Source organism: [Flexibacter] sp. ATCC 35103 (assembly GCF_001975985.1).
Lineage (GTDB): Bacteria > Bacteroidota > Bacteroidia > Flavobacteriales > Flavobacteriaceae > Flavobacterium.
The window spans coordinates 1-115,343 of record NZ_MTQF01000007.1 but is presented as its reverse complement, the minus strand read 5'-3'; the positions used below and the strand labels follow the sequence as shown (position 1 = coordinate 115,343).

Annotated in this window: 121 protein-coding genes, 1 tRNA gene and 1 rRNA gene (1 of these 123 running past the window's edge); 39 read left to right on the top strand and 84 right to left on the bottom strand. The window is 33.4% G+C overall.

All coding sequences use genetic code 11. From position 1 onward, the window contains the following. The 5 genes from BXU01_RS15700 to BXU01_RS15680 form a co-directional block, all read right to left on the bottom strand. On the bottom strand, nt 1-7 hold the 5' end (the start) of the coding sequence (locus BXU01_RS15700) for an SDR family oxidoreductase (RefSeq protein ID WP_083694065.1). It extends 977 nt beyond the left edge of the window; 7 of the gene's 984 nt are visible here — the first part of the coding sequence; its start codon is at nt 5-7; its stop codon lies beyond the left edge, outside the window. Between the two features lie 9 nt (nt 8-16). After that, nucleotides 17-2,467 (bottom strand): exopolysaccharide transport family protein, encoded by a 2,451-nt coding sequence (locus BXU01_RS15695; RefSeq protein WP_083694064.1) that lies wholly within the window; start codon nt 2,465-2,467, stop codon nt 17-19. Nucleotides 2,468-2,482: 15 nt separating this feature from the next. Then, a complete protein-coding gene (locus BXU01_RS15690) occupies nt 2,483-3,271 on the bottom strand; it encodes a polysaccharide biosynthesis/export family protein (protein WP_083694063.1) in 789 nt (262 codons plus the stop codon). Nucleotides 3,272-3,342: 71 nt separating this feature from the next. Continuing rightward, nucleotides 3,343-3,963 carry a recombination mediator RecR gene (gene recR / locus BXU01_RS15685; RefSeq protein WP_083694062.1) on the bottom strand — a complete coding sequence of 207 codons (621 nt, stop codon included), beginning with the start codon at nt 3,961-3,963 and terminating at the stop codon, nt 3,343-3,345. A 182-nt stretch (nt 3,964-4,145) separates the two neighbouring features. Next, complete coding sequence (locus BXU01_RS15680) at nt 4,146-4,511, bottom strand: CoA-binding protein (RefSeq protein WP_083694061.1); 366 nt, start codon at nt 4,509-4,511, stop codon at nt 4,146-4,148. A gap of 142 nt (nt 4,512-4,653) precedes the next feature. On the opposite strand from BXU01_RS15680, the gene BXU01_RS15675 reads away from it, so the two are divergent. Further along, a complete protein-coding gene (locus BXU01_RS15675) occupies nt 4,654-5,283 on the top strand; it encodes a MarC family NAAT transporter (RefSeq protein ID WP_083694060.1) in 630 nt (209 codons plus the stop codon). A 74-nt stretch (nt 5,284-5,357) separates the two neighbouring features. Beyond that, entirely contained in the window at nt 5,358-5,768 is a 411-nt protein-coding gene (locus BXU01_RS15670) for a helix-turn-helix transcriptional regulator (RefSeq protein ID WP_083694059.1), read from the top strand. Between the two features lie 82 nt (nt 5,769-5,850). On the opposite strand, the gene ctlX is transcribed toward BXU01_RS15670, so the two are convergent. The 37 genes from ctlX to rpsL all read right to left on the bottom strand — a co-directional run bounded on the left by ctlX (nt 5,851) and on the right by rpsL (nt 29,574). Next, a complete protein-coding gene (ctlX, locus tag BXU01_RS15665; RefSeq protein ID WP_083694327.1) occupies nt 5,851-6,786 on the bottom strand; it encodes a citrulline utilization hydrolase CtlX in 936 nt (311 codons plus the stop codon). A 109-nt stretch (nt 6,787-6,895) separates the two neighbouring features. Next, nucleotides 6,896-7,810 carry a dimethylarginine dimethylaminohydrolase family protein gene (locus BXU01_RS15660; RefSeq protein WP_083694058.1) on the bottom strand — a complete coding sequence of 305 codons (915 nt, stop codon included), beginning with the start codon at nt 7,808-7,810 and terminating at the stop codon, nt 6,896-6,898. A 65-nt stretch (nt 7,811-7,875) separates the two neighbouring features. Beyond that, nucleotides 7,876-9,153 (bottom strand): citrate synthase, encoded by a 1,278-nt coding sequence (locus tag BXU01_RS15655; protein WP_083694057.1) that lies wholly within the window; start codon nt 9,151-9,153, stop codon nt 7,876-7,878. A gap of 155 nt (nt 9,154-9,308) precedes the next feature. Continuing rightward, entirely contained in the window at nt 9,309-10,601 is a 1,293-nt protein-coding gene (gene eno, locus BXU01_RS15650; protein WP_083694056.1) for a phosphopyruvate hydratase, read from the bottom strand. 101 nt (nt 10,602-10,702) lie between these two features. Further along, nucleotides 10,703-11,821 carry a glutamine-hydrolyzing carbamoyl-phosphate synthase small subunit gene (carA, locus tag BXU01_RS15645; RefSeq protein WP_083694055.1) on the bottom strand — a complete coding sequence of 373 codons (1,119 nt, stop codon included), beginning with the start codon at nt 11,819-11,821 and terminating at the stop codon, nt 10,703-10,705. Nucleotides 11,822-12,075: 254 nt separating this feature from the next. Next, the gene (rplQ, locus tag BXU01_RS15640; RefSeq protein ID WP_029272056.1) at nt 12,076-12,567 is read right to left on the bottom strand and encodes a 50S ribosomal protein L17; all 492 of its coding nucleotides are present in this window, start codon (nt 12,565-12,567) and stop codon (nt 12,076-12,078) included. 36 nt (nt 12,568-12,603) lie between these two features. Beyond that, the gene (locus tag BXU01_RS15635; RefSeq protein WP_026109818.1) at nt 12,604-13,596 is read right to left on the bottom strand and encodes a DNA-directed RNA polymerase subunit alpha; all 993 of its coding nucleotides are present in this window, start codon (nt 13,594-13,596) and stop codon (nt 12,604-12,606) included. Between the two features lie 21 nt (nt 13,597-13,617). Next, a complete protein-coding gene (gene rpsD / locus BXU01_RS15630; protein WP_026982953.1) occupies nt 13,618-14,223 on the bottom strand; it encodes a 30S ribosomal protein S4 in 606 nt (201 codons plus the stop codon). A 95-nt stretch (nt 14,224-14,318) separates the two neighbouring features. Beyond that, nucleotides 14,319-14,702: a 30S ribosomal protein S11 gene (rpsK, locus tag BXU01_RS15625; RefSeq protein ID WP_007803677.1), complete on the bottom strand. Its 384-nt coding sequence runs from the start codon at nt 14,700-14,702 to the stop codon at nt 14,319-14,321. Nucleotides 14,703-14,710: 8 nt separating this feature from the next. Then, entirely contained in the window at nt 14,711-15,085 is a 375-nt protein-coding gene (gene rpsM, locus BXU01_RS15620) for a 30S ribosomal protein S13 (protein ID WP_007803675.1), read from the bottom strand. A 2-nt stretch (nt 15,086-15,087) separates the two neighbouring features. After that, nucleotides 15,088-15,204: a type B 50S ribosomal protein L36 gene (gene ykgO / locus BXU01_RS15615; RefSeq protein ID WP_072945378.1), complete on the bottom strand. Its 117-nt coding sequence runs from the start codon at nt 15,202-15,204 to the stop codon at nt 15,088-15,090. A gap of 12 nt (nt 15,205-15,216) precedes the next feature. Beyond that, a complete protein-coding gene (gene infA / locus BXU01_RS15610; protein WP_007136545.1) occupies nt 15,217-15,432 on the bottom strand; it encodes a translation initiation factor IF-1 in 216 nt (71 codons plus the stop codon). A 7-nt stretch (nt 15,433-15,439) separates the two neighbouring features. Beyond that, the gene (gene secY, locus BXU01_RS15605) at nt 15,440-16,786 is read right to left on the bottom strand and encodes a preprotein translocase subunit SecY (protein ID WP_083694054.1); all 1,347 of its coding nucleotides are present in this window, start codon (nt 16,784-16,786) and stop codon (nt 15,440-15,442) included. 13 nt (nt 16,787-16,799) lie between these two features. Next, nucleotides 16,800-17,252, bottom strand: coding sequence for a 50S ribosomal protein L15 (gene rplO / locus BXU01_RS15600; protein ID WP_017495009.1), 453 nt, complete (start codon nt 17,250-17,252; stop codon nt 16,800-16,802). Nucleotides 17,253-17,263: 11 nt separating this feature from the next. Beyond that, on the bottom strand, nt 17,264-17,446 hold the full coding sequence (gene rpmD / locus BXU01_RS15595) for a 50S ribosomal protein L30 (protein ID WP_017495010.1): 183 nt from the start codon (nt 17,444-17,446) through the stop codon (nt 17,264-17,266). 12 nt (nt 17,447-17,458) lie between these two features. Continuing rightward, entirely contained in the window at nt 17,459-17,983 is a 525-nt protein-coding gene (gene rpsE, locus BXU01_RS15590) for a 30S ribosomal protein S5 (RefSeq protein WP_085950926.1), read from the bottom strand. A 3-nt stretch (nt 17,984-17,986) separates the two neighbouring features. After that, nucleotides 17,987-18,337 carry a 50S ribosomal protein L18 gene (gene rplR / locus BXU01_RS15585; RefSeq protein WP_017495012.1) on the bottom strand — a complete coding sequence of 117 codons (351 nt, stop codon included), beginning with the start codon at nt 18,335-18,337 and terminating at the stop codon, nt 17,987-17,989. An 11-nt stretch (nt 18,338-18,348) separates the two neighbouring features. After that, a complete protein-coding gene (gene rplF, locus BXU01_RS15580; protein ID WP_083694053.1) occupies nt 18,349-18,891 on the bottom strand; it encodes a 50S ribosomal protein L6 in 543 nt (180 codons plus the stop codon). Nucleotides 18,892-18,909: 18 nt separating this feature from the next. Then, the gene (rpsH, locus tag BXU01_RS15575) at nt 18,910-19,308 is read right to left on the bottom strand and encodes a 30S ribosomal protein S8 (protein WP_017495014.1); all 399 of its coding nucleotides are present in this window, start codon (nt 19,306-19,308) and stop codon (nt 18,910-18,912) included. Nucleotides 19,309-19,412: 104 nt separating this feature from the next. After that, entirely contained in the window at nt 19,413-19,682 is a 270-nt protein-coding gene (gene rpsN / locus BXU01_RS15570; protein WP_007803655.1) for a 30S ribosomal protein S14, read from the bottom strand. A 3-nt stretch (nt 19,683-19,685) separates the two neighbouring features. Beyond that, nucleotides 19,686-20,237: a 50S ribosomal protein L5 gene (rplE, locus tag BXU01_RS15565; protein ID WP_083694052.1), complete on the bottom strand. Its 552-nt coding sequence runs from the start codon at nt 20,235-20,237 to the stop codon at nt 19,686-19,688. Between the two features lie 2 nt (nt 20,238-20,239). Further along, on the bottom strand, nt 20,240-20,554 hold the full coding sequence (rplX, locus tag BXU01_RS15560; RefSeq protein WP_007803650.1) for a 50S ribosomal protein L24: 315 nt from the start codon (nt 20,552-20,554) through the stop codon (nt 20,240-20,242). Nucleotides 20,555-20,565: 11 nt separating this feature from the next. Then, the gene (rplN, locus tag BXU01_RS15555) at nt 20,566-20,934 is read right to left on the bottom strand and encodes a 50S ribosomal protein L14 (protein ID WP_007803649.1); all 369 of its coding nucleotides are present in this window, start codon (nt 20,932-20,934) and stop codon (nt 20,566-20,568) included. 2 nt (nt 20,935-20,936) lie between these two features. After that, nucleotides 20,937-21,197: a 30S ribosomal protein S17 gene (gene rpsQ, locus BXU01_RS15550; protein ID WP_007803646.1), complete on the bottom strand. Its 261-nt coding sequence runs from the start codon at nt 21,195-21,197 to the stop codon at nt 20,937-20,939. 17 nt (nt 21,198-21,214) lie between these two features. Continuing rightward, entirely contained in the window at nt 21,215-21,406 is a 192-nt protein-coding gene (gene rpmC, locus BXU01_RS15545; RefSeq protein ID WP_007803639.1) for a 50S ribosomal protein L29, read from the bottom strand. Between the two features lie 13 nt (nt 21,407-21,419). Next, nucleotides 21,420-21,845: a 50S ribosomal protein L16 gene (rplP, locus tag BXU01_RS15540; protein WP_007803637.1), complete on the bottom strand. Its 426-nt coding sequence runs from the start codon at nt 21,843-21,845 to the stop codon at nt 21,420-21,422. 19 nt (nt 21,846-21,864) lie between these two features. Continuing rightward, nucleotides 21,865-22,623 (bottom strand): 30S ribosomal protein S3, encoded by a 759-nt coding sequence (gene rpsC / locus BXU01_RS15535; protein WP_012022487.1) that lies wholly within the window; start codon nt 22,621-22,623, stop codon nt 21,865-21,867. A gap of 5 nt (nt 22,624-22,628) precedes the next feature. Beyond that, entirely contained in the window at nt 22,629-23,042 is a 414-nt protein-coding gene (rplV, locus tag BXU01_RS15530; RefSeq protein ID WP_007803631.1) for a 50S ribosomal protein L22, read from the bottom strand. A gap of 6 nt (nt 23,043-23,048) precedes the next feature. Beyond that, nucleotides 23,049-23,327 carry a 30S ribosomal protein S19 gene (rpsS, locus tag BXU01_RS15525; RefSeq protein ID WP_012022488.1) on the bottom strand — a complete coding sequence of 93 codons (279 nt, stop codon included), beginning with the start codon at nt 23,325-23,327 and terminating at the stop codon, nt 23,049-23,051. A gap of 6 nt (nt 23,328-23,333) precedes the next feature. Continuing rightward, complete coding sequence (rplB, locus tag BXU01_RS15520) at nt 23,334-24,158, bottom strand: 50S ribosomal protein L2 (RefSeq protein ID WP_007803623.1); 825 nt, start codon at nt 24,156-24,158, stop codon at nt 23,334-23,336. Between the two features lie 9 nt (nt 24,159-24,167). Beyond that, complete coding sequence (rplW, locus tag BXU01_RS15515) at nt 24,168-24,458, bottom strand: 50S ribosomal protein L23 (RefSeq protein WP_017495018.1); 291 nt, start codon at nt 24,456-24,458, stop codon at nt 24,168-24,170. A 7-nt stretch (nt 24,459-24,465) separates the two neighbouring features. Next, nucleotides 24,466-25,095, bottom strand: coding sequence for a 50S ribosomal protein L4 (rplD, locus tag BXU01_RS15510; protein ID WP_083694051.1), 630 nt, complete (start codon nt 25,093-25,095; stop codon nt 24,466-24,468). Then, nucleotides 25,095-25,712: a 50S ribosomal protein L3 gene (gene rplC / locus BXU01_RS15505; RefSeq protein ID WP_007803612.1), complete on the bottom strand. Its 618-nt coding sequence runs from the start codon at nt 25,710-25,712 to the stop codon at nt 25,095-25,097. Before rplC ends, rplD begins: the two co-directional genes overlap by 1 nt. A gap of 402 nt (nt 25,713-26,114) precedes the next feature. Then, complete coding sequence (gene rpsJ, locus BXU01_RS15500) at nt 26,115-26,420, bottom strand: 30S ribosomal protein S10 (protein ID WP_007803605.1); 306 nt, start codon at nt 26,418-26,420, stop codon at nt 26,115-26,117. An 11-nt stretch (nt 26,421-26,431) separates the two neighbouring features. Then, on the bottom strand, nt 26,432-28,588 hold the full coding sequence (fusA, locus tag BXU01_RS15495; protein ID WP_055093057.1) for an elongation factor G: 2,157 nt from the start codon (nt 28,586-28,588) through the stop codon (nt 26,432-26,434). A gap of 10 nt (nt 28,589-28,598) precedes the next feature. Continuing rightward, nucleotides 28,599-29,075 (bottom strand): 30S ribosomal protein S7, encoded by a 477-nt coding sequence (gene rpsG, locus BXU01_RS15490; protein ID WP_007803600.1) that lies wholly within the window; start codon nt 29,073-29,075, stop codon nt 28,599-28,601. A gap of 115 nt (nt 29,076-29,190) precedes the next feature. Continuing rightward, on the bottom strand, nt 29,191-29,574 hold the full coding sequence (rpsL, locus tag BXU01_RS15485; RefSeq protein ID WP_007136570.1) for a 30S ribosomal protein S12: 384 nt from the start codon (nt 29,572-29,574) through the stop codon (nt 29,191-29,193). A 168-nt stretch (nt 29,575-29,742) separates the two neighbouring features. On the opposite strand from rpsL, the gene BXU01_RS15480 reads away from it, so the two are divergent. The 8 genes from BXU01_RS15480 to BXU01_RS15445 all read left to right on the top strand — a co-directional run bounded on the left by BXU01_RS15480 (nt 29,743) and on the right by BXU01_RS15445 (nt 42,746). Next, complete coding sequence (locus tag BXU01_RS15480) at nt 29,743-31,458, top strand: hypothetical protein (protein ID WP_083694050.1); 1,716 nt, start codon at nt 29,743-29,745, stop codon at nt 31,456-31,458. Between the two features lie 87 nt (nt 31,459-31,545). After that, the gene (locus tag BXU01_RS15475) at nt 31,546-34,824 is read left to right on the top strand and encodes a SusC/RagA family TonB-linked outer membrane protein (RefSeq protein ID WP_083694049.1); all 3,279 of its coding nucleotides are present in this window, start codon (nt 31,546-31,548) and stop codon (nt 34,822-34,824) included. 11 nt (nt 34,825-34,835) lie between these two features. Further along, entirely contained in the window at nt 34,836-36,296 is a 1,461-nt protein-coding gene (locus BXU01_RS15470) for a SusD/RagB family nutrient-binding outer membrane lipoprotein (protein WP_083694048.1), read from the top strand. A 302-nt stretch (nt 36,297-36,598) separates the two neighbouring features. Further along, entirely contained in the window at nt 36,599-39,709 is a 3,111-nt protein-coding gene (locus BXU01_RS15465; protein WP_083694047.1) for a SusC/RagA family TonB-linked outer membrane protein, read from the top strand. A 4-nt stretch (nt 39,710-39,713) separates the two neighbouring features. Continuing rightward, nucleotides 39,714-39,959, top strand: a complete 246-nt coding sequence (locus BXU01_RS15460) for a hypothetical protein (RefSeq protein ID WP_083694046.1) — start codon at nt 39,714-39,716, stop codon at nt 39,957-39,959. Further along, nucleotides 39,956-41,086, top strand: a complete 1,131-nt coding sequence (locus BXU01_RS15455; protein ID WP_083694045.1) for a SusD/RagB family nutrient-binding outer membrane lipoprotein — start codon at nt 39,956-39,958, stop codon at nt 41,084-41,086. Before BXU01_RS15460 ends, BXU01_RS15455 begins: the two co-directional genes overlap by 4 nt. Nucleotides 41,087-41,170: 84 nt before the next feature. Continuing rightward, nucleotides 41,171-41,905 carry a 23S rRNA (guanosine(2251)-2'-O)-methyltransferase RlmB gene (gene rlmB, locus BXU01_RS15450; RefSeq protein WP_055093044.1) on the top strand — a complete coding sequence of 245 codons (735 nt, stop codon included), beginning with the start codon at nt 41,171-41,173 and terminating at the stop codon, nt 41,903-41,905. Nucleotides 41,906-41,945: 40 nt separating this feature from the next. Continuing rightward, on the top strand, nt 41,946-42,746 hold the full coding sequence (locus BXU01_RS15445) for a DUF2490 domain-containing protein (protein ID WP_083694044.1): 801 nt from the start codon (nt 41,946-41,948) through the stop codon (nt 42,744-42,746). A gap of 6 nt (nt 42,747-42,752) precedes the next feature. Here the strand turns inward: BXU01_RS15445 and BXU01_RS15440 are convergent, their stop codons facing one another. Both BXU01_RS15440 and BXU01_RS15435 read right to left on the bottom strand, forming a co-directional pair. Further along, complete coding sequence (locus BXU01_RS15440) at nt 42,753-43,256, bottom strand: hypothetical protein (RefSeq protein ID WP_083694043.1); 504 nt, start codon at nt 43,254-43,256, stop codon at nt 42,753-42,755. Between the two features lie 67 nt (nt 43,257-43,323). After that, nucleotides 43,324-44,088, bottom strand: a complete 765-nt coding sequence (locus BXU01_RS15435; protein ID WP_083694042.1) for a rhomboid family intramembrane serine protease — start codon at nt 44,086-44,088, stop codon at nt 43,324-43,326. Between the two features lie 149 nt (nt 44,089-44,237). On the opposite strand from BXU01_RS15435, the gene BXU01_RS15430 reads away from it, so the two are divergent. Then, nucleotides 44,238-45,515, top strand: coding sequence for a replication-associated recombination protein A (locus BXU01_RS15430; RefSeq protein WP_083694041.1), 1,278 nt, complete (start codon nt 44,238-44,240; stop codon nt 45,513-45,515). A gap of 16 nt (nt 45,516-45,531) precedes the next feature. On the opposite strand, the gene BXU01_RS15425 is transcribed toward BXU01_RS15430, so the two are convergent. The 11 genes from BXU01_RS15425 to hpt form a co-directional block, all read right to left on the bottom strand. Further along, nucleotides 45,532-46,284 carry a hypothetical protein gene (locus BXU01_RS15425; RefSeq protein WP_083694040.1) on the bottom strand — a complete coding sequence of 251 codons (753 nt, stop codon included), beginning with the start codon at nt 46,282-46,284 and terminating at the stop codon, nt 45,532-45,534. Nucleotides 46,285-46,286: 2 nt separating this feature from the next. After that, on the bottom strand, nt 46,287-46,973 hold the full coding sequence (locus BXU01_RS15420; protein WP_083694039.1) for a YjjG family noncanonical pyrimidine nucleotidase: 687 nt from the start codon (nt 46,971-46,973) through the stop codon (nt 46,287-46,289). Between the two features lie 3 nt (nt 46,974-46,976). Continuing rightward, entirely contained in the window at nt 46,977-47,669 is a 693-nt protein-coding gene (gene radC / locus BXU01_RS15415; RefSeq protein ID WP_083694038.1) for a DNA repair protein RadC, read from the bottom strand. Between the two features lie 14 nt (nt 47,670-47,683). Next, entirely contained in the window at nt 47,684-48,145 is a 462-nt protein-coding gene (locus BXU01_RS15410) for a GNAT family N-acetyltransferase (RefSeq protein ID WP_083694037.1), read from the bottom strand. Nucleotides 48,146-48,279: 134 nt separating this feature from the next. Further along, nucleotides 48,280-49,635 carry a UDP-N-acetylmuramate--L-alanine ligase gene (gene murC, locus BXU01_RS15405; protein WP_083694036.1) on the bottom strand — a complete coding sequence of 452 codons (1,356 nt, stop codon included), beginning with the start codon at nt 49,633-49,635 and terminating at the stop codon, nt 48,280-48,282. 75 nt (nt 49,636-49,710) lie between these two features. Next, entirely contained in the window at nt 49,711-50,397 is a 687-nt protein-coding gene (locus BXU01_RS15400) for a lipopolysaccharide assembly protein LapB (protein WP_083694035.1), read from the bottom strand. A gap of 108 nt (nt 50,398-50,505) precedes the next feature. Continuing rightward, nucleotides 50,506-52,650: a S46 family peptidase gene (locus BXU01_RS15395; protein WP_083694034.1), complete on the bottom strand. Its 2,145-nt coding sequence runs from the start codon at nt 52,648-52,650 to the stop codon at nt 50,506-50,508. 171 nt (nt 52,651-52,821) lie between these two features. Next, nucleotides 52,822-53,823 carry a GTPase ObgE gene (gene obgE, locus BXU01_RS15390; protein ID WP_065450834.1) on the bottom strand — a complete coding sequence of 334 codons (1,002 nt, stop codon included), beginning with the start codon at nt 53,821-53,823 and terminating at the stop codon, nt 52,822-52,824. A gap of 80 nt (nt 53,824-53,903) precedes the next feature. Then, nucleotides 53,904-55,178, bottom strand: coding sequence for a hemolysin family protein (locus tag BXU01_RS15385; protein WP_083694033.1), 1,275 nt, complete (start codon nt 55,176-55,178; stop codon nt 53,904-53,906). Between the two features lie 199 nt (nt 55,179-55,377). Continuing rightward, nucleotides 55,378-55,950: an adenylate kinase gene (locus BXU01_RS15380; protein WP_055093019.1), complete on the bottom strand. Its 573-nt coding sequence runs from the start codon at nt 55,948-55,950 to the stop codon at nt 55,378-55,380. 72 nt (nt 55,951-56,022) lie between these two features. Next, complete coding sequence (gene hpt / locus BXU01_RS15375) at nt 56,023-56,553, bottom strand: hypoxanthine phosphoribosyltransferase (RefSeq protein WP_056246025.1); 531 nt, start codon at nt 56,551-56,553, stop codon at nt 56,023-56,025. A 184-nt stretch (nt 56,554-56,737) separates the two neighbouring features. Between hpt and BXU01_RS15370 the strand changes: the two genes are divergently transcribed. From BXU01_RS15370 to BXU01_RS15360, 3 genes are all read left to right on the top strand, one after another. Next, nucleotides 56,738-58,012: a sorbosone dehydrogenase family protein gene (locus BXU01_RS15370; RefSeq protein WP_083694032.1), complete on the top strand. Its 1,275-nt coding sequence runs from the start codon at nt 56,738-56,740 to the stop codon at nt 58,010-58,012. Between the two features lie 212 nt (nt 58,013-58,224). After that, nucleotides 58,225-60,321: a TonB-dependent receptor gene (locus tag BXU01_RS15365; RefSeq protein WP_083694326.1), complete on the top strand. Its 2,097-nt coding sequence runs from the start codon at nt 58,225-58,227 to the stop codon at nt 60,319-60,321. Between the two features lie 21 nt (nt 60,322-60,342). Then, nucleotides 60,343-60,894: a hypothetical protein gene (locus tag BXU01_RS15360; RefSeq protein ID WP_083694031.1), complete on the top strand. Its 552-nt coding sequence runs from the start codon at nt 60,343-60,345 to the stop codon at nt 60,892-60,894. Nucleotides 60,895-61,027: 133 nt separating this feature from the next. On the opposite strand, the gene BXU01_RS15355 is transcribed toward BXU01_RS15360, so the two are convergent. From BXU01_RS15355 to BXU01_RS15340, 4 genes are all read right to left on the bottom strand, one after another. Continuing rightward, on the bottom strand, nt 61,028-61,915 hold the full coding sequence (locus BXU01_RS15355) for a type IX secretion system membrane protein PorP/SprF (protein ID WP_083694030.1): 888 nt from the start codon (nt 61,913-61,915) through the stop codon (nt 61,028-61,030). A gap of 24 nt (nt 61,916-61,939) precedes the next feature. Next, entirely contained in the window at nt 61,940-65,746 is a 3,807-nt protein-coding gene (locus BXU01_RS15350) for an HYR domain-containing protein (RefSeq protein WP_083694029.1), read from the bottom strand. Between the two features lie 263 nt (nt 65,747-66,009). Continuing rightward, complete coding sequence (locus BXU01_RS15345) at nt 66,010-67,071, bottom strand: AraC family transcriptional regulator (protein ID WP_083694028.1); 1,062 nt, start codon at nt 67,069-67,071, stop codon at nt 66,010-66,012. 17 nt (nt 67,072-67,088) lie between these two features. Then, nucleotides 67,089-68,147: an AraC family transcriptional regulator gene (locus BXU01_RS15340; protein WP_083694027.1), complete on the bottom strand. Its 1,059-nt coding sequence runs from the start codon at nt 68,145-68,147 to the stop codon at nt 67,089-67,091. A 212-nt stretch (nt 68,148-68,359) separates the two neighbouring features. Here BXU01_RS15340 and BXU01_RS15335 point away from each other — a divergent pair, with 212 nt between their 5' ends. After that, nucleotides 68,360-69,514, top strand: coding sequence for a 5-(carboxyamino)imidazole ribonucleotide synthase (locus BXU01_RS15335; protein WP_083694026.1), 1,155 nt, complete (start codon nt 68,360-68,362; stop codon nt 69,512-69,514). A gap of 75 nt (nt 69,515-69,589) precedes the next feature. Beyond that, nucleotides 69,590-70,072, top strand: coding sequence for a 5-(carboxyamino)imidazole ribonucleotide mutase (gene purE / locus BXU01_RS15330; RefSeq protein ID WP_083694025.1), 483 nt, complete (start codon nt 69,590-69,592; stop codon nt 70,070-70,072). A gap of 77 nt (nt 70,073-70,149) precedes the next feature. Here purE and BXU01_RS15325 read toward each other — a convergent pair whose 3' ends face one another. Further along, a complete protein-coding gene (locus BXU01_RS15325) occupies nt 70,150-70,818 on the bottom strand; it encodes a hypothetical protein (protein ID WP_083694024.1) in 669 nt (222 codons plus the stop codon). A 222-nt stretch (nt 70,819-71,040) separates the two neighbouring features. On the opposite strand from BXU01_RS15325, the gene BXU01_RS15320 reads away from it, so the two are divergent. The 4 genes from BXU01_RS15320 (at nt 71,041) to BXU01_RS15310 (ending at nt 74,510) form a co-directional block, all read left to right on the top strand. Continuing rightward, on the top strand, nt 71,041-73,068 hold the full coding sequence (locus BXU01_RS15320) for a M3 family metallopeptidase (RefSeq protein ID WP_083694023.1): 2,028 nt from the start codon (nt 71,041-71,043) through the stop codon (nt 73,066-73,068). 32 nt (nt 73,069-73,100) lie between these two features. Next, nucleotides 73,101-73,688 (top strand): zeta toxin family protein, encoded by a 588-nt coding sequence (locus BXU01_RS15315; RefSeq protein WP_083694022.1) that lies wholly within the window; start codon nt 73,101-73,103, stop codon nt 73,686-73,688. After that, entirely contained in the window at nt 73,675-73,836 is a 162-nt protein-coding gene (locus tag BXU01_RS23680; RefSeq protein WP_165689799.1) for a hypothetical protein, read from the top strand. The genes BXU01_RS15315 and BXU01_RS23680 overlap by 14 nt, the downstream gene beginning before the upstream one ends. A 125-nt stretch (nt 73,837-73,961) precedes the next feature. Further along, nucleotides 73,962-74,510, top strand: coding sequence for a vancomycin high temperature exclusion protein (locus BXU01_RS15310; RefSeq protein ID WP_255373780.1), 549 nt, complete (start codon nt 73,962-73,964; stop codon nt 74,508-74,510). A 182-nt stretch (nt 74,511-74,692) separates the two neighbouring features. Here the strand turns inward: BXU01_RS15310 and BXU01_RS15305 are convergent, their stop codons facing one another. From BXU01_RS15305 to BXU01_RS15280, 6 genes are all read right to left on the bottom strand, one after another. After that, a complete protein-coding gene (locus BXU01_RS15305) occupies nt 74,693-75,955 on the bottom strand; it encodes a sodium:proton antiporter (protein ID WP_083694020.1) in 1,263 nt (420 codons plus the stop codon). A 178-nt stretch (nt 75,956-76,133) separates the two neighbouring features. Then, complete coding sequence (locus tag BXU01_RS15300; protein ID WP_123774073.1) at nt 76,134-76,883, bottom strand: hypothetical protein; 750 nt, start codon at nt 76,881-76,883, stop codon at nt 76,134-76,136. Between the two features lie 107 nt (nt 76,884-76,990). Beyond that, nucleotides 76,991-77,701 (bottom strand): hypothetical protein, encoded by a 711-nt coding sequence (locus tag BXU01_RS15295; RefSeq protein WP_083694018.1) that lies wholly within the window; start codon nt 77,699-77,701, stop codon nt 76,991-76,993. An 87-nt stretch (nt 77,702-77,788) separates the two neighbouring features. Continuing rightward, a complete protein-coding gene (locus BXU01_RS15290; protein ID WP_083694017.1) occupies nt 77,789-79,261 on the bottom strand; it encodes a hypothetical protein in 1,473 nt (490 codons plus the stop codon). Nucleotides 79,262-79,406: 145 nt separating this feature from the next. Continuing rightward, nucleotides 79,407-79,820 carry a DUF1842 domain-containing protein gene (locus BXU01_RS15285; RefSeq protein ID WP_083694016.1) on the bottom strand — a complete coding sequence of 138 codons (414 nt, stop codon included), beginning with the start codon at nt 79,818-79,820 and terminating at the stop codon, nt 79,407-79,409. A gap of 121 nt (nt 79,821-79,941) precedes the next feature. Then, entirely contained in the window at nt 79,942-81,714 is a 1,773-nt protein-coding gene (locus tag BXU01_RS15280; protein WP_083694015.1) for a hypothetical protein, read from the bottom strand. Nucleotides 81,715-82,061: 347 nt separating this feature from the next. On the opposite strand from BXU01_RS15280, the gene BXU01_RS15275 reads away from it, so the two are divergent. The 6 genes from BXU01_RS15275 to BXU01_RS15250 all read left to right on the top strand — a co-directional run bounded on the left by BXU01_RS15275 (nt 82,062) and on the right by BXU01_RS15250 (nt 87,098). After that, entirely contained in the window at nt 82,062-82,565 is a 504-nt protein-coding gene (locus BXU01_RS15275; protein ID WP_083694014.1) for a GbsR/MarR family transcriptional regulator, read from the top strand. 73 nt (nt 82,566-82,638) lie between these two features. After that, nucleotides 82,639-83,715, top strand: a complete 1,077-nt coding sequence (locus BXU01_RS15270) for a YqjF family protein (protein WP_369819557.1) — start codon at nt 82,639-82,641, stop codon at nt 83,713-83,715. Between the two features lie 22 nt (nt 83,716-83,737). After that, complete coding sequence (locus BXU01_RS15265; RefSeq protein ID WP_083694013.1) at nt 83,738-84,562, top strand: hypothetical protein; 825 nt, start codon at nt 83,738-83,740, stop codon at nt 84,560-84,562. Nucleotides 84,563-84,662: 100 nt separating this feature from the next. After that, a complete protein-coding gene (locus BXU01_RS15260) occupies nt 84,663-85,571 on the top strand; it encodes a TIGR01777 family oxidoreductase (protein ID WP_083694012.1) in 909 nt (302 codons plus the stop codon). Nucleotides 85,572-86,185: 614 nt separating this feature from the next. Continuing rightward, nucleotides 86,186-86,641: an SRPBCC family protein gene (locus tag BXU01_RS15255; RefSeq protein ID WP_083694011.1), complete on the top strand. Its 456-nt coding sequence runs from the start codon at nt 86,186-86,188 to the stop codon at nt 86,639-86,641. 58 nt (nt 86,642-86,699) lie between these two features. Then, the gene (locus BXU01_RS15250) at nt 86,700-87,098 is read left to right on the top strand and encodes a DUF1090 family protein (protein ID WP_083694010.1); all 399 of its coding nucleotides are present in this window, start codon (nt 86,700-86,702) and stop codon (nt 87,096-87,098) included. 328 nt (nt 87,099-87,426) lie between these two features. Here BXU01_RS15250 and BXU01_RS15245 read toward each other — a convergent pair whose 3' ends face one another. Both BXU01_RS15245 and BXU01_RS15240 read right to left on the bottom strand, forming a co-directional pair. Beyond that, on the bottom strand, nt 87,427-87,729 hold the full coding sequence (locus tag BXU01_RS15245; RefSeq protein ID WP_123774072.1) for a hypothetical protein: 303 nt from the start codon (nt 87,727-87,729) through the stop codon (nt 87,427-87,429). Nucleotides 87,730-87,850: 121 nt separating this feature from the next. Beyond that, nucleotides 87,851-88,657 (bottom strand): hypothetical protein, encoded by an 807-nt coding sequence (locus BXU01_RS15240; protein ID WP_083694008.1) that lies wholly within the window; start codon nt 88,655-88,657, stop codon nt 87,851-87,853. 221 nt (nt 88,658-88,878) lie between these two features. Here BXU01_RS15240 and gcvP point away from each other — a divergent pair, with 221 nt between their 5' ends. The 6 genes from gcvP to BXU01_RS15210 all read left to right on the top strand — a co-directional run bounded on the left by gcvP (nt 88,879) and on the right by BXU01_RS15210 (nt 96,244). Further along, complete coding sequence (gene gcvP, locus BXU01_RS15235; RefSeq protein WP_083694007.1) at nt 88,879-91,728, top strand: aminomethyl-transferring glycine dehydrogenase; 2,850 nt, start codon at nt 88,879-88,881, stop codon at nt 91,726-91,728. Nucleotides 91,729-92,028: 300 nt separating this feature from the next. Beyond that, on the top strand, nt 92,029-93,087 hold the full coding sequence (locus tag BXU01_RS15230; RefSeq protein WP_083694006.1) for a 3-oxoacyl-ACP synthase III family protein: 1,059 nt from the start codon (nt 92,029-92,031) through the stop codon (nt 93,085-93,087). A gap of 170 nt (nt 93,088-93,257) precedes the next feature. After that, nucleotides 93,258-93,785 (top strand): methyltransferase, encoded by a 528-nt coding sequence (locus BXU01_RS15225; protein ID WP_083694005.1) that lies wholly within the window; start codon nt 93,258-93,260, stop codon nt 93,783-93,785. Between the two features lie 24 nt (nt 93,786-93,809). Beyond that, nucleotides 93,810-94,658: a glycosyltransferase family 2 protein gene (locus BXU01_RS15220; RefSeq protein ID WP_083694004.1), complete on the top strand. Its 849-nt coding sequence runs from the start codon at nt 93,810-93,812 to the stop codon at nt 94,656-94,658. A 78-nt stretch (nt 94,659-94,736) separates the two neighbouring features. Then, on the top strand, nt 94,737-95,483 hold the full coding sequence (locus BXU01_RS15215; RefSeq protein ID WP_055091648.1) for an ABC transporter permease: 747 nt from the start codon (nt 94,737-94,739) through the stop codon (nt 95,481-95,483). Beyond that, entirely contained in the window at nt 95,483-96,244 is a 762-nt protein-coding gene (locus tag BXU01_RS15210) for an ABC transporter ATP-binding protein (protein ID WP_056246106.1), read from the top strand. The genes BXU01_RS15215 and BXU01_RS15210 overlap by 1 nt, the downstream gene beginning before the upstream one ends. Before the next feature lie 87 nt (nt 96,245-96,331). On the opposite strand, the gene BXU01_RS15205 is transcribed toward BXU01_RS15210, so the two are convergent. The 4 genes from BXU01_RS15205 to BXU01_RS15190 all read right to left on the bottom strand — a co-directional run bounded on the left by BXU01_RS15205 (nt 96,332) and on the right by BXU01_RS15190 (nt 100,008). Beyond that, nucleotides 96,332-96,934, bottom strand: coding sequence for a SprT-like domain-containing protein (locus BXU01_RS15205; RefSeq protein WP_083694003.1), 603 nt, complete (start codon nt 96,932-96,934; stop codon nt 96,332-96,334). 97 nt (nt 96,935-97,031) lie between these two features. Next, a complete protein-coding gene (locus BXU01_RS15200) occupies nt 97,032-97,709 on the bottom strand; it encodes an SDR family oxidoreductase (RefSeq protein ID WP_083694002.1) in 678 nt (225 codons plus the stop codon). Between the two features lie 35 nt (nt 97,710-97,744). After that, nucleotides 97,745-98,722 (bottom strand): M28 family peptidase, encoded by a 978-nt coding sequence (locus tag BXU01_RS15195; RefSeq protein WP_083694001.1) that lies wholly within the window; start codon nt 98,720-98,722, stop codon nt 97,745-97,747. 143 nt (nt 98,723-98,865) lie between these two features. Next, on the bottom strand, nt 98,866-100,008 hold the full coding sequence (locus BXU01_RS15190; protein ID WP_055091661.1) for an acyl-CoA dehydrogenase: 1,143 nt from the start codon (nt 100,006-100,008) through the stop codon (nt 98,866-98,868). Nucleotides 100,009-100,492: 484 nt separating this feature from the next. Between BXU01_RS15190 and BXU01_RS15185 the strand changes: the two genes are divergently transcribed. The 3 genes from BXU01_RS15185 to BXU01_RS15175 all read left to right on the top strand — a co-directional run bounded on the left by BXU01_RS15185 (nt 100,493) and on the right by BXU01_RS15175 (nt 103,643). After that, nucleotides 100,493-101,068: a chalcone isomerase family protein gene (locus BXU01_RS15185; protein ID WP_083694000.1), complete on the top strand. Its 576-nt coding sequence runs from the start codon at nt 100,493-100,495 to the stop codon at nt 101,066-101,068. A gap of 142 nt (nt 101,069-101,210) precedes the next feature. Further along, nucleotides 101,211-102,437 carry a Glu/Leu/Phe/Val dehydrogenase dimerization domain-containing protein gene (locus BXU01_RS15180; RefSeq protein ID WP_055091664.1) on the top strand — a complete coding sequence of 409 codons (1,227 nt, stop codon included), beginning with the start codon at nt 101,211-101,213 and terminating at the stop codon, nt 102,435-102,437. 303 nt (nt 102,438-102,740) lie between these two features. Beyond that, nucleotides 102,741-103,643, top strand: coding sequence for an energy transducer TonB (locus tag BXU01_RS15175; RefSeq protein ID WP_083693999.1), 903 nt, complete (start codon nt 102,741-102,743; stop codon nt 103,641-103,643). Nucleotides 103,644-104,107: 464 nt separating this feature from the next. Here the strand turns inward: BXU01_RS15175 and BXU01_RS15170 are convergent, their stop codons facing one another. Next, complete coding sequence (locus BXU01_RS15170) at nt 104,108-104,503, bottom strand: biopolymer transporter ExbD (RefSeq protein WP_026983008.1); 396 nt, start codon at nt 104,501-104,503, stop codon at nt 104,108-104,110. Nucleotides 104,504-104,506: 3 nt separating this feature from the next. Continuing rightward, a complete protein-coding gene (locus BXU01_RS15165) occupies nt 104,507-105,202 on the bottom strand; it encodes a MotA/TolQ/ExbB proton channel family protein (protein ID WP_055091669.1) in 696 nt (231 codons plus the stop codon). 130 nt (nt 105,203-105,332) lie between these two features. On the opposite strand from BXU01_RS15165, the gene BXU01_RS15160 reads away from it, so the two are divergent. Continuing rightward, nucleotides 105,333-106,559, top strand: coding sequence for a folylpolyglutamate synthase/dihydrofolate synthase family protein (locus BXU01_RS15160; RefSeq protein ID WP_083693998.1), 1,227 nt, complete (start codon nt 105,333-105,335; stop codon nt 106,557-106,559). Nucleotides 106,560-106,737: 178 nt separating this feature from the next. Continuing rightward, nucleotides 106,738-106,815 (top strand) — tRNA-Val (locus BXU01_RS15155). Between the two features lie 172 nt (nt 106,816-106,987). Here BXU01_RS15155 and BXU01_RS15150 read toward each other — a convergent pair. Continuing rightward, nucleotides 106,988-107,929: a GyrI-like domain-containing protein gene (locus BXU01_RS15150; protein ID WP_083693997.1), complete on the bottom strand. Its 942-nt coding sequence runs from the start codon at nt 107,927-107,929 to the stop codon at nt 106,988-106,990. A 185-nt stretch (nt 107,930-108,114) separates the two neighbouring features. On the opposite strand from BXU01_RS15150, the gene BXU01_RS15145 reads away from it, so the two are divergent. Then, nucleotides 108,115-108,528, top strand: coding sequence for a helix-turn-helix domain-containing protein (locus BXU01_RS15145; RefSeq protein WP_083693996.1), 414 nt, complete (start codon nt 108,115-108,117; stop codon nt 108,526-108,528). A gap of 85 nt (nt 108,529-108,613) precedes the next feature. On the opposite strand, the gene BXU01_RS15140 is transcribed toward BXU01_RS15145, so the two are convergent. Together BXU01_RS15140 and BXU01_RS15135 are read right to left on the bottom strand one after the other, a co-directional pair. Continuing rightward, nucleotides 108,614-109,351: an SDR family oxidoreductase gene (locus BXU01_RS15140; protein WP_083693995.1), complete on the bottom strand. Its 738-nt coding sequence runs from the start codon at nt 109,349-109,351 to the stop codon at nt 108,614-108,616. A 78-nt stretch (nt 109,352-109,429) separates the two neighbouring features. Then, nucleotides 109,430-109,999 carry a Crp/Fnr family transcriptional regulator gene (locus tag BXU01_RS15135; protein ID WP_083693994.1) on the bottom strand — a complete coding sequence of 190 codons (570 nt, stop codon included), beginning with the start codon at nt 109,997-109,999 and terminating at the stop codon, nt 109,430-109,432. A 129-nt stretch (nt 110,000-110,128) separates the two neighbouring features. Between BXU01_RS15135 and BXU01_RS15130 the strand changes: the two genes are divergently transcribed. Next, on the top strand, nt 110,129-110,527 hold the full coding sequence (locus BXU01_RS15130; protein ID WP_083693993.1) for a glyoxalase/bleomycin resistance/extradiol dioxygenase family protein: 399 nt from the start codon (nt 110,129-110,131) through the stop codon (nt 110,525-110,527). 149 nt (nt 110,528-110,676) lie between these two features. On the opposite strand, the gene BXU01_RS15125 is transcribed toward BXU01_RS15130, so the two are convergent. The 7 genes from BXU01_RS15125 to rrf form a co-directional block, all read right to left on the bottom strand. Then, nucleotides 110,677-110,994 carry a 30S ribosomal protein S15 gene (locus BXU01_RS15125; RefSeq protein WP_083693992.1) on the bottom strand — a complete coding sequence of 106 codons (318 nt, stop codon included), beginning with the start codon at nt 110,992-110,994 and terminating at the stop codon, nt 110,677-110,679. Nucleotides 110,995-110,996: 2 nt separating this feature from the next. Further along, nucleotides 110,997-111,911: an AraC family transcriptional regulator gene (locus BXU01_RS15120; RefSeq protein WP_083693991.1), complete on the bottom strand. Its 915-nt coding sequence runs from the start codon at nt 111,909-111,911 to the stop codon at nt 110,997-110,999. Nucleotides 111,912-111,955: 44 nt separating this feature from the next. Then, on the bottom strand, nt 111,956-112,261 hold the full coding sequence (locus BXU01_RS15115) for a hypothetical protein (protein ID WP_083693990.1): 306 nt from the start codon (nt 112,259-112,261) through the stop codon (nt 111,956-111,958). A 13-nt stretch (nt 112,262-112,274) separates the two neighbouring features. Beyond that, on the bottom strand, nt 112,275-113,081 hold the full coding sequence (locus BXU01_RS15110) for an SDR family oxidoreductase (protein WP_083693989.1): 807 nt from the start codon (nt 113,079-113,081) through the stop codon (nt 112,275-112,277). Between the two features lie 120 nt (nt 113,082-113,201). Then, on the bottom strand, nt 113,202-113,972 hold the full coding sequence (lpxA, locus tag BXU01_RS15105; RefSeq protein WP_083693988.1) for an acyl-ACP--UDP-N-acetylglucosamine O-acyltransferase: 771 nt from the start codon (nt 113,970-113,972) through the stop codon (nt 113,202-113,204). 66 nt (nt 113,973-114,038) lie between these two features. Next, a complete protein-coding gene (locus BXU01_RS15100; protein WP_083693987.1) occupies nt 114,039-114,602 on the bottom strand; it encodes a Crp/Fnr family transcriptional regulator in 564 nt (187 codons plus the stop codon). Between the two features lie 574 nt (nt 114,603-115,176). Next, a 5S ribosomal RNA gene (rrf, locus tag BXU01_RS15095) occupies nt 115,177-115,286 on the bottom strand. Nucleotides 115,287-115,343 lie beyond the last annotated feature (57 nt).

Below are 115,343 nucleotides of genomic sequence, written 5' to 3'. Positions count from 1 at the left end.
TTTCCATTACGTCAGATTATTTTTTCTTGAATTTATTCAAAATTGATTTCCATAAGCCAGGCTTATCTTCTTCTTCATAATATCCGTTTGAATAAGCTCCATAACCGTAACCATATCCATAAGTTGCACCATATTTTGCTTTATTTTCATAACCATTCAAAACAATACTTGCATTTGTAAGCTCTCCACGTTTTATTCTGGTATTCAACAAAGTTATCATATCTTTCTTTGTATAATTTTGTCTTACGATATAAAGAGTAACATCAGCATACTGCGCTAATTCTAGTGCATCTGATACTAATCCAACCGGAGGTGTATCAAGAATAATGTAGTCGTATTTTTGTTTTAATTCAAAAATTAATTCCTTCATCACATCACTTAAAATTAACTCAGAAGGATTTGGAGGTATGGGACCAGATAATATAACGTCAAGATTTGGGATTTTTGTTGAGTTCGTAATTTCATCTAAACTGTTTTGTTTAATTAAGTAATTAACAACTCCAATTTGATTTTTTAAATTAAACTCGTCTCCCAACCTTGGTTTTCTTAAATCCAAGCCTACAATTACAGTTTTCTTTTCGCTCAAAGCAAAAACCGTAGCGATATTTATAGAACAAAATGTTTTTCCCTCGCCACCTATAGAAGAAGTAATCATTAAGGTCTTAGGCCCATTTACCTGCTGTTTTTTATATAAAAATTGCAATGAGGATCGAATTGTTCTAAATGCTTCCGAAAGTGCTGATTTTGGCTTATCAAACACAGCTAAATTAAGAGAATTTTTATTGACCCCAATTAATCCAATTAAAGGAATTTGAGTTAATTTACTAATATCTTCAGTATTTTGAATTGAATCATTAATAAATAGAAGACCAAAAATCATTAACAAAGGCACTAATATCCCTATAAATAAAGCCAGGATATAATTTACAGAAGTTTTGGGACCTAACAATCCTCCTCCGATATCTTTTGCAGAATCAATAAAATGAATATCTGATAAATTAGAAGCTTTCACAATTTCTGCTTCATTTCTTTTTTTGAGAAATTCAGTATAAATATTATCACTTAAGTCATACTTTCTCTGAATTTTCAATAATTCTTGTTGTTCTTCAGGAAGTCTTTTAACGGTACTTTCAGCTTGACCTATTTTAGCGTTTACAATCGACAAGTCATACATTAATGATGATTTTGCTGATGCAATATTTTCCAGCAAAACACTTTTTACAGCCTGCATTTGATTGTCAAAATCTTTAAAAATCTTATCACTTTTTACTGCATAAGCCATTTCTGATCTTTGAGTAGAAAGAGAAATAAGTTTTGACACATTAACCACAACATTTGGATCTTCAATTCCGGCAACTGATGGCGCTGGCAATCGTGAATAATCAACACTATTATTTAAATATGACTTTAAAGAATTGTAATAAGCAATTTTTCTTGTTACTTCATCTTTCTGAACATCAAAGTCCATTATCTTATCAGAGAATTTAGCTCCTCCTCCTTCAATCTCATAAATATTTTTATCTTTTCTAAAAGATTTCAGCTCGCTGCCAGTTTCTTTCAATTGTGACTCCATAGCAACAAGAGTACTGTCAATAAACCTGATGGTATTGGTGGCAAATTGATTTTTTCCGTCAAGTTGAATTTTTATCAGCATTTTTACTGTAGAGTTCAAATAATCTACCATTCTGGCTTTATTTGTCCCTTGCATTCCTAACGTTAGTATTGAGCCGCCTTTATCATCAGAACCTACAGTTATACCTCTATATCCCGAAACTGTCCCATCAAAATCATTAAATTTTACAAAATATTCATTCCCGATATATAAACCCGGATTATCATTTATTTGTAATTTCCAATTAAGAAACGGCAATGAAACTTGCTCTCCAACTTTATATTTCTTCACAAAAAGCTCTGTGGGCTGAACTGCGGTATTGCTATATGAATTATTAGAATATGTAATTAAGGAAACAGAATTGCTTTCGAAAGGAATTCTAATTTGATATTCGTTTTCACTTACAAATTTAATTCCAATTAGCTTATTTGCAAGCTGACCTTTTGACTTATCAATATTTACATAAAAAGGAACAGCACCATAAGCATCAATTAAATTGTATTTACCTTGTATTAAATAGTCAATATAAAATTGCAATTTACTTACAACTAATTCATTATGGGATCGAGATTGTAATATTGTAGAAATACCATTTACCTGATCTGAGATTCCTCCCCAATTAAAAACTAAACTTGTATTTGATGTAAAAAAAGGATTACTTTCTTCCTTAATAGAAATCAACGTTTGCATTCCATAAATTTTTTCTTTACGGATATTAATCTGGTAAGCAATTGTAAATGCAATTATCAAACTGGCTAAAAACCATTTCCAATAACTTAAAACCTTCATTAAGAAACCTTTAAAGTCAAAATTTGAATGATTCTCAAAAATGGAAAAATCTTTTATATCTAACATTTTTTGAATTTAGTTTTAGTTTTTAAGCAATAAAAAAACCGTAGTAGCCAATGATAAAAGAGTAACTATTGTACCAATAGATTCTATACCGGTTTTCCCTGTTCCCCAAGTTTTTTGTTTAAGTGGTTTTACATAAACATAATCATTAGGTTGTAAAGAATAATAAGGAGATTTCATCACATTAATATCAGTAAGATCCAGATCATTCATTTGCACACCTGTTGGCGTTTGACGAATTATAGTTACTGATTTTCTATCTCCTGTAATTGATATATCTCCAGCATTAGCAATGGCTTCCATTATATTTACGTGTTCTTGAAACAGTATTTTAGTACCTGTACTTCCTACTTCACCGTTTATCGTATATTTAAAACCTGCCAATTTTACAGTGACAAAAATATTAGCCTCACTTTTAAAATATTCTGCAAGTAATTTTTTTTCAATTATAAGTCTAACTTCTTCAATAGTATATCCTATAACATTTATCTCACCTAAAATAGGCATTCTAATATTTCCGTGATCGTCAACTGTAAAACCGTTAAAATACAAACCCGACTCAGATTTGTTTCCTCCGGCACTTTCTGTTGTATTAAAAATAGACACTAATTTAGGATCAATTGCCTTTATATCGACACTCAAAACATCACTAACTTGTAATCTGTAAGGTTTTGATTCAACAGCAGAAACTGTACTTTTTTCTCCTGCAGTATTTTTATCCTGTAAATACACAAGATCTTTTACAGGAATACAAGATGTAAATAATACACTAATTAATAGCAATATATAAAAACAGTTTTTTGTCATTATTGAAATTTTATCGCAAATATAGCTTTTCCTTTAATCTTCAGAAAATCTAAGTTTTATTTGGGTCTTATTTAATTGTTTTTGAAAGTTTTTTCGAACGGAACTCGATGTAAAATACTTCTTCCGAGTGTAATTTCGTCTGCATATTCTAATTCATCACCAACAGATATACCTCTGGCGATTGTAGAAATAACAATATCTGATTCGGCTATTTGCTTATAAATGTAAAAATTCGTTGTATCACCTTCCATTGTTGAACTAAGCGCAAAAATAATCTCTATAACTATTCCGGAATTTACTTTTTGAACTAAACTTGAAATATTTAACTGACTTGGGCCAACACCTTCTATTGGAGAAATTTTCCCTCCTAAAACATGGTAAATCCCTTTATATTGTCCTGTATTTTCAATAGCCATTACATCGCGAATATCTTCGACAACACATATAGTTTGATGATTTCTGGTTGAGTTTGCACAAATTTCGCAAATTTTTGTATCTGAAATATTATGGCAACTTTCGCAAAACTTAATATCTTCTCGCATCTTCAACAATGCCTGAGATAAAAATCCTGTTTGTTCTTTAGGTTGTTTCAATAAATGCAAAACCAGCCGCAATGCCGTACGTTTTCCAATTCCTGGCAATTGCGACATTTCGTTGACTGCTTTTTCTATTAGTTTTGATGAAAATTCCATGACGACAAAAGTAATATTTTTAATGGTTTAGTAGACTTGGGGACAACTAAATTCAGTATTAATATCGAATGCTGATTATAACTATAAAAATTCTTTTGAGCCAGATAGAAACGACATTCTTTTTCTGGCTTCTTTAGCCAGAAAAAGATATAGTGAATAGCTGGAAAAAGCTCCTAAAAAATTTAATATTGATTAGTTGCCAATAAAACCAAAGTACAAGCAACTTCCGCCTTAATATTATTCAATTCTAACAATTGATATAATTCAGGATTTTCTGTGCCTGGATTAAAAACTACTCTTTTTGGCTGAGCCTCTATTATATAATTATAATAATCACGCTGACGTGATGGATTCAAATATAAAGTTACTGTATCTATATTTTTAACCGGAATCGCTTTAGTATAAATTTTCACACCTGAAACTTCACCTGTATTTTGACCAATTGCCAAGACTGTATGCCCTTTATCAACTAGCATATTTATGGCTTTAAAAGCGTAACGATCTGGTTTTGTGGTAGCACCCAGAACTAAAGTTTTTTTATTTTTCATCATTTTTAAATATGTTACAAAAGTAATCAAAAAGAACGAGGTTAGTTTAAGTTATTGTTTTAGAAATAAAAACAATATCCTAACAAGAATTTGCTTTCAGGTATCAAAAAATAACTATTTTTACCTTACTAACCAAAACAGCATGGATTTATTCATTTATTTATTTGCCGCTCTTTTCTCTGTCCTGAATCCAATTGGGACAGTTCCAATTTTCGTTGGACTTACTCAACATGATTCTCAGGAGGAGCGTTCAAGAATTTCACTCTGGACTGCCATAAACGTATTTATCATTTTAATAGTTTCTTTTTTTATCGGCCAATATGTTCTAAGTTTTTTTGGAATTAGCATTGATGCCTTAAGAATTGCAGGCGGAATTGTAATTGTAAATTCTGGATTCTCATTGTTATCCGGAAAAATAAATAAAAAACGAGGAATCAACAAAAAGGTCGAGACCGATGCGCAACAACGTAATGATATTGCGTTAACTCCATTAGCAATACCAATGTTAGCCGGCCCGGGATCAATTTCTTTACTTATTGCATTTTATCAGGAACATCACGGAATGGAAGAAATTATCATTTCGTCTTTGGCTATTTTAGCAATTGCTGTCGCAATTTTTGCAATTTTAAAAAGTGCACATTATTTAGCCAGAATATTAGGAGCTTCAGGAATTGTGGCTATTTCGAGAATTGTTGGTTTTATAGTAATTTCTATCGGTATTCAATATATCGTAAGTTCGATTATTAATATAGTTAAAGGAAATTTGATGTAGTTTTTATCTTTGAAACTCATAATTTTTAACTCAAATGGCGTTATCTTTGATCTTTTAGAAAATTTACATTCATTATGGAACAGAAAATACATCAGGGAAGAAACGTAAAACGTTTCAGAGAAATGCTTGGCATCAAACAGGAAGCATTAGCTTTTGATCTGGGAAATGACTGGAATCAAAAGAAAATTTCTATGCTGGAGCAAAAAGATGTAATTGAAGAGGATATACTTAATCAAATCTCAGATGCATTAAAAATTCCTGTCGAAGCTTTTCAGAATTTTGATGAAGAGCAAGCAGTTAATATTATTTCAAATACTTTTAATATTGAAAAAGAGGCTTATATAGGAAATTCTAAGCCTGTATTCAATATCAATCCATTCGACGAATTAAAAAAACTTCATGATGAAAAAATTGCTTTATACGAGCGTATGTTGAAAGAAAAAGATGAAATGATGACAAGACTTGAAAAATTAATCAATAAATAATTATTAGAAATTCTCATTTATATAAAAAATGCTCAACAAATAGTTGAGCATTTTTTATTATATCAAATTCTAAGAACGAACCTTAATTTCTTGGCAAAAAAACTTCTGCCATCATACATCTGGCGCTTCCGCCACCACAAGCTTCAATTGTATCTAAACTTGAGCTTAGGATTTCAGCATGGTTTTCTAATTGAGCGATTTGTTTTGGAGTTAAACTCTGGTGTGCTGATGCACTCATGACGATATATTTTTTATCGTTTGTTCCTCTAACTTCTAACATATTACCTGCAAAATTATTTACCTGAGCCTCTGTAATCAGAATAACTTCTTTTTTATCGGCTTTTAGGTTTTCAAGAACCATTTTGCGTTCTTTTTTATCATCAATGCAATCTGCACATATCACCGCAAAAGTCTCTCCCAAACACATCATAACATTGGTATGATAGATTAGCTTACGTTCTCCGTCAACCGTTTGAAAAGCTTCAAAAATAACCGGAGCATAATCAAAGTCTTCACAAAATTCGATAAATAATTCCTCATCAGCACGAGGAGATAATGCGCAATACGCTTTTGAATTAGCACGATCTAAAAGCAAGCTTCCGGTTCCTTCAAGAAAAAAACCATCTTCTTCTGCCGATGTGTAATCCATTATATTATTAATCACAAAACCTTTATCTTCAAGAGTGTCTAAAATATCTTCGCGACGTTCCTGACGACGATTCTCAGCAAACATAGGATAAAGTGCTACATCTCCGTTTTCATGGAAGGAAACCCAGTTGTTTGGAAAAATACTATCCGGCGTATCTGTTTCTAATGTATCATCTATAACCGTAACATCAACTCCAACTGCTCTCAACTTTTCTACAAAAACATCAAATTCTTGTTGTGCTTTTGCATTTACAGTACTTGGTAAAAGTCCGTCTAATACTTTTTGGTAATAATTATTTACGGCAGTTTGCTCATTCATTCTAAAAGCAACTGGCCGAATCATTACTATTGCATTTGTCGTTTGTTTCATCTTTTTTAGTTTTTCACCATATAAGTTATATAAGTTCATTTAAAATCAAGCATCTTAACAGCAAAACTTATATTTTCTTATTTAACTTATATGGTTTAATATATTTTTTTTAATCCCTAATTAATGGTAAAGTTGAACATCTCAATAAGCCTTCCTGTTTTGCAATTTCGGCATAAGGAATTTCTTCAACAATAAAACCGTTTGAACGTAGCCAGTTATTTAATCTGGTAAAGTTTTTTTCTGAAACCACTATATTATCGTCAATAGAAAACACATTAGAAAACATGTTATACATTTCGTTTCTTTCGATATGAAATAAGTTTTCTCTCCCAAAAAGATTAACTAAATACATATAATCAGCTTCTTCACGAAAACCTCTTTTATAAATAATTCCTTTATCTTTTCCAACAGGCTGAAAACAACAGTCAAGATGCAAAGCATTATCACGGGCTTCGATTTTAGATTTAACCAAATCGAATTCTTTTACAATTTTATTTGGAAATAATTCTTTGATAAAATTAACACCCTCCATATTAGTTCGAGCAGTAATATAATCTTTATAGTCACTTCCTTTATAAGTTCCAATAAAAATATGATCATTCCAAAGCATAACGTCACCGCCTTCGATATGAACTTCCTCTGGCGGACGAACTACTTTAAGAGGATCCATTTGATCGATTATATATTGAATTGCATCTAACTCACGCTCTCTGTCAGGAAGAATGTTTGATTTTACAAATGTATCATCTATAACAAAACCAATATCTCTCGCAAATATCTGATTGTAATTCTCTATCATTTCAGGACGATAAACCTTTACATCATATTTTTGAAAAACAGCATTAAAAGCATCCATTTCAGCAACCATATCTTTTTCTAATGGATAAGTTCCTGCTTTAATATGTTCCAATGATTTAGGATCATAAGCTTCCTCTAAAGATGGAGTCGGCCCATTATGAACAGCTGAACCTAAGACTACAGACCGTAGTCTAGACGTTTCGTTCTTTATATTTAATTGCAACATAACTTTATTATATTTTGGCCAAAGATAAAAAAAGCTTCACAGTTAAGTGAAGCTTTAAAATATTTTTATTTGTTCGACTTAAAGTCTCTCAGCGGATGTCCAGTGTAAATTTGTCTTGGTCTTCCAATTGGTTCTTTATTTTCACGCATTTCTTTCCATTGCGCGATCCAGCCTGGTAATCTTCCAATAGCAAACATTACTGTAAACATATCTGTTGGGATACCTAAAGCTCTATATATAATTCCGGAGTAGAAATCTACGTTTGGATATAAGTTTCTTGATTTGAAATATTCATCTTCTAAAGCAGCAGATTCTAATTTCTTAGCAATTTCTAAAATTGGATCATCAACACCTAAAGTTTCCAACACTTCTTTAGCTGCTTTTTTGATTATTTTTGCTCTTGGATCAAAGTTTTTATAAACCCTGTGACCAAATCCCATTAAACGGAATGGATCATTTTTATCTTTAGCTTTTGCTAAAAATTTATCAGTATCACCACCATCTTTATTGATTTCTTCTAACATCTCAAGTACTGCTTGATTTGCACCTCCATGAAGTGGTCCCCAAAGAGCAGAAACTCCTGCAGAAATAGAAGCAAATAAACCTGCATGAGACGATCCTACCATTCTTACTGTTGATGTAGAACAGTTTTGTTCATGATCTGCGTGAAGAATAAATAATTTATCCAAAGCATCCACAACAACTGGATTTGCTGAATAAGGTCCTGTAGGCAATTTAAACATTAACTGCATAAAATTATCTACATAACCTGTTGTATTATCGTAGTAATTCAAAGGATAACCCATAGATTTTCTATAGGTCCAGGTAGCAATTACAAGAAATTTACCCATTGTTTTACAAATGGCCTCGTACATTTCTTTTTCATTTTCTACATTTACTGCTTTAGGATTAAATGCTGTTAAAGCACTAGTTAAAGCAGATAAAACACCCATTGGATGAGCTGTTTTTGGAAAACCATCAATGATATTTTTCATCTCTTCGTTTACCAAAGTATGTTTTTTAATACCATTTTCAAATTGCTCTAATTCTTTAGCTGTTGGCAATTCACCAAAAATCAAAAGATAAGATACTTCTAAGAAACTAGCCTTTTCAGCTAAATCTTCGATTGAATATCCTCTATAACGCAAAATTCCTAATTCTCCGTCCAAGAATGTGATCTCACTTTTACAAGATCCAGAATTCTTATATCCCGGGTCAATTGTAATAATACCAGTTAAATCACGTAATTTGTTAATATCGATAGCTGATTCATTTTCGCTTCCCGTGATTACCGGAAGCTCAATTTTTTGACCATCTACTTCTAATGTAGCTATTTTTGACATAATATATCGGAAATAAATCTTTAAAATAATAATTTATCAAATCTAAGGAATTTAAGACTAATTAAAAAAAGAATCCTGCTATGAATTTGTTAAAACTCCAAAAAAAAACCATTCGCAAAAACGAATGGTTTAATTTTAAGATATAACTCTTACAATTATTTAATCTTGAAAGCGTTTAATCCCGGGAAATAAGCATTACTTCCAAGCTCTTCTTCGATTCTTAATAATTGATTGTATTTTGCCATACGATCAGAACGAGAAGCAGAACCTGTCTTAATTTGACCACAGTTTAAAGCTACTGCTAAATCAGCAATTGTATTATCTTCAGTTTCTCCTGAACGGTGAGACATTACAGAAGTATAACCAGCATTTTTAGCCATATTTACAGCGGCAATAGTTTCTGTTAAAGTACCAATTTGGTTCACTTTTACTAAAATTGAATTTGCAATTCCTTTCTCAATACCAGTAGACAAACGCTCAACATTAGTTACGAATAAATCATCACCAACTAATTGCACTTTATCTCCAATTTTATCAGTCAAGTATTTCCACCCATCCCAGTCATCTTCGTACATACCGTCTTCAATAGAAATAATTGGATATTTAGCCGCAAGTTCAGCTAAATAATCAGCTTGCTCTTCAGAAGTTCTGATTTTTCCAGTTTCTCCTTCAAATTTAGTATAATCGTATTTACCGTTTACATAAAATTCAGAAGCAGCACAGTCAAGAGCAATTACAATTTCGTCACCAAAAGTGTATCCTGCTTTTTCAACAGCTAATTTAATAGTATCTAAAGCATCTTCAGTACCACCAGCTAAGTTTGGAGCAAAACCACCCTCGTCACCAACAGCAGTACTTAAACCTCTGTCATGTAATACTTTTTTCAAACTGTGAAAAATTTCAGTTCCCATTTGCATAGCATGTGAAAATGACGTCGCTTTTACAGGGAAAATCATAAACTCTTGAAATGCGATAGGAGCATCAGAGTGAGAACCTCCATTGATGATATTCATCATTGGCACAGGTAAAGTATTAGCAGAAACACCACCAACATATCTGTATAAAGGCAACCCAAGTTCGTTAGCAGCAGCTTTTGCAGCAGCCAAAGAAACTCCTAAAATAGCATTAGCACCTAATTTAGATTTGTTTGGAGTTCCGTCTAAATCAATCATTAACTGATCAATTGTGTTTTGTTCGAAAACAGAAGTACCAACTAACTCTTCAGCAATAACAGTATTTACATTGTTCACTGCATTTAAAACTCCTTTTCCTAAGAATGCTTTTCCTCCATCACGTAATTCAACAGCTTCATGTTCTCCAGTTGAAGCTCCAGACGGAACAGCAGCTCTTCCTAAAACTCCATTTTCAGTAATTACATCAACTTCAATCGTTGGATTACCTCTAGAATCAAAAATTTGTCTTGCGTGAACTTTTATTATAATACTCATTATTTTTGTTTTTTATTAATAAATTATAAATATTTTTCGAAATTATAAAAATATTTAATATTAAATACCACATTTAACAATTAAATACCTTTATTTATTAACTACATCGTTTTAGCAGTAGCCTCTTTTATATTCTGAATAAACTGATCGAATAAATAAGATGAATCATGTGGTCCGGGACTAGCTTCAGGGTGATATTGCACAGAAAAACAATTTTTATTTTTCATACGCATACCCGCAACAGTTTCATCATTTAAATGCAGATGTGTAATCTCTAAATCCGGATGATTATCCAACGCTTCTTTATTTACAGCAAAACCATGATTTTGAGAAGTAATCTCACCTTTTCCTGTAATAAGGTTTTTCACCGGATGATTTATACCCCTGTGACCATTAAACATTTTATAGGTCTGAACGCCATTTGCTAAAGCAATTACTTGGTGCCCTAAACAAATTCCGAATAAAGGATTATCATTAGCTAAAATTTCTTTTGCCACTTCAATTGCTCCAAAAAGCGGATCCGGATCTCCAGGACCATTTGACAAAAAGTAACCATCTGGATTAAACTCTGCCAAATCTTTATAAGTTGAATTATAAGGGAAAACTTTAATATAACAATCTCTCTTTGCAAGGTTTCTTAAGATATTCTTTTTGATACCAAGATCTAAAGCAGAAATTTTATAAGTCGCATTTTCATCTCCAAAAAAATAAGGCTCAGTAGTTGAAACTTTTGACGCCAACTCTAAACCTTCCATGTTTGGCACATTAGCCAATTCTTTTTTCAAATCTTCAATCGAAGTACCATCAGTACAAATAACAGCATTCATCGCACCATTATCGCGAATATAGCTTACTAGCGCTCTGGTATCAACATCAGAAATACAGATTAGATTTTGTTTAATAAAATAATCCTCTAAACTTCCTGAAGAATCTTCTCTCGAATAATTAAAACTAAAGTTTTTACAAACTAATCCTGAAATTTTGATGCTATCTGATTCTATTTCTAAATCGTTAACACCATAATTTCCAATATGAGGATTAGTAGCTACCATAATTTGACCAAAATAAGAAGGATCTGTAAAAATCTCCTGATAACCGGTCATTCCAGTATTAAAACAAACTTCACCAAAAGTTTTACCGCTGATTCCGATAGATTTTCCGTGAAAAATAGTTCCATCACTTAGTAATAAAATGGCGCTTTGTCGTGTAGTGTATTTCATTATTTAATTTGTATTGTTTCTTTTTTAATTGTTTCATGAAACCTGCATTGCGGATTTCATTTGTAATTAGATATTTTGCAAATTTACTTCTTTAAAAGAGTGCTTCCAAGATTTTTTAAAAATTTCATTCATAAAATTAAAACCTAAGTTTTAAAATAAGTTACATTTTAAACTATTTTAAAAAAATCCAAAAAAAAAAGGATAAACTAAAAATTAGCTTATCCTTGATTTCTATAGAATCATTACTTTCATAATTATTCAGAAGCTTCAGTAGTCGATTCTGATTCAGCAGCTGGAGCTTCAGGAGTAGTCTCCTCAGCTTTTTTTGCTTTACCACCACGACGGCTTTTAGCTTTTTTAACTTCTTTTTTACCACCATTGTAAAGTTCATTGAAATCTACAAGTTCGATCATTGCCATATCAGCATTATCTCCCAAACGATTTCCAACTTTAATGATACGAGTGTATCCACCTGGACGGTCTCCAACTTTAGCAGCTACGTCTCTGAATAAATCAGTTACCGCATATTTGCTACGTAAGTAAGCAAAAACAATACGACGGTTGTGAGTCGTATCTTCTTTTGATTTTGTGATTAAAGGCTCAACGAATTGTTTAAGCGCTTTAGCTTTAGCAACAGTAGTATTAATACGTTTGTGCTCAATAAGAGAACAAGCCATATTAGCTAGCATAGCTTTTCTATGTCCAGTCTGTCTGCTTAAGTGATTGAATTTTTTTCCGTGTCTCATTGCTATTTTAAATTTAATCCCGCAAGCGGGATTGAATTATTCTTTATCTAATTTGTATTTAGCTAAGTCCATTCCGAAAGTTAAATTCTTAACAGCTACAAGTTCATCTAGCTCAGTTAAAGATTTTTTACCAAAATTACGGAATTTCATTAGGTCATTTTTATTGAACGATACTAAATCACCAAGTGTATCAACTTCAGCCGCTTTCAAGCAATTTAATGCTCTCACAGATAAATCCATATCAACAAGCTTAGTTTTAAGCAATTGTCTCATATGCAATGACTCTTCATCATACGATTCTGTTTGTGCAATTTCGTCAGCCTCGAGTGTAATTCTTTCGTCAGAAAATAACATGAAGTGGTGAATTAAAACTTTAGCAGCTTCAGTAAGAGCATCTTTTGGATTAATAGATCCATCAGTTTTGATTTCAAAAACTAATTTTTCGTAATCTGTTTTTTGCTCAACACGGAAGTTTTCAATTGCGTATTTTACATTTTTTACCGGAGTAAAAATAGAGTCTGTAAAAATAGTACCAATTGCAGCGTTCTGTTTTTTGTTCTCCTCAGCAGGAACATATCCTCTACCTTTTTCGATTGTTAAATCGAAGTTCAATTTGATTTTAGAATCTAAATTACAGATAACAAGGTCTGGGTTCAGAACTTGAAAACCTGAAATAAATTTTTGAAAATCACCTGCTGTTAGTTGATCTTTACCAGAAACAGAAATTGTAACTGCTTCATTATCGATATCTTCAATTTGACGTTTAAAACGTACTTGTTTTAGATTAAGAATAATTTCGGTAACATCTTCAACAACACCTGAAATAGTAGAAAACTCATGATCTACACCTTCGATACGAACAGATGTAATTGCATAACCTTCTAATGCTGAAAGCAAAACTCTTCTAAGTGCATTACCAACTGTCAATCCATAACCAGGTTCTAAAGGTCTAAATTCGAATTTACCTTCAAAATCGGTTGAATCGATCATGATAACTTTATCGGGCTTTTGAAAATTAAATATTGCCATAAATTTCGACTAAGTCAATTATTATTTGTTGTACAACTCTACGATTAATTGTTCTTTAATGTTTTCTGGAATTTGAAGTCTTGCAGGTACAGAAACGAAAGTTCCTTCTTTAAGATCATTGTTCCAAGTAATCCATTCATAAACATGACTTGAATTTGATAAAGAACGTTCGATAGCTTCTAAAGATTTAGATTTTTCACGAACTGCAACTTTATCACCAGGCTTAAGGTGGTAAGAAGCGATATTTACAACTTCACCATTTACAGTAACGTGTCTGTGAGAAACTAATTGTCTAGCACCTCTTCTAGAAGGAGCGATACCCATTCTAAAAACAACGTTATCTAATCTTGCTTCACATAATTGTAAAAGAACTTCACCAGTAACACCTTTAGTAGCTGATGCTTTTTTGAATAAATTTCTGAATTGTTTTTCTAAAATTCCGTAAGAATATTTAGCTTTTTGCTTTTCCATTAACTGAACAGCGTACTCAGATTTTTTTCCTCTTTTTTTAGCCATCCCGTGTTGTCCAGGTGGGTAATTTCTTTTTTCGAAAGATTTATCATCTCCGAAGATTGCTTCGCCAAATTTACGAGCAATTCTAGTTTTTGGACCAGTATATCTTGCCATTTCTAAAAAATTAAATTTAAGGTAGAGATTATGAATTCAGGTCAAATCCTTCGATAATCTATATTCTACCTTGTTTATACTATAAATAAATAAAATTAAACTCTACGTCTTTTTGGAGGACGACATCCGTTGTGAGGCATTGGAGTAACATCGATAATCTCTGTAACTTCAATTCCACCGTTATGAATAGAACGGATAGCAGACTCACGTCCGTTTCCTGGTCCTTTTACATAAACTTTCACTTTTTTAAGTCCAGCCTCAAGAGCTACTTTACTACAATCTTCTGCTGCCATTTGGGCTGCATATGGAGTATTCTTTTTAGAACCTCTGAAACCCATTTTACCAGCTGAAGACCAAGAAATAACTTCACCTTTTTTGTTTGTCAAAGAAATGATGATGTTATTGAAGGTAGCAGAAATATGAGCTTCTCCCGTTGATTCAACGATAACTTTACGTTTTTTTGCAGTTGCTTTAGCCATATTACTTATTATTTAGTTGCTTTTTTCTTGTTAGCAACAGTTTTTCTTTTACCTTTTCTTGTTCTAGAGTTGTTTTTAGTTCTTTGTCCTCTTAAAGGAAGACCAGATCTATGACGAATACCTCTGTAACAACCAATATCCATCAAACGTTTGATGTTTAAAGAAACTTCAGAACGTAATTCTCCTTCAATTTTGTAAAATGAAACAGCATCACGAATCGCTCCGATCTCATCATCATTCCAATCTTGAACTTTTTTGTCTTGGCTAACTTGAGCTTTTTCTAAAATCTCAATAGCTCTACTTCTTCCTAATCCAAAGATATAGGTAAGTGCTATAACACCTCTTTTATTTTTTGGGATATCTACCCCTGCTATTCTTGCCATAATTATCCTTGTCTTTGTTTAAATCTAGGATTCTTTTTGTTTATTACGTACAATCTCCCTTTTCTACGCACAATGATGCACTCGGGACTTCTCTTTTTTACTGATGCTCTAACTTTCATAGTGAATATCCTTTAATATCGATAAGTAATTCTTGCTTTTGACAAATCATAAGGACTCATTTCTAGTTTCACTTTATCACCAGGTAATAACTTGATGTAATGCATACGCATTTTACCAGAAATATGAGCAATTACGATATGTCCATTTTCTAACTCTACACGGAACATCGCATTTGACAATGCTTCGATGATTGATCCGTCTTGTTCTATTGCTGATTGTTTTGCCATATAAAAATTAAGCTACTGCTTTTCTATTTTTACCAGTCTTCATTAAACCATCATAATGTTTGTTTAACAAGTATGAATTGATTTGTTGAATAGTATCTATTGCAACTCCAACCATAATTATTAATGAGGTACCTCCAAAAAACATTGCCCAAGATTGTTGTACATCCATAATACTTACAACAATAGCTGGGAACACAGCAATCAAAGCAAGGAATAAAGATCCTGGGAAAGTTATTAAAGACATCACTTTATCAAGGAAGTCTGAAGTTTCAGCCCCTGGACGAACGCCAGGAATAAAACCACCACTTCTTTTTAAATCATCGGCCATCTTGTTAGTAGGCACAGTGATCGCAGTATAAAAGAATGTAAATACAACAATTAAAGTTGCAAAAACAAAATTATACCAAAAACCAAAGATATTACTAAATGCACCAACAATAGATTGTGATGTGTCTGATTTAGACAATCCAGCTACAGCTGCAGGTATAAACATAATTGCCTGAGCAAAGATGATAGGCATAACCCCAGAAGCGTTAAGCTTTAGAGGAATCCACTGTCTATTACCACCTGCCAAATCTTGTTCATAATCCCCACTTGTTGTACGACGAGCGTACTGAACAGGAATTCTACGTACTGCCATTGTAAGCAATACACAAGAAATGATCACTAATAACCAAACAATAATTTCAATAACTAACAACATTGGACCACCATTGTTATTGGTAACTCTGGTTGTAAACTCTTGGATAAAAGCTTGCGGTAAACGCGCCAAAATACCAACCATAATCAATAATGAAATTCCATTTCCAATACCTTTATCTGTAATTTTTTCTCCAAGCCACATAGCAAAAATAGTACCAGTAACTAAGATAATAACAGAAGAGAACAAAAATTCAGGTGAATTAAAGCCTAGTAAGAATGCACTTCCAGGTAACGTTCTGTATAAATTATAGATATAAGTTGGACCTTGAACCAGTGTAATAGCTATAGTCAACCAACGAGTGATTTGATTAATCTTTTTTCTACCACTCTCCCCATCGTTTTGAAGTTTTTGCAAATAAGGAATAGCAATTCCCATTAACTGAACAACAATAGATGCAGAAATATAAGGCATAATTCCCAAAGCAAAAACTGAAGCTTTAGAGAAAGCACCTCCTGTAAACATGTCTAGGATAGATCCTAAACCATTTTTAGTTTGTCCCGCTAAACCTGTTAACTGAGTTGCGTCAATTCCAGGCAGCGTTACATGTGCACCAAAACGATATACTAAAAGCAATCCTAATGTAATTAAGATTCTATTTTTCAGTTCTTCGATTTTCCAAACATTACTTATTGATTCAATAAATTTCTTCATCTTAATAGATAAGTTATATAGTTACAGCTTCTCCTCCAGCAGCTTCAATAGCAGCTTTTGCAGTAGCAGTAAATTTGTGGGCAGTTACTTTTAATTTTGCTTTCAATTCTCCTCTACCTAAAATCTTAACGATTTCATTTTTGGTAGCCAGACGATTTGCTACGAAATCTGTCATTGAAACAGAATCAGTAATCACACCATTGTCTACTAATAATTGAAGCGTATCTAAATTAACACCTTCGTATTCTTTACGATTGATGTTTGTGAAACCAAACTTAGGCACACGTCTTTGAAGTGGCATTTGCCCTCCCTCAAAACCAATCTTTTTAGAATAACCAGAACGAGATTTTGCTCCTTTGTGACCTCTTGCAGAAGTACCACCTTTTCCTGAACCTTCTCCTCTACCTAATCTTTTATTTTGATTGTGCGTTGACCCTTCAGCTGGTTGTAAGTTACTTAAATTCATAACAGTATTTGTTATTTAGCTTCTTCGACAGAAACTAAGTGTTTAACTTTGTTTATCATCCCAAGGATAGCAGGATTTGAATCATGCTCTACAACTTGTCCCATTTTACGTAGACCTAAAGCTTCCAAACCTCTTTTTTGAGAAAGAGGACAGTTGATTTTGCTTCTTACTTGTTTTACTAATAATTTAGCCATAATTTCCTTGAATTAACCTTTAAAAACTTTTTCTAAAGAAACACCTCTTTGTTTTGCAACAGTATGAGCGCTTCTCATTTGTAATAAAGCATCAAAAGTTGCTTTCACTACGTTATGAGGATTTGATGATCCTTGAGATTTAGATAATACATCGTGAATACCTACTGATTCCAGAACTGAACGAACAGCTCCACCAGCAATAACTCCTGTACCATGAGAAGCAGGAATTAAGAATACACGTGCACCACCAAATTTACCTTTTTGTTCGTGAGGAACAGATTGTCCGTTCAAAGGAATTTTTACTAAATTTTTCTTAGCATCTTCTACTGCTTTCGCAATTGCTTCAGAAACGTCTTTAGATTTACCTAATCCATGACCAACTACTCCGTTTTCATCACCTACAACTACAATAGCAGAAAAACCGAAAGCTCTACCACCTTTTGTAACTTTAGTAACACGATTAACACTTACCAGACGATCTTTAAGTTCAAGACCACTTGGTTTTACCAATTCTACATTTTTGTATTTAGACATAATATATTAGAATTTAAGTCCAGCCGCTCTTGCGCCTTCTGCTAATGATTTAATACGACCGTGATACAAATATCCACCTCTATCAAAAGTGATGGTATCAATCCCAGCTTTTAACGCTTTCTCTGCAACTAATTTTCCAACAGCAGCAGCGACTTCAACGTTAGTACCTTTTCCTATTTCTTTTTCTCTTGAAGATGCAGCCAACAAAGTAACTCCATTTACGTCATCAATAAGTTGAGCATAAATTTCTTTGTTACTTCTAAATACAGATAGTCTTGGGTTAGCAGCAGTACCACTAATCGATTTTCTAATTCTGAATCTAATTCTCTGTCTTCTATCAGATTTTGTTAATGACATAATCTTATTTTTTAAGCTGATTTACCTGCTTTTCTTCTTAATACTTCACCCACAAATTTAACACCTTTTCCTTTGTATGGCTCAGGCTTACGGAATCCTCTGATTTTCGCAGCAACCTGTCCTAAAAGTTGTTTGTCAAATGATGTTAATTTTACGATAGGGTTTTTACCTTTTTCAGATATTGTTTCTAAAGCTACTTCTGGAGCAATTTCTAAAACAATATTGTGAGAATATCCAAGAGCTAAATCTAATTTTTGACCTTGGTTTGAAGCTCTATAACCAACTCCAACTAATTCAAGTTCTTTTGTAAAACCTTCAGATACACCAACAATCATGTTATTGATTAATGATCTGTATAATCCGTGTTTTGCTCTTTGGTCTTTATGATCAGACGATCTTTCTAATAAAACTTGATCGCCTTCAACTTTTACAGTAATGTCCGAAAACTCCTGAGTTAGTTGACCTTTTTTTCCTTTTACCGTAACGATACCGTCTTTAACTTCTACAGTTACTCCAGCAGCGATTACAATTGGGCTTTTACCTATTCTTGACATCTTATTTAGTCTTTAAAATTAGTATACGTAACAAATTACTTCACCACCTACATTTAATTGTTTCGCTTGTTTTCCAGTCATAAGACCTTTTGAAGTTGAAACAATTGCAATTCCTAATCCGTTAAGGATTCTTGGTAATTTGGCAGCACCTGCGTATTTACGTAAACCAGGTTTACTAATTCTTTGGATATCTTTAATTACTGGCTCTTTAGTATCTTTATCGTACTTTAAAGCAATTTTGATTGAACCCTGAACAGAGTTGTCCTCAAATTTGTAACTCAAGATATAACCTTGATCAAATAAGATCTTAGTTATTTCTTTTTTTAGATTAGAAGCTGGAATTTCAACAACTTTGTGGTTTGCAGCCACAGCGTTACGAACTCTAGTCAAATAATCTGCAATAGGATCTGTATACATATGTATTTGATTGCGATTACGGTTTTCGGGAGGCACTCGCCTCCCGAACCTTTAATCAATTAAAATTATTTTTTGGTTTGCAAAAGTAATAACTTTTTGCGAGATTACCAAGATGCCTTTTTAACTCCAGGAATTAACCCATTATTAGCCATCTCACGGAAAGTTACACGTGAAATACCAAATTGACGGATATAACCTCTTGGTCTACCTGTTAATTTACAACGATTGTGTAAACGAACTGGTGAAGCATTTTTAGGTAATTTTTGTAAACCTTCGAAATCTCCAGCCTCTTTCAAAGCTTTTCTTTTCTCAGCGTACTTAGCTACCGTTTTCTCTCTTTTCACCTCACGGGCTTTCATTGATTCTTTAGCCATGTCTTAATTCTTTTTAAAAGGTAATCCTAATTCAGTCAATAACGACTTTGCTTCCTTATCTGTTTGAGCAGTAGTAACAAATGTAATATCCATTCCTGAAATTTTGTTTACTTTGTCAATATCAATTTCAGGGAAAATGATTTGCTCTAAAACTCCAAGATTGTAATTACCTCTTCCGTCAAAACCAGTAGCTTTGATACCACTAAAATCTCTAACGCGCGGTAAAGCAGAAGTAATAAGTCTATCTAAAAACTCATACATTCTTTCACCACGTAAAGTAACTTTTGCTCCAATAGGCATCCCTTTTCTCAATTTGAATGACGCAACGTCTTTCTTTGAAATTGTAGATACTGCTTTTTGTCCAGTGATCTTTGTTAACTCATCAACTGCATAGTCAATAAGTTTTTTATCAGATACAGCTGCACCAACTCCACGGCTCAAAACGATTTTTTCAAGTTTTGGAACTTGCATTACGTTTGTATATCCGAATTCCTCTTTAAGAGCAGAGATTACTCTACTCTTATATTCTTCTTTTAGTCTAGGTGTATATGCCATTACTATAGTACTTGATTAGATTTTTTTGAAAATCTTACTTTCTTATCTCCTTCTACTCTAATACCAACTCTAGTTGTCTCCTTAGTTTTAGGATCAATTAGTGAAATGTTAGATATTTGTATAGAAGCTTCTTTCTTAACGATACCACCTTGAGGGTTTTTAGCACTTGGTTTTGTATGTTTCGAAACCATGTTTACACCTTCAACTATCGCTTTATTTTTCTCACGGTAAACACGTAAAACTTTACCTTCAGCACCTTTATGGTCTCCAGCAATAACTCTTACGATATCTCCTGATTTTATTTTTAGCTTTATCATCTTAAAACGAATTAAAGCACTTCTGGTGCTAATGATACAATTTTCATGAATTGTTTTTCACGAAGTTCTCTTGCTACCGGACCAAAAACACGAGTTCCTCTCATTTCCCCTGCAGCGTTCAAAAGAACACATGCATTATCATCGAAACGGATATAAGAACCATCAGCTCTTCTCACTTCTTTTTTGGTACGTACAACAACTGCAGTTGAAACAGCTCCTTTTTTAACGTTACCGTTAGGAGTTGCATCTTTAATAGATACTACAATCTTGTCACCAACAGAGGCATACCTTCTTTTGGTACCTCCTAAAACACGGATAGTTAAAACTTCTTTTGCTCCCGTGTTATCTGCTACTTTTAGTCTTGATTCCTGTTGTACCATAATTATTTAGCTCTTTCTAAGATTTCAACTAATCTCCAACATTTTGTTTTACTTAAAGGACGCGTTTCGCTAATTCTTACAGTATCTCCAATGTTACAGTCGTTTGTTTCGTCGTGTGCAACGTATTTCTTTGTTTTCAACACGAACTTACCGTATAATGGGTGTTTTACTTTTCTTACTTCAGCAATAACAATAGATTTATCCATTTTATTTGAAGTAACAACACCTATTCTTTCTTTTCTTAAATTTCTTTTTTCTTCCATCTTTCAGCAGAATACAATTATTGTAACTCTCTTTTAGTTAGCTCTGTAGCCAATCTTGCAACTGTTCTTCTTACACTTCTAATTTGAAGTGGATTCTCAATTGGAGAAATAGCGTGGGCCATTTTTAGGTCAGCATATATCTTCTTAGTTTGACTAAGTTTTTCTTGCAACTCCGCTGCAGAAAGATCTTTTATTTCTGATTGTTTCATAATATAAATTTAATTATGCTTCGAAATCTCTAGCAACGACGAATTTAGTTTTTACTGGAAGCTTTTGAGCTGCAAGACGTAATGCCTCTTTTGCAACTGATAAAGGAACTCCTCCAACTTCAAACATAATTCTTCCGGGTTTAACAACGGCAGCCCAATATTCAACGGCACCTTTACCTTTACCCATACGTACCTCAAGAGGCTTCTTAGTAATTGGTTTGTCTGGAAATATTTTGATCCATAATTGTCCTTCTCTCTTCATGAAACGAGTTGCAGCAATACGCGCAGCTTCGATTTGACGAGAAGTTAAGAACATTCCATCTTCATGTACAGATTTAATACCAAACATTCCATTAGAAAGTTCATGCCCTCTTTGAGAGTTACCTTTCATTTTACCCTTTTGTACCTTACGGTATTTTGTTCTTTTAGGCTGTAACATTTTTCTTTAGTTTAAAAATTTACTTTCTTTTACGAGCGTCTGGTTTTCCACCTTTATTAAAGTTAGATTTACCTCTAGGGGCATCTCCACCTTTACCACCACCAGTTCCAGATTGTTTTTTATCCATTCCTGCAAGCGGAGAAAGATCTCTCTTTCCATAAACTTCACCTTTCATGATCCATACTTTGATACCCATTCTACCATAAGTAGTGTGAGCTTCAGCCAAAGCATAATCAATGTCAGCTCTGAAAGTTGATAGAGGAATTCTACCTTCTTTGAAACCTTCTGAACGCGCCATCTCAGCACCATTCAAACGACCAGAAATCAAAACTTTGATACCTTCAGCGTTCATACGCATAGAAGCAGCAATAGCCATTTTGATTGCACGTCTGTAAGAAATACGGCTTTCGATTTGACGAGCGATGCTTGTCGCCACAAGATAAGCATCTAATTCAGGTCTTTTGATTTCAAAGATGTTGATTTGAACCTCTTTGTCAGTAACTTTCTTAAGTTCTTCTTTCAACTTGTCTACCTCTTGTCCACCTTTTCCGATAATGATACCAGGTCTAGCAGTAGTGATAGTAACGGTTACAAGCTTCAAAGTTCTCTCAATGATTACTTTAGATACACTAGCTTTTGATAAACGAGCGTGGATATACTTTCTGATTTTGTGATCTTCGGCAAGTTTATCACCGTAATCATTTCCACCATACCAGTTTGAGTCCCACCCTCTGATGATACCAAGTCTATTTCCAATTGGATTTGTCTTTTGTCCCATGCTGCTTAAGAATTGCTTTGTGTGTTATTGATAGCTCCAAGCACGATTGTTACGTGGTTAGAACGTTTTCTTATTCTGTGTGCACGACCTTGTGGAGCTGGACGAAGTCTTTTTAACATCATTCCACCATCTACTCTGATCTCTTTAACAAATAATCCAGCTTCTTCTAAATTACCTTCACTATTTTTTTGCTCCCAGTTGTTGATTGCAGATAATAATAGTTTCTCTAATTTTCTTGAAGCCTCTTTAGAACTAAATCTTAAGATGTTAAGTGCTCTTTCTACCTTCTGACCTCTTACCAAGTCCGCTACTAAGCGCATTTTTCTAGGTGAAGTAGGGCAGTTATTCAATTTTGCGAAAGCAATAGACTTATTAGCCTCTTTTCTCGCATCTGCTGTTTCTCTTTTACGAACTCCCATTGCTTCTTATTTTTTACCTTTATTTTTTGCTCCAGCATGACCTCTAAAAGATCTAGTTGGTGAAAATTCTCCTAATTTGTGACCTACCATGTTTTCTGTTACGTAAACTGGTACAAATTGACGACCGTTATGAACTGCGATAGTTTGCCCAACGAAATCTGGAGTAATCATAGAAGCTCTAGACCAAGTCTTTACTACACTATTTTTACCACTTTCTACGTTTTCCTGAACTTTCTTGTCTAACTTATAATGAACGAAAGGTCCTTTTTTTAATGAACGTGCCATATCTTATTATTTCTTTCTACGTTCTACGATATACTTGTTACTCGGGTTTTTCTTAGAACGAGTTCTATAACCTTTTGCTGGTATTCCATTTCTTGAACGTGGATGTCCACCAGAAGAACGTCCTTCTCCACCACCCATTGGGTGATCAACAGGGTTCATTGCAACAGGTCTTGTTCTAGGTCTTCTTCCTAACCATCTTGTTCTACCAGCTTTTCCTGATACAACTAATTGGTGGTCTGAATTAGAAACAGCTCCAATTGTAGCCGAACAAGTTAACAAGATCAATCTTGTTTCACCAGATGGCATTTTAATTGTAGCATATTTTCCATCTCTTGCCATTAATTGAGCAAATGTACCAGCTGAACGAGCAATTACTGCTCCTTGACCTGGACGTAACTCAATACAAGAGATTACAGTTCCTAAAGGAATTCTGCTTAAAGGCAATGTATTACCAATTTCAGGTTGAGATTCTGGACCAGAAACTAATTTCTGACCAACTTTCAATCCGTTTTGAGCAATTACATAAGTTTTCTCTCCATCAGCATAAGCTAACAAAGCGATAAATGCAGTACGATTTGGATCATATTCAATTGATTTCACAGTAGCCGGAATTCCGTCTTTAGTTCTTTTGAAATCAATGATACGATATCTCTGCTTGTGACCACCACCCGTATAACGCATGGTCATCTTTCCTTGACTATTTCTACCTCCAGAGTTTTTTATCGGCGCTATCAAAGAGCGTTCCGGCTTATCAGTTGTAATGGCGTCATAACCATTCACAACTCTAAATCGCTGACCTGGGGTAATAGGTTTTAATTTTCTTACTGACATTTTTCTATCTTAGATATTGTTGTAAAAATCAATTGTTTCTCCTTCTTGTACTTGAACAATCGCTTTCTTAATTGCATTTGTCTTTCCACTGATCAAACCACTTTTAGTGTATTTTGTAGTTCTATCCGGTCTTACGTTCATCGTGTTAACTGAAACGATAGTTACTCCATAAGCAGCTTCAACAGCTTTCTTAATTTGAACTTTGTTTGCTTTTTTGTCAACAACGAATCCGAAGCGGTTTAAAACTTCACTTTCTTTGGTTACTTTTTCTGTTACTATAGGTCTAATTATGATACTCATATTCCTATTATTTGCTTAAATTTTCTTCAATTAACTCCAAAGAACCTTCTAAAAGCACTAAATTATTAGTGTTTAAAATAGCGTAAGTGCTTAATTCTGAGCTAGTTACGACATTAGAAGTCTTTAAATTGCGTGACGACAAATATACATTTTTATTTGACTCTCCCAACACAAATAGAGATTTTTTATTATCTAACCCTAAAGCTTTCAAAACGTTAATGAAATTTTTAGTGTTTGGAGTTTCAAAATTAAAGTCCTCAAGAACGATAATATTTGACTCTTTTGCTTTGATTGAGAAAGCTGATTTTCTCGCCAATCTTTTCAAGCTTTTATTCAATTTAAATGAATAACTTCTTGGTCTTGGTCCAAAAATTGTTCCACCACCTTTAAACAATGGATTTTTGATACTTCCCGCACGAGCAGTACCTGTTCCTTTTTGTTTTTTAATCTTACGCGTACTTCCTGTCACTTCAGCTCTTTCTTTAGCTTTGTGAGTCCCTTGTCTTTGATTAGCAAGATATTGCTTAACATCAAGGTATACAGCGTGATTGTTTGGCTCAATTGCGAATACTGAATCAGAAAGTTGAACTTTTCTTCCAGTATCTTTTCCGTTGAAATCTAATACTTTTACTTCCATTACTTCTGAATGATTACATAAGAGTTTTTATGTCCAGGAACACATCCTTTAATAACAAGTAGGTTCTTTTCAGCAACTACTTTTAAAACTCTAAGGTTTTGAACTTTTACATTGTCTCCTCCCATTCTTCCAGCCATACGCATTCCTTTGAATACTCTAGACGGATAAGAAGAAGCTCCTACAGAACCTGGCGCTCTTAAACGGTTGTGTTGACCGTGAGTTGCTTGTCCAACACCACCAAATCCGTGACGTTTAACAACCCCTTGAAAACCTTTACCTTTAGATACACCTTGTACATCTACAAATTCTCCTTCAGCAAAAATAGAAACATCAATAAGATCCCCTAATTTTTGTTCAGTTGCAAAATCTTGAAATTCAACGACTTTTTTCTTAGCAACAGTTCCAGCTTTTTTAAAGTGACCTAAAGCCGCTTTAGTGGAATGTTTCTCGTTTTTGTCATCGAAACCAAGTTGCAACGCTTCGTACCCGTCAACACCTTTGGTTCTGACTTGGGTAACAACACACGGCCCAGCTTCGATTACTGTACAAGGAATGTTTTTCCCATTTTCGTCGAAAATACTAGTCATGCCGATTTTTTTACCAATTAACCCAGACATAAATATTAATTATTAATTACTAAAATTCCCTTCAATTTGAAAATAACAGAAATTTCCAAACAGGGAGTGCAAAAGTAGATATTAAAATTGAATATACCAAACAGTTACAAAAATTAAATCGCTCATTATCAAAATCCCAGCTCAAAAGAAACCACCTCGACCTCTTTTATATTTCGATAAAAATAATTAAAATCAAAATTAATTACAGATTAGTACTACAGAAAAATTCCGTTAATAAAAACCAAAATCATTGGCACACAGCTCTAAATAAGGCTTTTCCAATAAACCAACATTAAATTATTGTTTTCATTTAATTAAAAAAAACTAAACACAGCAAAAATTAAAGCAACAAAAAAAGCGAAACATTTCTGTCTCGCTTTTTTTTATAAAAATATAATAAAATTATACTTTGATCTCTACTTCAACCCCACTTGGTAATTCAAGCTTCATTAAAGCATCAATAGTTTTAGATGAAGATGAATAAATATCAATCAATCTCTTGTATGACATCACTTCAAATTGCTCTCTCGCTTTTTTGTTAACGTGCGGAGAACGTAATACAGTGAAAAGTTTTTTGTGAGTTGGTAACGGAATTGGACCTGTTACAACTGCTCCAGTAGTTTTTACTGTTTTTACAATCTTTTCAGCAGACTTGTCTACCAACATGTGATCGTAAGATTTTAGTTTTATTCTGATTTTTTGACTCATTTTCTTAAGAATTAAGCGTTACCTTTTGCTTTTTTAATTACAGCTTCTGAAATATTAGAAGGTGTTTCTGCATAGTGAGAAAACTCCATTGTTGAAGTTGCTCTACCAGAAGATAATGTTCTTAATGTTGTTACATATCCAAACATCTCTGATAAAGGCACATCAGCTTTAATAGTTTTAGCACCGTTTCTGTCACCCATGTCATTAACCTGACCTCTACGACGGTTGATATCACCTACGATATCTCCCATGTTTTCTTCAGGAGTAATAACTTCCATTTTCATGATTGGCTCAAGAATAATTGCTCCAGCAGCTTTTGCTACTTCTCTATAACCCATTCTTGCAGCTAATTCAAAAGAAAGAGCATCAGAATCGACAGGGTGGAAAGATCCGTCTGTCAAAGTTACTTTCAAACTATCCACTTGATAACCAGCCAAAGGACCAGTTTTCATAGCTTCACGGAAACCTTTTTCTACAGATGGAATATATTCCTTAGGAACGTTACCACCTTTTACTGCATTAATAAACTGTAATCCTACAGGTACTTTACCATCAACTTCGTCAGCTGGCTCAAGTGTAAATACGATATCACCGAATTTACCACGACCTCCTGATTGTTTCTTGTAAGTCTCTCTGTGTGTAGCAGTTCTTGTAAACGCTTCTTTATATTCAACTTGAGGCTCACCTTGGTTCACTTCAACTTTAAATTCACGTTTCATACGATCTACCAAGATATCTAAGTGAAGCTCACCCATACCTGAGATAATAGTTTGCCCTGAAGCCTCATCTGTTCTAACAGTAAATGTTGGATCTTCTTCAGCTAATTTAGCCAAAGCCATACCCATTTTATCAACGTCAGCTTTAGTTTTAGGCTCAATTGCAATACCAATTACCGGTGCAGGGAATTTCATAGACTCAAGAATGATTGGGTGTTTTTCATCACACAATGTATCCCCAGTTTTAATATCCTTAAATCCAACAGCAGCTCCAATATCTCCAGCCTCAATAAATTCGATTGGATTTTGTTTGTTAGCGTGCATTTGGTAGATACGAGAAATTCTTTCTTTATTTCCCGAACGTGTGTTCAAAACGTAAGAACCAGCATCTAAACGACCAGAGTAAGCACGGAAGAAAGCTAAACGACCTACGAATGGGTCAGTAGCAATTTTAAATGCTAAAGCAGCGAACGGCTCTTTTACGTCTGGCTTACGTAAGATTTTAGTTTGATCTTCTTCTAATAATTCAGCATCATCAGGGTGAATTCCTTCGATACCTTCCTTATCCATTGGAGAAGGCAAATATTTACAAACTGCATCTAACATGAATTGAACTCCTTTGTTCTTGAAAGAAGAACCAGCGATCATCGGGATGATAGCCATATCCATAGTAGCAGCTCTTAAAGCGTTGTTGATTTCTTCCTCTGTAATAGAGCTTTCATCTTCCATGAATTTCTCTAAAAGATTTTCATCGTAATCAGCAACTGCTTCAATAAGAATAGATCTGTACTCTTTAACCTCTGCAACCATATCAGCAGGAATTTCAACAATATCAAAAGTCGCCCCTTGAGTTGCATCATGCCAAATAATAGCTTGGTTTTTTACTAAATCTACAACACCTTTGAAATCATTTTCTTCACCGATTGGCAAAGTGATCGCAACAGCATTTGATTTCAACATATCACGAACTTGTTGACAAACTGCCAAAAAGTTAGATCCTTGACGGTCCATTTTATTTACGAATCCCATACGAGGAACTCTATATTGATCAGCAAGTCTCCAGTTAGTTTCCGATTGAGGCTCAACACCATCAACAGCACTAAACAAGAAAACTAAACCATCAAGTACACGTAAAGAACGGTTTACCTCTACAGTAAAGTCAACGTGTCCAGGAGTATCAATAATATTAAAGTGGTATGGCAAAGACTCAGGCAAAAGCTTACCTTGCTCAGTAGGAAAATTCCACTCACAAGTTGTTGCAGCTGAAGTAATTGTAATACCTCTTTCTTGCTCTTGAGCCATCCAGTCCATTGTTGCAGCACCATCGTGTACTTCACCAATTTTGTGTGACTTTCCAGTATAAAAAAGGATACGCTCAGTTGTTGTTGTTTTACCAGCATCAATGTGAGCAGCAATTCCGATATTTCTTGTATATTTTAAATCTCTAGCCATTTCTTACGAATTAAAATCTAAAGTGAGAGAAAGCTTTGTTAGCCTCTGCCATCTTGTGAGTATCCATTCTTTTCTTAACCGCAGCACCTTCTTCTTTAGCAGCAGCTAAACATTCTGACGCTAAACGTTGTGCCATAGATTTTTCATTTCTTCTTCTAGAATAAAGTATTAACCACTTCATTGCCATAGAAATTTTTCTGTCTGGTCTAATTTGCATTGGAATTTGAAATGTAGCTCCACCAACTCTACGGCTACGTACTTCTACGTGAGGCATAACGTTTGTTAAAGCATCTTTCCAAATTTCTAATGAAGATTTTTCTGAATCTTGCTTTTTAGACTCAATGATGTCAATTGCATCATAAAATACTTTGAAAGCTGTAGATTTCTTACCGTCCCACATTAAGTTGTTCACAAAACGTGTTACCAGTTGGTCGTTAAACCTTGGATCTGGTAAAAGTGGTCTTTTCTTTGCCGCTCTTTTTCTCATGTCTTTTTTTTAATAAAAAGTTATAGGTCATCCGTTAAATGTTATGTGTCATCCACTTTAGCTTACGCCAAATTTCAAACCCTTAACTCCTAACCTCCAACTTTAACGTTTTAAATTACTTTTTTGCTTCTTTTGGGCGTTTAGCACCGTACTTAGATCTTCTTTGCGTTCTTCCTGCAACTCCTGACGTGTCAAGCGCTCCACGAACGATATGATATCTAACACCTGGTAAATCTTTTACCCTTCCACCTCGCACTAATACTATCGAGTGCTCTTGTAGATTGTGTCCTTCTCCAGGGATGTAAGCATTCACTTCATTACCATTTGTCAAACGTACACGCGCAACTTTACGCATTGCAGAGTTTGGTTTTTTTGGTGTAGTAGTGTAAACACGCGTACAAACCCCTCTTCTTTGAGGACAAGAATCTAAAGCAACCGATTTACTCTTCTTAGTGATCTGAGTTCTTCCTGTTCTTACTAATTGTTGAATTGTTGGCATAATTAATACTAAAAATTTATTATGTATATTAAATTCCCGCTTTTTACGGGGTTGCAAATGTATAAAATATTTTTCACTATACAAACGTTAATTCATTAATTTTCAATAACATTATTTAAGCTTATGTTTTTACAAACAAACAATTGATATTTGCAATACTTTTAATAAATGAAACAATTGCTTTTGAAACACTTATTACATATATTCTTTTTTCTCTTCAGCTTTTCATCTTATAGCCAAAACTTTTATTTAAAAATAACTGGCTCTAACAAAACTGAAAGCAGGATAATCGATTCATTAAACTATTCAACTAAACACAATAATATAAAATCATTGAATGAGGAGGTAAAAAACACATCTCAAAAATTAACTTCTATTGGATTTTTAGACAATAAAATACAAGAAACAAAACTTGTAAATGACAGCACCTACACAGCAATAATAGAGTTAAAAAAGCCGATCAAAGAGATACATATATATATAGGTACAAATAATATTTTTTCGAACCCAACAGAAACAAAAAAGGATACCATAATTGTACCATATAATCAACTTGAAAACTTTTTAAATCAAAAGATACTTGATGCAGAAACAAAGGGTTTTGCATTAAGCAAAATAAAACTTGACAATATCATAAGAAAGAATTTAATAATTTATGGAGCCTTAAATTTTAAATCCGAAAAAAAACGCAGTGTTAATTCAATTATTATCATTCAAACAAATCCTCAAGAAAAAAATTATTTCCCAAAAGGTCATTTAAAACAACTGAATAAAAAATACCTTAATAAAACTTTTAATCAGGAGATTGTAAAAGAATTACACGATGACATAAATAGCTTTGAATTTATTACTCAAACTAAATATCCACAAATATTATTTACCAGCGACTCTACTAAAATATACACCTATATTGAAAAAAGAAAAGCAAATACATTTGATGGCTATATCGGATTTTCAAATGATGACAACAAAAAAACTACACTTAACGGATATTTAGATATCACTTTATTAAACACACTTCATGCGGGTGAACAATTTTCACTTTATTGGAAAAGTGATGGAAATCAACAAAAAACATTTAACACAAAAATAGAAATCCCCTATATATTCAACTCTTCGCTGGGGTTAAAAGCGCAACTTAACATATTTAAGCAAGACAGTACATTTCAAAATACAAAGACAGCAATTGATTTAGGATATTATTTAAATTACAATTCAAAAATATATTTAGGCTATCAATCAACAGAATCAAGTGACATTCAGAATACAAACAATTCAAGCATTAGTGATTTTAAGAACTCTTACATCACTTCTACATTTGACCACAAACGACTTGACTACACAAGCATTTTTTTTACAAAAAAAACATATTTAAGCCTTATAGCCGGATATGGAAAAAGAAACACAAACAATAATCCCGACACCGTAAATTCAAGCCCACAATTTTACATAAACGCCAACTTCGCAAATAACTTTGAGTTAAACAAAAGGAATTATATCAATATCAATTTACAAAGCTTTTACCTTAAAAGCAACAACTACATTACAAACGAATTATTTAGATTTGGCGGCATTAATTCCATAAGAGGTTTTTTAGAGAATAGCCTACAAGCCAATTTTACATCTATGCTTCTCACAGAATACAGATATATCGTTTCAAAAAACTTATACATAAATTCGATTATAGATTATGCAATTTACCAAGATTTAACAAGTAGCCAAAATCCAGATAAAATACATAATTTAACAGGAATTGGAATAGGAACAACCATACAAACCACAAGTGGTCTGCTTAGAATTAATCTCACCAATGGAGGGACAAGACTTCAGGAAATTCAGTTATTTAACACTATCGTTAACATATGTTATAATGTTAAATTTTAATATATATTAAAAATTCGTTAACATAACATTAGGATTATTAACTAATTATTGTGAATATTGTATTACTAATTCAAAATAATTGAGAAAATGAAACCAAAGTTCAATGGATTTTTAGTGCTATTATTAGTACTAATCGCGCAGTTAACCTTTGCGCAGGAAAGAGCTGTTTCGGGTACAGTTACCGATGATGCAGGAATGCCTTTACCAGGCGTTAGTGTATTAGTTAAGGGAACAAAAACCGGAACACAAACCGATTTTGACGGAAAATATTCCATCAAAGCAACACCAAGTCAAGTTTTAATATTTAGTTACATTGGAATGAAATCGCAAGAAGTCACAGCGAGCTCATCACAAGTAAATACTAAACTATCTGGAGACGCCCAACAACTTGAGGGGGTTGTTGTTACTGCTTTAGGATTATCAAGAGAGAAAAAATCTCTTGGTTACGCAACACAAGAAGTAAAAGGCGAAAGTTTAGCAGCAGTAAAAAGCGACAACTTTGTAAATGCTATTTCCGGTAAAGTTTCGGGTGTACAAGTAAAAAGAACAACTAACTTTGGAGGTTCTACAAACATCGTAATTAGAGGAAACTCATCTTTAACTGGAAACAATCAGGCTTTATTTGTTATCGATGGAGTTCCCGTAAGCAACAACAATTCTAATTCAAGAGATCAAGAACAATCTGGTGCAGGTTACGATTATGGTAGCGCTGCATCTGACATCAACCCAGAAGATATTGAATCTATAAACGTACTTAAAGGATCAGCCGCAAGTGCACTATACGGATCAAGAGCTGCTAATGGAGTCGTAGTAATTACAACAAAAAAGGGAAACAAAAAAGCAAAAGGATATTCCGTAACAGTTAACTCTGGTGTAACCGTTGGATCAGTTGACAAAAGTACTTTTGTTAAATATCAAAAACAATACGGTGCCGGATATGGACCTTATTATGGACCAGATGAAGACTCCTATTTAGACCATATTGATATTGATGGTGACGGAATTTTAGATAATGTAACCCCATTGACAGAAGACGCTTCTTATGGACAAGCATTCAATCCTAACTTATTAGTTTACCAATGGGATGCCTTTTATCCAGAATCACCGAATTACATGAAAGCAACTCCATGGGTAAATGCAAAAAATGGCCCAATAACATTTTTTCAAAAACCAGTAGCTGTTACTAACTCTATCTCTATAGACAAAGGATTGGAAAATGGATATTTAAGATTAGGCTTTAATAATCTTGATCAAACAGGTCTTTTACCTAACAGTACATTAAAGAGAAATACTTTTACGTTAAATGCATCAACCCTAATAAACGACAGACTAACTGTGGCAGGTTACGGTAACTTTACAAAAACAAGTACGGTTGGTAGAAATAGTACCGGATATAACGATAACATTGCTGGTAATTTTAGACAATGGTGGCAAACCAATGTTGACTTAAAAAGTTTAAAACAAGCATATGAGTTAACCGGAAGAAACATATCCTGGAACCCAAATTCATATACAAATTCTACTCCAATTTTCTGGGACAACCCATATTTCCAACGTTATGAAAATTATGAATCAGATAGTAGAAACAGATTTATTGGAAATGCATCATTGAACTATAAAATCACAAGTTGGCTAGATGCATTTGGTAGAGTAGCCGTTGATACGTATGACGAATTACAAGAAGAGAGAAGAGCAATTGGAAGTGTACCTGCAAACTTTGGTATTGGAACCGGAGGTGGCGATGGGAGCGAGGACAGAAATCCAGCATCATCTGGATATTCCAGAAAAAACATAGGCTTCAGTGAGTTCAACTATGATTTCATGCTAAACTACAATACTAACATTACACAAAAATTAAACCTTAAAGGTGTTGTCGGTGTTAACATTCGAAGAAGTTATTACACTTCTATTTTTGCAGCAACAAATGGAGGACTTGCAATTCCAAAATTATATTCACTACAAAATACAGTAAGCCCATTATTAGCCCCTATTGAAAGAGATGAAGCCATAGGTGTTGATGGGGTTTACGGAAGTGCATCTTTTGGCTATGATGATTATTTATTTCTTGAAGGAACAATAAGAAGAGACCACTCTTCCACTCTACCTGAAGCAAATAGTTCTTACTACTATCCTTCGGTATCATCGAGTTTTGTGTTTTCAAAATTTGTAGATGCTGATTGGTTGTCTTTTGGAAAAATAAGATTAAACTACGCTGAAGTTGGTAATAGTCCAGGATTTGACAGAATCTTAGACACCTATGCAGTGAACACCGCATTCGGAGCTTCTTCTGCATCAGTTAAAGACACAAAAAACAATCCTAATCTAAAACCCGAACGTACTAAAAGTTACGAAGCCGGTTTAGAGCTTTCGTTTTTCAAAAAGAGATTAGGACTTGATTTTTCGTATTACAAATCAAATTCAATTGATCAGATTATCCCATTAAGATTAACTTCTTCAACTGGTTATTTATATGAATTAATTAACGCCGGAGAAATAGAAAATAAAGGTATTGAGGTTTCTTTGAATGGTACTCCAGTAAAAACAGAAAATTTTTCTTGGGACATTAACCTAAACTTTGCCAGAAACAGAAACAAAGTATTAAATTTATTAGACGGAATTGACAATTTACAACTTGGAACTATGCAAGGTGGTGTAACAATCAATGCAGCAGTTGGACAACCTTATGGTGTAATTTACGGTACGCAATACACTTATTTAAACGGACAAAGAGTTGTAGATCCTGCTAATGGACAATACATAAAAACTTCAACTTCTGACAATCCTATTGGAAATTCAAATCCAGATTACACCGCTGGTTTAAACAATAGATTTAGCTACAAAAACTTCTCCTTCGAATTTTTAATTGACATGCAAAAAGGAGGACAAATATTCTCACTTGATCGCTATTATGGTTTAGCAACAGGTCTGTATGACGACACTGCTTTTACTAATGAACTTGGAAATCCAGTAAGAAATCCTTTAACTTCAGGATCTGACAGTGGTGGTTTTATCAATCCAGGAGTAAATCCTAATGGAGCCGTAAATACAACTAGAATTGAAGCTAGTCGTTTTGGAGCACAAGGGTACAGAAGAGGATTACCAGATGAAGCATTTGTATACGATGCAAGTTATATTAAATTAAGACAAACATCAATTTCATATTCTTTATCAGAAAAAGTATTAAAAAATACTTTCATAAACGGAATGACTTTTAGTATTGTTGGAACTAACCTTTGGATTATACATAAAAATTTACCAGATGCAGATCCGGAATCAGGCTTAGGAGCAGGTAATCTACAAGGTTATTCAACAGGATCTTTGCCATCAACAAGAGATGTTAGCTTCAACGTTAAAATCCAATTTTAAATCAAGAAATCATGAAAAAAATATTTTTAATTCTACTCACTGCGGCAACCTTTGCGTCTTGCTCCGATGATTTAGAAAACTTAAACGTAAACGTTAAGGATCCATCAAACGTACCAGGAGAAGCTTTATTTACCAGCGCTCAAAAAAAGTTAGTAGATCAAATGATGAGTACGAATGTTAATGACAATGTCATCAGATTACTAAACCAATACTGGACAGAAACTGTTTATACAGACGAAAGCAATTACGACTTAGTAACCAGAACCATTCCTGAGCAGCACTGGCAATATTTGTACAAAGATGTATTGAAAGATTTAGATCAGAGTGCAACAAATATCACTGCAACACCTGTTGGTTTAACAGAGAATCCGCTGGACAAACAAAACAAACTTGCAATTATTGAAGTCTTAAATGTTTACACCTATGCTATTTTAGTAGAGACATTTGGAAATGTTCCATATTCACAAGCATTGAATTTAAATTATAAAACACCTAAATATGATGATGGCCTTACAATTTACAAAGATCTTATTGCCAGACTAAATAAAGCAATCATAAATCTTAATACAGGTGGCAAGAGTTTTGGTGACAATGACAGAATTTATAGTGGCGATGTAACAAAGTGGATTAAATTTGCAAACACTTTAAAATTAAGATTAGGAATTACAATTTCAGATATTCCTACAGAAGCTGCTTTAGCCCAAGCTACAGTTTCAAGCGCCGCCCCATTAGTATTCACTTCTAATCTTGACAATGCTGATTTAAAGTACTTGACAGCAACGCCAAATACAAACCCACTATACGTAGATCTAGTAGCAAGTGGTCGTTCCGACTTTGTTCCTACCAGTACGATAATAGACAGGATGAACACACTAAATGATCCAAGACGCTCGAAATACTTCGACAGCAATATGGATGACCCAACAACTCCTCAAATTGAATATGTAGGTGGTGAAAATGGAGCGAGTAATTCATTTGCAAATAAAACACACATAACACCAACAATTCAAGCACCAGATTTTCCCGGAACAATTTTGGATTATGCCGGAGCTCAGTTTTTATTAGCAGAAGCAGCTGAAAGATCCTTATACGGAACCCCAGCAAATGCCGAAGCTCATTATAATGCTGCAATTACAGCATCTATATTAGATTGGGGAGGAACTACCGCAGAAGCAACAACATATCTTGCCAATCCTGCTGTAGCATATACAACTGCTGCAGGAACCTGGAAACAAAAAATTGGAACTCAGAGTTGGATTGCTTATTACAACAATTCATTTGAAGGATGGTCAACTTACAGAAGATTAGACTTTCCTGTTTTAGATGCTCCAGCAGATGCAGTTTCCGGCATACCACAACGCTATACTTATCCTATAATAGAACAATCATTAAATAAAGCCAGTTATACCGCAGCTAGTTCTGCGATTGGTGGAGACGCTGTAGAAACGAAGTTATTTTGGGATAAATTTTAATTCTAACATAATTTAACACAAAACCACCCTCTAAAAAGGGTGGTTTTTTTATGCAAAAGTTATAAAAAAACAAAAATAAGCTCAATATCTTTAAATTTAACAATCCTATAAATATTAATATTTTTCATTATTATCATATTTGAGACGATAAATTACGAATTTAAAATTTACACATGTTTTTTAACTATAAAAAAACAATATCTTATAGTAAAATCATAATTTAACTAAAAAAAAAGCTTTTTATATTAGGTAGATTAACAAATTATTAAGATTTTTGTCGAACTAATTCAAAATATTTAAAAATGAAACTAAAGTTCAATGGATTCTTAGTACTTTTATTAGTACTAGTTGCGCAACTTACTTTCGCGCAAGAAAGAGCTGTTTCTGGAACAGTTTCTGACAATACGGGAATGCCTTTACCAGGTGTGAGTGTATTAGTTAAAGGGACAAAAACAGGAACGCAAACAGACTTTGATGGTAAATTTTCTATCAAAGCATCTTCAAGCCAAGTTTTGGTATTTAGCTACATTGGGATGAAATCTCAAGAAGTAGCCGCAAGTTCAACTTCAATTAGCGTAAAACTAACTGATGACTCAGTAGAACTTGAAAGCGTTGTTGTAACTGCATTAGGTATCAAAAAAGAGAAGAAAGCATTAGGATATGCAACTTCACAAGTTAAAGGTGATGATCTACAAAGATCTCACGAACCTAACGTAATCGAAGGTCTTGCTGGAAAAGCAGCCGGAATTCAAGTTACTGGATCAGCAGGAACACCTGGTGCATCAAGTAAAATCCTTATTAGAGGTCAGAAGTCTGTAACTTTATCAAGCCAACCACTAATCGTTTTAGATGGACAAATCATAGACAACTCTATAAACAATAATGCAGGTTCAGGTACAAATATTGGCGGTGTAGATGACTCTAACAGAGCCGTTGACATCAATCCTGATGATATTGAAAGCGTATCTATTCTAAAAGGAGGAGCTGCCGCTGCACTTTATGGAGAAAATGCAAGAAATGGGGTAATACTTTATACAAGTAAAAAAGGAAAGAAAAGAAAAGGGATTGGTGTTGAACTTTCTAGTACTGTATCAGTTGACCAAGTAAGCATGCTTCCAAACATTCAGTTTAAATATGCAGCCGGTACTGGCGGAACAAATTACGTTGCTCCAGCAACATATAACGCAGCTGGATTCCCAACAACTAATCCTTCAGGAACTATCCAAAGCTGGGGGCCAGAAATTTCAAGCGTTCCAGGCTTAAAAGCTTATGACAATGCTAAAAATTTCTTCCAAGACGGGATAACTACAACTCAGAATGTGGCTCTTTCTGGAGGTAATGATACTGCATCATTCAGACTTGGTTTTGGTCATACAGATCAAACAGGAATGGTTCCAAATACTTCTTTAAAAAGATCTAATGTAAGTTTGAATGCACAATATAACATTACAGATAAATTAAAAGCTGGTGCTGATTTTAAATACTCTAACACTTCAGGAGTAAGAGCCCAAAAAGGAAGCAACGTTGCAGGAATTATGCTATCTCTATACAGAGCTCCTTCAAGTTATGATCTTAGAGATTATGAAACTCCACAAGGAACTAATAAAAACTATTATTCTGCTTATGACAATCCTTACTACACTGTATATAACAACCCTTATAACGACGAAACAAATCGTAGTATTTTTAATGGACACATTACTTATAACCAAAGCAAAGAATTTAATGCTTTACTAAGAGCAGGTGTAGACACATATACAACCCATGCACAGCAAAACTATTCTTATAGTAGTCGTGGTAATTCTAATGCCGATGGAACTGGTCAAGTGATATTAGACACTTATAACGCTAGTTTATACAACATTGACTTGATTTTTAATGGTGACATTACACTTATTGAAGACAAATTATCTGTAAGTTATAGTGCCGGAGGATCTATAAATTCAAAATTCTCAAATGACATGTATACTGTAGGATCAGTAATGTTATTACCAAACCAGTATAACTTAAGCAATTTTACAAACTTCACTCCTCAGAATTATGACATGTCACAAATAAAAAGAGGTGTTTACGGACAAGTTGAATTTGCTGCATTAGATCAATTTTATTTGACACTTACAGGAAGAAATGACTGGAGCAGTACATTACCTAAAGACAATAATTCATATTTTTACCCTGCAGTAAGTGCTTCATGGTTGTTTAACAAAACACTTAATCTTCCGGAGTGGATTACTTTAGGAAAAATAAGAGGTGCGTTTGCTGAAACTTATGCTTCTCCAACTCCTTACAATGTTCAAACTACCTACACTACACCGTATTATTACGATACATTTGGATCTCAATTATACGCTCCTTATGGAGGTATTGGAGCATTTGGATACACAACTATACTTAAAGATCCAAATTTAAAACCTGAACACAACAAAGAATACGAAGTAGGTTTAGAATTAGAAATGTTTAGAAGACTACGTTTAAACGTAAGTGCTTATCAATCTACTAACTATGACTTATTGGTTCAAGCACCAGTTGCACAATCTTCAGGATTTTCTAATTCATACACTAATGGTCCAACTGTACAAAACAGAGGATTAGAAGTAGAGTTAGGATACGACATATTTAAAAATACAGATTTCCAATGGGATATTAATGTAAACTGGAGTAAAAACGTAAATAAAGTAACCGCAGTTGCAGATAACTTAAATAATTCACCTATAGGTAGTGACTACTTTTCTGGTGGTGTAACACCGTCTATTGTAAGAGGTCAGCCTTTAGGAGTTATGCTTGGAACAGTTTGGCAAAGAAACGATTCTGGTCAGTTAATTCTTGACGCTGACGGACTACCTTTCCTTAACGGACAAACTCAAATCATTGGTAATCCAAACCCAGACTGGTTAGCTGGTGTTAGAAATAATTTTAGCTACAAAAATGTATCATTGAGCTTTCTTCTTGACATAAGAAAAGGAGGAGATGTATGGAATGGTACACACGCTAGACTTAACAGACTAGGAGTTACTGAAGAATCAGCTCAAGATAGAAACGCAACTTACGTTATATCTGGAGTTAATGAGGCAGGAGCACCAAACACAGTTGCAGCATCAAATTTTGATTATTACAATTACTACCTAGGTGATAATGGAGCTGCTACTGAGCAAGCTATAGAAGAGGTTAGCTGGGTAAGATTGAGAGACGTTAGCTTAGGTTATAATTTCGGAAAACTACTTACAAAGAGCGCACCATTTATTAGAGATGCCTCATTAACATTATCAGCAAGAAACTTATTTGTAATTACAAATTACAACGGGGTAGATCCTGAAAATTCTCTTGCAGGATCAGGCTCAAACACTAATGGGTTGGATTATTTTAATAATCCAGGTTCAAAAAGCTACGCTTTAACATTAAAACTTAATTTTTAATATTATGAAAAAAATCTTTTTATCTATAATATTAGGAGCGTTAACTCTAAATTCGTGCCAAAACGAATTAGAAACCTTTAACGACAATCCTAATGGCCCTACAACAGCTTCACCAGCTACTCTACTTACAGGAGTTGAAGTGGGGACAATAAATAACTCATTAGGTAATTTATCAAGAACCTTTACGATATTTACTCAGCATAGAATGGAAATCAACTTCAATCTTCTGAAGCAGGACGTTATGTTATAACAGAACTTGACAATGAAGGTGACTGGGGTAATATTTACCAAGCGGGTGTTAATGCAAACACAATTATAAAAGACTACGAAGCAACAAGCCCTTATTATGGTGGTATTGCAAGAATATTAGTAGCACTTAATATGGGAATTGCAACAGATATTTGGGGCGATATACCTTTTTCAGAAGCTTTTGCAGGTGTTGAAGGCAATGTTACACCAAAATATGATACACAGAAAGAAGTAATTGAGCGCATACAATCTTACCTTGACTTAGCAATATTAGATTTAGCTAAACCAGCAAGTGCCAATCTTTCCGTACCAAAAACTGATGATATTTTTTATGGTGGAAATACTGAAAAGTGGACAAAACTTGCTTATGCGATCAAAGCAAGATATGCGCTGAGATTAACAACAAAAGACGGAAGTGCTGTAGCAGCACAAAAAGCCCTTACTTATGCACAAAAATCAATTACATCAAAAGCTGACAATTTAGTTGCAACTTTTGACGGAGGTAATAATCAAAGTACATGGTATGCATTCAATAATCAAAGAGCAGGATATATGGGAATGGGTAAATTTTTTATAGATTTATTAAATGCCAATTCAGATCCTCGTTTACCATTTTATGCTACAGAAGCAGAAGATGGAACTTATGACGGTGCTGCACCTGAGTCACCAGACGGTTCTGGACTAAAATCTCGTTTTGGAGATTATTTTGCAGGAGATCCAGCGACACCTTTGAATATTATTACTTTAACTGAAGTTAAATTTATTGAAGCAGAAGCACAGTTTAGATTAGGAAACATCGCCGCAGCTCAAACTGCTTTACAAGCCGCAGTAAATTCATCACTAATAGATGTTACTGGTACAAGCAACGCTACTTATGCAGCTACTGCATCAGCGGCAGTTACTTTGCAAAATATTATTACACAAAAATATATTGCATTGTTCACTACTTTTGAACCATACAATGATTTTAGAAGAACAGGATTTCCTGCATTAACTCCAAATCAAGCGAGTCAATCTAAAAAGATTCCTGCAAGATTATTGACGCCTAAATCAGAAAGAACATTGAATAACAATGCAACTGTTGTTTCAGATATATATGCACCAGTTTGGTGGGCAACTCCTAATTAATTTAATACACCTAAATTAAGACTAACCACTCTGTTCATTCAGAGTGGTTTTTTTTTATATAAACATTATACCTATATTTGTCCCATGGAAAAAGAACATCAAATATTTGGAATTAGAGCCATTATAGAAGCAATACAAGCAGGAAAAGAAGTCGATAAAGTATTTATACAAAAAGAAATTTCTGGAGAATTAATGAAAGATTTAATGAAAGTGATGAAACGCGCTAACATTAATTTCTCCTATGTACCTGTGGAGAAACTAAATCGCCTAACGCCAAACAATCACCAGGGAGCAGTTGCAACCATCTCCCCTATTGGTTTTATAGAATTAGAACATTTAGTTGAATCAACAATCGCATCCGGTTCAAAACCATTATTTCTAATATTAGATCAGATTTCTGATGCACGTAATTTTGGAGCAATCATAAGAACTGCAGAATGTACTGGTGTAAACGGAATTATTGTTCAAAAAGCAGGATCTGCACCTGTGAATGGTGATACTGTTAAAACTTCAGCAGGAGCTGTATTTAATGTGCCTATTTGTAAAGTTGAACATATTAAAGATGCTATTTTCTACCTTCAGGGTTCAGGAATTAAAACAGTTGCTGCAACAGAGAAAACAGACCAGAATATTTACGACATAGCATTAAACGAACCAGTAGCAATTATAATGGGATCTGAAGATAGAGGAATAAATCCTTCTGTTCTTAAAATCGTTGATGAAAAAGCAAAATTGCCAATGTTTGGATCAATAGGATCTCTTAACGTTTCTGTAGCTTGTGGAGCATTTTTATACGAAGCTGTACGCCAAAGAAGTTAAATAACCCAAAGAATAAGGTGGCAAACAAATATGATAATTGATGTCTTTAAAACCTATTCAAAACATATTGCTTAAAAAACTTAGTTTAATACTTGTAATATTTTTAATTACAAGTATTAACTATGGGCAAACCACTACCTATAATCAATTTTGGAATGAGATTCAGTTTAACAGGACTATTAATGAAAAATGGTCTACTGAATTAAATCTTGGTGCCGCTTACAGCAGTACTGAATCTTCTTCTAATATCTTTCAACAAAACATACAAAGATCCATTAGAGCTTGGGGGCATTATTATTACTCTCCCCGATGGAAGGTGTCTTCTTTTTTAGCTTATAATTACAACAAGGATGTTCCGGAAATTGGTCAATTTAAATCTCCGGAAATAAGATTTGCTTTGCAGGGAATCTACTATTTTCACAAAACAGGTTACACTTTAAGTACCAGAATGAGAATGGAATTGAGACATATGCGAAATGAAGATGGAGACTATGATAATGTTTTACGATATCGGCAACAAATAAAATATTTAAAACCAATTAATAGTAAAATATTAAGAGAAGGAGTTGTTTATATAATAGCTTCAGATGAACTTTTTTTTAAATCCGGAACTAAAGTAACAGGCCTTAGTTTCTTTGATCGAAACAGATTAAATCTTGGTGCGGGTTATTTATTTTCAGATGATATACAGGTCGAGTTGACTTATGCAAATGAATTTTTACCAAGAGATGAGCAAAATCAAATTGTGAACGCAGCATCATTGACTGTAACTTTTAATAATTTATTCAAAAATCTTAATAAAAAATTACTCCATAAAAATGAAGCTTCAACTGAAGAGTAGCTTTTTTTATTTATCTTCCTTTAACAAGCACGCCAATTGCTTTACTATAGCATCTTTATGTAATTTAAAAGTATAGTCACGTACAAACTCTGTGCCCTGCATATTGATTTCTGCAAGTACTGCTTCAAACTTAGAAAAAGCAATTAAATCTTTTTCATCAATTAAATAAAGCACTTGCATGATCGAATCATTATGCCTGTACTGTGTATCATAGTGACTTAGTTTATATTTTTTTTGGTCAGCCAGATGAATGATTAAATCATCTTTTATTTTTTTTCCTTCTTTTCTAGGCGGAAAAGGCGATGGCTGCAAGGCTACAAAATAATGTTCCTTATCTGTTACGATATTAATTTTTAATGATTTTGATTTTGTTATATAAAAATCAGCAGGATCAAAATAATACATCATTGTACCATCCGCAAGTACTCTATTTTTTATTTTACATTGAGCTATTAACGCCGAACTGGATAAGACCAATAAAACTAGAAGTACTAAGTATATCTTCCTCATAACACATTAAATTAAAATTAAAGCATTAACAAAATTACTCTTTTAAAATCAATTTAAAGATTACCAACTATATTTTATCGTCTGACTCTGTTTTGGTTACGGTATAATTAACATAAAGATTAGAATTAAAGTAGTTAGAAAAATTCTCGGCTTCCTCTTCAGGAATTTCTGTATTTACAAAATTTCCTTTTTCATCAAAATGTTTCATGAATGCATCATCTTCAGGATTAAAATCCGGCTTTTGCCAATCATAAACGATAGGTTTTGCATATTCCGGTGTTTTATAAATTAAAGACATTGCAAATCCAGTAATAAAGCCGGCTAAATGCCCTTCCCAGGAAATGGTTTTGTCGACATCCGGAAAAACATACCATATCATTCCTCCGTAAAGTAAAATTACGGATAAAGAAAGCGCCACTAGTCTATAGTAACCTGTCTGAATACCTTTAAAGAAAATAAAACTTACTAAAACATAAATTAGTCCACTGGCACCAATATGGTAATTTTCCCGACCAATAATCCATGTTATTAAACCTGAAAACAAGATTCCGAAAATAATTACCGAAAAAGATTGTTTAGGATAAAAGAATTGCAACGCCGCTAATAATACCAAAAGAGGAATCGAGTTATTATATAAATGATCTAAATTTTCATGAATAAAAGGACTAAATAAAACACCTTGCAAACCTGAAAAATCACGGGGATAAATACCGTTCTGATAAAAATCAAAATCGAATCGAATTTGAACCCAATAGATAATCCACAAGAAAAGCACAAAAAATACAGGAAGTCCAATTACTGCATTTGAAAATTTAAAATGATTATCATTCATATTTAAGAGTCTAGAGAATTATTTGTCATCAAAAAACTATCCAAATACAATTTACTGATAATTTGTCAGCTAAGACCTCAATATCCTTTGTTATGATTTGTAACCCTTTAAAACTATTAAATTAAAATTGAAAATAGTAATTTTACAAAATGGAAGCACCTTTAGCCGAGCGTATTCGCCCACAGCAATTAGAAGACTATATTAGTCAAAGTCATTTGGTTGGACCAAATGGTTCGTTAACGCAACAAATTTCGAAAGGAATAATTCCATCATTGATTTTTTGGGGACCACCAGGAACAGGAAAGACAACTCTGGCTCAAATTATTGCTCAGGAATCAAAGCGTCCTTTCTATATTTTGAGCGCCATAAATTCGGGCGTTAAAGACATTCGTGATGTAATCGAAAAAGCGAAACAAAGTGGCGGATTATTTACGGCAAAAAACCCTATTTTATTTATTGATGAGATTCACCGATTCAGTAAATCACAACAGGATTCTCTTTTGGCCGCAGTCGAAAAAGGATGGATTACTCTTATTGGTGCAACTACTGAAAACCCAAGCTTTGAAGTTATTCCTGCATTATTGTCACGTTGCCAAGTTTATATACTAAATGCTTTTACAAAAGCGGATTTAGAAGCTTTACTTCATCGGGCAATGAAAACAGACTCTTATTTAGCCTCTAAAAACATCACACTAAAGGAAACAGAAGCTCTACTGAGACTTTCTGGCGGAGACGGAAGAAAATTACTTAATATTTTTGAACTTGTTGTTAATGCTTCTTCAGGCGATGAAATAATCATAACAAATGATCGTGTTTTTGAATTAGTACAGCAAAATACTGTTTTGTATGACAAAAGTGGCGAACAACATTATGATATTGTTTCAGCATTTATAAAATCAATTCGTGGCAGCGATCCAAATGGAGCTGTTTATTGGCTTGCAAGAATGATCGAAGGCGGCGAAGATGTGAAATTTATTGCCCGAAGAATGCTTATTCTGTCAAGTGAAGATATTGGCAACGCAAACCCAACAGCGTTTATAATGGCAAATAACACTTTTCAGGCAGTAACAACTATTGGATATCCTGAAAGCCGTATTATATTAAGTCAGTGTGCTATTTACCTGGCAACTTCTCCAAAAAGCAATGCTTCATATATGGCAATAGGAAATGCACAGCAATTAGTAAAACAAACCGGCGATTTACCTGTTCCTATTCATTTAAGAAATGCACCAACCAAACTTATGAAAGAGTTAGGATATGGTGACGACTATAAATACTCACATGATTATGCAAATAATTTTGCAGAGCAGGAATTTTTACCCGATGCTATAAAAGAAACGGTTCTTTATAATCCAGGAAGCAATTCTAGAGAGAACAGCAATCGTGAATTTTTAAAGAACCGTTGGAAAGATAAATACGGCTATTAAAAACCGTATTTTATTTTTAGAATTTTACTGATACTTTTTCAGAAACTAATTGATCATTTTTATAATATTCAAAAAACCATTGATTATCTTTTGCATTTAGTGATCCCTGAATACCATCTTTAATAGCTATAAAAGAATCCGGACGCGATGTTTTCAACAACTTCATAACAACTTTAGGCGTTTTATCGATTAACTGATATCCGTTTTCTGTTGGTTGGGCATATAACAAATTAGGATCTTTCATATCTGCAACCGGAGCTGAAACTGTCGTAACAACAGCTTGAGTTGCTATAGGAGCAGTTGTTGTTGTTGTTGTTGTTACAACTTTTCCGGAATTAAAACTTTTTCCGTTGTATTTGTAATGCAAAGCGTTTACTGAAACAAATGCTAAATCAAGACATTCTCTATAAGCTGTTTCATAATCTTTCTCTTTGCTTTTTCCTATATCCGAGGTATAAATAACTTTACCATAACAATCTTTAAATTCTAAAAAAAGCTTAGTGATCAAAAAACCATTTTCTTTTTTTACATCAACATACAAAAGATCACAACGATCACCAAAACCTGAAGGAAGCTCTTCGTTGCCATAAAAAGCCTGAAAACCAGCTTTATTTAAATTTGCCTTTGTCATTGTTGACATTCTATATTGATTTTCGGTTTTAAGAAAATCATATTTCAAAGGCACAATAACTCCTTTATAATCATTAACGGATTGAGAAAACCCAATAACTGAAATAAGAAGCGCAATCAACAAAAATTTAATTCTCATAATTATAAATATTTTTTTAGTTCTAATAAATGGTTTACTTGTTTAATATTTTCCGGAGCCTGAACTTTTTTATCATTAAAAAAAATAGCATCTAAACCGGCATTTAATGCTCCATTGACATCCGCATCCAGGCAATCGCCAATCATAATGCTATTTGCTTTTGAGGCTTTCGCTACATTTAGAGCATAATCAAAGATAATACTATTTGGCTTTTTTACGCCTGCAAGCTCAGAATTTGTTATGGTATCGAAATAACCTGAAAGTGAAGCATTACTAATTTTCTTGTCCTGAACATTGGCAAAACCATTTGTAATGATGTGCAGTTTATATTTTGGTTTTAAATATTCAAGAACTTCAATTGCGCCATCAAAAAGGTGATTATTATCAGTTAAGAACTCAATATAATCTTCTGAAATCTGATTTATATCCTGATCTGAAATCTTAAAGTTTAAAGCATCAAAAGAAAACTTCAATCTATTATACCGCAACTCTAAATGTGTGATTTTATCGTGTTGATATAACTTCCAGCATTCCTGATTTATAGGAGCGTATTTGACTATGAATTCCTGTATTTTTATTTCAGGAAATCTACTTTTAAAAATTCTATCAAAAGCCATCTCTGAGTTTTTATCAAAGTCCCAAAGTGTGTGATCTAAATCAAAAAAAACATCCGTAATTGTGGTATTCATAAGCTAAAAAATTCCTTCATCTACAAAACTATAATATTTTGTTTCAGTTATAATCAAATGATCTAAAACTTTAACATCTAAAAGCTCACCTGCAATCTTTATTTTCTTTGTAATTTGCTTGTCGGCTTCACTTGGAATTAACGAACCCGAAGGATGATTATGACACAAAATCAAGCTTGTAGCTTTAGTTTCAAAAGCAAATTTAAAAACCAAGCGCATATCAACGATTGTCCCTGTTATTCCTCCTTTACTTAATTGTACTTTAGAAATTATCTTGTTCGAATTATTCAGAAAAAACACCCAAAATTCCTCGTGAGGAAGCTCACCAATAATAGGTTGCATTATTTCAAAAATAACTTTACTAGATGTTACCTGATTTTTGAATTGCAAAGCATCCTCAGACCTTCTGCGTCGACCTAATTCTAAAGCAGCAATAATTGTAATAGCTTTAGCCGCTCCTATTCCTTTAAATTTTGTTAATTGTGATATCGTTATTTTACCCAATGTATTTAAATTATCTACACTTAGCAAAATTCTTTTAGCTAGCCCCACTGCAGATTCATTCCTACTTCCAGACCCAATTAAAATAGCAATTAATTCAGCATCACTTAAAGTTTCCTTGCCTTTAAGCATTAATTTTTCACGGGGTTTATCATCCTCAGACCAGTTTGTTATAGGAAAATGAATTGCTTCCATATCTTAAATATAAATTAATTTATGGACTTACCCATGCAAATACTATTTGAAAGACCTACATAAGGCTCATAATTGTCAACTATTGAGAATCCAACTTTTTGATATAGGCTTATTGCTTCAATTTGCTTATAAAGTGTTTCAAGAATCATATTGGCAAAACCTTGATTCTTTGCTTCTTCTTCAAGCTCTTTAATTACTAATTGAGCTAAACCTAAACCTCGTGCCTCAGGTAAAACAAACATTCGTTTTAACTCTACTGTATCTTCATTGTATTTTTTAAAACAGCCACTTGCAACGGCTTTTCCATCTAAATAAACCAGAACTACATTTGCATTAAATTCTATTAAATTATTCCCCCAATAATCCTTTTTGAGCTCAGGATATCGCTCCCATAAAAAGGTGTCAAATATTTTTATCAGGGATATAAAATCCGGGTTCTCACTTGTTGTTTTTACAACATTTATTTTTGCTTTCATTTACGATATTCTAAAAGGCTAATATATCTAAAAATAAGAAAAATCATTCATAAATTACAAAATAGTATTTAAAAAAAATGCCAGTCGCAGATTTGCAATTGGCATTTTTTAATTTTTATAACCATCAAATTTTTCTAATTAACTAATTCTTTAACTTCATCAAAGTTTAATCCTCCGTAATTTCCTGAACTCATTAATAATAAAGCTGAATTATCAAGATTTAAATTGAAAAGATATTCTTTGAATTCTACAGGATTGGTATAAATAATTAAATCTTTACGATTAAAAGCAGTAGCAATCTGCTCATAAGTAACTTCTTCTAATTGTTTAATTTTAACTGCATCCGGAGAATAAAAAACAACTGCAACATCTGCATATTCTAATGCGCCTTCATATTCTTTCAGGAATTCAGCATTTAAACTACTATAAGTATGCAATTCTAAACACGCTACCAATGTTCTGTCAGGATATTGTTCTTTCACCGCTTTTGTAGTTGCTGCTACTTTACTTGGTGAATGTGCAAAATCTTTATAAGCCACTTTTCCTTTTCCTTCAGCAATTTTTTCTAAACGCTTAGAAGCCCCTTTAAAACTAGCAATAGCTTCGTAAAAATCGGCTTCGTCAACACCCATGTTTTGGCAAATCCATTTTGCGCCAGCCAAGTTGTTTAAGTTATGTGCACCAAAAACCTCAATTGGCATATCACCTTCTGGAGTTTCTAATAAGGTTACTCCATCACTTACGCTGTATTTTGGAGTAGAATATGCTAATTTACGAATTGGGTTCGTTGCAGCTTCAGCAACACGTTTTACTTCAGAATCATCTTCGTTATAAACCAGAATTCCGCCATTGGTAATTTTTGCAATGAAAATCTCAAACTGCTCTACATAATTTTCATAGGTTGGAAAAACATTAATATGATCCCACGCAATTCCGGAAATCAAGGCAATATTTGGTTGGTACAAATGAAATTTCGGACGTCTGTCTATAGGGGACGACAGATATTCATCACCTTCTAAAACCATAAAATCATTTTCTTCAGTAAGATGAACCATTGTATCAAAACCTTCAAGCTGTGCTCCTACCATATAATCAACTTCGATATTATGATAATGCATTACGTGCAAAATCATCGAAGTAATGGTTGTTTTTCCGTGAGAACCTCCAATTACGACACGTGTTTTATTTTTAGATTGCTCGTATAAAAACTCAGGATATGAATAAATTTTCAAACCTAATTCCTGTGCTTTTAGCAATTCAGGATTGTCTGCTTTTGCATGCATTCCAAGAATTACAGCTTCAATATCTGTAGTAATTTTTTCAGGAAACCAACCTAACTCAGCTGGTAAAATTCCCTTTTTTTCTAATCTTGATTTTGATGGTTCAAAAATAGCATCATCACTTCCTGTTACCTGATATCCTTTGTTATGCAATGCTAATGCTAAATTGTGCATGGCACTTCCGCCAATGGCGATGAAATGTGTTTTCATTTAAAATTCCAATTTTTAAGTTCTAAATTCTAATTATTACTTCGAATTTAGTCCCGAAGTTTCGGGATGAGATTATTACGACTCAAATTTTCTTTTCAATTCCTGTGCCTTTTTAGGGTCTTTTAATTTATTCAAATATAAATTATATAATTTTTGAAATGTGACTTTTGATTTACCAATTTCATTGGCTTTCACATAATTTTTTTCGGCCAGAGTATATCTTTTAAAATACTCCTCGATTCTTCCTCTTGACAAATATCCGTCTACTGGCGAAAACTGTGCAAGTTCATTCGAATATGTAATTGCTTTAGATTCGCTGCCTCCCAGAATTCCTGGTAATAATAAATATATTTCAATCAAAGCCCATCTTGCCTGAACGTGTTTTGGATTGAGTTCTATAGCTTTTTCAAACGCTTCTTTCATATCGCCAACCATACCAAAAGCTTTCAACTTATTTACTTCCGTGGCTCGCATCGCTAAACAACCACCGTACTTAAAAAAATAATCTGCTACAGTTGGCTTTAAAATCTTTAGCTTCTTAAAATATTCCGCTCCTTTTACCCACTCTTTTTGATGTGCTGCAATTTCTCCTAAATATTCAATTGTTTTAATATCCGAAGGTTTTGTTTTTAAAACTCCTTCAAAAATAATTTGCGCTTCATCATATTTCTTGGCATGAAATAACTTTTCTGCTTTATCAAAATTAGATTGTGACCATATTAAAATGGGCATCAATAAAAAAAAGAATAGCAGTTTTTTCATGTTTCAAAAATAAGGAAATTTAACATGCACATTTAGTTTATCGATAATTAACTACACAAAAAAACCGCCTTGTTTGCACAAGACGGTTTATAATAAAATTAAAAAATATTACTTTACGATTGTCAATTCGTCGATAATATTTTTAGCTCCGGCATATTTGTCGATAATCCAAAGTACATAACGAATATCTACGTTGATTGTTCTTTGCAATTTAGGATCAAAAATAACATCACCTGCCATTGCTTCGATGTTACCATCAAAAGCAATCCCTATTAATTCTCCTTTTCCGTTAAGAACCGGTGAACCTGAGTTTCCTCCTGTAATATCGTTATCTGTTAAGAAGTTTACTGGCATATATCCCGCTTTATCAGCATATTGTCCGTAATCTTTTGCTTTATTTAATTCTAACAAACGAGCTGGTAAATCAAACTCCTGATCTCCTGCTTTATACTTTTTCACCATACTTTCCATGGTCGTATAATTGTTTATTGTAGCATCATTACGAGGATCTGCAGGTAAAGCACGAACTTTTCCGTAAGTAAGTCTCAAAGTTGAGTTAGCATCAGGGTATTGAATCGCATTTAGTTTTGATTCTCTTAATCCTTCAACCAGTTCACGATAAGCTGTTGCAAAACTATCATCAGATTTAATCTGATCATCTGTCTTAGCACGGTATTTTGTCATTAAATCATTAGATATAATATACAAAGGATCGTGTACAATTGCTAACGGCTTAGGATTGGCCATAAATGCTACTACTTTTTCTTTAGTAGTAAAATAACTGATCTCAGTAGCTTTTGTAACATCTGCAGTAAAATCACCATTGTTTTCTGATTTCATTTTAGCAATTTGTGTACCTAAACCATATTCAGCTCCTTTAGAAGTATATAAATTTAATTGTGCAATTAATACATCTTTTTCAAGTGGTGCATAAAAGTCACCATATATGTTATCGATCATTGCATTAATCTTAGGAAGCATTTCCGCCTTTTTAGCGTCATTCTCATTGTAGTAAGCAATTAACGCATTTCCAAGATTCGATGGTCCGGCTGCGTAACCTGAAGTACGTAAAAGCTGTGATAAATAATTATCATGAGTAGCTTTTATGTTTGTTTGTCTGTAATAGTCATTAATAGTAGGAATTACATTTTCGTATTTTTCCTTATTAGCCGGTTTAGTTGCCCACTCATAAAATTTATCTTCTTGTGCCGTTTTAACATCTACTGTTCCAGCTTTTGTTAAAGCATCGATCATACCCTGACGGTTTTTCCAGTAATTTGCTGTCGAAGCATATTTAGACGCATATTGCAAACGTACTGTTGCATCTTTGTCCATATATTTTTTCATTACATCCATTCCGGTTTTTGCACCTTCAACCCATGCAGGATACGCAAATTTTATGTTTTGCTCAATTCCGCCTGCTGGCATCCAACGGTTTGTTCTTCCCGGATATCCTAAAATCATGGCAAAATCGTTTTCTTTTACACCTTTAATACTTACTGGTAAGTAATGTTTAGGCTGTAAAGGCACATTGTTTTTTGAATATTCTGCAGGATTTCCGTCCTTATCAGCATATACTCTGAACATAGAGAAATCTCCAGTTTGACGAGGCCACTCCCAATTATCAGTATCTCCACCAAATTTACCTACACTTTCCGGCGGAGTTCCAACTAAACGAACATCTGTATAATCCTGGTAAACGAAATAGTAATATTCATTTCCCTGAAAGAAAGGACGAACAGAAACGGTATATTTTCCACCTTCATTATTTTCTTTTTCGATCAGATTGATTTCTTGCTGAATGATTTTATTTCTTTCAGTCTCCGTCATTTTATCATTTACTTTCGATAAAATTCTTTTAGAAACATCATCCATACGAACAAAGAAACGAACGTATAAAGATTTTGGTTTCATCTCAGCACTTTTTTCCTTCGCCCAAAAACCATCTTTCAAATAGTTCTGTTCTGCTGTAGAAAGTTCTGCGATTGCATTGTACCCACAATGATGATTGGTTAAAACTAATCCGTTTTTCGAAACGATTTCAGCAGTACAACCTCCGTTAAACTGTACAATCGCATCTTTTAAACTATGATGATTAATACTATAAATTTCTTCGGCTGTTAATTGCAAGCCCATTTTTTCCATATCTCTATGGTTCAATCTTTCGATAAACATCAAAAACCACATTCCTTCATCAGCTTTTACAGGAAAAGCCATTAGGCACATGGTTAAGAATAAAACTACTTTTTTCATGTTATTTTGTTTAAGTAACGCGAATATAAGTCATTTTCGCAATTACATCTATTTAAACAACATCAAAAATGAACATGCATAGCTTTTATTTCTGTCTTATTACGAATTTAACAAAACAGAAAAGGTGTTCTGTTTCCAGAACACCTTTATTATTAAAAATGATTTAATTATTTACTCGTTTAACATTTTCCAAAGTTTATCTTTTAGATCCGTCAAACCTTGTTGAGCAACAGATGAAATAAACATATATGGAATATCTTTGAAAGCAACATCTAATTCTGTTTTCAGTTCGGCTTTAAGTTCGTCATCCAGCATATCACATTTTGAAATTACTAAAAGACGTTCTTTGTCTAACATTTCTGGATTGTATTTGGTCAATTCGTTAACCAGAATATCATATTCTCCCTTAATGTCCGGTGTATCAACAGGAACTAAAAACAACAATGTTGAGTTACGCTCAATATGGCGCAGGAAATAATGTCCTAAACCTTTTCCTTCTGCAGCACCTTCAATAATTCCGGGAATATCTGCAATTACAAAAGATTGAAAATCCCTGTACGCTACAATTCCTAAGTTTGGTTTTAAAGTTGTAAAAGGATAATCGGCAATTTTTGGTTTTGCAGAAGTCAATACAGATAATAAAGTGGATTTTCCAGCATTAGGAAAACCTACTAATCCAACATCCGCCAATACTTTAAGTTCTAGAATAACATCCATTTCTACTCCTGGCAAACCAGGTTGAGCATATCTTGGTGTCTGATTTGTTGAACTTCTAAAATGCCAGTTTCCTAAACCACCTTTTCCTCCTTTAGAAAGGATTCTTTTTTCTCCATCTTCAGTGATTTCAAATAAGGTTTCTCCGGTTTCTTTATCTTTTACGACAGTTCCTAAAGGCACTTCGATAAATTTATCTTCTCCATCAGCACCTGTACTACGATCTCCTCCTCCATCTCCACCGTGACCGGCTTTGATATGGCGAGCAAATTTTAAATGAAATAATGTCCACAAACCTTTATTCCCAACTAGATACACATGTCCTCCACGACCACCATCACCTCCGTCCGGGCCTCCTTTTTCAATAAATTTCTCTCTATGTAAATGTGTAGATCCTTTTCCTCCCTTTCCGGAAGAAACATATATCTTAACATAATCTACAAAATTTCCTTCTGTCATTGTTTTTAGTATTCAGTCGCAGTCGCAGTTTCCAGTCAAACTGTGACTAAAAACTGCGACTGAAAACTATTTTATTTTCTTTACTCTTTAAGTGTTTTTACCAACACTTTATCAATCTTTACGCCATCCATATCGATGACTTCTAACACAAATTTTTGCCAGATTAATTTTTCGCCTTCTTTCGGAATATGAGAAAGCTCCGTCATAATCATTCCGCTTACGGTATTTACTTCATAATCATTTGTCAATTCGTCTAACTCAAAATAGGTCAGGAAATCGTGTAATGAATAATGCCCGTCTACCAACCAGGAACCATCTTCTCTTTCTATCAGTTGAAATTCATCTTTATAAAAATCAGATGCATCTCCAACTAAAGCTTCAAGAATATCATTTAAAGTAATAATTCCTTGAAAAACACCGTATTCATCAGAAACTAAAGCATAATGAACTCCTGTTTTCTTAAAATTTTCAAGTGCTTTGTATGCTGTTGTCTGCTCCATTAAATAGGGAGGATCTGTCATTATTGCTCCTAAATCAAAATGATCGCTTTCGATATTTGCGAATATATTTTTTAAGGTCACAATTCCAACAATATCATCATAATTATCTCTGTAAACTGGATAAACGGTATGTAAATCCATCAGGACAAGTTCTTTTATTTTTGCTTTATCAGCAGTAAAAGGCAACATATCTACAGATTTACGGTGCGTCATTAACGAATTTACTTTTCTGTCACCAATATGAAATACGCGCTCTACGATATCTTGTTCAATTTCCTGAACTTCTCCACCTTCAGTTCCTTCTTTTATAATCGCTTTAATTTCTTCTTCAGTAACTTTTCCATCAGCAGAAGGTTTTATTTGCAAAACATTTAATAAAAAATCTGTAGATGTAGTAAGCAGCCAAATAAATGGTGCTGTAATAATCGAAATAATCTTCATTGGCATTGCTACCATTTTAGCAATTGATTCCGGATAATTTAATCCAATTCGTTTTGGCAGCAATTCTCCTAAAACTAATGAGAAAAATGTAAGTACTACAACTACAATCCCAACTGCAACTGAATGTGCATATGGTTTTAAAACTGCAAATCCGCTAATAAATGTTTCTACGTCTACGGTGATTTTGTCCCCACTATAAATACCTGTCAAAATCCCGATAAGTGTAATTCCGATTTGTACTGTAGATAAAAACTTATTTGGCGAATTGGCTAAATCGAGCGCAATCTTAGCACTTTTATTTCCTTTTTTTGCGGCAGTTTCGAGTCTATTTTTTCTTGCAGAAATAAGGGCAATTTCAGACATGGAGAAAACTCCGTTTAATAGTATTAGAAAAAATATTATTAGTATTTCCAATTTGTGGTTTATTCGTTATTGAATTGTTCGTTAATGTAATTTGTAACCTAAATGTTATAGCCCAGATGGAAGAGAAAAGCCCGGAGCTAAAAAAACTAATTTTTCTTGCCAGAAAACAGCGACCGAAGGAAGCTCGTTTTAAGGTATAGAAAAATAGTTTTTTTAGCGAGGACTTGTAACGTACAGCTGGAAAAAGCTTCTACAAATTATCTATAACTGACGTTAATCGCTCTGTAATTTCTTCAATAGTTCCGATACCATTTACGGCATAAAACTTGTTTTGTTCTTTATAATATCCAATAAGTGGAGCCGTTTTCTCATTATATTCCTGATATCTCACACGAATTTTCTCTTCGTCCTGATCATCAACTCTGCCACTTGTTTTTCCTCTTTCCAGTAAACGCGCTACTAAAATTTCATCATCAGCTTCTAATGCAATTGTTGCTGTAACACTTGACCCAATTGTTGGTAAAAATTTATCTAAAGCTTTTGCCTGATCTAAAGTTCTTGGATAACCGTCGAACAAAAAACCAGCTGTATCCGGATGTTTGTTTACTTCGTCTATTAACATTGCTGTTGTAACTTCGCAAGGAACCAATTCTCCATTGTCCATAAAAACTCTTGCTTTTTTACCTAAATCTGTATCATTTTTTAAATTAAAACGAAAAATATCTCCTGTTGAAAGATGTGTTAATTTGTATTTTTCTTTTAAAAATTCTGCCTGAGTTCCTTTTCCTGCTCCCGGCTTTCCAAATAAAACAATATTAATCATAATATGAGTGAGTGTTGTTACTTCTGTTTTTTATAAGAAGTTTTAAATGAATATATAGTTGTGTGTGTTTAATTATTCTGCCAATTTATATACCTCGGATAAGTTTCTTCCTAAACCATCGTAGTCTAATCCGTAACCAACGATGAATTTATTTGGAATCCTGATTCCGATATAATCTATTTTAATATCTTTTTTATACGCCTCCGGTTTAAAAAACAATGTAGCAACCTTAAAATGTTTTACATTTTGTGCTTTAAACAAATGCTTTAATTCTTCGATAGTGTTTCCTGTATCGATAATATCTTCGATGATAATTACGGTTCTGCCTGATAAATCCTGATTAATACCTATTAATTCTTTTACAGTATTGGTAGTTTCAGTTCCTTCGTATGATGCCATTTTGATAAATGAAACCTCACATGGACTTTTATATTTCTTAAGAAAATCAGCAACGACCATAAATGCACCATTTAAAACTCCAATAAAAATTGGGGTATCGTCACCAAAATCATCTTCTACTTGTGCTACTAATTTAGTTAAAGCAAAATCAATTTCTTTGGCCGAAATAAACGGAACAAATTGTTTATCGTGAAGTTGTATCATTATTTTTATGTTTAAAATAATGGGCAAAGATACAGAATTAGAACTAAACTGTAAGTATCAAAATAGGCTGGACACATATTTTTTTAAGAATGTTAAATATCACTTAATATTTACAAATCTTTTCTTGCAACTATTTTTAAATTTACTAAATTGTTGTACTATAAACCATTAACCCCGAACACAAATGAAGACGACGGCACAAATATTTTCAATATCATTATTAGCAATATTAACGGCCTGTAACGGACAGGTAAAAAAAGAAGAAAAAGAAGCTCTGGCAAAACAGCCCAACACGGTTGTAAAAACAGCAATTGGCGATCTGACATTACCTCCGCCTTATGCAACAGAATCTAAAACGAACAATAGTAAAGTTATTGGCTGGCCTGAAGGAAAAACACCAATAGCGCCTGAAGGTTTCACGATTACAAAATTTGCAGATGGTTTCCAGAATCCGCGTTGGACTTATATTGCACCCAACAATGATATTTTTGTGGTAGAAAGCGGCACAAGAACCAGTAAAAATCAAATTACGGTTTTGCGTGATAAAGACAAAGACGGAAAGTTTGAAACCAGAGAAGTTTTTATAAAGGACTTAAACAAACCTTTTGGAATGTTGGTTTTAAAAGACTTTTTTTATATTGCCAATACAGATGGATTATATCGATATCCTTATAAAAACAATCCGTTGAAATTAGAAACACAAGGAACCAAAATTCTTGAACTTCCTGCAGGTGGATATAACAATCACTGGACAAGAAATATAATTGCAAATCCCGAAGGAACAAAAATTTATGTTTCAGTAGGTTCAGGAAGTAATGTTGGTGAAAACGGAATGGATAAAGAAGTTCGCCGTGCTGACATTCTTGAAATTAATCCTGACGGAACAGGTGAAAAAATTTATGCGGCGGGACTTAGAAATCCTGTTGGAATGGACTGGAATCCTGTAAACAAGGAACTTTGGACAGCAGTTAACGAACGCGATGAATTAGGAGACGATCTTGTTCCCGATTATGTAACGAGTGTAAAAAGAGACGCATTTTATGGCTGGCCATACTCGTATTACGGAAATATTCCTGACCCAAGAATGAAAGGTGAACGCAAGGATTTAGTGGCAAAAGCGATTGTTCCTGATGTTCCGGTTGGAGCTCATACAGCTTCTCTGGGTTTGGCTTTTTATACTAAAGATGCTTTTCCTGCAAAATACAAAAATGGAATTTTCGTAGGGCAACACGGTTCCTGGAATCGTGCCAAAATATCAGGTTATAAAGTAATTTTCGTTCCTTTTGCAAACGGAAAACCTTCAGGAAAACCGGAAGACTTTTTAACGGGCTTTATTTCAAATGCTGATAAAGCTGAAGTTTACGGACGTCCGGTTGCAGTAACGGTTACGCCAGATGGATCGCTTTTGGTTAATGATGATAGCGGGAATACCATTTGGAAGGTAACGGCAAATAAGTAAATTTCAATTTGTTTAAATTCCAATTTTAATGAGAATTCAAAACACATAATTTTACCACAAAGAACGCAAAGCTTTTTTTTAATCTCGCAAAGTCGCGAAGACGCAAAGTTTTATTTTCTTTGCGACTCTGCGACTTTGCGAGCAAATTACATATAGACTTAAAAACTTTGCGCTCCTTGCGGTTAATGTTTTTATGCTCAACAAACTCTTTTATGATTTTAAAAAAATATTGTTTTCTCTTTTTTGTGTTTTGCGTTTTTCAAAATAGTAAAGCGCAAGAAAAAGAAAGCAAAACTATAGATTCTGTAAAAACTCAAAAATTAGATGAAGTACTTATAAGTTCGCTTCATGTTAATAATAGATTGCAAAATACGCCCGCTTCTATTGGGGTTTTATCAAAAAAAGATCTTCTGCAAAATAACGCTACAGATATTACGACCGTAATTAATACAATTCCGGGAGTTTTTATGCAATCATCGAATTTTACAACAACCCGAATTTCAATTCGTGGTATTGGGGCAAGATCTCCTTATGGCACCAATAAAATCAGGGCTTTTTATGGCAGTATTCCGTTAACTTCAGGAAACAGCGAAACGGTAATTGATGATATTGACCTGGAAAATATTGGTCAAATCGAAATAATCAAAGGACCTCTTTCGAGCATTTATGGTGCAGGTTTGGGCGGTGCTATTTTGATTTCACCTCAACTTTCTAAAACAAATGGAGAAAACGCAAGTGTAAGCAGTGTTTTTGGTTCGTTTGGATTATTAAAGAATAATATAAACTATAGCCTGAATGAGAAAAGTTCAAGTGTCAATATCAGTTATCATAATCTAAAAACTGATGGATGGCGAGAAAACAGTTCTTACAATCGGGAAGGAGTCACACTTGCCGGAGAATTATTTAAAAAGAAAGACAGCAAGCTTACTTATTTTTCGAATTACACCTATCTAAAAGCGTACATCCCGAGTTCTATAAGTAAAGAAGTCTTTAATAATAATCCAAAATTGGGCGCTCCAACCTGGGTTGCTTCAAAGGGTTTTAAAGAATACAAATCGACTCTTGCAGGATTGGCTTATGATTTTAAGATCAATGAAAACCTTAGTAATTCAACATCTGTTTTTGTAAATTATAAAGATAGTAATGAACCAAGACCTTTTGATGTTTTACGCCAATATACTTTTGGAACTGGTGGAAGAACACAATTTTCAGGAAATTTTAAAATAGGAAAAACTGAAAACCAATTTATTGCCGGAATCGAATATTTCACGGATAATTATAACGGAAACACTTTCGAAAATTTATATAAAACTAATAATGGACAAGGAAGCCTGCAAGGAAACCAACTTACTGAAACGGATCAGAAAAGACATTTCTACAATATATTTTCTCAAATAAGAACTTTACTTTCTGCTCAATTCGAAATTCAGGCGGGATTAAATTATAATGAAACTCATTTTGAATTAACAAACTTTCTTCCTGCCAAAACGGCAACTGAAAAGTACCGTTATGATGGGATTTTTTCTCCACAATTGTCTTTTCTATTTAAACCCAATCAAGAGAAAACATTCTATTTTTCAGCAAGTCGCGGATTTTCATTGCCTGCTACCGAAGAAACACTTACAAGTACAGGAAACATAAATCCGGAGATAAAACCAGAAAGTGGTTATAATTTTGAAGCGGGAGGAAAATTCTATTTCTTCAATAAAAATCTTTATACTGAATTTGCTGTTTATCGAATGGAAATAAAAGATTTATTGGTAGCCAAAAGAATTGGCGATGATCAATATGAAGGTGTAAATGCAGGTAAAACTTTTCATGAAGGAATCGAAATTTCTGCTAAACACAATTGGTCAATTAATCGTTTTTTCACTTTAAATTCTTTTCTCGCTGCTTCGTTAGGGAAATATGAGTTTAAAGATTTTATCGATAACGGAAATGATTATTCGGGAAATAAATTAACCGGAGTCGCGGCGAATAAAATTAATGCCGGATTGATTTTGAATACTTCACAGGGAATCTATTTGTCAGCTGATTTTCAGTTTACAGATAAAATCCCTTTAAATGATGCTAACTCTTCTTTTTCAGATTCTTATCATATTATTAATTTAAAAACAGGGTATCGTTTTGAGATTCTATCCAATTTAAATACCAATCTGGCTTTTGGCATTAATAACGTCACTGATGAAAAATATGCCTCTATGATTTTGCCCAATGCAGTTGCGGCAGGAAACACTAGTCCAAGATATTATTATCCCGGACTTCCTGTAAATTATTATGGAACTATTTCATTAAATTACTTATTTTAGATGTGCACTAAACCTACAAAGATGGCGTCTGAATTACAAACAAAACTTGGCTACGTAAATGCTTACCGCGAAAACCGACTTATGGCGGCGCAAGACGTTTTAGAAAATCAGTATTTATTTAATGAATTAATCTCTATTTGTTTTTCTCCATCAAACAAAAACAATCATAAAGCATGCTGGATTCTGGAATTTGTATCTTACGAAGAATTACTCTGGCTGCAACCTCATCTTGATTTCTTTTGTTCTAATCTTAAGGTTTTAAAAGATGAAAGCTCTATTAGACCAATTGCAAAAGTGGTTCAGCTTTTAGTAAAGTCACATTATAAGAAAAATGAAAACAGCATTTTACTTTCCGAAGAAAATTTGCAGGATTGTATCGAGGCTTCTTTTGACTGGTTAATCAATGATGTAAAAGTTGCAACAAAGGCATATTCGATACGAACTTTGTATGTTCTGGGAAATCATTACGACTGGATTCATCCTGAATTGCAAATTATATTAAACAAAGATTATGCGGATCATTCTGCTGCTTATAAAGCTGTTGCCAAAGAAGTTTTGAAGAAAATAGGATAAAATCTAATTTTAGATCATTTCTCTATTAGTATAAAATCAAAAGAGGACATCTATATAGATGTCCTCTTTTTTACTACTCAAAATAAAAATAAAACTAATCCTCGCTGAATAATTTTATCTAATTGGGGATTTATTAAAACTTAAAGCGAAGAAAAAATTCATTTGAGTTTTTAGCACTTGCAATTGCACTGCCAATTCCGGTTTCGTAAGCATAACCAAGCATTAAACGCTCACTAATAGTTAAACCTGCTATTGCCGCATAAGCATTATTAATTCTATAGCTTCCTCCTACTTCCAGGAATTTCTCTATTTGAAGCATTAAATTAATATCTACAGAAAGTGGTGCACCATTTACATAACGCATCATAAATGACGGTTTTAAAACTAAAGATGTCGCAGTTTCAAAATCATAATCATAACCACTGCTTAAATAAACATGCGCTCTGTCTGTAGCTACAGAAGTATAACCGTCTTTATTTTTTGCGCGTTCAGTATTTAACATTCTTGGGACAGAAAGGGATACGAAAAACTTTTCATTCTTTAATAAAGCTCCAATACCTACGTTTGGATTAAATTGGTTTATAGTAACCAAAGCAGGATCTGACTGAGGCGAATAAGTTTCAAGCCCTGAAGTATTAACATTGTAGAAATTACCTCCTGCTTTTACTCCTAAATATAAATCCGTAAGAGCTCCTACCTGAAGTTTATAAGAGAAATCGATTCCTAATTGGGTTTGTTTTTCGATAAATGTTTTATCATAAACCATAGAAAGACCTATACCCAGATTACTTCCTACTGATGTTCCAAAAGAAACAGCCTGTGTTTGAGGCGCATCTTTAATCCCTGTCCATTGCTGACGAATTGTACTCACTAAAACAGTTTCTCCGTTAACACCTGCATAGGCCGGATTGACAATGTTCATATGGTAACGGTATGTTGTCAAAAGACTTTCTTGTTGGGCAAAAAGCATACTACTAAAAAGTAGTAATGCTCCCGCCAATATATTTTTGATTATTTTCATTTCTAAAATTTTATTTTTTTACAATTACCTGTTAATGTAGATCCAACCTTGTTTGTCTATAGAACCATTACCATCTAAATCTATTTGATAGTAATATGAACTAGACTCCGGTAAAGAGCTGGAATTTCCTTTGTAATGTCCATCCCAATCATTTTGGTAATTTCTGGCAACAAATACTTCAGTTCCCCAACGATTGAAAACACGTATTAGTGAGTTAGGATAATTTTCAATATTAGAAATAACCCAAGTATCATTAATACCATCTCCGTTTGGAGTAAAAGCTTCAGAAATATTCATTTGATCTTTATCACAAGCATCACCTATACCGTTATGGTTGCGATCTTCCTGATAAGGATTAGCTGTAATTGGGCAATTGTCTGATACATCTAAAATTCCGTCATTGTCATCATCATTATCACAATTGTCTGGAATCCCGTCATTGTCATTATCTCCAAATTTATTTACAACGGTCACTTTTGCAGTTGCAGTTGCTATATTTCCAGCTTTATCTTTTACTGTTAGCGTAACAGTATTTACACCCACATTTGTACAATTAAAAGAAAGCTTATCAAGAGTTATTGCAGCAATTCCACAATTATCTGAACTTCCGTTATTAATTTGATTGGCTGTTATTGCAACATTTCCGGAAGCATCAAGTTCAACAGTAAGATCCTGAGTTTTTGCAACTGGAAGAACACTCTCTTTAACCGTTACAATTGCAATCTCTGTAGAAACGTTTCCGTTTACATCCTTAACAGTAAGTGTTACTATATTTTCTCCAACATTATTACAGCTAAAAGTATTTGGACTAACCGTAATTGAAGCAATTCCGCAAAGGTCAAAACTTCCGTTATCGATTTGAGCAGCTGTTATTGCCGCATTTCCTGTAGCATCAAGCTGTACTGTTAAATCTTTAGTAATTACAGTTGCTGCAATTTTATCCTGAATAGTTACTGTTGCCGTTTTAGACGATACGTTTCCGTATGCATCTGTAGCCGTCAATGTAACCAGGTTCGCACCAACATTGGCACATGTAAATGTATTTGGCGAAACCACTAAAGTTGGAGTTCCACAAGAAAACGTTGATCCGTTATTAACATCAGCAGGAACAATAGAAGCATTTCCTGATGCATTAAGCGCAATCGTGATATTTTTCGTTAATACATTTGGTAAAATTTTGTTTTCAATTTTTACGATTGCAGTTGCAAAAGAAGAATTTCCTGATGCATCTGTAGCCGTAAGAGTAACTGTATTGTTACCTATGTTCGCACATGAAAATGTATCTGGTGAAACAGTCCATGCAGTAATTCCACAATTATCAGTTGAATTATCATTAACATCAGTTGCCTGAATTGTCACAATACCTGTAGCATCAAGCTGAACAGTAATATTTTTTGCTGCAACAGTTGGAGCAATTATATCTTCAACAGTTACAATAGCATCTTTAGTATCAAAATTTCCGCTATTATCTGTAACTTTTAACTGAACTGTGTTTTGACCAAGATTCGCACAAGTAAATGATGTTATATCCAAGTCGATAGTAGCGATTCCGCAATTATCAGATGAGTTGTCATCAATATCAGAAGCCTGGATTGTAGCGTTTCCTGCTGCATCAAGCTGAACTGTGATATTTTTTACCACAACAATTGGGACCATTTTATCTTCGACAGTTACAGTAGCTGAAGCAGATGAAACATTACCATGAATATCTGTAACTTCTAAATTAACGGTATTTGCACCAAGATTTAAACAAGTAAATGAAGATACATCTAATGTTCTTGTATTAATTCCGCAATTATCAGATGAATTATCGTCAATATCAGAAACCTGAATTGTTGCAACTCCTAATGCATCCAGTTGAGCAGTAAAATTTTTAGTTACAACAGTTGGCAACTCAGTATCGTTAACAGTAATTTTTTGAGTATATGTAGCAAAATTACCAGCAGCATCTTTTGCTGTCCAAATAACGTTTGTTGTTCCTACAGGATAAGTTCCTGAAGCATCTGCCGTTGTGTTAAAGTCATTTCTTAAACTCACAACTGCACAATTATCTGTAGCTGTTGGCGCTGTAACAGTAACTACAGCTGAACAAAGTCCTGCATCTGCAATTTGTGTTTGATCTGCAGCAGAAATTACAGGTTTTTCATTATCTTTTACTATAATATCGAAAGAACATTCTGTACTAGTATTACCACTAGCATCTGTTGCAGTATATTTTAAAGTTGTTGTTCCTACCGGGAAAACTGAACCAGATGTTAAACCTGTTACATCAGTTTGTGATGCAACAATTGGAGCAGATAATAAAGAAATAACTACTTTACCCATTCCTGAATTTATTGCGGCAACATTTGTTTGGTTTGTTCCGGAATTAAAAGATCCTGATCCATAATCAGTATGTGGATTATTGTAATCGTTTCTATTAACAACGGTTCCTCCAGTATATCCGCCGCCGCCGCCGCCTTCATAATATGCACCGCCACCGCCGCCAAAACCACCAACACCACTAAAACATATACTATGATCACCACCAATACCACCATTTACAAAAGAGAGTCCAAAATCTGAATTCATGAATAATACCCCATTACTTATTAATCCGCCTCCACCACCGGCACGACCTCTAGAATCTCCTCCGCCGGTTCCGTTATTGGTTGTATTAGCGCCTGGACCATCAAAATTAAACTGTGACCAGCTTTCTCCGTTTCCGCCTCCGGCAACAATTAGCGGCGTATTAAAACTATCTGTCACAAAAGAACCACCACCACCACCGGCAGCTCTGTTACCGCTACTACAATCTATATTCGTTTCTCCTCCGGTTTGCCCAACGAGAATTTTTATAACCTGACCTGCCGTAAGAGAAAATTCTCCATACATATCGGCTCCTCGTCCTGGTTTTCTTATATTATTTTCTGAATTATCACCACCCTCAGCTCCAAGAGCACGAATTGAATACAATCCGCTAACCGGAACTTTCCATTCCTGAATTCCCTGAGTATTTATAGTAACCACTCCAGGACCATAAGCTGTATCACATTGAGCTTGAGTTGGACCAAATCTTCCTGTTGAACCTGCATTTGTAAATGTCGCAACGACAGGAACAGTATTCGTACAATTATCAGTAACTACCGGTGTTGTAAAAGTAACTACTGCACCACAAATCCCGGGATCATTATTAACTTCAATATTATTAGGACAAGTTATAACCGGCACAATATCATCTACTACAGTAACCGTTGCCGTAGCATAACTTTTATTTCCATCTGTATCTGTAACAACGAGATTAACGGTATTATCACCAATATTTGAACAGCTAAAATTAAATGAAGGTTTCAAAAATGCAGGCGAAGGTTCATATGAAGCACTTATAGAAAGTATCTTACCTACATTAGGGCAAGGATCACCTCCCATATTAGCATTACTTATAAAAATACTGGCTGAATTGTTATTCAATAAATAAGAAGAAACATAAGATTGAGTATTTGAATAACAAGAAGGATAAGAAGCATCTGTACAACTTTTGGCTGATGAACCATAGATTGCAAAATCTACCGTCTTGAAAATTGATCCTGTACCTGCAGCAACTAACAGTGTACTGTTCTCATTTCCTGTAACACAAAGTGTCCCGGCAGTAGCAGTTGTCAACATATAACTGGCAATACCTACATTATCTGTAGAGCCATTATCCACATCCTGGGCATTGACTGTCACATTTCCGGAAGCATCGAGCTTTACGGTTATGTTTTTTGCTTTCGCAACAGGTGGATTTTGAGCGTATATCATATTGCTTAAAAGAAATAGGATACCCGCTAAAAAGAGTAATTTTAATTTCATACTGGTTTGTTTAGATTTATTTACCAACAAAAATATATTGAAATAAAATCGTCGAATAGCCCATTCGGACACATCAATAGCCCGAAACGACCAACGGTGTTTTCAAAAAAAACAAGTGAATACAAAATGAGAATTTCATCAATTTAAAACACTGAAAAACAATTGATTAAAAAATTTATAATTATTTTTTCAATGTTAAAAAAATCATAAATAAATCACAAAAGTAGAGTCGAAAAGACGAAAAAGAAAGAATTTTACATCGCTTAAAAGCGTATTTCTGAAGGCATTTTTCCAAAACGTTTTTTAAAGTTTGCCGTAAACTTGCTGGAACTCTTATAACCCGTTGCCAAAGCAATATTTTTCATCTGCATATCGGTATTCTGAATCATCTGCATCGCAAGAAGTAATTTCTTTTCTTTATGATATTGCATCATCGAAACACCATGAACAGATTTAAAAGTAAGTTTGAGTTTTGTTGCAGACATATTTACTTTTTCGGCAATATATTCTACGCCTAAAAAAGGTTCAGCAATAGTATCTAAAAGTAATTTTTCGGCTTTTGCAATCTTTCTGTAATCCGGAGTTTCTGATGGACTAAAATTACCAATTCGCTGATCTATGAAAGCATTTTTAAAAAAAGTAGAAATCAGTTGAAATGTTTGTGTTTTTAAAATTGCCTTACTCAGCAAATCATGATTGTTCTTTTCCAGATTAATCAAAATTTCTTTAGATAATTCGGCAGCATTTGGCACAATATCCTGATACGTAATAAATCCTTTATCTGAATTCAGGAATTTCTTAATCTGATTGTCTTCCGGAAGTGTCTGAAAAGAAAAATTACGTTCTGCCCATTCCTTACTAAACCCATACAAATAAAATTCGCAAACAGAACCTTTATAAAAATAAGCACCAACCTCTGTTCCAGGTCTTTTAAATCCCCAATATTTGCTTGAAAAAGGAGTTTTATCAGCAAATGTATTTTGTAGTTTTACTTCACTTTCAAAAACCGAAAAGGTAAGTGTATAATAATCAATAGGAAAATCTTCATCGTAGATTGCTTTCAGCATCACGTTTTTCTTGAAAGTAATACTAGTGGCGATAATCCAGAAACCTTCTTCGATTTCACGATAGCGCATTACTCCCTTAGAGAAAGGATTATTTCTATAAACCGCCTGCTCTTCTACAACATGTTTTACTGATGGCGAATTGACAATACTTTTTACAATAATCTCAGGGGAATTTGACAAATAAGGCAGCTCAAAAAAACCATCTCTATAAAAATTTATATTCTCTTTTATGAATTTAACCCACTTTCCTACGTTCATATAATTCTGCTCAAATCTTAATTTTCTCTAAAAACCGAAGGTAATTCTCCAAATCTTTTCTTGAATCCTGCTGCGAATTTACTCGCACTTTCATAACCTGTTATGGCAGCAATTATCTGAATTTCGATTTCGGACTTTTGAAGCAACTGTTTTGCAAGAAGCATATTTTTTTCTTTGTGGTATTGCAACATCGAAAATCCAAATACAATTTTAAAATTAGCTTTCAGTTTCGTGGGAGATGTATTAACCTCTGACGCAATTTTATCTATTCCTAAAAAAGCAGATTGTAAATTGTGTAAAATCATTTTCTCGGCCTTTGCCACATTATAGTAATCTAAATTGCTCAGCGAAATATTATCTGCAATACGGCTGTCTTCAAAAGAATTATTAAAAAATTCAGTTATTAACTTCATACAGCACTTACGTAATTCTGGTGTGCTTAAATGTATTTTATCTTCAGCTTCTAAGATTTTTGATATTTTTTTTGATAACAAATGGGCTTTCGGGGCGAGATCCAGCCAGGTATAAAATCCTTTCTGAGTATTAAAAAAGCTTTCAAGCACTCCTTTTTTACAGAATTTTTCGGATTTAATATTTTGGTCCACCCATTCCTTATTTATGGCAATGTTAAAAAACTTGCCCTCAGTTCCTTTGTAAAAATAAGTGGCAACTTCAGTTTCCGGTTTATAAAAAGTCCAGCAAGTACTTAGCAGGACAATATCTTCAGAATCCTTAAAAGGGAATTTATATTCGAAAACAGAAAACGATAATATATAGTAATCTTTTAGATGATCCTTTGTATATATGGCTTTTGCAAGCACATTTTCTTTAAGTGCAATATTGGTCTCCAAAATCCAGAAACCTTCTTCCATTTTTCGATACCGCATTTTTCCTTTCCAGAAAGCATTATCAGATGAGATTAATTGTTTTGCAGCGTTATGCTTTATTACGGGTAATTTTATGAGACTATCCAACATCACCTGAGGAGAATTAGACAAGTATGGCAATTCGAAAAAATCATCTTTTAACAAAAAAAGAAACTTTTGAATATGTTTTGCCCAATCGTTTGTGGTCATGTAATTTAGTAAATCTACGGCGGTTAAAATCAAGTCCAAACGTACGGAATTCACTCAAACAAAACAATGTTTTCAAAGGAGTTATCTCAAAAAAATTTAACATTTTGAAACAATCTTTTTTTTTGTACTATTAATATGAAAAATTGCAATTCAATACACAATAAATTGGCATTTCTATTTTATAAAGTATCTTTGCAAAAACACAACTACAAATGAATTATTTTTCTTCTGATTTTAAATTAGGAATATTAGGTGGAGGACAATTAGGCAAAATGCTTTTGTCTGACACTCGAAAATTTGACATACAAACTTATGTTTTAGATCCAAGTGATGAAGCTCCGAGTAAAATTGCCTGTAATAAATTCTTCCAAGGCGATTTGATGGATTATGAAACGGTTTACAATTTTGGAAAACAAGTCGATGTTCTTACTTTCGAAATTGAATTGGTAAATCTTGAAGCTTTAACGCAATTAGAAAATGAAGGATTAAAAGTTTATCCTTCTCCTAAAACTTTGAAAGGGATTCAGAACAAAGGGGTTCAAAAAGATTTTTATACCGAAAGTAATATCCCAACAGCAGCATATTTAAGATTTGAAAGTCCGGAACATTTGCAAAAATCAGTTGGAAACAGCGAAATTACCATTCCGTTTGTATGGAAATGTACTGAGTTTGGCTATGACGGAAATGGCGTAAAAGTCATTCGTCAGATTTCAGACATGGATGATTTACCAAATGTAGAATGTATTGCTGAAACCATGGTTCCGTTCAAAAACGAATTGGCGGTTATCGTAGTAAGAAATCCATCGGGAGAAATAAAAACCTATCCTGTTGTCGAAATGGAATTTCACCCGGAAGCCAATCAGGTAGAATATGTAATCTGTCCCGCCAGAATCGACGAAAAAGTAGCAGAAAAAGCCAGAGAAATTGCACTTAATGTTTCAGAGAAATTTAATCATGTTGGTCTTCTTGCCGTTGAAATGTTTCAAACAAACGAAGATGAGATTCTGGTAAACGAAGTAGCACCACGCCCGCACAATTCAGGTCATTATTCTATAGAAGCCAGCTATACATCACAATTCGAAAATCATTTACGCGCTATCCTTGATCTTCCATTAGGAAATACGGACAGTAAAGTTGCCGGAGTTATGGTAAATTTAGTTGGCGCCGAAGGTTTTTCAGGAGATGTAGTTTACGAAAATATCGAAACCATTTTAGGATGGGATGGTGTTACACCACACATTTACGGCAAAAAACAAACACGTCCTTTCAGAAAAATGGGCCACGTAACCATTGTAAATGAAAATATGGTCGAAGCAAGAAGAATTGCTGAGGAAGTTAAGAATACAATTAAAGTTATAAGTATATAGTTTTCAGTCCCGGTCGCAGTTTTCAGTCTCTACAAAAACTTTAAACCTGAAACAAAACACAACAAACAAAAAAACATGAGCAAAGTAGCTATTATAATGGGAAGCATCTCTGACGTGCCAGTCATGCAAGATGCCATCGACATCTTAAAACAATTCAATATCGAAACTGAAGTTGATATCGTTTCGGCACACAGAACGCCGGAAAAATTATTCGATTTTAGTAAAAATGCACATACACGCGGAATTTCGGTAATTATTGCCGGAGCCGGAGGAGCTGCACATTTACCTGGAATGGTTGCTTCGATGTCACCACTTCCTGTAATTGGAGTACCTGTAAAATCAAGCAATTCTATTGATGGGTGGGATTCAGTTTTATCGATTCTTCAAATGCCAGGCGGAGTTCCTGTTGCAACAGTAGCTTTAAACGGAGCAAAAAATGCCGGAATTTTAGCTGCACAAATAATTGGAAGTCATGATAAAAAAGTACTTGATACTATTATTGCCTACAAAGAAGAATTGAAAGCAGCGGTTAATAAAGCAGCTGAAAGTTTGAAATAGTTTTTATATTTAGTCACGGTTTTCAGTCGCAGTTTTCAATGTAAACTGTGACTGAAAACTGTGACTGAAAACTAAAATTATGCCTCATCTTCAATTTCTTCCAAGACTGATTCAAATTCATACTCATTTATATCTTCTTTATTTATCCAGTTTTCTGAAGTAACCAGATTATAATTGATGTTATCTTCTGTATTTAATTCCCAAATAATATTTTCAGCTTCAGGAAACGCAATATTTTGAGAGATTTGATTTTCGAATAATCTTTTGATCAGATTTCGATCAGACAAACCATTATTCAATAATTTCAGCACATTTTCGGCGGTCAACTTTTGTGCTTCACCATCAGTTGGAGTCATAGAAAAATGAACAATAGACGCTTTTGCATTGGGGAATTTCCCATTATAAGCTTTAAAAAGTAATTGATTGATATGAAACAAAGTTCCCTGCATGTCTATTTCGGGATATTCCTCGCAAACTTTATCAATTAACATATTGTGTGCTATTTGCTCAATTTGACCCTCGGTTAATCTATCAGGAAATTTATATTTCAATACTATTTCGGCAGCTTCGTTAGGCTCGTAATCCGAGATAGCCATTTCTAGCAATTCCGGCAGACTCGCTTTGTCTGCTGTTGCTCCGTCAGGATAATTGAATTTTTCTAATAACTGAACAAGATCTTCACCAGACCAATATCCTTCTACTTCGTTAACTGTATCAATTCTCTTTATTACAATTTGATAATTCATCATTTTCTGTTTTACAATTTCTGATTAGCATTATTTATTCTAATCGTATTTTTTCAATTTACGCTTTTTAAAACCCTTACAGAAATAAATAACATATCTATAACACAATTTAAGAGGATTTTATGTCCAGAATCGATTTTGTTTAGATGTTTAGATTTTTATAAATTACTATCTTTGGAATTCAAAAATATTGACTTCAATTAATAAAATAATTATATCATAATGAGTGTTTTACTTTCAAAATTTACTACCAAATATAATACAGCCCCTTTTTCACAAATTAAAATCGAAGATTATATTCCTGCTTTTCAAGAAGGAATTGCTTTGGCTAAAGCCGAAATCGATGCAATCGTAAACAATCCTGAAGCACCAACTTTTGAGAACACTGTTGCAGCAATGGATTTTACCGGTGACATTTTAGATAGGCTTTCGAGTGTTTTCTTCAATTTGAATTCGGCTGAAACAAATGACGAAATGCAAAAAATAGCGCAGGAAGTTTCGCCTTTATTGTCAGAATTTGGAAATGATATTACATTAAACGCCGCTTTATTTGCTAAAATAAAAACAGTTTATAATCAAAAAGAAACCTTAAATCTAAATCCGGAACAAACCACGCTTTTAGATAAAAAATACAAAAGCTTTTCCAGAAATGGAGCGAATCTACCCGAAGATAAAAAAGATCAATTAAGAGAAATCGATAAGGAATTATCAAAACTGAGTTTACAATTTGGCGAAAATGTCCTGGCAGAAACCAATGCTTTCGAATTGCATTTGACAGATGAAAAAGATTTAGCAGGATTACCGGAAGGAACTATTGAAGCAGCGAGATTATTAGCAAAAAGCCAGGAAAAAGAAGGCTGGATTTTTACCTTAGATCATCCGAGTTATGTGCCGTTTTTAACTTATGCGGACAATCGTGAATTGCGTAAAAAAATGGCGATTGCTTTTGGTGCAAAAGCATTTCAGAATAATGAATTCGACAATCAGGAAAATGTCCTTAAAATTGCCAAATTACGTTTTGAAAGAGCCAATTTATTAGGTTATAAAACACATGCACATTTTGTTCTGGAAGAAAGAATGGCCGAAAGTCCGGAGAAAGTTTTTTCTTTCCTGAATGATTTATTGGCTAAAGCAAAACCTGCCGCTCAAAAAGAATTTGCTGAATTAACGGCTTTCGCCAAAGAACTGGACGGAATAGAACAATTAGAAAAATGGGATGGTGCTTATTATTCTGAAAAACTAAAACAACAGCTTTTTAATTTAGATGATGAAAAATTGAAACCTTATTTTCAATTAGAAAAAGTTTTAAACGGCGCTTTCACAGTTGCCGAAAAATTATACGGATTAACATTTACAGAAGTTTTTGATATTGACAAATACCATGAAGAAGTTACCACTTATGAAGTAACAGATGCTGATGGCAATTTAGTTTCCATTTTCTACGCTGATTTCTTCCCAAGAAAAGGAAAAAGAAATGGGGCATGGATGACTTCGTTCAAATCACAATCTATAAAAGACGGCGTAAACGAAAGACCGCACATTTCGAATGTTTGTAACTTTACAAAACCAACCGAAACAAAACCATCATTATTGACTTTTAATGAAGTAACGACTTTATTCCACGAATTTGGTCATGGTTTACACGGAATGTTGGCCAATACAACTTATCCAAGTTTATCAGGAACTTCTGTTTTCTGGGATTTTGTAGAATTACCAAGTCAGATTATGGAAAACTGGTGTTACGAACCCGAAGCTTTGGCTTTGTTTGCGAATCATTATGAAACCGGAGAAATTATTCCGATTGAATATGTACAAAAAATCAAAGAAAGTGCCAGTTTCCAGGAAGGTTTGGCAACTTTACGTCAGTTGAGTTTTGGATTATTAGATATGGCTTGGCACGGACAAGATCCAACTTCTATTACAGATTTAAAAGCTTTTGAAACGGAACAATTTGCCAACACACAATTGTATCCTGATGTAAAAGAAAATGCGATGAGTACCGCGTTCTCTCATATTTTTCAAGGCGGATATTCTTCCGGATATTACAGCTACAAATGGGCTGAAGTTCTGGATGCTGATGCTTTTGAATATTTCCAGGAAAACGGTATTTTCAATCACGAAGTAGCAACAAAATTCAAAGACAATGTACTTTCTAAAGGAGGAACTGAACATCCTATGATTTTATACAAGCGTTTTAGAGGTCAGGAACCAAAACCTGAAGCTTTATTGAAGAGAGCGGGATTGCTTTGATTATTTGGTATCTTTGTTAATATTCAAAACCTTTGAAAGATAAAAATCTATATATTATTGCTGGTTGTAATGGAGCTGGGAAAACTACAGCTTCATATACAATTTTACCCGAAATTTTGAACTGTAAAGAATTTGTAAATGCAGATGAAATTGCGAAGGGATTATCCCCTTTTCAACCTGAGAAAGTAAGTTTTGAAGCAGGAAGAATAATGCTAAATCGTATTGGCGAATTATTAGAAAAAGAAGCTGATTTTGCTTTTGAAACAACTCTTTCTGCAAAAAGCTATATTTCAATTGTAAAAAAAGCTAGAAGCAAAGGGTATTTCGTAACATTAGTTTTCTTTTGGTTAAACTCAATTGAACTTGCAAAACAAAGAGTAATAATTAGAGTAAGTGAAGGTGGGCATAATATTCCGGAAGATGTTATTGAAAGAAGATATATAAGAGGAATTAAGAATTTTTTTAAAATTTATTTAAATGCATGTGATAATGTAATGCTATTTGATAATTCTAACAGATTACCTATTCTTATATTAGAAAAAGAAATGAATGAAGAACCAGTTATTATAGATGAAAATCTATTTAAAAAAATAAATAACTTACAACATGACAAAAGATAAAATCAAAGAATTACAAAATAAAATAGTTGCAGGTCTTGAAGTTTCATCAAAAAGGATGATTGAAAACAAAAAGAAAATTAATGGAAAAATTGTTGTTTATGCTGATGGAAAAATTCAGACTATAAACGCTGTTGATATTAAAGATTAAAAAATAAAATATAATTGAAAAAATACATTAAAATTTTCGTCTTCCTTTCTGTTCTTGGATTAGCTGCTATTCTTTCTGTAAATTATTACGTGAAATCTTCGACTAAAAAACATATTTATTATTCCATGAAAAAATTTCCTAAAAATGATGTCGGAATTATTTTTGGAGCGGGAATAAGCGGAGATCAGCCAGGTAAATATTTAAAAGATCGACTTGACGCAGGAATTCAATTGTACAAATCAAACCGAATAAATAAAATTTTACTTTCGGGTGATAATGGACAACACGAATATGATGAACTAACGGTAATGAAAAATTACTGCTTTAGAAACGGTGTTGATACAACCAAAATATTCATTGATTATGCCGGCTTCGATACTTATTCGACAATGTATCGTGCGAAGCATGTTTTTAAGATAAAAAAGGCCACTTTAATTTCTCAGGAATATCATTTAAACCGCGCCATTTATATAGGGCAAAAACTTGGGATAAAATGTGTTGGTTATTCTGCAAATGAGGGAGAATATCCGGGATATAAATATGTTACCTTTAGAGAATATGCGTCTATTTTTAAAGCGTTTTTTGATGTTTTAAGAAATAGGGAACCTCGCTTTTTAGGGAATTCTATTGATATTAATGGCGTTTCAAATTATTCTAAAGAAGACAAACGATAAAAATGATCAGGCTAATTATATCGCTCCGCCGGAGCTTTGTTTCGTTGTAATCCTTTTTCTATAAATATTCTGCTCCGCCGGAGCAGCTAAAAAAGGGCTGACTCGATTTGAGACAGCCCTTTTTCAATTTTTAAAATAAGTCTTTATTCTTTATATTTTCTATTCTCTTAGATCTATTTTCTTTATTCTTTCTCTAAAACTCTTTTTGCTAATTTTCCAACGGTAAGTCCCTGTACTACAATCGAAAATAATACTACGATATAGGTTACTTCCAGCAACAGATTTTTATATTCTCCTTCAGGCATTGAAAGTACCAATGCAATAGAAACTCCACCACGAATTCCTCCCCAGACTAATACCATTAAAGAACCTTTGCTGTAGGCAGATTTTATACCGAAAATTTTAAATATATCGAAGAATTTCCAAGGCAAAACGATAGAAGCAATTCTAGAAAACAGCACTATAAAAATAGCGACACAACCCGTTAGCAATTGTTTATTTAAATCTGGTAACAATAACAATTCAAAGCCAATAAATAAAAATAAAATAGCATTTAATATTTCATCAATAAGTTCCCAAAACTTCCCTAAGTAATCTTGAGTTACTTCGCTCATAGCAACTTTTTTTCCATAATTTCCAATAATCAATCCAGCAACTACCATTGCCAACGGACTTGAAACATGTAAACTTTGAGCAATAAGAAATCCTCCCATTACAATAGAAAGCGTTATAAGTACCGAAACCTTATAGTCATCGATTTTCTTCATAACTCTCGATGCCGTATATCCTAAAACAGCTCCTAATAAAAGTCCGCCTATTCCTTCTTTTGCAAACAACCATGCGATAGAACCAAAACTCATGTCAAATGCAGGATCGGTTGCCATTTTTAAAACCACAGCAAACATAACAACTGCTACTCCATCATTAAACAAAGATTCACCAACAATTTTGGTTTCTATTCTTTTTGGAACTTTTGCTTGTTTTAAAACACCAAGTACTACGATTGGATCCGTTGGAGATATTAATGTTCCAAAAACTAAACAAAATATATAAGGGATTTTTATTCCTAAAATAGGCGCAATATAATAAAGCAATACAGAAATAATTAATGCTGACAAGACAACACTAACTGTAGAATAAATCATAATAGGAACTTTTTGCTCTTTAAGATCAGACATATTTACATGCAATGCTCCTGCGAACAAAAGAAAATTTAACATCGCCCCCATTAAGATTTCGTTGAAATCAAATTCTTTTATCAATTCAAAAAAATGTTTTGTAGTAGCAGGAAAATAAGAATCTCCTAAAAGACGAATCCCTACAGAAACTAACATTGCAATAATCATTATGCCAATAGTTCCGGGAAGTTTTAAAAATCTTAGATTTAAATAGGCGAAGAAAGAGGCCAATACAATTAGTATTGAAAAAGTGTAATATAATTCCATAAAAAAGTGATTTTTACAAAAATATATTTCCATTATCTAATACAAAATTTCATTTCCTAAATTAACATAACTTTACAATTCTTAAAAAATGGCCTTTAAACAATTCCTGAAACGCATATAAGATCTTAAAGACATGAAGTTCAAGTAGCAAAATTTATATTTAGTTCATTTAAAAAAATTAATCATTCTGGTTTAATGTAGAAACAAGCAATTTTTTTAGATCTGTGCCATGTGAATATTTTTGTCCCCATACTTGTTTATTTGCATCCCATCCGTGATTGATATCATATGAAACTGTCCGCGAATTATCTTTACTATCCGTTAAGTCAATCAGTATTCCTCTATTTTCAGAATTAAGTATTACGGTGTTATTTTGAATATCATTATTGCTAAACATTAAAAATATTTTATTAGCAGGTGCTACATCAATAGCTTGTCCGCCAAAAGTTTTAAAAACACTACTGCCATAATATTTGCGATCATTATTACTATAGACACAAATTCCGGTAGCATATTCGCTATTAGAATCATTTTGAATCAATACTGTATCGAAGGTATTGGTATTTTCAGTATCAATTAAAATCTCACCATACTCTTTAATTAGCATTCGTTCTTTGAGCTTTATTTTATAATTAGAACCTGCTATACTTTTAAGTCTGGACAAAGAGCCAGACAAAAGAGGTTCTGGCTGAGGAAAATAAATTACATTATCCGGCATTATTATACTCGTAGACGCATAACTGCTCAAATTATATTCCCATTCTATTAAAACAGATTTCATGAATTTTTTTGTAACATTCCAACACAAAGGCCTAAACAATGAAGGATTTTTAGACTTACAGGCAAGAAAGCAACATAAAGTAAAACTCTCCATGTTTAATGCTTCGACTGTTTGCTGAGAAAAGTTAATTATTACTGAATTCTTCATCTATTTTTTAATTGAAATTTGCCACGTCAAATTTTGATTGCTGTTATTTAATAAAAAATTACTCTTCATTAGATTTTAACGAAGAGTAATCAAATTAGGTTTTGTTATTATACAAATTTTTCGCTAAGCGCTAATTCTTCTCTGCTTGCGTTTTCGATTAATAACTTTTTTAAATCTGTAAAAGCATTAAAACTTTTCAACCATGGACCTCCGTCTGCACTCCATCCTTCGTCTACATTATAATTAACTACACGCGAATTATTATCTTTAAGGTTAATGAATGCACCAGAAGACATTGCTTTAGTAATTACCGTACCAATTTCTATTTGTTCTGTAGAAAAAATCAATGCAATTTTTGGTACAGGTGTAATTACTCTTGAAGATCCGGATCCTAAAATTGGAAATGCACAAAGAATACTTGATCTGCCATTTACTACCTGACTTATTCCTACTGAAAATCGCTGACTGTCTTTATTAAGAAAGGATATTGCACCATGAATTCCGTCAGTACTAACTTCTAAGTTAGCAGATCCTCTTTCGATACTTACTAATTGTCCTAAATCAGTTTCTACAGTGCTCATTGCTTCAATTCTGGTTTTAGGAGCAATTGTATTTGTTGAAATATAAGCCTGAAAATCATCTTGCCAGGTAATTTTTATTGATCCCAGTATTTTTTCAGCCGGAAGATTAAACCAAACTGTTGGAGATCCGTCGCCTGATGCATTTACTGATTTAAATCCATAAAGAGAATATCCTTCACTTTTTAAAATTCTTACATCCTCCTGATTAAGATTGATTGTTGTTGTAAAAGTTGCCATAATTTATTTATTTGTTTGTTGGCCCTACTCATAAGGCTTTTCGGGTTTCGCCCAGTATTATTTCCTGAATACTGACAGTTTATTTCTTTATTTATTATCACGAACAAACTCATCAAACTGTTTAAGTTTAAGTGTTTTTGTCTCTTCAATGCGGTTTGTTTTTACATTTGTTTTACTTAGTAATTTAGGTTTTGTGATTACTAAATAAGATTCAAAAACATGACTTAAGTACAGGGGAGATCTGCCATCACCACGTTTTTTATCAAAATTTTTAGATTGATGACACGTAAAACAATTTACCAGATTACCCGCATTGATTTCGTGTATACTGTCCTTAAAGGTTTGTGTATAAGTTTCCATTGTAATATTGGCTAAATTGGAAGAACCTCTTGCCAATGCACCTGGTACAACACTTGAAATTTTATTTGTTACAATTGTTTTTGCCTGCTGTTCAGGAGATAATCCGTCTGTGTCTAGCCAAATAGAACCGTTATAAAAATAATTTCTAAAAACATCTTTCAATTTTCCTGTTACACATTTATTTATGGTATCAATATTATCAAAATTCGCAGGTTCTGATTGGCTTGTTTCCATAAATTTATCAGTTCCTAAAACCTTTGGAACTCCGTATTCATAAAGAACAAAAGCTTTATTTTGAGTAAATGGTTTTTTCGTGATAGTATCCCAGGTTATAGCTTGTAATCCTGATGTTTTTCCTTTTTCATACAGTAACTTTTCAGTTGCTGCTGTAGCATTATTATTCTTCCAGTCATAAACCGGAGCCATGTCTTTATGCTCAAAAGTTGCCCAGATAAATTCAGGATGATTTTTTACTAAGCCTACAACATGCATTCCTAATAATGCCATTGTTTTTATTACATACTGTCCGCTTTTATTTTTAACAGCTGCTTTAGTGGTAAAATAATCTGCACGTTTTTCTTTTGCAATTGCATCTGTATTAATCCATGAAACTTTTAGTTCAAGTGAACCAACAGGAAACGTCTCCAGATTAGAATAAGGTGTTTTTCCGCTATTTATATAAGCTGCTGCCAAAACAGCTTTATCCATAAACGTATTATTAATATGAATTGAATAAAATACCGTATCACCAACACTTTGTCCAGGATTAACTTTTGGGTTAGAAACCAAAACCCCTTCAGGTCCAGCCTGATTATAAGAACTTAAAACTAGTTTTAAACCCAATTGCGGATTTACACGTTCCATTTCAGGACTTACAACAGTAAGAGAATCTAAAAACAAAGGATTTCCGCTTGGCAATGGTTTCGTGAGCCATAAAAACTTTTGCCACGACCATTGATGGAAAATACAGTTTGTAGTGCTTTTGCTGTCAAACGGACTTCCGTCGCCTTCTGCAGGTGGCGGAGTTTGTTCATGAGGAAACCAGTTTTCTTCACAATTACAAGCTGCAGATGTGCTGGTATATGTAGAGAATACTCCATCTTTTTCTATTCCGGTATTTCTGTTAAAGAGAAATAACCAAAGGCCAACTGCTATTACAACCAGAAGCAGCAGTGTAATAACAACGTATTTTTTTTTCATTTTTCTATAGGTTTAGTAAGTTTTTGGAAAGAAAGTATTTTCGAATTAATAAAAAAGACCGCCTACAACCAGGCGATCTTTAAATCAAAACTCTTATCGAGTCAGGAAATTTTTTATTATCCTGTTGAATTGTTTGGGGAGAATTTTAGTTTTGAGCTAACTCTAAGTTTTTAGTTGCTGCAACTGGTACATTTTCGATAGTATGTTGATAATATGAAAAACCTCCAGTTCCGTTCCATGCATTATCAATTGCTAAGTGAGCATCGAAAGTGGCTAAAAAAGAACCAATTGCAGGAGGAGGAACACTATGAACATATTGTCCCTGAAGACTAACTACTTGAGTAACCTTTCCTAACCCTGTTGCATATATTTTTCCTGTTACAGGAATAACAATATGGCTATCAGGTCCTTGTATAGCCTGAGTAACTACTACTGTACCAGAAACAGAATGTTGTGATGGTACAACTACTAAACTAAATGTTGCGATTGGAGCACCTGGTGTTCCTACATTTCCAATTTTGCCTGTTGCTAAATAAGCACCTGCTAATAAATCTGACATAATTTTTTGATTTAGGTTTTCCTACTCGTAAGGCTTTTCGGTGACGCCTCGTTTTTTTTAGTGGTTTCTGCTCCACTTTTATTTTAAGCTTTCGCTATTATAATATCGTAACACTCTAATTTTAGAATCCAACTGTTATTTGTACTGTTATAGAACCAATGTTATCACTTAATCCGGCACCATATTCTCCGTTTAAATCATCATTGATACATAGTTCCAATTTTCCAACAAGACCCGCCGGAGTAGTAACTCCCATACCTACAAGAAAAACAGTTTCTCCTATTTTACCTATAAGTGCACCTTCGTTTTCGTTGGGCATCGTATAGCCTGGCTTTGCATTGATATATGTTGGATTTCCATTTGCATTGTATAACTGACCATTATTATCATTTGGGTTTGCTGTCCATAAACCTTTTAAATAAGAAATGCTTGCAACTGTACTCGCATTCATTCTAATACCCGTGTCAAACCATGGATAACTAGGATTTGGATTCGCTGGAGTATTTGGAGCTGGATCAGCTGCGACTTCAAAATCAGTCGGCGGAACTGCAAAATTGCAAGGGGGAATTGGCGTTGTGAATTCTACATAATCAAAATAATCTGCTAGGGCAAGACTAGTTCCCAAACCTACGCCTGATTGTGATTGCATAAAAGTCACCGGTCTGCTGCTGCTTCCGCTTGCATTAAGAGGACTATACCAAGTCCATAAATAAGTAGAATCAGGATAGTTAGTTCCGGAAGGTGGAAAAAGCACCCCTAAAACGGTAACCGGATTATTTGGACAAAGCACAGGATTATTTAAAATAGTCGCCTGAATACTGCCTCCTACCGCCGGAATCTGAACCCAATTTGGTGCTTCCTGAGGAAACGGAAAGTTTGCGAAACCAACACATTTCGTTATTTCATCTCCTGAATAATTTATTATAAAACCTGCACGACTGTTTGGCGGGGGAGTCATTCCTAAAGGAGATGGTCCGGTAAGAAGCGCAACTTGCGAAGTAAATGGATCATTTGGACCTATTTTATTATAGGTATTTTTCATCAGAGTACTTTGACTCCTATCTGAAGAAACTTTATATTCATTATCAGCTGCCCAGTTATATAAAACCCTTGTAGGCAACGGATTGAATTGTTCATTAACTGGCGTCATAAAAACAGTCATTCCAAAATTTGTATTCCATTCAAACAATTCATAATTGTTAGGATTTCCAAATGAAAAACCAGCAATAACCGGATCTATTAAAGGTGAGCTTAAAGGATTGCTCGATAATCCTTGAAAAGAAGAAAAATAGCTAAAAGAAAACATTTGAAAAAGTGCCAGTTGATTGACATCTCCCATTGTAGGAGAAGCAACAGGACCTTGACCAAACATAAGACGCACCGGCAAATTAAATACACTATCAAACCACATCCATGTAGCGGGCGCCGGAGTGCTGCTGCCAACCGGAATTTTCCACCAGTTCACTTGCTGCGCTTCCATCCAGTTTAAGTAACTGGTTCCAGCACAATTAGCATTTCCACTTTCGTTCCCAAACCAATTTGTAGTAGGAACTGTCCAGCCCATATCTACAGGCACAAAATTAACTCCGTCTGTAGATACTGTCGTTTGCGAAGGAGTTACATTATACCACCATCTTCTTCCTGAACTTCCCACCAGTAAAGCATTTAATCCAATTCCTGCTGCATAGTAAACTGTTGCAATGCAAATTTCAAAAAACGGACTCGCTTTATCCGCAACAGTACTGTTACTCTGAAGAGGACTAAAAGGATGAAGCAAGCAAGTACATTCCCAATACTGTGGCAGTATTGGCTGAGAGCCTGTAAAAGACTCCAGAACTGGATATTGTGATTCTGATATAGGATCGACACATGTTGTAGAAGATAAGTCTTTCATGAGATTAAGTTTTTTAGTTTATTTTTTGAGGTTTGTTTTTGGTTTTGTTGTTTCAAGAATAAAAATTCAAATAACTAAATAACAACACATTATAAAAAATATAAAAGATGCCTTAAATAATATATTTGGTTTATTTCTATTTCAAAACTATATCAAATACAAAGTCATTTTGAATAAAATGTTATAGGACAGAAATTTTTAGGTATGAATGAGATAATGAATGACACAGAATAATTTTGCAAGTAGAAACACGTGTTTTTGGATGATTTTAATGAAATAATAAAAAACGACTCCATAAACTTTCATTTATTTTTGAAAGTTTAAAAACTTTTACTTACTTTTGATCTATGGAATTCAAAGAAGCAAAAAATAAGTTCGTACAAACCTGGGGAGCATTAGGTTCTCAATGGGGAATTAATAAAACCATGGCACAGATTCATGCTTTATTAATGGTCTCGAACGAACCTGTTTCTATGGAAGACATTATGGACGAATTGCAAATCTCGCGCGGAAATGCCAGCATGAACCTAAGAGCATTAATGGATTGGGGAATTGTGTACAAAGAATACAAAGCCGGAGAAAGAAGAGAGTTTTTTACTGCCGAAAAAGATCTTGACGAATTAGCGGTGAAAATTTCAAGAGAAAGAAGTAAGAGAGAAATTAAACCTGCCCTTAAAATACTAAAAGAAGTTTCGACAATTGAAGCAAAAGATACAGCCGAAGAAAAACATTTTGTGGATCAAACTACTAAATTGTATGATTTTGTTTTAAAAGCAGATAACATGTTAGATAAAATGACAGAATTCAATGAAAACTGGTTGGGAAAACTGGTTTTGAAAATCATGAAGTAAAATATCAAAGTAAAAAAATTTAATCAAAACTTTCATTTTTTTCTGAAAGTTTAAAACAAACAAAAATCAAGCCATGACATTCAATACACTACACAAAATCAATAAAGTCTTCTATTTTACAACACTTGCTCTTTACCTTTTGGTTTATTTCGGTATGATGTTTCAAATTATCATGGGAATCGTACAACTAATAATAGGATTTACTCTACTTGTGAGAAGGGATGAATTAAGTAAAAGCAAAAAAACAAAACTCATTATTTACTGGATTTTAGTAATAGCAGTTTTCCTCTTAATTGTAATCAATTTCAAACTTAAATATGTTGCAGGTAGCTTATTTTGTTTTTTTATACTTCCAATGGCTATCGCAACTTACTTCTATTTTTTTACAGCAAATATTAATTCTGAATCATTTCTACAAGCCGAATGGCAAAACTTAGCCATTTTCAATTATGAAGTTGACAGTGAAGTTTTAGAAAAATATCTTCCTGCGGGAACTGAAATAGATATCTGGGACAACAAATGTTATGTAAGCTTAGTTGGTTTTATGTTTAAAAACACAAAAGTTCAGGGAGTAAAAGTACCTTTTCATATCAATTTTGAAGAAGTCAATTTAAGATTCTATGTTAAACGTTTCGAAAATGGCGAATGGAAACGTGGTGTCGTTTTTATTAAAGAAATTGTTCCTAAAAGCGCCATTACCTTTATTGCTAACACATTATATCAGGAACATTATGAGACGCAGAAAATGCGACATGAAATCATTGAAAATGAAAATACGAATACTTTTATTTACCAATGGAAAAGTGATAACAAATGGAATACAATTGAGTTAGAAACCAGAAATAATCTTAGCGAAATTGAAATTGATTCTGAAGCCGAATTTATTACAGAACATTATTTTGGATATACCAAAATTGATGACGAAACCACTTTTGAATATGAAGTTCAACATCCGAGATGGGAACAATTTGAAGTCCTGAATCATAACGTTGATATTAATTTCAGTGAAACATACGGAACTGATTTTGAATTCCTTCAAAATAAAAAACCAACTTCAGTTTTTCTGGCAAAAGGTTCCCAGATTACCGTTCAAAATAAAAGAAAATTGCAAATAATTCCTGTTTTAGAAGAAACTTACCAATCAATTTGATGATCCTTAAAACCCAAAAATCATGAAAACGCTAGAAAATCAAACCTTACTTTATGATGAAGATTGCCCGCTTTGCAGTTTATACACAACCGGATTTGTAAAAAGTGGAATGTTAGATGAAAACGGAAGAAAATCTTATTGCCAATTATCTGCCGAAGAACAAAATTTTATAGACTTAAAACGGGCAACAAACGAAATAGCTTTGGTTGATAACGAAACCAAAACCGTTACGTACGGAATTGATAGTTTGATAAAAGTAGTGGGATTTTCTTTTCCTGTAATTGAAAAAATTGCAATAACAAAACCTATTCATTTTATCCTCAGAAAAATGTATTCTTTTGTTTCTTATAATAGAAAGGTAATTATTCTCGGAAATGTAAAGGAAGAAAACAAGCTACAATGCGTTCCGGATTTCAATTACAAATACCGTTTTCTTTTTATCGCATTTGCCTTAACGATAACGACTTTTGTTTTATTTGGATATTCTGATTTGATTCCTGTTTTACCCAAAACAAGTATCGTTAGAGAAGTTGCTTTAGCTTTTGGTCAAATCGTTTTTCAAAGCTTATTTCTTTTAAAATTAAAACTTGATAAAAAAACGATCATCAATTATGCAGGAAATTTAATGACTGTTTCTTTAATGGGTTCTTTAATTTTAGTACCAATTTTAATTATAAGTCAGTTTATAATTGTTCCGGCAATTCTCATTTTTGGTTGGTTTGCGATAACGGTTTTGATCATGTTTACAGAACATTTTAGAAGAATTAAAATTCTAAAACTTCCATTTTATTTATCTTACACCTGGATTTTATATCGAATTCTTGCTTTAGCCTTAATCTTAAATTAAAAACAGCCACGAATTCACGAATTATTAATATTCGCATAGAATAAAATTAATTCCCAATTTATAAAATTCGTGAATTCGTGGCGATAAAAATAGTACTCTGATGACAAAACTTATAATCGCAGCCGGAACCGGTTTTTTAGGACAGGCTTTAGTCAATCATTTCAAAAATAAATTTGAAGAAATTGTAATTCTGACCCGAGGAAAATCTCAAATAATTGACGGAATAAAATATGTAAACTGGAATGCTAAAAGTTTTTCGGGTTGGGAAAAGGAACTGGAAAACGCAACAGTTTTAATAAATCTTGCAGGAAAATCTGTTGATTGCCGCTATACAAAAGAAAACAAAAAAGAAATTTTGTGGTCTAGAATTAAAAGTACAAAGGTTTTAAATGAGGCAGTTTTAAAATGCAAAAAACCACCAAAACATTGGCTGAATTCATCTACCTCAACAATCTATCGCTTTTCATTAGATAAAGAAATGGATGAGGTTAACGGTGAAATTGGAAATGACTTTTCTATAAATGTTGCTTTGTCTTGGGAAAAAGCTTTTTTTAAAACCGAAACTCCAAATACTTTAAAAACGGCTTTGCGAACTTCTATAGTTTTAGGTAAAAATGGCGGCGCTTTTATTCCGCTTAAAACTTTGGCAAAAATAGGTTTTGGAGGAAAACAAGGAAAAGGAAATCAGTTTACAAGCTGGATTCATGAAGATGATTTTGTCAATGCAATTGATTTTATTATTGAGAAAGAAATTACCGGCGTCATAAATATTGTTTCTCCGCAACCAATTCGCAATGCTGATTTTATGCAAAGACTTAGAAAAGCAGTTGGTTTTCCTTTCGGGATTCCGATGAATAAGTTTTTTCTGGAAATTGGATCTTTCTTTATTCGAACAGAAACGGAACTGGTTTTAAAAAGCAGAAATGTAATTCCGAAAAGACTTTTAGAAAATGGATTTGAATTTAAGTTTGGGAATATTGATAAGGCTTTTCGAGATTTATTGCGTTAAGAATTTAGTCAAGGATAGATAAGTAAAACCTCAATTTTATAGCGCCGGAGGAGCAAAATATTTATAAAAAAAAATACAATACGTACTTCTCTAAGCTCCAGCAAAGCGATATATTTTTGATTATACTACTAGATAAATATATCACCCCGCTGGGGCTCAATTATATGTTCCTACATATTTCTATAAATATGTCGTCCCTATGGGACTTGAAGCTAGGCGTACAAAATATTTATGTATTGCTCCAGCGGAGCAAAATACTTATAGAACGAACATAATACATTCCTTCCTAAGCTCCAGCGGAGCGACATATTTTCTTTAATACTCAATAAATATATCCCCTCGCTGGTTTTAAAAATCTAATTTCTACTATATTTCTATAAATATGTCATCTCTTTGGGACTTAAAACTAGACGTACAAAATTTTTATGTAATGCTCCAGCGGAGCAAAATATTTATAGAAAAAACATAATACGTTCCTACACAAAGCTCCAGCGGAGCGATATATTTTCAATAATAATCAATAAATATCACGACGATGGGGCTCAAAAATCTAATTTCTACTATGTTTATATAAATATGTCTTCCCTCTGGGGCTTGAAATATTCTAACTAATTATGACAACAATCAATCTCACCACGAAAATAAAAGCGTCCAAACATATTGTTTTTGATGCATCACGAAATATTGATATTCATCAGCAATCTGCGAGTAAATCAAATGAAATTGCAATTGCCGGAATAACTTCTGGTTTAATTAATTTAAACGAAACGGTAACCTGGCGTGGCAAACATTTTGGTTTTTATCTCACACACAAAAGCCGAATAACAGCAATGAACTTTTACGATTATTTTGTGGATGAAATGGAAGAAGGAAAATTCAAGTTCTTTAAGCATGAACATTTTTTTGAAGAAGAAAATGGCGTCACGATCATGAAAGATAAAATGCAATATGAAACTCCGTTTGGGATATTAGGGAAAGTATTTGATTCTTTATTTTTAAAGAAGCATTTAATACACTTTCTTTTAGAAAGAAATAAAACACTGAAAGAAGTAGCTGAAAACAAGTTTTAAAATAATTTTCTTACATTTACAAGTATTCCAATCCTTATAAAACATTAAAAATAAACTTATGACTTTAAAAACTAAAATTTTATCGATAGCATTCTTCGCCATTTCTTTTATAGGATTTGCACAGAGTAATTGTGCAACTTTAAAAGGATGCGAAAGAAAATTATGTGAGTTGAACACTAAATTGGTCGCTGCTAAAAAAGCCGGTAATCAAAACCAAATAAAGGGAGTTGAAGAGGCTATTTCGAAAACCAAGAAAAACTGTACGACTAAAACCGTAACTACTGATCTTGACAAAAAGGTAAAAGAAAAACAACAAAAAGTTAAGGAAAGAACTGATGATCTGAACAAAGCAATTAATGATCAGGAAAGCAAAGAAAAAATCAATAAGAAAAAAAAGAAACTAGATGAAGCGAAAGCTGATTTGAATAAAGCTTTGGCGGAACAAAAAATAAAATAAATTATTGTTGATTTTGTCTCTCGCAGATTTAGCAGATTGGGCAGATTTTTAAAATATTAATTTCAATTGCCTTCAGCTAAAGCTGAAAGCAATTCTATTATTAATCTGATTTTTCACTTTCTTTTAAAAATAAAATCTCTCATTTTACGGTTTGCGTGAGGGATTGAGGGTATCCTTTTATGAAGCGGAGCGGAATAAAAGATATAGCCGAAAGCCCGATTCGCCGCGGCGAAACACGCCCAAAATAACATTTTAAATATCTTCATAAAAAACCCGATGTTCAAAACAACATCGGGTTTTTCATTATGCATTGAAAGAGAATTATATATTAAATGTCTTCTCTATTAGTAGCCTTCATTACAAAAGTAAAATACAAAAAAACGGTAAGGGTATTGATAAATAAATGCTCAAGAAAAACATAAATACTCATTGGAGGCATAAACCAGCTAAAAACGCAAGTCCCAAAATATGCACTTAGATAAAGCATTGTCTTTTGATAGATAATTACAATCTTTTTATTGATGTGAAACAACAAAAACAGCCATAAAATCAATTTATTATTTAACGCCATCGCAAAAAGCAAAGAAAAAGCACAAACGAATATGGTAACGCCAAAGTAAGACTCAATCATAAGAGGCCAGATAAAACAGATGAAGAAATTCCATCCAAAAAACAAGGCTAGAAATTGCAAAAAAGTAAATTTAAATCTTAAAAAGTATATGTTTTCTTCCATAAAATATCATGAATACAATTTATAAAAATACTATCATTAGCCACCAGAAAATTGGGACGCTTTCGACCCAGAAAGAAGTGTAGTATTTAGATCGGTTTGGGTTTGCGAAAAATATAAACAGCATTAAAGTCACGACCATAATAAGATTTATTATGAGATCATGAAAGGTAAATGTCAAAATGCCAACAATCCAAAACGGAACTAAAAGCGAGAACCCTAAAATTTTAGTTCGCTTCACGCCTATTGTTTGCGGAACGGTTTTTAAGTGCGGATCGTCATTCGCCAGATCAATAATCTCGAAAACCAAAATCAATACAAAAACCAATACAAATCGCTGAATGCATTTTATAAAAAAATCAGGTATAAACGGAATTTCAGCATTTATATAGGGCAAAACTAATGTTGCGCCAACCCAGCAAAGTGCCACAATATAGATTTTTACGCCAGCCCAGTTTCGGGCATTTTTTCTATTGGGGAAAAACGGAAGTGTATAAAGTGCGGTGATGGCAAAAATGATGACGGAAACAACTTGAGTAATTCGCTTGAGATGGAAGAAATAATAGCCAACTAAAACGAGTGAAATTAGGCTTAATGCAGCGATAATTTTTAATTGATTTCCTATTGGCTTTTTCTTCACGCGAACCAACGCATCATATTTAACAAAATTATACCCCACAATTGTTCCAAAAAAAACAAACAACGCCATTGGCTCATCATATTGAATATGAAACACATGAAACGTAACCCGAACTAATGCGTAACAGGATAAAGCCACATGAATACTGCTATTCAGGTAAAAATCGAATATCTGTTTTAATAGTTTCATTCTTTAAATCTAATCAATTATTAACAAATCAACTCTTTAGTTGTAAATTTCATAAAAATTGAAGTTAAAAATACCTATTAAATTATTAATAATACTTAATTTTGCGCCACAAAAAAACAACACATTTACTATAAAATGTAATAAACCTTGTGTTACACTTGATTAAGTCAAAGAAGATACATCGCGAATTGCATTGCCCTTAAAAAATTAGATAGCTACAAATGAGAACAGATGCTTTTGCTTTAAGACACATTGGCCCAAGAGAAACAGATCTTCAACACATGTTACAAACCATTGGGGTTGAATCGATCGAACAACTTGTTTACGAAACCCTTCCGGATGATATTCGTTTAAAAGCACCTTTGAATTTGGATCCTGCAATGACGGAGTACGAATTTGCAAATCATATCCAGGAATTAGGAAAGAAAAATAAAGTATTCAAATCATACATTGGTTTGGGTTATCACCCTACTATCGTTCCTGCTCCAATTCAGAGAAATATTTTCGAAAATCCAGGATGGTATACCGCTTATACACCTTATCAGGCAGAAATTGCTCAAGGTCGTCTTGAAGCAATTTTAAATTTCCAGACTACTGTTATTGAACTAACAGGAATGGAAATTGCAAACGCTTCTTTACTTGATGAAGGAACTGCTGCTGCCGAAGCTATGGCTTTGTTATTTGATGTTCGTACTCGTGATCAAAAGAAAAACAATACAAATAAGTTCTACGTTTCTGAAGAAATTTTACCACAAACTTTATCTATCCTTCAAACACGTTCTACTCCTATCGGGATTGAATTAGTTGTTGGTAACCACGAAAACTTTGATTTTTCGAATGAATTTTTCGGAGCGATTTTACAATATCCAGGAAAATATGGTCAGGTAAACGATTATAGTGCTTTTGTTGCTAAAGCAAAAGAAAACGAAATCAAAGTTGCCTTTGCTGCCGATATTTTATCATTAGCGACTTTAACTTCTCCGGGAGAAATGGGAGCTGCAGTAGTAGTTGGAACTTCACAACGTTTTGGTGTACCAATGGGTTATGGTGGTCCTCACGCTGCTTTTTTTGCTACTAAAGACGAATACAAACGATCTATGCCAGGTCGTATTATTGGAGTTTCAATAGATGTAAACGGAAACCGTGCTTTACGTATGGCATTAGGAACTCGTGAGCAACACATTAAACGTGAAAAAGCAACTTCAAATATTTGTACTGCTCAGGTTTTACTAGCAGTTATGGCCGGAATGTACGCGGTTTACCACGGACCAAAAGGATTAAAATATATTGCAAACAAAGTTCACGCGTCGGCGGTTACAACTGCTGAAGCTTTAAATAAATTAGGCGTTTTTCAAACCAATACAGCTTACTTTGATACTATTTTAGTAAAAGCAGATGCTCAAAAAGTAAAAGCTGTGGCAGAGAAAAACGAAGTAAACTTCTTTTATGTAGATGCTGATACGATTTCTATTTCGTTAAACGAAACGACTTCAATTAACGACATCAACCAAATTATTGCCATTTTTGCTGAAGCTTTAGGAAAAGAAACGTTCACCGTTGCTGATTTATCTGCTACAAGCCAATTACCTGCTTCGTTAGAAAGAACATCTTCTTTCTTAACGCATGATGTTTTCAACAATCATCATTCAGAAAGTCAGATCATGCGTTACATCAAAAAATTAGAGCGTAAAGATTTATCATTAAATCATTCGATGATTTCATTAGGTTCTTGTACAATGAAATTAAACGCAGCATCAGAAATGTTGCCTTTATCAATGCCAAACTGGAACAGCATTCACCCTTTTGCACCAGTAGAACAAGCTGAAGGTTACATCACAATGCTTAAAAAATTAGAGCAGCAATTAAATGTAATTACCGGATTTGCCGGAACAACATTACAACCAAACTCTGGAGCTCAGGGAGAATATGCTGGTTTAATGGCGATTCGTGCTTACCATTTATCAAGAAACGAAGGTCACCGTAATGTATGTTTGATTCCATCATCAGCTCACGGAACAAACCCTGCTTCTGCAGCTATGGCGGGAATGAAAATCATCGTTACTAAAACAACTCCGGAAGGAAATATTGACGTAGAAGATTTAAGAGAAAAAGCGATTGAACACAAAGATGATTTATCTTGTTTAATGGTAACTTATCCTTCGACTCACGGAGTTTTCGAATCTTCGATTATCGAAATCACAAAATTAATCCACGACAATGGCGGATTAGTATATATGGACGGTGCAAACATGAACGCGCAAGTTGGATTAACAAATCCTGCTACAATTGGTGCTGACGTTTGTCACTTAAACTTACACAAAACATTCGCTATTCCTCACGGTGGTGGCGGACCTGGAGTTGGACCAATTTGTGTAAACGAAAAATTAGTTCCGTTTTTACCAACAAACCCAATCTTAAAAGTAGGCGGTGAGCAAGCCATTACAGCAATTTCATCTGCACCTTACGGATCAGCTTTAGTATGTTTAATTTCTTATGGTTACATCACAATGATGGGAGCTGAAGGATTAAAAAGTGCTACAGAACACGCTATTTTGAATGCTAACTACATGAAATCTCGTTTCGAAGGACACTACCCAATTCTTTATACTGGAGAATGCGGAAGAGCAGCTCACGAAATGATTTTAGATTGTCGTTCATTTAAAGAAAACGGAATCGAAGTGGGTGATATCGCAAAACGTTTGATGGATTACGGTTTCCACGCTCCAACTGTTTCTTTCCCTGTAGCTGGAACTTTAATGATCGAACCAACTGAATCTGAAGATTTAGCAGAATTAGATCGTTTTTGTGATGCTCTTATTTCAATCAGAAAAGAAATTGAAGTTGCAACAGCCGATGACAAAAACAACGTATTGAAAAATGCACCACACACATTGGCAATGTTAACTACTGACAATTGGGATTTCCCTTATACAAGAGAAAAAGCGGCTTATCCATTAGAATACATCGCCGAAAATAAATTCTGGCCATCAGTTCGTCGTGTAGATGATGCTTACGGTGACAGAAACTTAGTTTGCAGCTGTGCTCCTATTGAAGCTTACATGGAAAACTAAAAATTAGTTTTCGAATTATATATTCAAACCCGACAAGTTTTAAAAACCTGTCGGGTTTATTTTTGTTTCAGGTTTTTGTTGAGATGTAAAACTTAAAACCTGAAAACAGAAAAACCTTACTCTGACTTTTATTTCAAACGTTTGAAATCTCGGTAAAACTCAAAAATCATTAAAAAATAAACAATATATTCCACAAATAATTATTATTTCATAATTATATGCATGCATAGTATTTTTTATGATAGTTATCATGATTTTATTTATACTTTAGCAATAAATTTATCGGATAATTATTGAATAATGAAAATAAAAATAATAGGCATAGGAAGCTATATTCCAAATAAAGAAGTAAGCAATACTGATTTTGACAAACATGTTTTTTTAAATGAAGACGGAACTCCTTTTGCTTACCCGAACGAAGTTGTAATTAAAAAATTCAAAGGTATTACCGGAATTGAAAATCGCCGTTATGCCGAAGATCAACATACCTCATCTGATTTAGCTTTTTTTGCTGCCGAGAGAGCGCTTGAAAATGCTAATATCGATCGCGAAACATTAGACTATATTATTTTTGCCCATAATTTTGGCGATGTAAAATCAGGAACAAATCAATCTGATATTTTACCAAGTTTAGCAACACGCGTTAAAAATAAATTGGACATCAAGAATCCTAAATGTGTAGCTTATGACATTCTTTTTGGATGTCCGGGATGGATTGAAGGTGTTCTTCAGGCAAATGCTTTTATCAAATCTGGTATGGCAAAACGTGTTCTGGTAATTGGCGCTGAAACTTTATCAAGAGTTGTTGATGATCACGATCGTGATTCTATGATTTATTCTGATGGTGCCGGTGCTTCAATTTTAGAAGCTTCTGAAGATGAAGCCGGATTATTATCTTATGAAAGTGCTACTTTTGCTAATGATGAAGCCAACTTCTTGTATTTTGGAAAATCATACAATCCAGATTTAGATCCAGACATTAAATACATAAAAATGTATGGCCGTAAAATTTATGAATTTGCTTTAAGTCAGGTTCCATGTGCAATGAAAAGCTGTCTGGACAAAAGCGGAATCGCAATTGATGATGTAAAGAAAATCCTGATTCATCAGGCAAACGAAAAAATGGACGAAGCAATTATTGCCCGTTTTTACAAACTATACGACAAAACTGCTCCTGAAAACATTATGCCAATGAGTATTCATGATTTAGGAAATAGTAGTGTTGCAACTGTACCAACCCTTTTCGACCTTTTAATTCAGGGAAAATTAGAAAATCATGAAATCAACAAAGGCGATGTTGTTATTTTTGCTTCTGTTGGAGCAGGAATGAATGTTAATGCATTTGTATATAGATATTAAATATAGTTTTCAGTCGCAGTATTCAGTCTCAGTTTACACGCTGCTAACTGAAAACTGCGACTGAATACCGAAAACTAAAAAGTCCGCATTTTAAAATGCGGACTTTTTAGTATATTTGCGACCTAATTATAAAATCAAGAACGAGAGATTGTTTCGTTCCTCGCAACGCTATGTACGAAAAAACGTTTCCGAATAAAAGATTCAAACTTACCTTAGAGTTTTTACAAAAACACGTTAAAACATCAGAAACTATTTTTGATTTTGGTGTTCCAAATCCATTTTCTAAAATAATGGAAGAAAACGGTTATACCGTAAAAAACACAAAAGGCGAAGATTTAGATAACGATCAAAGGGCGCTACAAACCGAAGAATATACCGTTTTTACTGCATTCGAAATTTTCGAACATTTGCTAAATCCATATACTATTTTACAAAACGTAAAATGTGATAAATTGTTAATTTCAATTCCATTACGCTTATGGTTTTCACCGGCATATCGATCAAAAACTGATATGTGGGACAGACATTATCACGAATTTGAAGATTGGCAATTAGACTGGCTTTTAGAAAAAACAGGCTGGAAAATAACCGATCGCCAAAAATTTACACATCCTGTAAAAAAGTTTGGCTTCAGACCTTTATTAAGATATTTTACTCCAAGATACTATATTGTTGTAGCAGAGAAAATTCATAATTAATAATTTACAATCCATAATTATTTTATGAAATATTATATCGTCATTCCCGCGCATAACGAACAAGACCTTATTGGTCTAACGCTTCAATCCTTGGTTTCACAAACTGTTTTGCCATCAAAAGTTGTTGTTGTAAATGACAATTCAACTGATAAAACAGAAGAAGTTGTATTGGGATTTGCAAAGGAAAATCCGTTTATTTCAGTTGTAAACAAAACTTCGGATGCGATTCACATGCCGGGAAGCAAAGTAATTCAGGCTTTTCAGAAAGGTTTCGAAACGCTGGATTCAGATTATGATATTATTGTAAAAATAGATGGGGATTTAATTTTTCCTCCTAATTATTTTGAAACCATTATAAAACATTTTGAATCTGATCCTAAAGTTGGAATGGTTGGAGGATTTTGTTACATCGAAAAAAATGGCGACTGGATTTTGGAAAACTTAACCGATAAAGATCATATTCGTGGCGCACTGAAAGCATATCGTGCAGAAACTTATCAGCAAATTGGAGGTTTAAAACCTGCTATGGGCTGGGACACGGTAGATGAATTGTTTTGTAAATACTATGATTGGAAAATTATTACTGATTCTTCTTTACATGTAAAACATCTTAAACCAACAGGTGCGAATTACAACAAAACAGCACGTTATAAACAAGGAGAAGCTTTTTATACCCTTGGATATGGTTTCATGATTACAGCAATTGCATCAGCAAAGCTGGCAATGATGAAGAAAAAACCATTTTTGTTTTTTGACTATATCAGAGGCTTCTGGAAAGCAAAAAAAAACAAAACACCTTTATTAGTTACACCCGAACAAGCTAAATTTATTAGAAATTATCGTTTTCAGAAGATGAAACAGAAGCTTTTTTAGTTTTTAAAACTTAAAAAACTGTAAACGGAAACTGTAAACTGTAAACTAATCCTTAATTTAGCCAATATTACTAAAACTATGATGCTAATTCGTTATATATCTCAAATAGGAAGATATTTTTTAATGCTGAAAGAAATTTTTAATAAACAGACTAAATGGCCTGTTATGAAAAAATTGATTTTCAAAGAAATCGATGATTTAATAATCGACTCCCTTGGCATCGTTTGCTTTATCTCTTTTTTTATAGGTGGAGTTGTTGCTATTCAAACTGCATTAAACTTAACTAATCCTTTAATTCCAAAATATTTAATTGGTTTTGCTACACGTCAATCTGTAATTCTGGAGTTTGCCCCTACTTTTATTTCGGTGATTATGGCCGGAAAAATGGGATCATACATTACTTCCAGTATCGGAACAATGCGTGTTACCGAACAAATTGATGCATTGGAAGTTATGGGTGTTAATTCATTAAACTATCTTGTTTTTCCAAAAATAGTAGCCTTATTAATGTATCCATTTGTAATTGGAATCAGTATGTTCCTGGGTATTTTTGGTGGATGGCTTGCTTGTGCATATGGAGGATTTTCGACTAGTCAGGATTTCATTCAGGGTGCCCAAATGGAATTTATTCCGTTTCATATTACATATGCTTTTATTAAAACCTTAATATTCGCAATGTTATTGGCTACAATTCCGTCTTTTCACGGATATTACATGAAAGGTGGAGCATTAGAAGTTGGTAAGGCAAGTACAGTATCATTTGTATGGACATCTGTTTGTATTATTCTTTTTAATTATATATTAACTCAATTATTATTAGGATAATGATAGAAGTAAAAAACATAGAAAAATCATTTGGTGACAGTAAAGTTTTAAAAGGGGTTTCGACCGTTTTTGAAACCGGAAAAACCAACTTAATTATAGGACAAAGTGGATCCGGAAAAACAGTTTTATTAAAAACCTTATTAGGAATTCACACACCGGATTCAGGAACAATTGAATTTGACGGCAGAGTTTACTCAGAATTAAATCCAGATGAAAAACGAGAATTAAGAACTGAAATTGGAATGGTTTTTCAAGGAAGTGCTTTATTTGATTCAATGACTGTTGAAGAAAATGTTGCTTTCCCCTTAAAAATGTTCACTAACGATAACAAAGCTAAAATTCAGGAACGCGTTGATTTTGTTTTAGAACGTGTTAACTTAGTTGATGCGCATAAGAAACTACCTTCTGAAATTTCCGGAGGTATGCAAAAACGTGTGGCTATTGCCCGTGCAATTGTAAATAATCCAAAATATTTATTTTGTGATGAACCTAACTCAGGTTTAGATCCAAATACTTCAACATTGATCGATAATTTGATTAAAGAAATTACTGAAGAATACAATATCACAACCGTAATCAATACGCACGATATGAACTCGGTAATGGAAATTGGAGAAAACATTGTTTTCTTGAAAAAAGGAGTAAAAGCGTGGCAGGGAACTAAAGAAGAAATCTTTAGAACAGACAATAAAGATATCGTGAAGTTTGTGTACTCATCAAACCTGTTTAAAAAAGTAAGAGAAGCATATTTGAAAGGATAAGCTTTTTAAGATTCCAAATAAAAAATCCAAATTCCAACTGCATCAGTATTGGAATTTGGATTTTTTATTTGGAATATCTAACAGTCTTTAATTCGAATTTATCAATTCAACTTCAGCGTTTGGATTAAACAAATAAGTTCTTCCTGAACTTATTTCGATACATTCAAAACGTTTGGTTCTAACTGCCAACTTCTTGAATATTTTTCCATTTTTAATTCGGAACACACTCCCGTAAGGAATTTCAAAAACATAATTTTTATCGTTTTGCGCATCAAATTGTTTTAAAGCCAGAGACAAAGTGGTATCTGTGTCACTACTTGCTGAAGGATTCTTAAAATGCCTCGCTAATAAAGGCAATAATTGCCCCGGGAAAATCTCCGGACGAATAAACGGAATCATCATTCGCTGAAAGGTAAGTTTCCATTCATTTCCGTGCGGTTTTATTTGTCTGCCAAACCTTTCAAATGCCACCAAATGTGAAATCTCATGAATTAACGTAATCAAAAAACGATACTTATTTAAACTAGCATTCACCGTTATTTCATGTTTACCACTTGGTCCTCTCCTATAATCTCCATGACGCGTTTGGCGCTCATTTACGATTTTAAGATGAACCTGATTGGCAACAATCAAATCAAATACAGGCTTTACAGCATGTTCCGGTATATATCTTGCTAGTGTTTCGTTCAAAATAATTATGAGTTATAAAGTATCTTTTTTTTAATCAAATGAAATAACAAAATGGCTTTGACTCCGCTCAGCCTGACAATTAATAATTTATAAGAAATTAAGGATTCGTTGACGAGACCTCTAACACTTTCCCATTAAAATATTTATTTCCGTTAAGAGTAAAATCATTAATATATGTTGCCATTCCGTCAGCAGAAATTGGCGCCTGATAACCTGGGAAAGCTTCATTTAGCATTTCGGTTTGAACAGAACCCAAAGCCAGAACATTAAAAGAGATTCCTTGTTCTTTATATTCTTCGGCTAATAATTCTGTTAAGGTAATTACCGCTCCTTTACTGGAACTATAAGCTGCTAATCCAGCAAATTTAAGACTTCCTCTTACACCGCCAATTGAACTTATTGTAACGACATGACTTCCTCTTTGAAGATATGGTAAACAAATTCTGGTAAGATTTGCAACAGCAAAAACATTTACTTTATAAATACTTTCAAAATCAGCCTGAGTAGTTTCTGCAAAAGGTTTTAATAATAAAGCTCCGGCATTGTGAACAACTGCATCTACTTTTTTCCAAGTCGATGATAAAAACTTATCTACTTCCTGCAAAGCACTTTCATCTGCCAAATCAATTGAAAGACAAGTAATATTTTGGTGTTGTAAAAGTGTCTGAGGTATTTTTCTTGAAATGGCAAGAACCTGATGTCCTGCATTAGCAAATTGCAATGCTAATTCGTAACCAATTCCTCTGCTGGTTCCGGTAACAATAATATTTTTCATAAAACAAAAATAAGCAAATCAAACAAAACGATTGGTTATTTATTCATTGTAATTTCTTCTGTTGGCGAAGTTGCAATTTTAGTCACTGCTGGTAAAAACTCCTGAATAAAAGAAGTTATATGTGGAACATCCATTACTTTAAATTCATCTGAAACATGATGATAAAAATCAAAATTCTCAAAATCAAAAGTACTTATAGACTGACAAGGCTTTTTGAATACTTCATAAAAAGAATAGTTATCTGATCTGTAGAACAACTCATATTCGGCTTCTTTAGGCAAAAAACCAATCGTCTTTTTACCTGTATATTCATTTATTTTTTGAGCCATATTCGATTTATCAAAACCGGTAACGTAAGCCAGATAATCACGTTTCATAGGTACACCAATCATTTCGATATTTAATTGTGTGTATAAATTAAAGTTTTGTTTCTTTAGTTTTTGTACTAAACTTTTAGAACCCAACAATCCTTTTTCTTCTCCCGCAAAAAATACAAATAATATACTTCTTTTATTAGACTTTGTCACGCTAAAATATTTTGCCATTTCCGCGACAGCTGTCACTCCTGACGCATCATCATTTGCACCATTATTAATAACATCCGGCTGTTGTTTTTTTAATACACCAATATGATCATAATGCGCACTCAAAACAATAAATTCGTTTTTCAGAACCGGATCACTTCCTTCTAAAAACCCAACAATATTATAGGCCGGGGTTTTAAAATTTGTAAGTGTATCACGGTAAGATGAGAAATAAGGTTTTACATTATTTTTCTTAAAAAAATCTTCTAAAAACACTGCTGCTTTTTCAATTCCTTTAGTTCCGGTTTCACGACCTTCTAATTCATCTGAAGAAAGGTATTTCAAAAAATCCGAAACATCATTTTGTACTACTTTATAGTTGATTTCAACGGGATTAAGGTTTTCCACTGAAGCTTTTTCACTTACCGCCGTTGGATTTGACTTACAGGCAAATAAAGCAATTGGGAAAAGAAAGTATATTTTTTTCATAAAAATGATTGTTATTTTAGACAGATAGAAAGCTAAATTATTGATTTAAAACAAGAACCTGAAATTTAAAAAAAATAATCATAAAAAAACCCTTTCAAAGCAAAAAAGCTGAAAGGGTATTTTATATACAATTAAATCTAAAATTATCCTGCAATAACGGATCTTGAAATTACAATTTTCTGAATTTCTGAAGTTCCTTCATAAATCTGCGTAATTTTTGCATCACGCATAAAACGCTCAACATGGTATTCTTTTACATAACCATTTCCGCCATGAATCTGTACTGCTTCAACAGCTGTATCCATTGCTACTTGCGACGCAAATAGTTTTGCCATCGCACCGCTTACGTCATAGTTTTTTTGTTGGTCTTTATCCCAGGCTGCTTTCATACACAAATGACGGGCTGCTTCGATATTTACTGCCATATCTGCCAGTTTAAAGGCAATTGCTTGGTGATTACAGATTTCTGTACCAAAAGCTTTACGTTCTTTCGAATATTTTAAAGCCAGTTCATAAGCTCCAGATGCAATTCCTAATGCTTGAGATGCAATTCCTATTCGTCCTCCGGCAAGCGTTTTCATGGCAAATTTAAATCCAAAACCGTCTTCTCCAATTCTATTTTCTTTAGGAACTTTTACATCACTAAACATTAAAGAGTGTGTATCAGAACCACGAATTCCCATTTTTTGCTCTTTTGGACCAACAGAGAAACCAGGCATATCTTTAGTCATAATCAAAGCATTAATTCCTTTATGCTTTTTTTCAGGATGCGTTTGAGCAATGACCAAATAAACAGATGCTGTATTTCCGTTCGTAATCCAGTTTTTTGTACCATTTACCAAATAATGATCTCCCATGTCTATTGCAGTAGTCTTTTGAGAAGTTGCATCACTTCCTGCTTCCGGCTCACTTAAGCAAAATGCTCCATGAATTTCTCCCGAAGCAAGACCTGGTAAATATTTTTGTTTTTGTTCTTCCGTTCCATATTCTTGTAAACCCCAACAAACTAATGAGTTGTTTACTGACATAACTACAGAAGCAGATGCATCTACCTTAGAAATTTCTTCCATTGCAATTACATACGAAATGGCATCTAAACCACTTCCTCCGTATTTAGGATCAACCATCATTCCCATGAATCCTAATTGTCCCATTTTTTTTACTTGCTCCGTTGGAAAAATTTGTTTTTCGTCACGTTCAATAACACCTGGCAACAATTCGTTCTGAGCAAAATCTCTTGCTGCTTGTTGTATCATTAAGTGTTCTTCGGTAAGATTGAAATCCATAGTTATGTGTTTTATTGTTTTCTGTATACCAAATTAAAAAAAGAAGGTTTAACAGATGGTTATTTTTGTTTTTTGAATTGTTTTATTTCCTTGAAAAAGGCTCCCAAAGATAATTTTTAAAACTGGAAATAACAATGCATGCATATAAATTTAATAGATCAGCAACAATTACGATAACGTTTTCGTAATAATAACGAAATTTAGCAATAGAGGCAGTAAGTTTGCAACGTTTTCTTTAAATTTTAAGAATATAAATAGGGCATAAAAATGATGAAAATCAAAAATTATATACCAATCATAAGTTCAAAAACCTTAAACAAATCTTAAAACCCAAAAAAGCACGTAAAACTACTCTTACTAATTTGATTATTAATTAAATACGCATGAAAGAATAAGAAAGCAAGAAAAAAAAACTTATTAAAAAACGAGGTTTAATTGATAAATTAACATTATTTTTGCCTAAAAATTATAAAATTGACAGAACATGAAAAAGATTTTACTATTACTTACTCTCCTCTTAAGCATACAATTTTCTACCGTTTCAGCCCAGACTCAACTGGAGGTAAATGGTGTTACTGTTCCTAGAAAAATTGAATTTCAAGGTAAAACTTTGCAGCTTAACGGAGCTGGTGGAAGATCTAAAATGTGGCTCGAAGTTTATGTTCAGGCCTTATATTTATCTCAATTAAGTCAGGATCCTCAATTTATTATTGACAGTGATACTGAAATGGCGATTCGAATTGAAATCACATCATCAATGGTATCCTCAAACAAATTGACAAAAGCAATGAATGCCGGTTTCGAAAAATCTGCAGGAAGCAATCTTGAAGAATTAAGACCAAGAATTGAACAATTTAAAAAATTACTAAGTGATGCAATTACAGAAAAAGATGTTTTTGTTTTAGGTTATAATCCACTTGATCAAACTATCAATGTATATAAAAATGAAGTTTTGAAAGGAAAAGTTTCAGGATTTGATTTCAAAAAAGCATTATTCGGAATCTGGCTTTCTGATAAACCAGTAGACGATACTTTGAAAAAACATTTATTAGGAATATAATTTACATTTAAAAAAAATATTCTAAAGCCGAAAACGTACTGTTTTCGGCTTTCTTTTTTTGTTTAATAAAAATTGACGCATAATACATTATTCGCATTATTCTATTTTATACTTTTACGCAAACTAAACATATCTCAACAAAATGAAAGATTTATTACAACAATTTGAAAATAAACCACCTGAAATTGTTTTTAACTGGAAAGATTCTGAAACAGAAGCCGAAGGCTGGACTGTTATTAATTCACTACGCGGAGGAGCTGCAGGTGGAGGAACAAGAATGAGAAAAGGATTAGATATGAATGAAGTTTTGTCCCTGGCCAAAACAATGGAAGTTAAATTTTCAGTTTCCGGACCTGCAATTGGAGGCGCAAAATCCGGGATAAATTTTGACCCGAATGATCCTCGTAAAAAAGGCGTTTTGCAACGTTGGTACAAAGCGGTTTCACCCTTATTAAAAAGTTATTACGGAACTGGTGGAGATTTAAATGTTGATGAAATCCACGAAGTTATCCCAATGACAGAAGAATGTGGTGTTTGGCATCCGCAGGAAGGTGTTTTTAATGGGCATTTTAAACCAACAGAAGCTGATAAAATTAATAGAATTGGTCAATTGCGTCAAGGTGTTATCAAGGTAATCGAAAATCCTAAATTCTCACCTGATGTAACCAGAAAATATACTGTTGCAGATATGATTACAGGTTATGGCGTTGCCGAAGCTGTACGTCATTTTTATGCAACTTATGGAGGAGATATAAAAGGCAAAAAAGCAATCGTACAAGGTTTTGGAAATGTAGGTTCTGCTGCTGCTTTTTACCTGGCTGAAATGGGTGCAAAAGTTATCGGAATTATTGATCGCGATGGCGGATTAATTAAAGAAGAAGGTTTTTCTTTTGAAGAAATTAAAACGTTATTCTTAAATAAAGACGGTAATAAATTGGTTGCTGATAATATGATTCCGTTTGAAGAAATCAACTCAAAAATATGGACAATTGGTGCTGAAATCTTCACACCTTGTGCCGCTTCAAGATTGGTACAGCAAACTCAAATTGATAGTTTAATTGCCAACGGACTGGAAGTGATTTCTTGTGGTGCGAATGTACCTTTTGCTGACAAGGAAATTTTCTTTGGTTCTATTATGGAAGAAGTAGATCATAAAGTAAGTTTGATTCCGGATTTTATCTCAAACTGCGGAATGGCAAGGGTTTTTGCTTATTTCATGGAGAAAAAAGTACAAATGACAGATGAAGCTATTTTTAATGATACATCAGAAATTATAAAAAATGCGATTGTAAAAGCTCACGCTTTAAATCCGTCTAAAACAAATATTAGTGCAACTGCTTTTGAGATTGCATTGAAACAATTAGTATAATTTTCTTTTTACTTCAATTCTAAGCGGGCTAAATTTTAGCTCGCTTTTTTATTTAACCGCAAAGTGCGCAAGGATTTACGCAAGGTGCGCTAATTTATTTCTCGCAAAGTCGCAGAGTCGCAAAGTTTTTCTTTTTTAAGTTTTTCTTTGCGACTCTGCGACTTTGCGAGATTTAAAAAAAAGCTTTGCGAACTTTGCGTAAATCCTTGCGCACTTTGCGGTAAAATTCTCCCTTTGTTTCTAAACAATTTTTACTACTTTTAAACGTTTTTATTTAATACTATTACAAAACTCAGAATCAAAATGACTTCTACGGATTCTTCAGATAAAAGAAAATCATTATTAATCTCTACGGCTATTTATGCTGTATTGCTATTACTTTTATTTTTCATACGTTTTTGGCCTCCTTACAATCCTGAAAATAATGCGGCACTTGCTGAAGGCGGTGGCGGTGGTGGCGTTACGGTGAATTTTGGAGATAGTGATTTAGGATCTGGGGCAAATTATAAAAGTGAAGTTTTGAATGTTAAAAACGAAACGAAACAAACCCCTGCAAAAACAACTCCGGAAGAAGCGATTATAACACAAGAAAATACCGCTACTACTGCAGAAGACGTCATTATTCCAGCAAAAGAAAAACCGAAGAAACCTGTACCCGTTGTAAAACCGGAAGCAAAACCAGTTCCTGAAAAACCAAAAGTTTCTAATTCTACAAACGATGCTTTGTCCAGTATTTTAAAAGGATCAAACAAAGGCGGTGATGGAGATGATAAAGCTGCAGGAAATAAAGGAAAAGCTGGCGGAAGTTTAAGTTCAGGCGGTTATTACGGCACTGGAGGTTCTGGTGGCGGAACAGGCGGAGGAAACGGCACAGGAAATGGAGTTGGAACAGGAAGCGGTTATGGAGCCGGAAGTGGTGGAGGATCTGGCGGAGGATCAGGTTATTCTCTAAACGGTCGTAAAGCTTTATCTAAACCTGCACCAAAATATACTTGTAATGAAGAAGGAAAAGTAGTCGTAGAAGTTACAGTAGATCAGAACGGAAAGACAATAAGCGCAACTGCAGGAATAAAAGGAACGACAAATACAGCTAGATGTTTACTGGATCAGGCAAAAATTGCAGCCTTGAATACCAAATGGGATGCTGATGATAATGCACCTGCAAAACAAGTAGGGAAAATTATTTATAATTTTAGTCTGGATTAAAAAACAAATTTCACGAATTTACACCAATAGAAAAAGGCTTTCTGAAATATTTCAGAAAGCCTTTTTTAATGTTTATTTATTTTGTTTCGTCTTGTTTGTAATTTCAAGCGAAGCGAGAATCACACGAGTAACTCCTTTACTAAAAGCACCAATCTTTGTCGAGCTACTCGCGAGGATTTCTCCCTTCGCTCGAAATGACAAGATTACGTTATATCTCTTTATTAGTGAGATTGCTTCGTTCCTCGCAAGGACATACTAAATGGCTACTTTTTCTTTAATCTATCCTCTTTATTCTTGCTTCTTGCTTCTATACTCTTTATTCTATGCTCTCTTTTTTTTTGCGTGAGGGATAGAAGCATGCTACCGAAGTAGCGCGAATAGCCCGACCGGAATAAAAAAATGGGCGAATCAACGTTATGCTGATTGGCCCATTTTTTTATTGTGGTCACGCCCTAATGATAATTTTACTTCGGACTTGTAGCAATTACAAACTTCAAATTGTTCTTTACTCCTATTTGCAGTACATCGACTAAATCCTGTACTTGCAAATTAAACGGAATTCGAACTACAACGGTTTGTTCTTTATCTGCTCCTATTTTTGACATTAAACTTGTTTCCAGGTTCTCAAAATCTACGGGTTCTTTGTCGATGTAGAACTTTTTATCTTCGGTAACTGATAAACTGATGAGTTGTTTATTTGTCTTTTCATTTGATTTCGCTTTTGGCAAAGTCATCTTGATCACATTAGGATTTGCAAGTGTTGAGATAATAAGAAAAAACAACAGCAGGAAAAACATAATATCACTCAATGATGAAGTGGCTACTTCGGCATGAAATCTTCTTTTTCTCTTAATAGACATACCTTATGCTCTTTGAATTATATTTACAAATTCTAATATTTGTTTTTGGATTTTTAATGCAAAATCATCAATCTTTCCGTTCAATAAGTGGTAAGCACTATAAGCAATAATACCTACAATTAATCCAGAACCGGAACTGATCATTTTCTCGTACAAACCTCCGGAGATGTTTCCGATACTAATATTTTCAGTAACCGAGATGCTATAGAAAATCTTGATAACTCCAGAAATGGTTCCAATAAAACCTAATGTTGGTGCGATACCGGCAATAAGTCCAAGGTGACCTAAACGTCTTTCCATTTCACCAATTTCAATATCGGCAGCACGGTCCATATTTGATTCAATTTCAGCAATTGGTCTTCCAATAACTAAAACACCTTCTTTTAAGATATTTCCGGCAGCAGTATTGCTTCTTTCTACAATTGTTCTGGCCAATTCAATATTTCCGGCATTTAATTTATCTCCAACATCCTGCATTAATCTGGCATCAATTTTAGAGGCTTTACTGATATATAGATAACGTTCTATAATAACATAAAAAGTATAGAATAATAAAATAGCGATCGGGATCAGGAAAAAACCTCCTTTTAAGATGAATCCTAAAACTGAGATTTCGGTATTTGGTGCAATTTTTTCGATAACTACGTTAGATGCGGCGTTTGCAATGGTATCTGTTTGTAATTGAATAAAACTAAACATATATTAATTCTGGTTTTTAATAATTAATTCTAAAAAATATTTGAAATTTGCAATAAAGATAATTTTCGCTGTAATATAAAACTAAAAAAAACGAAAATTATTTCAATCAACAACTATTTTATCCAAATACATGAACTATCAGGAAACCACAGATTGGATGTTTAATCAACTCCCTATGTATCAACTTCAGGGTGCATCAGCATATAAAGAAGATTTGACCAATATTAGATTATTGACGGCGCATCTTGATAACCCGGAAAATCAGCTAAAATGCATTCATGTTGCGGGAACAAATGGTAAAGGATCAACCTCGCATATGCTGGCTTCGGTTTTGCAAGAAGCAGGATATAAGGTTGGATTATATACTTCTCCTCATTTAAAGGATTTCAGGGAAAGAATTAAAATTAATGGTCAGGAAATATCAGAAGATTTTGTTTGTGATTTTATAGCAAAACACAAAGATTTTTTTGAAGCTAATGATATGAGCTTTTTTGAAATGTCTGTAGGTTTGGCGTTTGATTATTTTGCAGCTCAAAAAGTAGATATTGCAATTATCGAAGTTGGTCTTGGCGGAAGATTAGATGCTACGAATATAATTACTCCATTGGTTTCTGTTATTACGAATATCGATTTAGATCATACTCAGTTTTTAGGCAATACTCCAGCACTAATCGCAGGTGAAAAAGCCGGAATTATAAAACCAAATATTCCTGTTGTTATTGGAGAATATACTCCGGAAACTCAGCCTGTATTTTTAGCTAAAGCCGAAGAAAACAAAGCGCCAATATTTTTTGCTTCAGATTTAGTTTCCGAAGTTTTTCCATCAGACTTAATTGGGGATTATCAATTTCATAATAAGAAAACTGTTCAGCAAACTATTGCCGTTTTAAATTCTCAAAATGAATTTAAGGTTTCTGATGAAAGTTTAAAGTCCGGTTTATTGCTAGTGGTAAAAAATACGGGCTTACAAGGAAGATGGCAGCAATTAGGCGAAAAACCAAAAATCATTTGTGACACGGCACATAACAAACACGGATTAGCGGTTGTAATGAACCAGATTAAGAAAGAAACTTTTGAGAATCTACATATTGTTCTGGGAGTGGTAAACGATAAAGACCTGGATTCTATTTTACCTCTTTTTCCTAAAAATGCCCAATATTATTTTTGCAGACCTGATTCGTCTCGAGGCTTAGACACTGAAATTTTAAAAGAAGCGGCTAAAAAACATGATTTATCAGGGAAAAAATATGACTCAGTAGAAAAAGCTTTCTTTGCTGCGAAGCAAAATGCGTCTCAAAACGATTTTATTTATGTTGGAGGAAGTACTTTTGTTGTTGCCGAATTGCCATTAAACTAGCAGATTTTTAAATTGTCTGAAAAAGACTAAAAAAACTTGTTCTATAATAAATTCAATTACAACGAGATAGAAAAAACTTTAAAAAAACTTTAAATTTTTAGCTTGTTTTGTTTGCAGAACTGAAAAAGTGGCTTATATTTGCACTCGCAATCACAAACGATAGCAACCTAGTAAAATAGGGCGATTAGCTCAGCTGGTTCAGAGCACCTCGTTTACACCGAGGGGGTCGGGGGTTCGAACCCCTCATCGCCCACCAAGAAACTCCTTAAGAAATTAAGGAGTTTTTTTTTGTTACAATTTTTTTAGGAGTATTTGATTGTAAAATTTAGTCTGAATCCTTTATTCAAAGAGAACAGGATCAAAAATGATAATTTCATTAAATTTGAATTTAGTTGTTATTCCTATTAAGTTTCTAAATCTCATTATTCTTAAAGCAATTTTATCGGAATATAAATATCTATGATATGTAAGTTTTCAGGATGCGACTTAGGATCGTTTAAATGACTTAAAAAGAAATTTCTATTATCAGGCTGATAACCATTTTCTTCAAACCAAACATCATAAATATAATTCCAGGTTTTAAAACATTCAGACATTGGCGCTTCTTTATGAAAAACAGCATATAATCCGCCACTTATTTTCGTATTACCAATTAAACCTTCCCCAACAATGTTATCCGGAACAGATAAACAAACATCAGCCTGAAGCATTCCCTCTAAATTAGCATTGCTTCGATAAACAGTCAATGCTTTGGTTTCAGGAAAATGGATTAGATTTCTTGGAGCCGCCCAACTAAAAAGCTGATCAAACATTTTACCAAATGTTTCACTATCATGGTTATGAACATTTAGATTCCTGATGTAAATGACATTAAATTCTTCCAGTTTTTTGATTTCAAAATCAATTTTCATTGTTGCACTCATTTCGTTATTTTTTAAATTATTTAATTTGAGTGCAAGGTAATCTTCGATCTTGGTCTGGATTTGTCCAATATTGCTATCTATTATACCAATATTGCTATTTTTGTAATGCTTACGCCATTCGCTTGGCGTAGTATTTTGAGCTTCACGAAAACTTCTTGAAAAAGAAGAAATACTTAAAAACCCGCAATCAATAGAAATTTCATGAATTGTTTTTGAAGGATTGTTCATCAGGAAAAAAAGAGCTCTTTCAATTTTTGCATTCCTAATAAATTCATTTATTGTAGTTCCGGTTACCGACTTAAAAATTCTATGAAAATGAAATTTTGAAAAACTAGACAACGAAGCCAGTTTCTCTAACGATAAATCTTCATGAAGATTTTCTTTTATATAATCAATACTCTTATTGATCCTAAAGTAATACTCCTTAATAGATTCTTCTTTTGTCATGAAGTTGGATGTGTATTTTTGCGAAGGTAAAATTAAAATTATATTCCATGTCTCAAAAATCGTACTTTTGTTTTATATAATAAGCAATAGTTTATAGCGCACCAAATCATTTTTATGGTATCGTACAATGCTAAATATGTTTTTTATATATTGTTTGTTATTACCCTTAACATTATCTTTGAATTATGAGCACAATTACAAAATCAAATCACATTGGGCGAAAAATTAGCCGAATTCGTGAACTTCGAGATATGAAACAAGAAGCATTGGCACAAGCTTTGGGCATGAGTCAGCAAACGATTTCTGCACTGGAAAACAGTGAATCTATCGATGATGACAAACTTATTCCTGTAGCAAAAGCCTTAGGAGTAAGTCTGGAAGCGCTTAAAAATTTCTCTGACGAAGCCGCAATTAGTTATTTTAATAATTTCTACGATAATAGTCAGGGAACTATTGGGAATAATAATCATCAATGTACGTTTCATCCGCTTGATAAGTTAGTTGAATCTTACGAAGAAAATAAAAAACTATACGAACGTTTAGTGCAGGCTGAAAAAGACAAAGTTGAATATTTAGAAAAATTATTAAACGGGAAATAATCCTTTTATAAAAAACATATCATTTTATAATGCAAAAAACTCCTTAAGAACTTAAGGAGTTTTTTAATTTAATATTATCTATATATTACCAAGGACTTATCTCTGTTTCATCCTCGATATCGTTGCTGAAAAATTTCCCCGTTGGTCCATTTTCATCCGTAAGTGTATGTTTAATGATAAAAGCAGCTGCACTTTCAATTGTTCCGGGACCGTTATGATGATTAAAATCTGTTGCAGTGTAACCCGGATCAATTGCGTTTACCTTAAATGGCAAATCTTTTAACTCATAAGCAAGATTAATTGTATATGCATTTAATGCTGCTTTAGATGTTCCGTAACTTGATGATTTAAAATTATAATATTTCCAGTTAGGATCGCTGTGCAAAGTCAAAGATCCAAGTCCGGACGTAATATTACTTATTCTTGGATTATCTGATTTTTTAAGCAGTTCTAAAAATGCCTGCGTAACGCTAATAACACCAAAAAAGTTTGTATCAAATACTTCCTGAATATCTTTTATCGATGTATCTGATGCATTTTGTGGTAACGCTCCACTGATTCCTGCATTATTAATCAAGATATCTAATTTTCCCTGTTCGTTTTGAACGATGTTTTTCGCAGCCAAAATAGAATCGGATTTTGTAACATCTATTTTAATTGCTTTGATATTTTCATATCCGTTTGCGGTTAACTCCTTTACTGCAGTTTTTCCCTTTTCAAGATCACGCGCTCCTAAATAAACGAATAATCCTTTTTTAGAAAGTTCTTTTACCAGTTCTAAACCAATGCTTCTATTTGCTCCTGTAATTAATACTGACTTCATTTTTCTTATTTTTTAAATTATTAAAACAAAGGTCATGGATTTAAAAATGAAATCATTTGCCATTTGACAAAAAGCGACTTAGCTTATATTTTTTCTTATTCTGCTCAATGATGATTGTGTAATACCTAAATAAGAGGCAACAAAAGAAAGCGGAACGCGATTGACAACATTAGGATAAATTTCTAAAAATTTCAGGTAACGAGTAGTTGCATCTTCTGAGATCTGCGGACTTCTTCGTTCTACTTTTTGCATTAATGCCCTTGAGACAACTTTATGCACTATAGCATCCCAACCTACGATAGTATTAGAAAGTTCTTTCCAGTCTTTTTTAGAAAAAACCATAATAGTAGTATCTGTAATGGCCTGGACATAGGCCGTTGACGGAATTTCATTCTCAAAACTTTCCAAATCAACTACCAGATTATTTTCATCAATAAAATATTTAGTGATTTCCTCGCCTTTATTATTGTAGTAACAAACCCTTACAATACCGTTTAAAACAAAACCTACTTGCTGAGCAACTTTTCCAGCCTCAGAAAAATATTCGTCTTTTTGAAGTTCAAGTATATTTGCTTTTTTCAAAATCAAATCAATTTGCTGTTGATTTAAATTGCCAAATTGCAATATGTATTCTATAAATTCTTTCATAGCTGCAAGTTACTCAAAGTTTTTCTTGAAGGTTTTGTCATTTGGCAAAAAAAGTTAAATACTACTGACATACTCTTGTCACAACGTCATTTTATTTTTGTACTAATAAAACAATTAAAAAATATAATTATGAATTTAACATCGTTAAGAATTATTACTGCCGACATTAAACGTTTGGTTCAATTTTTAGAAAATACAACTAATTTTAAAGCGATTTGGTATACAGAAGACTTTGCAGAAATAAAAATAGGTTCGTCGACTTTGGCAATTGGAAGCACAAAAACATTAAGCTTTTTTAGAGAAGCGATTGCTCAGCCTGAAAATAATAAAAGTGTAATTCTAGAATTTCGTGTTGAAAATGTAGATCATGAATATGAGAGAATTAAAAATTTTGTAAGCGATATTGTTCAGGAACCTACAACAATGCCTTGGGGAAATCGTTCGTTACTATTTCGTGACCCGGATGGTAATTTGATTAACTTTTTTACGCCAGTTAGTACAGAAGCAATTACCAAATTTAATCAGTAAAAAACATAGTATATCAAGATTACAAAGATCTCGATGTAGATTTAACAAACAAAATTTCACCTAAAACCAAAGACGGAAAATTTAAAAAGGAGAAAAATAGCAAAAAAGCAAAAACCTCTAAAGTCAAATGATTTTAGAGGTTTTATGTTTTAAATAAATAACTTTTCTGTATTATCTAAAAAATTCTCAGTAGCTTCTTCAATATTAATATTCATTCTTTCTGCCAAAACCGTCAGCCACCAAATTGATTCTCCAAGTTTGTGCTGCAATTCTTGTTTGGTATTTTCTTTTGGCCATCGCCCTTGTTGCGACATAACATGACGACCAACTAAACCGGCATCAGTCAAAAAAGCTAGTGCATCTTCTTCAATACTCCATTCGCTGCCGTGATGTGTGCGCTCAAGCTCGTGGTAACTTTCTCTTATTTTTAAGGAACGTTGTTTTAATTGTTCAAAATCTATTGCCATATTTAATTTTTATAAAATGATTCTTTGAATGCGACAGGACTGCTATTTGTTTTTTTCTTAAATAATTTATTGAAAGATTGAGGGTGTTCAAATCCTAATTTATAAGCAATCTCAGATATTGATAATGTTCCTGTTGTAATATATTCTTTTGCTTTTTCGATTAATTTATCGTGAATGAATTGTTGTGTATTCTGACCGCAAAGATTACGAAGCAAATCACTTAGATATCTTGAAGATAAATTCAGTTCTTGTGCTAAAAACTGAACCGTGAGAACTCCATTTACCAAAGTTTTTTCCTCATCAAAATAATCATTTATTATATTTTCCAGTTTAGAAAGCAAATCATGATTTACAGCTTTTCTTGTAATAAATTGCCGATTATAAAAACGATTACTGTAATTAAGCAAAAGCTCTATTTGTGAAATAATTACATCCTGACTAAAATTATCTATTCGTTCGTTAAGCTCATTCTGAATCGAAGTAAAAACGCCCAGGATAGTAACTTTTTCTTTCTCTGACAAATACAAGGCTTCAGAAGCAGAATAATTAAAAAATCCATACTTTTTTATATTACTGTTTAATGAGTATGGACGAATAAAATCCGGATGAATATTTAATGACATTCCACTATAATCAGCTTCTTCATCCTGCATTTTTAAAATTTGTCCAGGTGATACAAAAGACATTCCCCCTTCTTCAAAATCGTAAAAGCCATGACCATATCTAAGTTTTCCCTTAAAATGGGTTTTAAAAGATATCTTATAATAATCTAAAATAATTCCTTGCTCAAAATCCTTTGGATCAAAAATAGCTTCACCATAATTTAAAATACTAATAAGCGGATGCATCGGTTTTGGCTGCCCCATTGCAACATGCAATTCTGATATTGTATGAAATATTTTAGGCTGATTTTTCATTATATAAAATTGAATAATTATTGTGATTTCGGTAACTCTTATTTTTACAAACTTACAAAATGTTCAATTGGCGCAATATTCCAGCTTACTGTACTTTGATCAATCATATCGTGTACAGGAGAATTGTGTAATTCTGTCATTAATTTATGCATGGCATTCGTTCCGTCCTCTACACTTTTCCATACAAGAAGATCATACACAAAACCTTTTTTTAATTCCGAGATATTTCTGGAAATAAATCCATTTTGTTTTTTCAAAAATTCATCTACCTCTTTATTGGCCTCAATAAATTGTTTAAATGTAAAATCATTTAATTTAAAAGTAGTAAGTTCTATAGCCTGTTTTTTCATCTTAATAAAAAATTTAAAAAGTAAACATTGTTTTTATATTCTGAACCTGTACTTCTGTTCCTTCTTTTAAGCGTTGATTGTATAAGTCAATAGCATCATTACCTGCTACATATCTTAATTTATTTTTATGATCAGTCGCAGCTTCAAAAACAATTTGAGCAATATCTTCTACTTTAGTATAATTAGCCATTTGTTCAGCACTATAACCTTTACTCACTTCCATAGTTAATTGTTCATAAGCATCATGTTTGCCCAACTCCATTGATCGCACAGCAAAATCAGTTTGCATTCCTCCAGGCGCAACAATCTTTACTTGTATCCCAAACTGAGCTAATTCGTATGCCATACTTTCTGAAAAACCATCTATAGCAAATTTTGTAGCACTATAAATCGAACAGGTAGGAAATCCCATTAACCCAAAAGTAGAAGTAATATTAATAAACATACCATCCTTTTTTTCACGAAAGTGAGAAATAAAGGCTTTTGAAACTCTAATAACACTAAGTAAATTAGTCGTGATCTGACGCTGAATTTGCTCATCGTTCAATGATTCTAAAACTCCAATTAAACCATAACCAACATTGTTCATGACAACATCTACCGAATATAAATTGATAACTTTATTACTTATTGAAATAATCTCATCTAAACTCGTAACATCTAAAGGAAGTATAATAACATCTTTAAGTTTATTTAATTCGGTTTCTTTTTCAGGATTACGCATTGTCGCAATTACACGCCAACCTTTGCCGTGAAATAATTTTGCTGCTGATTTCCCTAAACCTGACGAAGCGCCTGTAATAAAAATTGTCTTTTGCATTTTTTAATTGTTTAAATTTATAATGCAAAAATCCAAATAAGAGCACTGCGAAATGTAGCCTATTTGGATCTTCTATTAGCCAAAATGACCATATAGCATGTTTTTATCTTAAAATCTGAATCAAGAAAATCCTTTTATAATTCCTCTTGTCGATTTTTTAATAAATTTTATAATAATATCACGCTCAATTGTTTGTTCAAAATTTTCTTCAATTAAATTCAAAGCATTAGTAATATTTCTTTTTTCCTGAAAAATGATCCGATATATTTCTTTCAACTCATTAATTTTATCGCTTTGAAAACCTCTTCTTTTTAATCCTGTAAAATTTAGACCGCAATAAGACAACGGTTCACGTGATGCCAATATATAAGGAGGAACATCTTTCACAACGCGGCTCATACCGCTAATCATAGAATGCTCACCAATAATCGAAAACTGATGGATAGCCGTTAAACCACTAATATTCGCCCAATCCCCAACAGTAACTTCACCCGCAATACCAACATTAAATCCAACAACACAATTATTACCAATAAGACAATCATGACCAATATGTGTATTTGCCATAATTAAATTACCATCACCAATAATAGTATTATTTTTTGAAGACGTTCCTTTGTTGATAGTAACAAATTCCCGAACAATATTATTATTTCCAATTACCAAGAAAGTGTATTCACCTTTATATTTTAAATCCTGAGGAATACCTCCTAAAACAGCTCCAGCATGCACATGACATTCCTCGCCAATTCTTGTACCGTTTAAAATATTCACATTACTGCCAATCCAGGAGTTATCACCAATTATTACATCACTTTCAATAGTTGTGAAATTCCCGATGTTAACGTTATTTCCAATTATAGCTTTCTTATCAATTATAATATTTTTCAATTTCCTGTATATTTTAATTAGGATACAAATATTGAAAAGAATAAAACCCCATTTATTGATCTAAAGTCAATTAATTTGTGCCCTAATCCTACTTAATGTCTCAGGACTAACACCAATTAAAGAAGCAATATCTTTTAATTTTGCTTTCAAAACAATTTGAGGCAATGATTTTAACAAATAAAAATATCTTTCCTGAGCAGTCATTGAAGTGTAGAAGTGATGAAACTCATTTAGTCTGGAAAGATAAAGTCGGAGTAATTTAATATGAAACTTAGAAAACAAAGGGTATTCTAATAATATTTGTTCATGTTGATACGATAAAGAATATACTACCGTATCTTCAGAAGCCTGAAAACTTTCAAAAGAAGGTTTCTGCTCAAAAAAACTACTCAACGATGTAACAAACTGATTATCGGTGTAGATCCATTTTGTAACTTCTATTCCGTCCTGTAAACTGAATCTTCTAATCAAGCCTGATTTTATAAAATAAATTTTAGAACTTATTTTACCTTCACAAATAATGAATTGATTTTTCAGAAACTTTTCTTCTACAAAATATTTTTTTATTGCTTGTTCTGTTTTCTCATCCAAAACTTGCAGGCTATTTATTGTACTTAATAACTCGGTCATAATTTAAACTATTGCTCAAACAAATTTATTAAATACAATTTAAGAATGAATTTTAAAATTGCAAGACACAAATTCAAGTAAAGAAATTAAATCGCTTTAAGACCATTATAAATTTCTTTTGATATTCTAAATATTTTAAAATTACTGGTAGAAGCTAAAAATTAAAATAAATGCGATTTACAGCGAATCAAACTTTACATGCATCTTTTATTTATGAAATAATATTTTGGGCGTTTCCCTTTGGGTCGGTTTGTAAGCTAAATCTTTTGCGAGAGGATTTTTAGGTGAGGCTTTGCCGGAAATACAGAGTATCGCAAAAGGATACCGCTTCCATCCCTAACGCAATTTTATGTATCCCGGAAATTTATATTGGTTGACAATTCCAAGTAGTTTGTATTCTTTTCAGCCAAAAACTGAGGATTGGAATTTGATAAACCAAAAAATCCCATCAGACAAATGATGGGGATTCTTAAAAGAAGTGCGTAGCCTTCCGATAACCATTGGTACCCACAGGTAATTACAATATTTTATAAAACAAAAAACCCTGATTCGTTTGAATCAGGGTTTTTAAAAAGAAAGGCGACGACATACTCTCCTACATAACTGCAGTACCATCTGCGCAGGCGGGCTTAACTACTCTGTTCGGGATGGGAAGTGGTGAGCCCCGCCGCAATAACCACCTTACGGTCGTTAGTTGCTTTAGGCAACTTTTTAATTGTTAATTCTTAATTATAACTTGTG

Coding starts and splice junctions, on each gene's coding strand:
- recR (WP_083694062.1), bottom strand. CDS start 3,963: ATGGAATTTTCATCAAAACTAATAGAAAAAGCAGTCAACGAAATGTCG.
- rplW (WP_017495018.1), bottom strand. CDS start 24,458: ATGAGTATCATAATTAGACCTATAGTAACAGAAAAAGTAACCAAAGAA.
- rplP (WP_007803637.1), bottom strand. CDS start 21,845: ATGTTACAGCCTAAAAGAACAAAATACCGTAAGGTACAAAAGGGTAAA.
- BXU01_RS15100 (WP_083693987.1), bottom strand. CDS start 114,602: ATGACCGAGTTATTAAGTACAATAAATAGCCTGCAAGTTTTGGATGAG.
- rplR (WP_017495012.1), bottom strand. CDS start 18,337: ATGTCATTAACAAAATCTGATAGAAGACAGAGAATTAGATTCAGAATT.
- hpt (WP_056246025.1), bottom strand. CDS start 56,553: ATGATACAACTTCACGATAAACAATTTGTTCCGTTTATTTCGGCCAAA.
- BXU01_RS15460 (WP_083694046.1), top strand. CDS start 39,714: ATGAAAAAAATCTTTTTATCTATAATATTAGGAGCGTTAACTCTAAAT.
- BXU01_RS15310 (WP_255373780.1), top strand. CDS start 73,962: ATGAAAAAATTTCCTAAAAATGATGTCGGAATTATTTTTGGAGCGGGA.
- rplF (WP_083694053.1), bottom strand. CDS start 18,891: ATGTCAAGAATAGGTAAAAGCCCAATTGTAATCGCTGCTGGAGTAACT.
- BXU01_RS15350 (WP_083694029.1), bottom strand. CDS start 65,746: ATGAAATTAAAATTACTCTTTTTAGCGGGTATCCTATTTCTTTTAAGC.
- rplE (WP_083694052.1), bottom strand. CDS start 20,237: ATGGCATATACACCTAGACTAAAAGAAGAATATAAGAGTAGAGTAATC.
- murC (WP_083694036.1), bottom strand. CDS start 49,635: ATGAAAACACATTTCATCGCCATTGGCGGAAGTGCCATGCACAATTTA.
- BXU01_RS15670 (WP_083694059.1), top strand. CDS start 5,358: ATGGAACAGAAAATACATCAGGGAAGAAACGTAAAACGTTTCAGAGAA.
- rplC (WP_007803612.1), bottom strand. CDS start 25,712: ATGTCTGGGTTAATTGGTAAAAAAATCGGCATGACTAGTATTTTCGAC.
- BXU01_RS15130 (WP_083693993.1), top strand. CDS start 110,129: ATGAATTTAACATCGTTAAGAATTATTACTGCCGACATTAAACGTTTG.
- BXU01_RS15380 (WP_055093019.1), bottom strand. CDS start 55,950: ATGATTAATATTGTTTTATTTGGAAAGCCGGGAGCAGGAAAAGGAACT.
- BXU01_RS15345 (WP_083694028.1), bottom strand. CDS start 67,071: ATGAACGTAGGAAAGTGGGTTAAATTCATAAAAGAGAATATAAATTTT.
- rpsQ (WP_007803646.1), bottom strand. CDS start 21,197: ATGGAAGAAAAAAGAAATTTAAGAAAAGAAAGAATAGGTGTTGTTACT.
- BXU01_RS15185 (WP_083694000.1), top strand. CDS start 100,493: ATGAAAAAGATTTTACTATTACTTACTCTCCTCTTAAGCATACAATTT.
- eno (WP_083694056.1), bottom strand. CDS start 10,601: ATGAGTATTATAATAAAAGTTCACGCAAGACAAATTTTTGATTCTAGA.
- BXU01_RS15225 (WP_083694005.1), top strand. CDS start 93,258: ATGTACGAAAAAACGTTTCCGAATAAAAGATTCAAACTTACCTTAGAG.
- BXU01_RS15220 (WP_083694004.1), top strand. CDS start 93,810: ATGAAATATTATATCGTCATTCCCGCGCATAACGAACAAGACCTTATT.
- BXU01_RS15290 (WP_083694017.1), bottom strand. CDS start 79,261: ATGAAAAAAAAATACGTTGTTATTACACTGCTGCTTCTGGTTGTAATA.
- BXU01_RS15260 (WP_083694012.1), top strand. CDS start 84,663: ATGACAAAACTTATAATCGCAGCCGGAACCGGTTTTTTAGGACAGGCT.
- BXU01_RS15475 (WP_083694049.1), top strand. CDS start 31,546: ATGAAACCAAAGTTCAATGGATTTTTAGTGCTATTATTAGTACTAATC.
- BXU01_RS15160 (WP_083693998.1), top strand. CDS start 105,333: ATGAACTATCAGGAAACCACAGATTGGATGTTTAATCAACTCCCTATG.
- rpsD (WP_026982953.1), bottom strand. CDS start 14,223: ATGGCAAGATATACTGGTCCAAAAACTAGAATTGCTCGTAAATTTGGC.
- carA (WP_083694055.1), bottom strand. CDS start 11,821: ATGAAATACACTACACGACAAAGCGCCATTTTATTACTAAGTGATGGA.
- BXU01_RS15200 (WP_083694002.1), bottom strand. CDS start 97,709: ATGAAAAATATTATTGTTACCGGAACCAGCAGAGGAATTGGTTACGAA.
- BXU01_RS15215 (WP_055091648.1), top strand. CDS start 94,737: ATGATGCTAATTCGTTATATATCTCAAATAGGAAGATATTTTTTAATG.
- BXU01_RS15440 (WP_083694043.1), bottom strand. CDS start 43,256: ATGAGGAAGATATACTTAGTACTTCTAGTTTTATTGGTCTTATCCAGT.
- BXU01_RS15655 (WP_083694057.1), bottom strand. CDS start 9,153: ATGTCAAAAATAGCTACATTAGAAGTAGATGGTCAAAAAATTGAGCTT.
- BXU01_RS15120 (WP_083693991.1), bottom strand. CDS start 111,911: ATGAAAAATCAGCCTAAAATATTTCATACAATATCAGAATTGCATGTT.
- BXU01_RS15690 (WP_083694063.1), bottom strand. CDS start 3,271: ATGACAAAAAACTGTTTTTATATATTGCTATTAATTAGTGTATTATTT.
- BXU01_RS15365 (WP_083694326.1), top strand. CDS start 58,225: ATGATTTTAAAAAAATATTGTTTTCTCTTTTTTGTGTTTTGCGTTTTT.
- BXU01_RS15360 (WP_083694031.1), top strand. CDS start 60,343: ATGGCGTCTGAATTACAAACAAAACTTGGCTACGTAAATGCTTACCGC.
- BXU01_RS15675 (WP_083694060.1), top strand. CDS start 4,654: ATGGATTTATTCATTTATTTATTTGCCGCTCTTTTCTCTGTCCTGAAT.
- BXU01_RS15265 (WP_083694013.1), top strand. CDS start 83,738: ATGAAAACGCTAGAAAATCAAACCTTACTTTATGATGAAGATTGCCCG.
- BXU01_RS15145 (WP_083693996.1), top strand. CDS start 108,115: ATGAGCACAATTACAAAATCAAATCACATTGGGCGAAAAATTAGCCGA.
- BXU01_RS15470 (WP_083694048.1), top strand. CDS start 34,836: ATGAAAAAAATATTTTTAATTCTACTCACTGCGGCAACCTTTGCGTCT.
- secY (WP_083694054.1), bottom strand. CDS start 16,786: ATGAAGAAATTTATTGAATCAATAAGTAATGTTTGGAAAATCGAAGAA.
- BXU01_RS15395 (WP_083694034.1), bottom strand. CDS start 52,650: ATGAAAAAAGTAGTTTTATTCTTAACCATGTGCCTAATGGCTTTTCCT.
- BXU01_RS15195 (WP_083694001.1), bottom strand. CDS start 98,722: ATGAAAAAAATATACTTTCTTTTCCCAATTGCTTTATTTGCCTGTAAG.
- rpsH (WP_017495014.1), bottom strand. CDS start 19,308: ATGTATACAGATCCTATTGCAGATTATTTGACTAGAGTTCGTAACGCT.
- BXU01_RS15635 (WP_026109818.1), bottom strand. CDS start 13,596: ATGGCAATATTTAATTTTCAAAAGCCCGATAAAGTTATCATGATCGAT.
- BXU01_RS15400 (WP_083694035.1), bottom strand. CDS start 50,397: ATGAAAAAACTGCTATTCTTTTTTTTATTGATGCCCATTTTAATATGG.
- BXU01_RS15125 (WP_083693992.1), bottom strand. CDS start 110,994: ATGGCAATAGATTTTGAACAATTAAAACAACGTTCCTTAAAAATAAGA.
- BXU01_RS15435 (WP_083694042.1), bottom strand. CDS start 44,088: ATGAATGATAATCATTTTAAATTTTCAAATGCAGTAATTGGACTTCCT.
- obgE (WP_065450834.1), bottom strand. CDS start 53,823: ATGACAGAAGGAAATTTTGTAGATTATGTTAAGATATATGTTTCTTCC.
- BXU01_RS15280 (WP_083694015.1), bottom strand. CDS start 81,714: ATGAAAGACTTATCTTCTACAACATGTGTCGATCCTATATCAGAATCA.
- BXU01_RS15425 (WP_083694040.1), bottom strand. CDS start 46,284: ATGAGAATTAAATTTTTGTTGATTGCGCTTCTTATTTCAGTTATTGGG.
- rpsS (WP_012022488.1), bottom strand. CDS start 23,327: ATGGCACGTTCATTAAAAAAAGGACCTTTCGTTCATTATAAGTTAGAC.
- BXU01_RS15335 (WP_083694026.1), top strand. CDS start 68,360: ATGAATTATTTTTCTTCTGATTTTAAATTAGGAATATTAGGTGGAGGA.
- rplQ (WP_029272056.1), bottom strand. CDS start 12,567: ATGAGACACGGAAAAAAATTCAATCACTTAAGCAGACAGACTGGACAT.
- rplN (WP_007803649.1), bottom strand. CDS start 20,934: ATGGTACAACAGGAATCAAGACTAAAAGTAGCAGATAACACGGGAGCA.
- BXU01_RS15355 (WP_083694030.1), bottom strand. CDS start 61,915: ATGAAAATAATCAAAAATATATTGGCGGGAGCATTACTACTTTTTAGT.
- BXU01_RS15340 (WP_083694027.1), bottom strand. CDS start 68,147: ATGACCACAAACGATTGGGCAAAACATATTCAAAAGTTTCTTTTTTTG.
- BXU01_RS15115 (WP_083693990.1), bottom strand. CDS start 112,261: ATGAAAAAACAGGCTATAGAACTTACTACTTTTAAATTAAATGATTTT.
- BXU01_RS15325 (WP_083694024.1), bottom strand. CDS start 70,818: ATGAATTATCAAATTGTAATAAAGAGAATTGATACAGTTAACGAAGTA.
- ykgO (WP_072945378.1), bottom strand. CDS start 15,204: ATGAAAGTTAGAGCATCAGTAAAAAAGAGAAGTCCCGAGTGCATCATT.
- BXU01_RS15420 (WP_083694039.1), bottom strand. CDS start 46,973: ATGAATACCACAATTACGGATGTTTTTTTTGATTTAGATCACACACTT.
- BXU01_RS15270 (WP_369819557.1), top strand. CDS start 82,639: ATGACATTCAATACACTACACAAAATCAATAAAGTCTTCTATTTTACA.
- BXU01_RS15175 (WP_083693999.1), top strand. CDS start 102,741: ATGACTTCTACGGATTCTTCAGATAAAAGAAAATCATTATTAATCTCT.
- rplB (WP_007803623.1), bottom strand. CDS start 24,158: ATGTCAGTAAGAAAATTAAAACCTATTACCCCAGGTCAGCGATTTAGA.
- rpsC (WP_012022487.1), bottom strand. CDS start 22,623: ATGGGACAAAAGACAAATCCAATTGGAAATAGACTTGGTATCATCAGA.
- BXU01_RS15230 (WP_083694006.1), top strand. CDS start 92,029: ATGAAAATAAAAATAATAGGCATAGGAAGCTATATTCCAAATAAAGAA.
- BXU01_RS15465 (WP_083694047.1), top strand. CDS start 36,599: ATGAAACTAAAGTTCAATGGATTCTTAGTACTTTTATTAGTACTAGTT.
- BXU01_RS15285 (WP_083694016.1), bottom strand. CDS start 79,820: ATGTCAGATTTATTAGCAGGTGCTTATTTAGCAACAGGCAAAATTGGA.
- rpsJ (WP_007803605.1), bottom strand. CDS start 26,420: ATGAGTCAAAAAATCAGAATAAAACTAAAATCTTACGATCACATGTTG.
- rplV (WP_007803631.1), bottom strand. CDS start 23,042: ATGGGAGTTCGTAAAAGAGAAACAGCAGATGCGAGAAAAGAGGCTAAT.
- BXU01_RS15295 (WP_083694018.1), bottom strand. CDS start 77,701: ATGGCAACTTTTACAACAACAATCAATCTTAATCAGGAGGATGTAAGA.
- radC (WP_083694038.1), bottom strand. CDS start 47,669: ATGGAAGCAATTCATTTTCCTATAACAAACTGGTCTGAGGATGATAAA.
- BXU01_RS15695 (WP_083694064.1), bottom strand. CDS start 2,467: ATGTTAGATATAAAAGATTTTTCCATTTTTGAGAATCATTCAAATTTT.
- BXU01_RS15165 (WP_055091669.1), bottom strand. CDS start 105,202: ATGTTTAGTTTTATTCAATTACAAACAGATACCATTGCAAACGCCGCA.
- BXU01_RS15305 (WP_083694020.1), bottom strand. CDS start 75,955: ATGGAATTATATTACACTTTTTCAATACTAATTGTATTGGCCTCTTTC.
- BXU01_RS15250 (WP_083694010.1), top strand. CDS start 86,700: ATGACTTTAAAAACTAAAATTTTATCGATAGCATTCTTCGCCATTTCT.
- BXU01_RS15370 (WP_083694032.1), top strand. CDS start 56,738: ATGAAGACGACGGCACAAATATTTTCAATATCATTATTAGCAATATTA.
- BXU01_RS15140 (WP_083693995.1), bottom strand. CDS start 109,351: ATGAAGTCAGTATTAATTACAGGAGCAAATAGAAGCATTGGTTTAGAA.
- rpmD (WP_017495010.1), bottom strand. CDS start 17,446: ATGGCTAAATTATTAGTAAAACAAGTAAGAAGCAAAATCAACTGTCCT.
- BXU01_RS15480 (WP_083694050.1), top strand. CDS start 29,743: ATGAAACAATTGCTTTTGAAACACTTATTACATATATTCTTTTTTCTC.
- BXU01_RS15210 (WP_056246106.1), top strand. CDS start 95,483: ATGATAGAAGTAAAAAACATAGAAAAATCATTTGGTGACAGTAAAGTT.
- purE (WP_083694025.1), top strand. CDS start 69,590: ATGAGCAAAGTAGCTATTATAATGGGAAGCATCTCTGACGTGCCAGTC.
- BXU01_RS15150 (WP_083693997.1), bottom strand. CDS start 107,929: ATGACAAAAGAAGAATCTATTAAGGAGTATTACTTTAGGATCAATAAG.
- rpsL (WP_007136570.1), bottom strand. CDS start 29,574: ATGCCAACAATTCAACAATTAGTAAGAACAGGAAGAACTCAGATCACT.
- BXU01_RS15255 (WP_083694011.1), top strand. CDS start 86,186: ATGACAACAATCAATCTCACCACGAAAATAAAAGCGTCCAAACATATT.
- BXU01_RS15680 (WP_083694061.1), bottom strand. CDS start 4,511: ATGAAAAATAAAAAAACTTTAGTTCTGGGTGCTACCACAAAACCAGAT.
- BXU01_RS15410 (WP_083694037.1), bottom strand. CDS start 48,145: ATGAAAGCAAAAATAAATGTTGTAAAAACAACAAGTGAGAACCCGGAT.
- gcvP (WP_083694007.1), top strand. CDS start 88,879: ATGAGAACAGATGCTTTTGCTTTAAGACACATTGGCCCAAGAGAAACA.
- rpsN (WP_007803655.1), bottom strand. CDS start 19,682: ATGGCTAAAGAATCAATGAAAGCCCGTGAGGTGAAAAGAGAGAAAACG.
- BXU01_RS15245 (WP_123774072.1), bottom strand. CDS start 87,729: ATGATTGAGTCTTACTTTGGCGTTACCATATTCGTTTGTGCTTTTTCT.
- BXU01_RS15275 (WP_083694014.1), top strand. CDS start 82,062: ATGGAATTCAAAGAAGCAAAAAATAAGTTCGTACAAACCTGGGGAGCA.
- BXU01_RS15660 (WP_083694058.1), bottom strand. CDS start 7,810: ATGTTGCAATTAAATATAAAGAACGAAACGTCTAGACTACGGTCTGTA.
- rpsM (WP_007803675.1), bottom strand. CDS start 15,085: ATGGCAAGAATAGCAGGGGTAGATATCCCAAAAAATAAAAGAGGTGTT.
- ctlX (WP_083694327.1), bottom strand. CDS start 6,786: ATGAAACAAACGACAAATGCAATAGTAATGATTCGGCCAGTTGCTTTT.
- rplX (WP_007803650.1), bottom strand. CDS start 20,554: ATGATAAAGCTAAAAATAAAATCAGGAGATATCGTAAGAGTTATTGCT.
- infA (WP_007136545.1), bottom strand. CDS start 15,432: ATGGCAAAACAATCAGCAATAGAACAAGACGGATCAATCATCGAAGCA.
- BXU01_RS15320 (WP_083694023.1), top strand. CDS start 71,041: ATGAGTGTTTTACTTTCAAAATTTACTACCAAATATAATACAGCCCCT.
- BXU01_RS15430 (WP_083694041.1), top strand. CDS start 44,238: ATGGAAGCACCTTTAGCCGAGCGTATTCGCCCACAGCAATTAGAAGAC.
- BXU01_RS15110 (WP_083693989.1), bottom strand. CDS start 113,081: ATGCAAAAGACAATTTTTATTACAGGCGCTTCGTCAGGTTTAGGGAAA.
- rlmB (WP_055093044.1), top strand. CDS start 41,171: ATGGAAAAAGAACATCAAATATTTGGAATTAGAGCCATTATAGAAGCA.
- BXU01_RS15135 (WP_083693994.1), bottom strand. CDS start 109,999: ATGAAAGAATTTATAGAATACATATTGCAATTTGGCAATTTAAATCAA.
- rplD (WP_083694051.1), bottom strand. CDS start 25,095: ATGGAAGTAAAAGTATTAGATTTCAACGGAAAAGATACTGGAAGAAAA.
- rpmC (WP_007803639.1), bottom strand. CDS start 21,406: ATGAAACAATCAGAAATAAAAGATCTTTCTGCAGCGGAGTTGCAAGAA.
- rpsG (WP_007803600.1), bottom strand. CDS start 29,075: ATGAGAAAAAGAGCGGCAAAGAAAAGACCACTTTTACCAGATCCAAGG.
- BXU01_RS15240 (WP_083694008.1), bottom strand. CDS start 88,657: ATGAAACTATTAAAACAGATATTCGATTTTTACCTGAATAGCAGTATT.
- rpsK (WP_007803677.1), bottom strand. CDS start 14,702: ATGGCTAAAGCAACTGCAAAAAAACGTAAAGTTATCGTTGAATCAACG.
- BXU01_RS15300 (WP_123774073.1), bottom strand. CDS start 76,883: ATGAAGAATTCAGTAATAATTAACTTTTCTCAGCAAACAGTCGAAGCA.
- rplO (WP_017495009.1), bottom strand. CDS start 17,252: ATGAATTTAAGTAACTTACAACCAGCTGAAGGGTCAACGCACAATCAA.
- BXU01_RS15190 (WP_055091661.1), bottom strand. CDS start 100,008: ATGGATTTCAATCTTACCGAAGAACACTTAATGATACAACAAGCAGCA.
- BXU01_RS15170 (WP_026983008.1), bottom strand. CDS start 104,503: ATGTCTATTAAGAGAAAAAGAAGATTTCATGCCGAAGTAGCCACTTCA.
- fusA (WP_055093057.1), bottom strand. CDS start 28,588: ATGGCTAGAGATTTAAAATATACAAGAAATATCGGAATTGCTGCTCAC.
- BXU01_RS15180 (WP_055091664.1), top strand. CDS start 101,211: ATGAAAGATTTATTACAACAATTTGAAAATAAACCACCTGAAATTGTT.
- BXU01_RS15445 (WP_083694044.1), top strand. CDS start 41,946: ATGTCTTTAAAACCTATTCAAAACATATTGCTTAAAAAACTTAGTTTA.
- BXU01_RS23680 (WP_165689799.1), top strand. CDS start 73,675: ATGACAAAAGATAAAATCAAAGAATTACAAAATAAAATAGTTGCAGGT.